This is a genomic window from Paucibacter sp. PLA-PC-4 (genome assembly GCF_026241155.1).
GTDB lineage: Bacteria > Pseudomonadota > Gammaproteobacteria > Burkholderiales > Burkholderiaceae_C > Roseateles_E.
The window spans coordinates 171,888-281,163 of sequence record NZ_JAPFGP010000007.1; the positions used below are offsets into that span (position 1 = coordinate 171,888).

The 109,276-nt window shown below is 66.5% G+C and carries 109 protein-coding genes, 3 tRNA genes and 1 pseudogene (2 of these 113 only partly in view); 71 read left to right on the top strand and 42 right to left on the bottom strand.

What is annotated here, in order from left to right:
- The 4 genes from OOZ63_RS12865 to OOZ63_RS12880 all read left to right on the top strand — a co-directional run.
- A protein-coding gene (locus OOZ63_RS12865; protein ID WP_266005889.1) for a class I SAM-dependent methyltransferase crosses the window boundary here: on the top strand, positions 1-643 show its 3' portion. It extends 242 nt beyond the left edge of the window; the window shows 643 of its 885 coding nt (coding positions 243-885); the start codon falls outside the window, past its left edge; it ends in the stop codon at positions 641-643.
- Entirely contained in the window at positions 640-1,107 is a 468-nt protein-coding gene (gene rnhA, locus OOZ63_RS12870) for a ribonuclease HI (RefSeq protein ID WP_137941824.1), read from the top strand. Before OOZ63_RS12865 ends, rnhA begins: the two co-directional genes overlap by 4 nt.
- 138 nt (positions 1,108-1,245) lie before the next feature.
- Positions 1,246-2,412, top strand: a complete 1,167-nt coding sequence (locus tag OOZ63_RS12875) for an efflux RND transporter periplasmic adaptor subunit (RefSeq protein ID WP_266005890.1) — start codon at positions 1,246-1,248, stop codon at positions 2,410-2,412.
- Positions 2,413-2,426: 14 nt separating this feature from the next.
- On the top strand, positions 2,427-5,486 hold the full coding sequence (locus tag OOZ63_RS12880) for an efflux RND transporter permease subunit (protein ID WP_266005891.1): 3,060 nt from the start codon (positions 2,427-2,429) through the stop codon (positions 5,484-5,486).
- 4 nt (positions 5,487-5,490) lie between these two features.
- Here OOZ63_RS12880 and OOZ63_RS12885 read toward each other — a convergent pair whose 3' ends face one another.
- Entirely contained in the window at positions 5,491-6,174 is a 684-nt protein-coding gene (locus OOZ63_RS12885) for a Crp/Fnr family transcriptional regulator (RefSeq protein ID WP_266005892.1), read from the bottom strand.
- A 96-nt stretch (positions 6,175-6,270) separates the two neighbouring features.
- On the opposite strand from OOZ63_RS12885, the gene OOZ63_RS12890 reads away from it, so the two are divergent.
- Both OOZ63_RS12890 and OOZ63_RS12895 read left to right on the top strand, forming a co-directional pair.
- Entirely contained in the window at positions 6,271-6,774 is a 504-nt protein-coding gene (locus OOZ63_RS12890; RefSeq protein WP_266005894.1) for a deoxycytidylate deaminase, read from the top strand.
- 99 nt (positions 6,775-6,873) lie between these two features.
- A complete protein-coding gene (locus OOZ63_RS12895) occupies positions 6,874-7,191 on the top strand; it encodes a hypothetical protein (RefSeq protein ID WP_266005896.1) in 318 nt (105 codons plus the stop codon).
- Positions 7,192-7,266: 75 nt separating this feature from the next.
- Here OOZ63_RS12895 and OOZ63_RS12900 read toward each other — a convergent pair whose 3' ends face one another.
- Positions 7,267-7,530, bottom strand: coding sequence for a hypothetical protein (locus OOZ63_RS12900; protein ID WP_266005897.1), 264 nt, complete (start codon positions 7,528-7,530; stop codon positions 7,267-7,269).
- 539 nt (positions 7,531-8,069) lie between these two features.
- Here OOZ63_RS12900 and OOZ63_RS12905 point away from each other — a divergent pair.
- A complete protein-coding gene (locus OOZ63_RS12905; RefSeq protein WP_266005899.1) occupies positions 8,070-11,360 on the top strand; it encodes a TonB-dependent receptor in 3,291 nt (1,096 codons plus the stop codon).
- Between the two features lie 83 nt (positions 11,361-11,443).
- Here the strand turns inward: OOZ63_RS12905 and OOZ63_RS12910 are convergent, their stop codons facing one another.
- Both OOZ63_RS12910 and OOZ63_RS12915 read right to left on the bottom strand, forming a co-directional pair.
- Complete coding sequence (locus OOZ63_RS12910) at positions 11,444-12,301, bottom strand: LytR/AlgR family response regulator transcription factor (RefSeq protein WP_266005900.1); 858 nt, start codon at positions 12,299-12,301, stop codon at positions 11,444-11,446.
- A complete protein-coding gene (locus tag OOZ63_RS12915; RefSeq protein WP_266005901.1) occupies positions 12,298-13,440 on the bottom strand; it encodes a sensor histidine kinase in 1,143 nt (380 codons plus the stop codon). The genes OOZ63_RS12910 and OOZ63_RS12915 overlap by 4 nt, the downstream gene beginning before the upstream one ends.
- Positions 13,441-13,538: 98 nt before the next feature.
- On the opposite strand from OOZ63_RS12915, the gene OOZ63_RS12920 reads away from it, so the two are divergent.
- Positions 13,539-14,372: an N-formylglutamate amidohydrolase gene (locus tag OOZ63_RS12920; RefSeq protein ID WP_266005902.1), complete on the top strand. Its 834-nt coding sequence runs from the start codon at positions 13,539-13,541 to the stop codon at positions 14,370-14,372.
- On the opposite strand, the gene OOZ63_RS12925 is transcribed toward OOZ63_RS12920, so the two are convergent.
- On the bottom strand, positions 14,362-15,300 hold the full coding sequence (locus OOZ63_RS12925) for a LysR family transcriptional regulator (RefSeq protein ID WP_266005903.1): 939 nt from the start codon (positions 15,298-15,300) through the stop codon (positions 14,362-14,364). The two genes, OOZ63_RS12920 and OOZ63_RS12925, sit on opposite strands and share 11 nt — an antisense overlap.
- 148 nt (positions 15,301-15,448) lie before the next feature.
- Between OOZ63_RS12925 and OOZ63_RS12930 the strand changes: the two genes are divergently transcribed.
- Positions 15,449-15,712 (top strand): DUF2798 domain-containing protein, encoded by a 264-nt coding sequence (locus OOZ63_RS12930; RefSeq protein ID WP_266005904.1) that lies wholly within the window; start codon positions 15,449-15,451, stop codon positions 15,710-15,712.
- A 2-nt stretch (positions 15,713-15,714) separates the two neighbouring features.
- Here OOZ63_RS12930 and OOZ63_RS12935 read toward each other — a convergent pair whose 3' ends face one another.
- On the bottom strand, positions 15,715-17,244 hold the full coding sequence (locus OOZ63_RS12935; protein ID WP_266005905.1) for a helicase HerA-like domain-containing protein: 1,530 nt from the start codon (positions 17,242-17,244) through the stop codon (positions 15,715-15,717).
- A gap of 110 nt (positions 17,245-17,354) precedes the next feature.
- Between OOZ63_RS12935 and OOZ63_RS12940 the strand changes: the two genes are divergently transcribed.
- The 12 genes from OOZ63_RS12940 to OOZ63_RS12995 all read left to right on the top strand — a co-directional run bounded on the left by OOZ63_RS12940 (position 17,355) and on the right by OOZ63_RS12995 (position 26,934).
- Positions 17,355-18,083, top strand: a complete 729-nt coding sequence (locus tag OOZ63_RS12940; protein ID WP_266005906.1) for a YebC/PmpR family DNA-binding transcriptional regulator — start codon at positions 17,355-17,357, stop codon at positions 18,081-18,083.
- Positions 18,080-19,360, top strand: a complete 1,281-nt coding sequence (gene purD / locus OOZ63_RS12945; protein ID WP_266005907.1) for a phosphoribosylamine--glycine ligase — start codon at positions 18,080-18,082, stop codon at positions 19,358-19,360. Before OOZ63_RS12940 ends, purD begins: the two co-directional genes overlap by 4 nt.
- Positions 19,357-19,989 (top strand): 1-acyl-sn-glycerol-3-phosphate acyltransferase, encoded by a 633-nt coding sequence (locus OOZ63_RS12950; protein ID WP_266005908.1) that lies wholly within the window; start codon positions 19,357-19,359, stop codon positions 19,987-19,989. Before purD ends, OOZ63_RS12950 begins: the two co-directional genes overlap by 4 nt.
- A complete protein-coding gene (hemF, locus tag OOZ63_RS12955; protein WP_266006054.1) occupies positions 19,989-20,924 on the top strand; it encodes an oxygen-dependent coproporphyrinogen oxidase in 936 nt (311 codons plus the stop codon). The genes OOZ63_RS12950 and hemF overlap by 1 nt, the downstream gene beginning before the upstream one ends.
- The gene (gene nadD, locus OOZ63_RS12960; protein WP_266005909.1) at positions 20,915-21,541 is read left to right on the top strand and encodes a nicotinate-nucleotide adenylyltransferase; all 627 of its coding nucleotides are present in this window, start codon (positions 20,915-20,917) and stop codon (positions 21,539-21,541) included. Before hemF ends, nadD begins: the two co-directional genes overlap by 10 nt.
- Positions 21,542-22,252 carry a ribosome silencing factor gene (gene rsfS / locus OOZ63_RS12965; protein ID WP_266005910.1) on the top strand — a complete coding sequence of 237 codons (711 nt, stop codon included), beginning with the start codon at positions 21,542-21,544 and terminating at the stop codon, positions 22,250-22,252.
- Positions 22,252-22,722: a 23S rRNA (pseudouridine(1915)-N(3))-methyltransferase RlmH gene (gene rlmH, locus OOZ63_RS12970; RefSeq protein ID WP_262969490.1), complete on the top strand. Its 471-nt coding sequence runs from the start codon at positions 22,252-22,254 to the stop codon at positions 22,720-22,722. The genes rsfS and rlmH overlap by 1 nt, the downstream gene beginning before the upstream one ends.
- Positions 22,723-22,732: 10 nt before the next feature.
- Complete coding sequence (locus tag OOZ63_RS12975; RefSeq protein WP_266005911.1) at positions 22,733-23,329, top strand: Maf family protein; 597 nt, start codon at positions 22,733-22,735, stop codon at positions 23,327-23,329.
- Between the two features lie 83 nt (positions 23,330-23,412).
- Complete coding sequence (gene rng, locus OOZ63_RS12980) at positions 23,413-24,906, top strand: ribonuclease G (protein WP_266005912.1); 1,494 nt, start codon at positions 23,413-23,415, stop codon at positions 24,904-24,906.
- Positions 24,907-24,969: 63 nt separating this feature from the next.
- Entirely contained in the window at positions 24,970-25,620 is a 651-nt protein-coding gene (locus tag OOZ63_RS12985) for a nucleotidyltransferase domain-containing protein (RefSeq protein ID WP_266005913.1), read from the top strand.
- Entirely contained in the window at positions 25,617-26,024 is a 408-nt protein-coding gene (locus tag OOZ63_RS12990; RefSeq protein ID WP_266005916.1) for a hypothetical protein, read from the top strand. Before OOZ63_RS12985 ends, OOZ63_RS12990 begins: the two co-directional genes overlap by 4 nt.
- Positions 26,025-26,034: 10 nt before the next feature.
- Complete coding sequence (locus tag OOZ63_RS12995; RefSeq protein WP_266006055.1) at positions 26,035-26,934, top strand: LysR family transcriptional regulator; 900 nt, start codon at positions 26,035-26,037, stop codon at positions 26,932-26,934.
- Here the strand turns inward: OOZ63_RS12995 and OOZ63_RS13000 are convergent.
- From OOZ63_RS13000 to OOZ63_RS13010, 3 genes are all read right to left on the bottom strand, one after another.
- The gene (locus OOZ63_RS13000) at positions 26,885-27,625 is read right to left on the bottom strand and encodes an aspartate/glutamate racemase family protein (protein ID WP_266005917.1); all 741 of its coding nucleotides are present in this window, start codon (positions 27,623-27,625) and stop codon (positions 26,885-26,887) included. The two genes, OOZ63_RS12995 and OOZ63_RS13000, sit on opposite strands and share 50 nt — an antisense overlap.
- 8 nt (positions 27,626-27,633) lie before the next feature.
- Positions 27,634-28,521 carry an amino acid ABC transporter substrate-binding protein gene (locus tag OOZ63_RS13005; RefSeq protein ID WP_266005918.1) on the bottom strand — a complete coding sequence of 296 codons (888 nt, stop codon included), beginning with the start codon at positions 28,519-28,521 and terminating at the stop codon, positions 27,634-27,636.
- Positions 28,522-28,630: 109 nt separating this feature from the next.
- Positions 28,631-29,239, bottom strand: a complete 609-nt coding sequence (locus tag OOZ63_RS13010; protein WP_266005919.1) for a peroxidase-related enzyme — start codon at positions 29,237-29,239, stop codon at positions 28,631-28,633.
- A gap of 129 nt (positions 29,240-29,368) precedes the next feature.
- Between OOZ63_RS13010 and tolB the strand changes: the two genes are divergently transcribed.
- The 13 genes from tolB (at position 29,369) to OOZ63_RS13075 (ending at position 38,471) form a co-directional block, all read left to right on the top strand.
- Entirely contained in the window at positions 29,369-30,664 is a 1,296-nt protein-coding gene (gene tolB, locus OOZ63_RS13015; protein WP_266005920.1) for a Tol-Pal system beta propeller repeat protein TolB, read from the top strand.
- Positions 30,665-30,727: 63 nt separating this feature from the next.
- Positions 30,728-31,261 (top strand): peptidoglycan-associated lipoprotein Pal, encoded by a 534-nt coding sequence (gene pal, locus OOZ63_RS13020; protein WP_323055746.1) that lies wholly within the window; start codon positions 30,728-30,730, stop codon positions 31,259-31,261.
- A gap of 1 nt (position 31,262) precedes the next feature.
- On the top strand, positions 31,263-32,036 hold the full coding sequence (ybgF, locus tag OOZ63_RS13025; protein ID WP_266005921.1) for a tol-pal system protein YbgF: 774 nt from the start codon (positions 31,263-31,265) through the stop codon (positions 32,034-32,036).
- Between the two features lie 78 nt (positions 32,037-32,114).
- Complete coding sequence (locus OOZ63_RS13030) at positions 32,115-33,224, top strand: YeeE/YedE family protein (RefSeq protein WP_266005923.1); 1,110 nt, start codon at positions 32,115-32,117, stop codon at positions 33,222-33,224.
- Positions 33,221-34,039 carry a tRNA threonylcarbamoyladenosine dehydratase gene (locus OOZ63_RS13035; protein WP_266005925.1) on the top strand — a complete coding sequence of 273 codons (819 nt, stop codon included), beginning with the start codon at positions 33,221-33,223 and terminating at the stop codon, positions 34,037-34,039. Before OOZ63_RS13030 ends, OOZ63_RS13035 begins: the two co-directional genes overlap by 4 nt.
- A gap of 33 nt (positions 34,040-34,072) precedes the next feature.
- Positions 34,073-34,148 (top strand) — tRNA-Lys (locus tag OOZ63_RS13040).
- Positions 34,149-34,177: 29 nt separating this feature from the next.
- Positions 34,178-34,253 (top strand) — tRNA-Lys (locus OOZ63_RS13045).
- Between the two features lie 41 nt (positions 34,254-34,294).
- Positions 34,295-34,370 (top strand) — tRNA-Lys (locus OOZ63_RS13050).
- A 61-nt stretch (positions 34,371-34,431) separates the two neighbouring features.
- A complete protein-coding gene (locus OOZ63_RS13055; protein ID WP_266005927.1) occupies positions 34,432-34,929 on the top strand; it encodes a DUF523 domain-containing protein in 498 nt (165 codons plus the stop codon).
- Positions 34,930-34,936: 7 nt separating this feature from the next.
- The gene (locus OOZ63_RS13060; RefSeq protein ID WP_266005928.1) at positions 34,937-35,440 is read left to right on the top strand and encodes a TlpA family protein disulfide reductase; all 504 of its coding nucleotides are present in this window, start codon (positions 34,937-34,939) and stop codon (positions 35,438-35,440) included.
- Positions 35,441-35,464: 24 nt separating this feature from the next.
- Positions 35,465-36,571 carry a transglutaminase-like domain-containing protein gene (locus OOZ63_RS13065; protein WP_266005929.1) on the top strand — a complete coding sequence of 369 codons (1,107 nt, stop codon included), beginning with the start codon at positions 35,465-35,467 and terminating at the stop codon, positions 36,569-36,571.
- Positions 36,568-37,152: a nitroreductase gene (locus OOZ63_RS13070; protein WP_266005930.1), complete on the top strand. Its 585-nt coding sequence runs from the start codon at positions 36,568-36,570 to the stop codon at positions 37,150-37,152. The genes OOZ63_RS13065 and OOZ63_RS13070 overlap by 4 nt, the downstream gene beginning before the upstream one ends.
- A 65-nt stretch (positions 37,153-37,217) precedes the next feature.
- Positions 37,218-38,471: a hypothetical protein gene (locus OOZ63_RS13075; RefSeq protein WP_266005931.1), complete on the top strand. Its 1,254-nt coding sequence runs from the start codon at positions 37,218-37,220 to the stop codon at positions 38,469-38,471.
- A gap of 28 nt (positions 38,472-38,499) precedes the next feature.
- Here the strand turns inward: OOZ63_RS13075 and OOZ63_RS13080 are convergent, their stop codons facing one another.
- Positions 38,500-39,045, bottom strand: a complete 546-nt coding sequence (locus tag OOZ63_RS13080; protein ID WP_266005932.1) for a DUF962 domain-containing protein — start codon at positions 39,043-39,045, stop codon at positions 38,500-38,502.
- Between the two features lie 94 nt (positions 39,046-39,139).
- Here OOZ63_RS13080 and OOZ63_RS13085 point away from each other — a divergent pair, with 94 nt between their 5' ends.
- Complete coding sequence (locus OOZ63_RS13085) at positions 39,140-39,877, top strand: hypothetical protein (protein ID WP_266005933.1); 738 nt, start codon at positions 39,140-39,142, stop codon at positions 39,875-39,877.
- On the opposite strand, the gene OOZ63_RS13090 is transcribed toward OOZ63_RS13085, so the two are convergent.
- The 3 genes from OOZ63_RS13090 to OOZ63_RS13100 all read right to left on the bottom strand — a co-directional run bounded on the left by OOZ63_RS13090 (position 39,852) and on the right by OOZ63_RS13100 (position 45,646).
- Complete coding sequence (locus tag OOZ63_RS13090; RefSeq protein ID WP_266005934.1) at positions 39,852-42,869, bottom strand: sensor histidine kinase; 3,018 nt, start codon at positions 42,867-42,869, stop codon at positions 39,852-39,854. The two genes, OOZ63_RS13085 and OOZ63_RS13090, sit on opposite strands and share 26 nt — an antisense overlap.
- An 89-nt stretch (positions 42,870-42,958) precedes the next feature.
- Complete coding sequence (gene dapA, locus OOZ63_RS13095) at positions 42,959-43,876, bottom strand: 4-hydroxy-tetrahydrodipicolinate synthase (RefSeq protein ID WP_266005936.1); 918 nt, start codon at positions 43,874-43,876, stop codon at positions 42,959-42,961.
- Between the two features lie 243 nt (positions 43,877-44,119).
- Complete coding sequence (locus OOZ63_RS13100) at positions 44,120-45,646, bottom strand: GGDEF domain-containing protein (protein ID WP_266005937.1); 1,527 nt, start codon at positions 45,644-45,646, stop codon at positions 44,120-44,122.
- A gap of 187 nt (positions 45,647-45,833) precedes the next feature.
- Between OOZ63_RS13100 and OOZ63_RS13105 the strand changes: the two genes are divergently transcribed.
- The 4 genes from OOZ63_RS13105 to OOZ63_RS13120 all read left to right on the top strand — a co-directional run bounded on the left by OOZ63_RS13105 (position 45,834) and on the right by OOZ63_RS13120 (position 49,677).
- The gene (locus OOZ63_RS13105; RefSeq protein WP_266005939.1) at positions 45,834-46,322 is read left to right on the top strand and encodes a molybdenum cofactor biosynthesis protein MoaE; all 489 of its coding nucleotides are present in this window, start codon (positions 45,834-45,836) and stop codon (positions 46,320-46,322) included.
- Positions 46,319-46,693: a fluoride efflux transporter CrcB gene (gene crcB / locus OOZ63_RS13110; protein WP_266005940.1), complete on the top strand. Its 375-nt coding sequence runs from the start codon at positions 46,319-46,321 to the stop codon at positions 46,691-46,693. The genes OOZ63_RS13105 and crcB overlap by 4 nt, the downstream gene beginning before the upstream one ends.
- A 73-nt stretch (positions 46,694-46,766) precedes the next feature.
- Complete coding sequence (clpB, locus tag OOZ63_RS13115) at positions 46,767-49,370, top strand: ATP-dependent chaperone ClpB (RefSeq protein WP_266005942.1); 2,604 nt, start codon at positions 46,767-46,769, stop codon at positions 49,368-49,370.
- Positions 49,371-49,410: 40 nt separating this feature from the next.
- The gene (locus OOZ63_RS13120) at positions 49,411-49,677 is read left to right on the top strand and encodes a hypothetical protein (RefSeq protein ID WP_266005944.1); all 267 of its coding nucleotides are present in this window, start codon (positions 49,411-49,413) and stop codon (positions 49,675-49,677) included.
- Here OOZ63_RS13120 and OOZ63_RS13125 read toward each other — a convergent pair.
- Genes OOZ63_RS13125 through OOZ63_RS13135 form a run of 3 tightly spaced genes read right to left on the bottom strand, consistent with a single transcriptional unit; the run spans position 49,674 to position 52,485 of the window.
- On the bottom strand, positions 49,674-50,465 hold the full coding sequence (locus OOZ63_RS13125; protein ID WP_266005946.1) for a DUF6065 family protein: 792 nt from the start codon (positions 50,463-50,465) through the stop codon (positions 49,674-49,676). The two genes, OOZ63_RS13120 and OOZ63_RS13125, sit on opposite strands and share 4 nt — an antisense overlap.
- A gap of 16 nt (positions 50,466-50,481) precedes the next feature.
- On the bottom strand, positions 50,482-51,747 hold the full coding sequence (locus OOZ63_RS13130) for a S8 family peptidase (protein WP_266005948.1): 1,266 nt from the start codon (positions 51,745-51,747) through the stop codon (positions 50,482-50,484).
- Positions 51,748-51,798: 51 nt separating this feature from the next.
- Positions 51,799-52,485 carry a class I SAM-dependent methyltransferase gene (locus OOZ63_RS13135; RefSeq protein ID WP_266005950.1) on the bottom strand — a complete coding sequence of 229 codons (687 nt, stop codon included), beginning with the start codon at positions 52,483-52,485 and terminating at the stop codon, positions 51,799-51,801.
- Between the two features lie 83 nt (positions 52,486-52,568).
- Between OOZ63_RS13135 and nadB the strand changes: the two genes are divergently transcribed.
- Positions 52,569-54,167, top strand: a complete 1,599-nt coding sequence (gene nadB / locus OOZ63_RS13140; RefSeq protein WP_266005952.1) for an L-aspartate oxidase — start codon at positions 52,569-52,571, stop codon at positions 54,165-54,167.
- 223 nt (positions 54,168-54,390) lie between these two features.
- Positions 54,391-54,960, top strand: a complete 570-nt coding sequence (locus tag OOZ63_RS13145) for a hypothetical protein (protein WP_266005953.1) — start codon at positions 54,391-54,393, stop codon at positions 54,958-54,960.
- A 10-nt stretch (positions 54,961-54,970) separates the two neighbouring features.
- On the opposite strand, the gene OOZ63_RS13150 is transcribed toward OOZ63_RS13145, so the two are convergent.
- Both OOZ63_RS13150 and nadA read right to left on the bottom strand, forming a co-directional pair.
- Positions 54,971-55,255, bottom strand: coding sequence for a late competence development ComFB family protein (locus OOZ63_RS13150; RefSeq protein ID WP_137941867.1), 285 nt, complete (start codon positions 55,253-55,255; stop codon positions 54,971-54,973).
- A gap of 88 nt (positions 55,256-55,343) precedes the next feature.
- Positions 55,344-56,444: a quinolinate synthase NadA gene (nadA, locus tag OOZ63_RS13155; RefSeq protein WP_266005954.1), complete on the bottom strand. Its 1,101-nt coding sequence runs from the start codon at positions 56,442-56,444 to the stop codon at positions 55,344-55,346.
- A gap of 45 nt (positions 56,445-56,489) precedes the next feature.
- Between nadA and OOZ63_RS13160 the strand changes: the two genes are divergently transcribed.
- Positions 56,490-57,290 carry a substrate-binding periplasmic protein gene (locus OOZ63_RS13160; protein WP_266005955.1) on the top strand — a complete coding sequence of 267 codons (801 nt, stop codon included), beginning with the start codon at positions 56,490-56,492 and terminating at the stop codon, positions 57,288-57,290.
- Positions 57,291-57,317: 27 nt separating this feature from the next.
- Here the strand turns inward: OOZ63_RS13160 and OOZ63_RS13165 are convergent, their stop codons facing one another.
- Positions 57,318-58,127, bottom strand: a complete 810-nt coding sequence (locus OOZ63_RS13165) for an AraC family transcriptional regulator (protein WP_266005956.1) — start codon at positions 58,125-58,127, stop codon at positions 57,318-57,320.
- A 70-nt stretch (positions 58,128-58,197) separates the two neighbouring features.
- On the opposite strand from OOZ63_RS13165, the gene OOZ63_RS13170 reads away from it, so the two are divergent.
- From OOZ63_RS13170 to OOZ63_RS13210, 9 genes and pseudogenes are all read left to right on the top strand, one after another.
- A complete protein-coding gene (locus OOZ63_RS13170; protein WP_266005957.1) occupies positions 58,198-59,451 on the top strand; it encodes an MFS transporter in 1,254 nt (417 codons plus the stop codon).
- Positions 59,452-59,503: 52 nt separating this feature from the next.
- Entirely contained in the window at positions 59,504-61,228 is a 1,725-nt protein-coding gene (locus tag OOZ63_RS13175) for a thiamine pyrophosphate-binding protein (RefSeq protein WP_266005958.1), read from the top strand.
- Positions 61,229-61,232: 4 nt separating this feature from the next.
- Positions 61,233-61,463: an RNA-binding S4 domain-containing protein gene (locus OOZ63_RS13180; protein ID WP_262969463.1), complete on the top strand. Its 231-nt coding sequence runs from the start codon at positions 61,233-61,235 to the stop codon at positions 61,461-61,463.
- Positions 61,464-61,482: 19 nt separating this feature from the next.
- Positions 61,483-61,983, top strand: a complete 501-nt coding sequence (gene rraA, locus OOZ63_RS13185) for a ribonuclease E activity regulator RraA (RefSeq protein ID WP_266005961.1) — start codon at positions 61,483-61,485, stop codon at positions 61,981-61,983.
- A 380-nt stretch (positions 61,984-62,363) separates the two neighbouring features.
- Positions 62,364-64,700 (top strand): hypothetical protein, encoded by a 2,337-nt coding sequence (locus OOZ63_RS13190; RefSeq protein ID WP_266005962.1) that lies wholly within the window; start codon positions 62,364-62,366, stop codon positions 64,698-64,700.
- A gap of 19 nt (positions 64,701-64,719) precedes the next feature.
- Positions 64,720-65,478 (top strand): PEP-CTERM sorting domain-containing protein, encoded by a 759-nt coding sequence (locus OOZ63_RS13195; RefSeq protein ID WP_266005963.1) that lies wholly within the window; start codon positions 64,720-64,722, stop codon positions 65,476-65,478.
- A gap of 31 nt (positions 65,479-65,509) precedes the next feature.
- Positions 65,510-66,346, top strand: a complete 837-nt coding sequence (locus tag OOZ63_RS13200; RefSeq protein ID WP_266005965.1) for a PEP-CTERM sorting domain-containing protein — start codon at positions 65,510-65,512, stop codon at positions 66,344-66,346.
- Positions 66,347-66,413: 67 nt separating this feature from the next.
- A pseudogene (locus OOZ63_RS13205) lies at positions 66,414-66,797 on the top strand (ATP-binding cassette domain-containing protein); the annotation flags it as partial.
- Positions 66,798-66,838: 41 nt separating this feature from the next.
- A complete protein-coding gene (locus OOZ63_RS13210) occupies positions 66,839-67,141 on the top strand; it encodes a hypothetical protein (RefSeq protein ID WP_416234730.1) in 303 nt (100 codons plus the stop codon).
- Here the strand turns inward: OOZ63_RS13210 and OOZ63_RS13215 are convergent.
- From OOZ63_RS13215 to OOZ63_RS13240, 6 genes are all read right to left on the bottom strand, one after another.
- Positions 67,138-67,692: a flavin reductase family protein gene (locus OOZ63_RS13215; protein WP_266005966.1), complete on the bottom strand. Its 555-nt coding sequence runs from the start codon at positions 67,690-67,692 to the stop codon at positions 67,138-67,140. The genes OOZ63_RS13210 and OOZ63_RS13215 overlap by 4 nt on opposite strands.
- A complete protein-coding gene (serB, locus tag OOZ63_RS13220; RefSeq protein ID WP_266005967.1) occupies positions 67,689-68,384 on the bottom strand; it encodes a phosphoserine phosphatase SerB in 696 nt (231 codons plus the stop codon). The genes OOZ63_RS13215 and serB overlap by 4 nt, the downstream gene beginning before the upstream one ends.
- 23 nt (positions 68,385-68,407) lie before the next feature.
- Positions 68,408-68,815: a PIN domain-containing protein gene (locus OOZ63_RS13225; RefSeq protein WP_266005969.1), complete on the bottom strand. Its 408-nt coding sequence runs from the start codon at positions 68,813-68,815 to the stop codon at positions 68,408-68,410.
- Between the two features lie 8 nt (positions 68,816-68,823).
- Positions 68,824-69,156 (bottom strand): antitoxin, encoded by a 333-nt coding sequence (locus OOZ63_RS13230; protein WP_266005971.1) that lies wholly within the window; start codon positions 69,154-69,156, stop codon positions 68,824-68,826.
- 174 nt (positions 69,157-69,330) lie between these two features.
- Positions 69,331-72,807, bottom strand: coding sequence for a transcription-repair coupling factor (gene mfd, locus OOZ63_RS13235; RefSeq protein ID WP_266005973.1), 3,477 nt, complete (start codon positions 72,805-72,807; stop codon positions 69,331-69,333).
- A gap of 69 nt (positions 72,808-72,876) precedes the next feature.
- A complete protein-coding gene (locus OOZ63_RS13240; RefSeq protein ID WP_266005975.1) occupies positions 72,877-74,037 on the bottom strand; it encodes an esterase-like activity of phytase family protein in 1,161 nt (386 codons plus the stop codon).
- A 148-nt stretch (positions 74,038-74,185) separates the two neighbouring features.
- On the opposite strand from OOZ63_RS13240, the gene OOZ63_RS13245 reads away from it, so the two are divergent.
- Positions 74,186-74,854, top strand: a complete 669-nt coding sequence (locus OOZ63_RS13245) for a DJ-1/PfpI family protein (protein ID WP_266005977.1) — start codon at positions 74,186-74,188, stop codon at positions 74,852-74,854.
- Between the two features lie 3 nt (positions 74,855-74,857).
- Here the strand turns inward: OOZ63_RS13245 and OOZ63_RS13250 are convergent, their stop codons facing one another.
- The 7 genes from OOZ63_RS13250 to moaA form a co-directional block, all read right to left on the bottom strand.
- Positions 74,858-75,694, bottom strand: a complete 837-nt coding sequence (locus OOZ63_RS13250; RefSeq protein WP_266005978.1) for a Crp/Fnr family transcriptional regulator — start codon at positions 75,692-75,694, stop codon at positions 74,858-74,860.
- 140 nt (positions 75,695-75,834) lie between these two features.
- The gene (locus OOZ63_RS13255) at positions 75,835-76,530 is read right to left on the bottom strand and encodes a flagellar basal body L-ring protein FlgH (RefSeq protein WP_266005979.1); all 696 of its coding nucleotides are present in this window, start codon (positions 76,528-76,530) and stop codon (positions 75,835-75,837) included.
- A gap of 7 nt (positions 76,531-76,537) precedes the next feature.
- Positions 76,538-77,080 (bottom strand): cell division protein FtsI, encoded by a 543-nt coding sequence (locus OOZ63_RS13260; protein ID WP_266005980.1) that lies wholly within the window; start codon positions 77,078-77,080, stop codon positions 76,538-76,540.
- Between the two features lie 3 nt (positions 77,081-77,083).
- Positions 77,084-77,440: a hypothetical protein gene (locus tag OOZ63_RS13265; RefSeq protein WP_266005981.1), complete on the bottom strand. Its 357-nt coding sequence runs from the start codon at positions 77,438-77,440 to the stop codon at positions 77,084-77,086.
- A 143-nt stretch (positions 77,441-77,583) separates the two neighbouring features.
- Entirely contained in the window at positions 77,584-78,858 is a 1,275-nt protein-coding gene (glp, locus tag OOZ63_RS13270) for a gephyrin-like molybdotransferase Glp (protein ID WP_266005982.1), read from the bottom strand.
- Positions 78,855-79,433: a GNAT family N-acetyltransferase gene (locus OOZ63_RS13275; protein ID WP_266005983.1), complete on the bottom strand. Its 579-nt coding sequence runs from the start codon at positions 79,431-79,433 to the stop codon at positions 78,855-78,857. Before OOZ63_RS13275 ends, glp begins: the two co-directional genes overlap by 4 nt.
- A gap of 3 nt (positions 79,434-79,436) precedes the next feature.
- On the bottom strand, positions 79,437-80,555 hold the full coding sequence (moaA, locus tag OOZ63_RS13280; RefSeq protein ID WP_266005984.1) for a GTP 3',8-cyclase MoaA: 1,119 nt from the start codon (positions 80,553-80,555) through the stop codon (positions 79,437-79,439).
- A gap of 206 nt (positions 80,556-80,761) precedes the next feature.
- Here moaA and OOZ63_RS13285 point away from each other — a divergent pair, with 206 nt between their 5' ends.
- The 3 genes from OOZ63_RS13285 to OOZ63_RS13295 all read left to right on the top strand — a co-directional run bounded on the left by OOZ63_RS13285 (position 80,762) and on the right by OOZ63_RS13295 (position 84,004).
- Entirely contained in the window at positions 80,762-81,883 is a 1,122-nt protein-coding gene (locus OOZ63_RS13285; RefSeq protein ID WP_266005985.1) for a YbdK family carboxylate-amine ligase, read from the top strand.
- 67 nt (positions 81,884-81,950) lie between these two features.
- Entirely contained in the window at positions 81,951-83,189 is a 1,239-nt protein-coding gene (locus OOZ63_RS13290) for a putative DNA modification/repair radical SAM protein (protein ID WP_266005986.1), read from the top strand.
- Positions 83,186-84,004 (top strand): TIGR03915 family putative DNA repair protein, encoded by an 819-nt coding sequence (locus tag OOZ63_RS13295; protein WP_266005987.1) that lies wholly within the window; start codon positions 83,186-83,188, stop codon positions 84,002-84,004. The genes OOZ63_RS13290 and OOZ63_RS13295 overlap by 4 nt, the downstream gene beginning before the upstream one ends.
- Here the strand turns inward: OOZ63_RS13295 and OOZ63_RS13300 are convergent.
- Entirely contained in the window at positions 83,982-84,593 is a 612-nt protein-coding gene (locus OOZ63_RS13300; RefSeq protein ID WP_266005988.1) for a phenylacetic acid degradation protein PaaY, read from the bottom strand. The two genes, OOZ63_RS13295 and OOZ63_RS13300, sit on opposite strands and share 23 nt — an antisense overlap.
- A 143-nt stretch (positions 84,594-84,736) precedes the next feature.
- Between OOZ63_RS13300 and OOZ63_RS13305 the strand changes: the two genes are divergently transcribed.
- The 12 genes from OOZ63_RS13305 to OOZ63_RS13360 all read left to right on the top strand — a co-directional run bounded on the left by OOZ63_RS13305 (position 84,737) and on the right by OOZ63_RS13360 (position 96,427).
- On the top strand, positions 84,737-85,549 hold the full coding sequence (locus OOZ63_RS13305) for an enoyl-CoA hydratase-related protein (protein WP_266005989.1): 813 nt from the start codon (positions 84,737-84,739) through the stop codon (positions 85,547-85,549).
- Between the two features lie 6 nt (positions 85,550-85,555).
- Positions 85,556-85,993, top strand: a complete 438-nt coding sequence (gene paaI / locus OOZ63_RS13310) for a hydroxyphenylacetyl-CoA thioesterase PaaI (protein ID WP_266005990.1) — start codon at positions 85,556-85,558, stop codon at positions 85,991-85,993.
- Positions 85,990-87,300 carry a phenylacetate--CoA ligase PaaK gene (paaK, locus tag OOZ63_RS13315; protein WP_266005991.1) on the top strand — a complete coding sequence of 437 codons (1,311 nt, stop codon included), beginning with the start codon at positions 85,990-85,992 and terminating at the stop codon, positions 87,298-87,300. The genes paaI and paaK overlap by 4 nt, the downstream gene beginning before the upstream one ends.
- 12 nt (positions 87,301-87,312) lie before the next feature.
- Positions 87,313-88,317 carry a 1,2-phenylacetyl-CoA epoxidase subunit PaaA gene (paaA, locus tag OOZ63_RS13320; RefSeq protein WP_266005992.1) on the top strand — a complete coding sequence of 335 codons (1,005 nt, stop codon included), beginning with the start codon at positions 87,313-87,315 and terminating at the stop codon, positions 88,315-88,317.
- Positions 88,314-88,616, top strand: coding sequence for a 1,2-phenylacetyl-CoA epoxidase subunit PaaB (gene paaB, locus OOZ63_RS13325; protein ID WP_266005993.1), 303 nt, complete (start codon positions 88,314-88,316; stop codon positions 88,614-88,616). Before paaA ends, paaB begins: the two co-directional genes overlap by 4 nt.
- Positions 88,617-88,620: 4 nt before the next feature.
- Complete coding sequence (paaC, locus tag OOZ63_RS13330; protein WP_266005995.1) at positions 88,621-89,394, top strand: 1,2-phenylacetyl-CoA epoxidase subunit PaaC; 774 nt, start codon at positions 88,621-88,623, stop codon at positions 89,392-89,394.
- On the top strand, positions 89,394-89,912 hold the full coding sequence (gene paaD, locus OOZ63_RS13335) for a 1,2-phenylacetyl-CoA epoxidase subunit PaaD (RefSeq protein ID WP_266005997.1): 519 nt from the start codon (positions 89,394-89,396) through the stop codon (positions 89,910-89,912). Before paaC ends, paaD begins: the two co-directional genes overlap by 1 nt.
- On the top strand, positions 89,909-90,988 hold the full coding sequence (gene paaE, locus OOZ63_RS13340) for a 1,2-phenylacetyl-CoA epoxidase subunit PaaE (protein WP_266005998.1): 1,080 nt from the start codon (positions 89,909-89,911) through the stop codon (positions 90,986-90,988). Before paaD ends, paaE begins: the two co-directional genes overlap by 4 nt.
- Positions 90,989-91,004: 16 nt before the next feature.
- A complete protein-coding gene (locus OOZ63_RS13345; RefSeq protein WP_137941898.1) occupies positions 91,005-91,625 on the top strand; it encodes a TetR/AcrR family transcriptional regulator in 621 nt (206 codons plus the stop codon).
- 38 nt (positions 91,626-91,663) lie between these two features.
- Positions 91,664-92,821: an ABC transporter substrate-binding protein gene (locus tag OOZ63_RS13350; RefSeq protein ID WP_266005999.1), complete on the top strand. Its 1,158-nt coding sequence runs from the start codon at positions 91,664-91,666 to the stop codon at positions 92,819-92,821.
- Between the two features lie 104 nt (positions 92,822-92,925).
- The gene (gene paaZ, locus OOZ63_RS13355) at positions 92,926-94,977 is read left to right on the top strand and encodes a phenylacetic acid degradation bifunctional protein PaaZ (RefSeq protein WP_266006000.1); all 2,052 of its coding nucleotides are present in this window, start codon (positions 92,926-92,928) and stop codon (positions 94,975-94,977) included.
- 91 nt (positions 94,978-95,068) lie between these two features.
- Entirely contained in the window at positions 95,069-96,427 is a 1,359-nt protein-coding gene (locus OOZ63_RS13360; RefSeq protein ID WP_266006001.1) for a serine hydrolase domain-containing protein, read from the top strand.
- 6 nt (positions 96,428-96,433) lie between these two features.
- Here OOZ63_RS13360 and OOZ63_RS13365 read toward each other — a convergent pair whose 3' ends face one another.
- From OOZ63_RS13365 to OOZ63_RS13375, 3 genes are all read right to left on the bottom strand, one after another.
- A complete protein-coding gene (locus tag OOZ63_RS13365; protein WP_266006002.1) occupies positions 96,434-97,678 on the bottom strand; it encodes an anion transporter in 1,245 nt (414 codons plus the stop codon).
- Between the two features lie 9 nt (positions 97,679-97,687).
- Positions 97,688-98,842 carry an alpha-hydroxy acid oxidase gene (locus tag OOZ63_RS13370; RefSeq protein WP_266006003.1) on the bottom strand — a complete coding sequence of 385 codons (1,155 nt, stop codon included), beginning with the start codon at positions 98,840-98,842 and terminating at the stop codon, positions 97,688-97,690.
- A 67-nt stretch (positions 98,843-98,909) separates the two neighbouring features.
- On the bottom strand, positions 98,910-99,809 hold the full coding sequence (locus OOZ63_RS13375) for a LysR family transcriptional regulator (RefSeq protein ID WP_266006004.1): 900 nt from the start codon (positions 99,807-99,809) through the stop codon (positions 98,910-98,912).
- A gap of 34 nt (positions 99,810-99,843) precedes the next feature.
- Here OOZ63_RS13375 and OOZ63_RS13380 point away from each other — a divergent pair, with 34 nt between their 5' ends.
- Entirely contained in the window at positions 99,844-100,254 is a 411-nt protein-coding gene (locus OOZ63_RS13380) for a YbaN family protein (RefSeq protein WP_266006005.1), read from the top strand.
- Here the strand turns inward: OOZ63_RS13380 and OOZ63_RS13385 are convergent.
- From OOZ63_RS13385 to OOZ63_RS13395, 3 genes are read right to left on the bottom strand one after another with little or no spacing between them, the layout of a single operon-like run.
- Positions 100,226-101,194 (bottom strand): Bug family tripartite tricarboxylate transporter substrate binding protein, encoded by a 969-nt coding sequence (locus OOZ63_RS13385; RefSeq protein WP_266006006.1) that lies wholly within the window; start codon positions 101,192-101,194, stop codon positions 100,226-100,228. The two genes, OOZ63_RS13380 and OOZ63_RS13385, sit on opposite strands and share 29 nt — an antisense overlap.
- 26 nt (positions 101,195-101,220) lie before the next feature.
- The gene (locus OOZ63_RS13390) at positions 101,221-101,583 is read right to left on the bottom strand and encodes a hypothetical protein (protein ID WP_266006007.1); all 363 of its coding nucleotides are present in this window, start codon (positions 101,581-101,583) and stop codon (positions 101,221-101,223) included.
- Between the two features lie 13 nt (positions 101,584-101,596).
- A complete protein-coding gene (locus tag OOZ63_RS13395) occupies positions 101,597-102,949 on the bottom strand; it encodes an acyclic terpene utilization AtuA family protein (RefSeq protein WP_266006008.1) in 1,353 nt (450 codons plus the stop codon).
- 70 nt (positions 102,950-103,019) lie between these two features.
- On the opposite strand from OOZ63_RS13395, the gene OOZ63_RS13400 reads away from it, so the two are divergent.
- Positions 103,020-103,928: a LysR family transcriptional regulator gene (locus OOZ63_RS13400; protein WP_266006009.1), complete on the top strand. Its 909-nt coding sequence runs from the start codon at positions 103,020-103,022 to the stop codon at positions 103,926-103,928.
- On the opposite strand, the gene OOZ63_RS13405 is transcribed toward OOZ63_RS13400, so the two are convergent.
- The 3 genes from OOZ63_RS13405 to argH all read right to left on the bottom strand — a co-directional run bounded on the left by OOZ63_RS13405 (position 103,925) and on the right by argH (position 107,300).
- Positions 103,925-105,151: a DNA polymerase Y family protein gene (locus OOZ63_RS13405; protein ID WP_266006011.1), complete on the bottom strand. Its 1,227-nt coding sequence runs from the start codon at positions 105,149-105,151 to the stop codon at positions 103,925-103,927. The genes OOZ63_RS13400 and OOZ63_RS13405 overlap by 4 nt on opposite strands.
- A 205-nt stretch (positions 105,152-105,356) precedes the next feature.
- Positions 105,357-105,839, bottom strand: coding sequence for a hemerythrin domain-containing protein (locus tag OOZ63_RS13410; protein WP_266006013.1), 483 nt, complete (start codon positions 105,837-105,839; stop codon positions 105,357-105,359).
- A 51-nt stretch (positions 105,840-105,890) separates the two neighbouring features.
- A complete protein-coding gene (gene argH, locus OOZ63_RS13415) occupies positions 105,891-107,300 on the bottom strand; it encodes an argininosuccinate lyase (protein WP_266006015.1) in 1,410 nt (469 codons plus the stop codon).
- Between the two features lie 92 nt (positions 107,301-107,392).
- Here argH and OOZ63_RS13420 point away from each other — a divergent pair, with 92 nt between their 5' ends.
- Entirely contained in the window at positions 107,393-108,475 is a 1,083-nt protein-coding gene (locus OOZ63_RS13420; protein ID WP_266006017.1) for a sensor histidine kinase, read from the top strand.
- Between the two features lie 10 nt (positions 108,476-108,485).
- Positions 108,486-109,276 carry the 5' portion of a LytR/AlgR family response regulator transcription factor gene (locus OOZ63_RS13425; protein ID WP_266006018.1) on the top strand. 25 nt of this gene lie beyond the right edge of the window, so 791 of the gene's 816 nt are visible here — the first part of the coding sequence; its start codon is at positions 108,486-108,488; the stop codon falls past the right edge of the window.

Consider the following 109,276-nt stretch of genomic DNA (forward strand, 5'->3'; position numbering starts at 1 on the left):
TGCCAGCGTGCCGGCCGACGAGGAGGCGCAAGCCGGTTTCAGCCAGTTCGGCCTTGAGACCCAGTTCGCCGACCGGGGCGTGGCGTTGTTCGGCGAGTTCGATGCGCTGCCCTTCGAGGCCAACAGCCTGGATCTGGTGCTGCTGCCCCATACGCTGGAGTTGGCGAGCGATCCGCACCGCACGCTGCGTGAGGTCGAGCGGGTGCTGCGGCCCGAGGGGAGGCTCGTGATCTCGGGCATCAATCCGGCCAGCGCCTGGGGACTGCGGCAGAATCTGGGCCGGTTGGTGAACCGCCTGCCGGGCAGCGGCGAGCGACTTTATCTGCCGCGCGCCGGTGACTTCATCGGCTATTGGCGGCTGCGCGACTGGCTGCGCTTGCTGAGCTTCGAGGTCGAGGGCGCGCAGTTCGGCGGCTATTGCCCACCGCTGCGCAGCGACAAATGGCTCAAGCGCTGGGACTGGCTGGAGGGCGTGGGCTCGCGCTGGTGGCCGGTGCTGGGCGCGGTTTACTTCCTTACTGCGGTCAAGCGCGTGCACGGCATGCGCCTGATTGGCCTGGCCCGTCAGCCGGCCCGGCCCGCCAAGGCGCGAGCTGCCGTGGCCCTGCATCAACATCACAAGCACCGAGAAGCGAACGAATGACGACAGAGAACAAGCCCGCCGCCACCATCCAAAAGCCGGTGGTGACGATTTACACCGACGGGGCTTGCAAGGGTAATCCCGGACGCGGCGGCTGGGGCGCATGGCTGAGCTCGGGCGGCCACGACAAGGAGATGTTCGGTGGCGAAGCCAACACCACCAATAACCGCATGGAGTTGACCGCCGTGATCGAGGCGCTTGCCTCGCTCAAGCGCAGCTGCAAGATCACGATCTACACCGACAGCGAGTACGTGCGCAAGGGCATGACCGAGTGGATCAGCGGCTGGCAGCGCCGTGGCTGGAAGACCGCCGACGGCAAACCGGTCAAGAACGTCGAGCTTTGGCAGCGTTTGGACGCGCTGCGCAAGCTGCATGAGGTGGAGTGGCGCTGGGTCAAGGGCCATGCCGGTGACCCGGGCAACGAGCGCGCCGATGCGCTGGCAAACCGGGGGGCGGCCAGCGTCTGATCGCCCGCCGGCAATGTGCGTTGTGCGCCCGGCAGGTGTCGTCGATGCTTCTGCCGCCGTGTTTCAGTGCCGTAATGCCGCAGCGCCGACTGCAACAACATGTGTTCGCCGCTACAGTGCGCGGTCGGAGAAAAATGCATGAGCTTCAAGAAACTACATAGCGTCGTTGCGGTTGTTGCGTTGGTCGGGATCAGTGCGCTGGCCTATTGGTGGCAGCACCAGCCGGGCAAGGCCCAGGCGGCAGCCAAGTCCGGCCAGGCCGCTCAGCCGGGCGGACGCGGTCCGGGTGGTCCACCCAGCGTCGAAGCCGGCCGGGTCGAGGTGCAGAGCTTGGCTGACGACGCGCAGGCGGTCGGCGCGCTGCGAGCGCGCCAATCGGTGATGCTGCGGCCCGAGGTCAGCGGCCGCATCACCAAGCTCGGCTTCACCGACGGACAGCGCGTGCGCCAGGGCCAACTGCTGGTGCAACTGGACGAGGCCTTGCAGGCGGCCCAGTTGCAGCAGGCCGAGGCCCAGGCTGGCATTGCCCGCACGCAGTTGCAGCGCAACCGTGAGCTGCTGGCCCAGAGTTTCGTCTCCCCCAGCGTGGTCGACCAGGCCGAGGCGACCCTGAAGGTGGCCGAGGCCCAGGTGGCCTTGGCGCGGGCCCAGCTGGCGCGGCTGCAGGTGCGCGCGCCCTTTGACGGCGTGATGGGCATACGGCTGATCAATCTAGGTGACTATGTGAAGGACGGCGCCGATTTGGTCAGCGTCGAGGATGCCTCGTCGATGTGGGTGGATTTCCGCCTGCCCGAGCGTTTCGTGCCCCAGCTGCGCCTGGGCCAGGATGTCTCGCTGGGCCTGGATGCCTTGCCGGGCCGAGAGTTCAAGGCCCGCATCGAGGCGCTGGACAGCCAGCTGGACACAGCCGGGCGCTCGATGCTGGTGCGCGCGCGCCTGCTGGGCGACACGAGCATGCTGCGCTCGGGGTTGTTTGCCCGCGTGCGGGTGGTGTTCGCGTTGCGAGAGCAGGCCCTGGTCGTGCCTGAGGAGGCGCTGGTGCCGATGGGGGGTAAGCAGTTTGTCGTCAAACTGGTCGAGGGGGGCGACGGGCGCTTGATGTCGCAGCGCGTCGAGGCGCAGCTTGGTATGCGGGTGCCTGGCAAGGTGGAGTTGCTGGGTGGCGTCAAGGCCGGCGACCGGGTTGTGACGGCGGGGCAGGGACCGCTGATGCGCGGCGAGCCGCAAGCGGTCAAACTGGTGGACCTGGACAAGCCGACGACCGCTCGCGCGCCCGCGCCAAAAGCCTCGGCCGCCAGCCGCTAAGGAGGGCATGCCCCATGCGCATCTCAGAAACCTCGATACGCCGCCCGGTCTTTGCGACCGTGATGTCGCTGCTGCTAATACTGGTGGGCATCGTATCGTTCGACAAGCTGTCGCTGCGCGAGTACCCGCGCATCGACGAGCCAGTCGTGACGGTCAGCACCCGGCTGGTGGGCGCTTCGTCGGAGGTGATCGAAACGCAGGTCACCAAACCGATGGAGGACTCGATCGCCGGCATCGACGGCGTCGACATCTTGACCTCGATCTCGCGCTCCGAGCAGAGCCAGATCACGGTGCGCTTCAAGCTGGAGAAGAATCCCGACGATGCCGCCGCCGATGTGCGCGACCGCGTGTCGCGGGTACGCGGCCGCCTGCCCGACGCGGTGGACGAGCCCATCGTCGCCAAGGTCGAGGCTGATGCGACGCCGACAATCTGGCTGGCCTTCACCAGCGAGACCCTGGACCCGCTGCAGATTACGGATTTGGTCAACCGCGTCGTCAAGCCTCGGCTGCAGACCGTGCCGGGCGTGGCCGACGTGCAGATCGGTGGCGACCGCAAATATTCGATGCGCATCTGGCTCGACCCCGATCGGCTGGCCGCCTACAAGCTGACGGTGCAGGATGTTGAGGACGCGCTGCGGCGCCAGAACCTGGAGGTGCCGGCCGGTCGCATCGAGAGCCAGCAGCGCGAATTCAATGTCACTGCGCGCACCGACCTGAACACGGTGGCGCAGTTCGCCGAGGTGGCGCTGAAGCAGGCCAGCGGCTTCACGGTGAGGCTCAAGGACGTGGCGCGCATCGAGGAGGCCGCCGCCAGCGAGCGCTCTCGCGTGCGGCTCAACGGTGTGCCCTCGGTGTCGCTGGGGGTGATTCGTCAGGCCACGGCCAATCCGCTGGATGTTTCGGCCGGCGTGCAGGCCATGCTGCCGCGCATCCAGCAGGACCTGCCGGACACCGTGACGGTGCGGCCGGCCAATGACAACTCGGTCTTTATCGATCGCTCGATCAAATCGGTCTACACCACCATCGCCGAGGCGGTGGTGCTGGTGGCCCTGGTGGTGTTTGTGTTCCTGCGCACCTTGCGCGCCTCCATCATCCCGCTGGTGACGATCCCGATCAGCCTGATCGGCTCGTTCGCGCTGATGGCGGCTGCCGGCTTCACGATCAACACGCTGACCCTGCTGGCTCTGGTGCTGGCGATCGGCCTGGTGGTGGACGATGCCATCGTCGTGCTGGAGAACATCTTCCGCCATATCGAGGAAGGACTGGAGCCCTTCCAGGCGGCGCTGAAAGGGGCGAAGGAGATCGGCTTCGCAGTGGTCGCGATGACGCTGACCCTGGTCGCGGTGTTTGCGCCGCTGGCCTTCACGCCGGGGCGCACCGGGCGGCTTTTCGTCGAGTTCGCGCTGACCCTTGCGGGCGCCGTCGTGGTGTCGGGCTTTGTCGCGCTGACGCTTACTCCGATGATGTGCAGCAAGCTGCTACGCCACAACAGCAAGCCCACGCGATTCGACACCGGCATGGAGAGGGTGCTGGTCTGGATCAGCGATCGCTATGCGGGTGCTCTGCGCTTTGCGCTGCGCACCCGCTGGCTGGTGGTGGCCGTGATGGTGGCCTCGGGCGCCTACAGCTGGTGGCTGTTTAGCCATGCCAAGAGCGAGCTGGCGCCGCTGGAGGACAGGGGCGTGATCTTCATGCCGATCAGCGCGCCGGACGGTTCGACCCTGGAGTTCACTGCCCGCTATCTGGATGCGATCGACCGAGTCGCGGCGGGGTATCCGGAGTTCGATCGCCGTTTCATGTTTGTCGGCGGCGCAACCGTGGCTCAGGCCACCGGCATCCTGCGCACTGTCGACTGGGTGGATCGCGATGTCAGCACCCAGGAGCTGGCGCGGCGGTTGCAGCCGCAACTGGCCGGGCTACCGGGCGTCAGTGTGTTCGCGGTGACGCCGCCTAGCCTGGGCCAGGGCTTTCGCGAGCGTTCGATCAACTATGTGATCCTGACCAGCGACAGCTACGCCAATCTGGCCGGCGTGACCCAGCAGTTCATGGCCGCGCTGGCCAAGAACCCCGGCTTTGTGCAGCCCGACAACGATCTGCGCCTGAACAAGCCGGAGGTCTTCATGGAAGTGGACCGCGAGCGCGCGGCCGATCTGGGCGTCAATGTCGACCAGGTGGCGCGCACCGTCGAGACCATGCTGGGCGGGCGCAATGTGACCCGCTACAAGCGCGACGCAGAGCAGTACGACGTGATCGTGCAGACCGATGCGGTGGGTCGCACCACGCCTGACCATATCGAGAAGCTGTTCGTGCGCGGCCGCGGCGACGCGATGATTCCGCTGGCCAGCCTGGTCAAGGTGCGCGAGGCGGTCAGCCCGCGCGAGCTGAACCACTTCAACCAGCGCCGCTCGGTGGCTATCACGGCCAATCTGGCGCCCGGCTATGCGCTGGGCGAGGCGCTGGCGTTCATGGACGAGACCGCGCGCGAGATTCTGCCGATGGGCTACGCGACCGAGCTCAACGGCGTCTCGCGCGAGTTCCGCTCCTCCAGCGGCGCGCTGGGCCTGGTCTTCGTGCTGGCCCTGCTGTTCATCTTCCTGGTTCTGGCGGCGCAGTTCGAGAGCTTCATCGATCCCTTTGTGATCATGCTGGCGGTGCCGCTGTCCATGGTCGGTGCACTGGCGGCGCTGCAATGGTCAGGCGGCACGCTCAATGTCTACTCGCAGATCGGACTGATCACGCTGGTGGGGCTGATCACCAAGCACGGCATCCTGATCGTCGAGTTCAGCAACCAGCTGCGCCAGCAGGGCAAGGACGTGATGGAGGCCGTGATCGAGGCCTCGGCGCTGCGCCTGCGGCCCATTCTGATGACCACCGGCGCGATGGTGCTCGGCGCGATTCCGCTGGCCCTGGCCAGCGGTGCCGGTGCCGAGAGTCGTCAGCAAATCGGCTGGGTCATCGTCGGGGGCATGAGCTTTGGTACGCTGCTGACGATCTTCGTGGTGCCCACCATGTACACGCTGTTCGCGCGCAAGAGCACGCCCGGCGAGATTACGACGCCGGCGCTGGCATCCTGAGGTCTCAGTCGGCCGGCGGGCTGGAGTAGTCTCGCAGGCCGGCCAGGCTCAGCACCTCGATGCCGCGCCGGCTGATGTTCAACAGGCCGGCTGCCTCCAGGCGCTGCAGCGCGGCATTGGCGCGCTGGCGCGAGATGCCGGCCAACTGGGCCACCTCGACCTGGCGCAGGTCCAGGAACAGGCCCGGCTCAGGGTAGAGCTCGGGGTTGTAGAGCGCAGCCAGGCTGCGCGCGACCCGGGCCGTGCAGTCCAGCAGGCGTTGATTGCACAGTTGGGCGATGAAGCTGCCCATGCGTGCGTTCATAAGATGCTGCAGATAGTGGTTGAAGGGCAGGCTGGTGGCACGCAGCCACTCGAAGGTCTCGCGCGGTAGAAGGGCCAGGTGCGAGTCGCGCAGGGCCACGCCCTCGTACTGCCAGCTGCCGCGCTTGATCAAGGTGCCTTCGCCAAACCAGCCGCCCGGCGCAGTGCCGATCAGCGTAGTCTCCCGCCCGTCGGGGCTGCCGACGCTCATCTTGCCGAAGCCGCTGATCAGTCCGACCCAATGCTCGGCCGTCTCACCCATGCGTACGATCGACTGGCCCGCAGCCACTCGGCGCTCGCGGCACTCCGCTTGCACGCGCTGCATTTCGGCGGGGCTGAGGTTGCGGCCCCAGATCGACTTGTCCAGCATCTCTTGCAAGCTCATGTGGCGATTCTAGGAGGCGGCCCGGTACAGTTCGGGTCAGCCTCCAACATCACCGCAGCTATGACGAAGAATCAGCCTCTGATCCGATGGCACTCCATGTTCATGGGCGTTGCCCTGCTGGCTGCCGCGCGCTCCAAGGACGAGCGCAAGCGCAACGGCGCCTGCATCGTCAGCGCCGACAACAAGATCCTGGGCGTCGGCTACAACGGCCTGCCGCGCGGCTGCTCCGACGAAGATGCCGGCTACTGGGCCGATGACGACGCCGACCCTTATCAGTCTCGCCACAGCTATATCGTCCACGCCGAGGTCAACTCCATCTTGAACTGCGTCGTGCTACCGCTGACCGGCAGCACGATTTATGCAACCCAGTTTCCCTGCCCGCGCTGCGTGCAGTCCATCATCCAGGTCGGCATCCGCCAGGTGATCTATCTGGAGAAGAAGCTGCATCACTCCCGGGCCAACGAGGCCTCCAACAAGATGCTCTCCGATGCCGGGGTTCATATCCACTCGCTCGAAGAGCTGGAGCCGCCGTCGGCGCAATGGTCCGAGGCCCTGGCGGGCTTCATCACGCAGCAGGCTCTGGGTAACTGGGCAACTTGAGCCGAATCAGCGGGTGAAGCGCCGGCTTTTTCTGGCTTAAGTTGCGGCGGCCACCGGCATCATGCGACTCATCAACCCGCTGGTTCGAGGAGTTCGACGATGATGATTCCGCTGCACTTGATTCCCGCCCAGAGCCGCTCATCGCTGGAGTTCTTCGACGACGGTGTCGCCGAGGTGCAAGATCTGGGCTTGTCGATTGCCGGGCCGGTTGACGGGGTCCAGTTGCAGGCCTTCCAGAGCCTGATGCAACAGGCCGGGCTGCGCCTGCAGCCGACCCGCATGCTCTACGACCGGCTCTATGCCTTCGAGCGCCTGGCCGAGGCGCATGCGAGCGGCAATCAAGCCTTGCGTGAACTCGCGATGCAGTTGTTCGACAGCTACCAACGTGCCGGCGAGTGGATCGCACTGATGCACTGAAGCGCAAGCCAGCTCTCGCGCAATCCATAGAGCGCCCCGCGAGGGCGCTTCTTTCATTGCGGGCGCACGAGAGAATCAGAGCGCGGTGAGCCAGTCGCAGCGCAGCCTTCCCTGGCGATGCAGGCGCCGACGCGCCCGGGCATACCAGGTCGGCAGCAGAAATGCCGCCAGGCTCAGTGGCAGCACCACCCATGCCTGCAGCAACATCAGGCCCGGCACGCTGATCCAGCCCAGCACCCAGCAAGTCAGAACGAGGTCCCAGGCCTGCGATTCCACCGGATGGCGACCGCCATGCAGGACCAGCCAGTGCTTGACTTGGGTCAGTTGCTGCAGAGTCATGAGCAAACTCCTTGCGCCAGTGCCGTCAGTTTCGAGTCAGCTTCTTTATCGCTCAACTGCGGCTGAAAAGCCAGCGCTTTGAAGTGCTCAGGCCGTCAATGGCTTGGTCGGCTCGCCAAGCCTCGCGCGCATCTCTTCTGTTGTTTTTGCGTGCATCGCCGCACGGCCTCAGTGCATGTCATCTGGCCTACATATCGCGTCGCCAAACTGACATGCGAAACACCTGACCGAACTGGGCTCATGGGCCGCCCTGTGTGGGCGCCCATGGTGGTTGTTTTGGGTCTTGCTGGCACCGTCTTTGCTATACGAATTCGGGTAGATGAGGCACGAGCGCGGTGCGTTGCATCGCGATGGTGCAAGGTCGCTGGCAAAGAGGTGCGGGCGAGGTGGGGCAGCACAAACAGCAGCTTCTTTCAAGCCGTAGTTCCTCGGTGTGGGAAAACCGCGATCCCAAACGTTTGCGGCTGCCCCGGGTGCTACATTTTTTTACGGTGGGCGTTGGCATGCGCCGGTGTGGGAAGTCTTTGAGGAGTCACAGCATGAGTAGCAATCGTTGGAGTTTTACGAGAACCGCGCTGAGCGCGGCGGTCGCCATCGTGGCCGCAGCGCCCGTCATGGCGCAGAACACGACCGCCGCAGTGAGCGGGCGTGTCACGGGCACCGATGGCAAGGCTGTTGCGGGCGCAAACGTTAGCGTTTTGCACCGCGAGTCGGGCTCGGTCAACAACCTGGTGACTGACGCTGAGGGGCGCTACTCCGTTCGCGGTCTTCGCGTCGGCGGCCCGTACACCATCACCGTCGTCAAGGGCGGGGACAAGGACGTGCGCGACGGTGTGTACCTCGCGCTCGCGGAGACGCTGGCGCTGGATGTGCGCCTGGGCGCCAGCCAGTTGGAGACTGTGGTGTTGACCGGTTCCAGCGCGGGTGTTGGCCGCTACAACGCTGGTGCTTCGGGCGCCGGTACCAATCTGGGCCGTCAGGAGCTGGACGCCTATGCATCCATCCAGCGCAACTTGCAGGACTATGCCCGTACCGACCCGCGCTTGTCGCAAACCGACAAGGAGCGCGGTGAGATCACGGCTCTGGGCCAAAACACGCGCTTCAACGCCATCACGATCGACGGCGTGCGCACCAACGACACATTCGGCCTTGAGTCGAACAATCTGCCGACTGCCAAGCAACCGATCTCGATCGACGCGATCCAGTCGGTGCAGGTCAATGTGTCGAACTACGACGTCACGCAGCAGGGCTACACCGGCGCGAACATCAACGCGGTGACCAAGTCGGGCACGAACGAGTTCAAGGGCAGCGTCTACTACGTTTATCGCGACGACAGCCTGTCGGGTGACCGCGTGCAAGATCGGGACCGGGGCACCTACAGCCGCCCGGCGCCGTTCACCGAAGACACCAAGGGATTCACCCTGGGTGGCCCCATCATCAAGGACAAGCTCTTCTTCTTCGGTAGTTATGAAGAACTGCGCAGCACGCGCTCGGCACCGGCCTTTGGCCCGGTTGGCAGTGCGCAGACCAATGTTGGCATCACGCCGGCACAGATTGCGGCAGCTCAGCAAGCTTTCCAGAGCAAATACAACATCAACGCCGGCGGATCCGAAGTGCCGACCGGCTCTGAGTTGTTGGTCAAAGACTACCTGCTGAAGCTGGACTGGAACATCAGCGACAACCACCGCGCCAATTTCCGTTACTCCAAGACCGAGCAGGGCGAGCCGATCTTCCCGGATATCACGGCTACCAATCTATCGCTGAACTCGCACTGGTACAACCAGGGCAAGACGGTGGAGACCATGGTCGGCCAGTGGTTTGCCGACTGGACTCCCAACTTCTCGACCGAGCTGAAGCTGTCCAAGCGCGACTATGACAGCGTCCCCCAGAACAACAGCAATTTGCCCAGTGTCGCGCTGGTCTTCACCGGACCTTCGCCTGTCGCCACCACGGGTGACCGCACGCTGTACATCGGTACCGAACTCAGCCGCCACTTCAATGTCCTGAAGACCGAGACCACCGACGCCTACTTCGCCGGCAACTTGGTGCTGGATGACCATGAAATCAAGGTCGGCGGCGACTACAGCAAGAACGATGTCTATAACGCCTTCTTGCAGAACACCAAGGGCAGCTACACCTTCCGCAGCGCCAATCCGGTGCAGGATTTCCTTGACGGCAAGATCAGCAGCTACAGCCTGCAAGTGCCGCTGGCGGGCAAGACGATCGAGGACGGCGTCGCCGTCTGGAGCCTGAAGAACCTGGGCCTGTTCCTGCAGGACACTTGGACCGTCAACGACAAGCTGACATTGGGTCTGGGTGTGCGCGTGGACAAGGCCGACATCGGCGACCGTCCGATTCACAACCCCAAGGTTCAGACCGTTTTCGGTTACGACAATTCGCGCACCGTCGACGGGCAGGATCTGGTTCAGCCTCGTTTCAGCTTCAACTATGCGCTGGATGCCAAGGACAAGAAGAAGTCGCAAATCCGCGGCGGCTTCGGCCTGTTCCAAGGGGCTGCGGCCAGCGTCTGGCTGTCCAATCCCTTCTCCAATACGGGCATGGCTACGGCCAACTACACCTGCTCGACGACCACAGTGCCTAACTGTGACGGCTATGGCGTGGCCTTCTCGGCTGACCCGAACAACCAACCCGTGTTCACCGGCTCGGTTCCTGCGGCCAATGTCGACATCCTGGCGCCCGGCTTGAAGCAGCCTTCGGTCTGGAAGCTGAATCTGGCTTATGACGCCGAGCTGCCCTGGTATGGCCTGGTGGCTGGCGCCGAGTGGGTGCACACCAAGACCAAGGACGGTATCTACTACCAACACCTGAACCTGGGGGCGCCGACGCGGACCGGCCCTGACGGCCGTCAGATGTTCTACAACACGAACGGTCTGAGCACCAACTGCTGGACCGGTGGCAACAACGTGGTCTCGACCTGCGGGGCGCAGACCAAGTTCAATCGTGATCGCACGTTCAACAATGTGCTGCTTGCCGAGCGCACGAGCAAGGGCGGTGGCGATGCTGTCACCCTGTCGCTTGCCCAGCAGAACCGCGGCTGGGGTTGGGCTGCCGCCTACACCCGCACCAACGCCAAGGAAGTCAGCCCGCTGACCTCGTCGACGTCGAACTCCAACTTCAACGGGCGCGCGGTCTTCAACCCCAATGAAGACGTCTCCGCGAACTCGGCCTACCTGGTCAAGGACCGGGTCAATTTGGCGGTCAACTGGTCGAAGGCATTTGTTGGGTCCTACAAGACCACGGTCGGTCTGTTCTACGAAGGCCGCAAGGGCAAGCCCTACAGCTGGACCTTCAAGAACGATATGAACGGCGACGGCGTGTCCGGCAACGACCTGATGTACATCCCGACGGCCCCGGGCTCGGGCGAGGTGCTGTTCTACGGCGCAACGCCGGAGGCGCGTGCTGCCAATGAGGCGCGATTCTGGGAAATGGTCAACGCCAACCCCGATCTGAGCGGCTCGCGTGGCAAGGTGGTCAGCCGGAACTCCAGCTTCGCCCCCTTCGTCAACAGCTTCGATCTGCGCCTGAGCCAGGAAGTCCCCGGCTTCTTCAACAAGCACAAGGGCGTGGTCGCGTTCGACATCCTGAACTTCGGCAACCTGCTGAACAAGCGTTGGGGTCGGACCAACGAGATGACCTTCCTCGGCGGCGGTGGCTCGACCCGCAGCCTGGTCAACTTCGCCGGCATCCAGGACGGCAAGTATGTCTACAACACACTGCCGACTTCGGATGATCGCTACAACTACGGTACGCGTCAGGCAAAGGGTGAATCTCAATGGGCTGTCCAAATCACTGCTCGTTACGAGTTCTGATTTGAACCAAGCCGGCGCCTGAGCGCCCTCAAAAACCGCCGCATGACTCGCTCATGCGGCGGTTTTTTCATTGGGCGCCGAGGTCACAGCCCCTTGAATAGATGCGCAAACATGCGGCTGACCGCCAGCCGCTCCGGCCGCTCGCGCAGGTGCAGGCTTAGTTTGCCGGCCTCGTCGCGCACCGCGCGAGTGATCGCGTCGGCGCGCACCACGACGCTGCGATGGACCTGCCAGAACTGTTGCGCGTCGAGCTGGGGCAGCAGCTCGCGCAGCGAGGCGCGCACCAGATGCTCCTTGTCGGTGGTGATGACGCGCACATACTTGTCGGCGGCCTCGAAATAGATAACGTCGCTGACCGGCACCATATGGATGGTCTGACCGACGCTGACCTGCAGTAGGCGCAGCGGCTTTGCCGAAGCGGCCGGCAGACCCAGGGCCTCGGGCACGCCGGGTGCTGCCAACAACTGACGCAGCTGGGCCACGGCATCCATGGCGCCGCTGTCGGCGGGACGCTGTTGTACCGATGACGCGGCCTCGCGTTGCTGCAGGGCCGTCTGCAGGCGGGCACAGGTCTGCGCCAGGCGCTCGCGTTGAACCGGCTTCAACACATAGTCCACCGCGGCTTGCTCGAAGGCCTTTAGCGCGTACTGGTCGTAGGCGGTCACGAAGATCAGCAGCGGGAAGGGTGGGTCGCCTTCTTGGCCGTCGGGCCAGTCCTCGGCCAGGGCCTGCGCCACTTCGAGCCCCGTCATACCGGGCATGCGGATGTCCAGGAACAGCACCTGGGGACGCAGCCGCAGCGCGCCCTCCAGCGCGGCCTCGCCATGGGCGGCCATCCCAATAATCTGCAGTTCCGGCCACAGCTCGGCCAGGTCGGCGCGCAGGCTTTCGGCCAGCAGCAGTTCGTCTTCGGCAATCAGTGCGGTGCAGGCGGTGTTCATGACTTGGCTTCGGTGAGGGGCAGGGTGATGCTGACCAGGGTGCCGCCGCGAGCATCGTCAGCCGGCTCGATGCGCAACGCAGCGGCGCTGCCGTACTGGGTCGCCAGCCGGGCACGCACCTGCTCGAGGCCAAAGCCGGTGCCCGTCGATGCGCTCGCTTGACCCAAGCCGGCGCCGGTGTCCCGCACCCGCAGCAAGAGCTGACCCCGATCGCCTTTTGCCGCGCTGATGAGCAGCTCGCCGCCCTCGACATGGGGCTCCAGCCCGTGCTGGATGGCGTTCTCGACCAGGGGCTGCAGTAGCAGCGGCGGGATGGGCAGCCCCGCCAGCTCATCCGGCAGAATCAGCTGCGGCCTCAGCCGATCGCCCATGCGCACTTGCATCAGCGCCAGATAGTCGGCCAGCCGGGCGAACTCCTCGCGCAGCGGATGGGCGCCGCTACGCGAGGCGTTCAAAGTGGCGCGCAAAAAGGCGATCAGCTGGTCCAACATGGCCTGGGCACGCGGTGCATCCAGCGCGATCAGCACGCGCAGATTGGCCAGGGTATTGAAAAGCATGTGCGGCTCCAGCTGCGACTCCAGCAGACGCAGCTGCATCTCGGCGGCCTGGCGGCGAGCCTGCTCGGCCTCGACTTGGCTGGCATGGAGGCGGCCGCGCGCGTAGAAGAAACCGGTGGCTACGATGGAGGCCAGCAGCGAGACAAGCAGCAGGCCGGCGATCTCGCGCCAATGGCTGTTCCACAGGCTGCGTGTGCGGTAGCCCAGGATCTGGTCTGCAAGCCCACTGCCCAGGCTGTACGCCAGCGGCACACTGAGCGCCACGCAGACCAGCATCACTGGCCAGCCGGGCCAGTCGTGCCGATGCGCCTCGCAGCCAGGCCGCAGCCGCCGCATCACGGCCGCGCTGAGGGCGCGCGAAGCATCGATCAGCGCCCAGCACATCAGGCCTATCGTGACCGAGTACACGAGGCTGGCCAGCAGCTTGTTGCGCGTGAAGCCGTAGACGATCAGGCCGATGCCGCATGAAAACACGGTGGTGACCCCGGCCATGCGCAAGGGGTAGGGCAGGCGGCTTGAGAGCCTGTGAATCGAGGGGAGCAGCGGCATGGTGGCCATTGTCGAGCAGGCGAGGCCGTTCATGGCCGGTGCTGCGACGACGCGCATGGACAGGGCGCGGGCCGCACCGGGCGAGCGCCAGTGGCAGGGCACCGCACACACAATCCACGCACAATCCTGCCATGCAAGCCTTTGTCCTGACCCCGCCCAGCGCCCCCGTCGTTCCACTGATCATCGACTCGCCGCACAGCGGCCAGCACTACCCGGTCGACTTCAGCAGCTGCCAGCCGCTGAGCGTCTTGCGCGAGGGCGAGGACGCCTTCGTTGAGCGACTCTACGAAGGCGCTCACAGCTTTGGCGCCACGTTGCTGGCCGCGCAGTTCCCGCGTGTCTATATCGACCCGAACCGGGGACTGGACGATATCGACCCGGCGATGCTGGATGCTGACTGGCCCGGCGCCGTCTCGGCCAGCCGCAAGACCGAGCTGGGTATCGGCCTGATCTGGCGCACCATGGGACAGGGCCGCGAGATCTATGACCGCCGCCTGACGGTGGCCGAGGTGCAGGCCCGCATCCGGGACTGTTACCGACCCTATCACCTGGCGCTGCGTCGTCTGCTCGACGATGCCTTGGCACGGCATGGCCGGCGCTGGCATTTGAATGTGCACTCGATGCCCGACGATTCCTATGCCCAGCTGGGCTTGCCGGACCGTCAACTGGCCGACTTCGTGCTGGGCAATCTGGACGGTGCGAGCAGTGACGCCGCGACCTTGCTGGTGTTAGCTGAGCCGCTGCGCGCAGCCGGCTATAGCGTGGCCTTCAACGAGCCTTTCAAGGGAGTGACCCTGATCCAGCGCTCCGGTAACCCGGCCGCGCACTGCCACTCGGTGCAGATCGAGATCAAGCGCTCGCTCTACATGGATGTGGCCAGCCATCAACCCAACGAAGGCTTTGCGCGTGCCCAGACTGCGATCCAAACCATGCTGGCGGCGCTGGCGCGGCACATCAGCGCATAAGCGGTATCTCGAGGGCCGGGTGCTCGCGCAGCGCCTCGCCCAGATAGTCGATGAACAGCCGCAGCGGCGCCGGCATCTGGCGGCGCTCGCGCCAGCAGGCGAAGAACTCGAGCGGCTCGGCCACGGCCTGGGCATCGTCTTCCGCCAAGAACAGCGGCAGCAGCAGGCCCCGGCGCAGAGGCTCCCTGGCGACGAAGCTGCCAAGCCGGGCGATGCCCATGCCGCCGATGGCCAGCGCGGCCAGAGCGTCGATGTCGTTGGACAGGCAGCCTATCTTCAGCTCGGGCACGATGCGCTCGCCCTCGCGCGTGATGAATGCCCAGGGCAACAGCCGGCCGTCCACGGGCAGGCGAAAGCCCAGGCAGTCATGCTGCTGCAGCTGCTCTGGCCGCGTTGGCCGCCCGGCGCGCGCCAAGTAGTCGGGCGAGGCGCAGAACAGCATCGGCGCGGTTGCGATGCGCCGCGCGATCAGCCCCGGCTCCAGCTGGGCCCGGAAGCGGATGCTGAGATCAAACTCCTCGCGCACATGGTCGACGCTGCGGTCGGCCAGCGTCAGTTCCAGGTGGATGCGCGGATGCGTGCGCGCAAAGGCAGGCAGCAGCGGCGCGATCAGGTGCCGGCCGAAGGCCACCGAGGCGGCGATGCGCAGCCTCCCGCGCGGCTCGCCGCTGAACGCAGTGACATCGGCTCGCGCTTGCTCCAGCTGCGCCTGCAGATCGCGCACGCGCTCGAAATAGAGCTCGCCGGCCTCGGTCAGCGCCAGTGCCCGCGTGCTGCGGGTCAGCAGCCGCGTGCCCAACGAGGCCTCCAGCCTGGCGATGGCCTGGCCGGCCGAGGCCGGCGTGATGCCCAACTGCCGGGCGCTGGCGGCGATGCTGCCGGCCTCCACGGCCTTCACGAAGGCGGCAATACCGCTGAGGGTGTCCATGCGCCAGATTATGTTGGATTGTGGCGATTGGATTGAGTTGATTCGATGTTTTTGGCATCGAGTGAGGAGGGGGTAGACAGGCTTATCAGCCAGGCCCTGAGTGCCTACAGTGGCGTCTATCCCACTCCATCTTGCCCAGCAGACCGCTATGAATCACCCCTCTTTGTCGCAAACCACGGCCGCACGCGGTCTGCCCAAGCGCTTCACGCCGGCCGTGTTCGCCTTCTATATGGCCGGCATCATGGCGATGTTGATGTGCCTGGTCATCGTCGGCGTCAACACCGGACTCGGCCCTGGCTATTTGAGCCGGGTGCTGGGCACTTACGCGCTGGCCTTTCCGGTGGCGTTTTGCTGCGTGATGCTGGTGCGTCCGCTGGTGCTGAGGCTGGTCGCCGCGACAGTATCCGACTGAGCTCAGCGGCGCTTCTTCGTACCACCGCCCAAGATGCTGCCCAGCACGCCGCGGATGATCTCTCGTCCGACAGTCGAGCCCATCGTACGCAGCGCCGACTTGGCGGCCGTCTCGGCCAGGCCCTCGCGGCGCCCGCCGCGCGGGCCGGTGGAGCCGAACAGCATGTCCTTGAGTCCGCCCATCAGGCCGCCGTCTTCGGCCGCGGGCGTCTGCCCGGCGGCCTTGCCCTGATTGGTGGTGTCATCGGCCATAGTCGCCTCGGTGCGGCCCTTGAGCTTCTCGTAGGCCGATTCGCGGTCCACCAATTTTTCGTAGACGCCGGCCACCAGCGATCCTTTGATCAGCGCGGCGCGCTGTTCGGCCGTGATCGGCCCAATCTGGCTGCCCGGCGGCAGCACGAAGACGCGCTCGGTGATGCCGGGCCGACCCTTCTCGTCGAGCAGGCTGACCAGGGCCTCGCCGACGGCCAGCTCGGTGATGGCCGCGCCGATGTCCAGCCCTGGCTTGGGCCGCATCGTCTCGGCGGCCGACTTGACTGCCTTCTGGTCACGCGGCGTGAAGGCGCGTAAGGCATGCTGGACCCGGTTGCCCAGCTGGCCCAGCACCGTGTCCGGAATGTCCAGCGGGTTCTGGGTCACGAAGTAGACACCGACGCCTTTGGAGCGTACCAGGCGCACGACCAGCTCGATGCGCTCGACCAGCGCGTCCGGCGCCTCTTTGAACAGCAGATGCGCCTCGTCGAAGAAGAACACCAGCTTGGGTTTCTCCAGGTCGCCGACTTCGGGCAGGGTCTCGAACAGCTCGGACAGCATCCACAGGAGGAAGGTTGCGTACAGCCGCGGCGCGTTCATCAGCTTGTCGGCCGCCAGAATGTTGATCACGCCCTGGCCGGCCTCGGTCTGCATGAAGTCGGCGATATTGAGCATCGGTTCGCCGAAGAACTGGTCGCCGCCCTGGGCCTCGATCTGCAGCAGGCCGCGCTGGATCGCGCCGACGCTGGCGGCAGAGACATTGCCGTACTCGGTAGTGAACTGCGCGGCGTTGTCGCCAACATGCTGCAGCATCGCGCGCAAATCCTTCAGATCCAGCAGCAACAGGCCCGCATCGTCGGCGATCTTGAAGACCATCTGCAGCACGCCTTGCTGGGTCTCGTTGAGCGCTAGCATGCGGGCCAGCAGCAGTGGCCCCATGTCGGAGACGGTGGCGCGCACGGGATGGCCCTGCTCGCCGAATACATCCCACAAGGTGGTGGGGCAGGCAATCGGCGCGGGCGGCTCGATGCCGCGGTCCTTCAGCACGGCCAGCAGTTTCTCGCTGGCCTTGCCGGTCTGCGAGATGCCGGTCAGATCGCCCTTGACGTCTGCCATGAAGACCGGAACGCCGAGCTTGGAAAAGCTCTCGGCCAGCGACTGCAGGCTGATGGTCTTGCCGGTGCCGGTGGCGCCGGTGATCAGGCCGTGGCGGTTCGCCAGCGCGGGCAAAAGCTGGCACTCGGTGGCCGCGTTGCGAGCCAGCAGAATCGGGTCGGCCATTGGGGTTCTCCAGGAGATATGGTGGCGGCGGCTAAAATCGCAGTCTATCCAACAAAACATGGAGCCGCCCCCGGCATGCGAAGGGGTGCGCTCGCCAGGAGAAGCAGGCAATGGCAGGGCATTCCAAATGGGCCAATATTCAGCACCGCAAAGGTCGTCAGGACGAGAAGCGCGGCAAGATCTGGACCCGCATCATCCGTGAAATCACCGTCGCTGCCCGTCAGGGCGGCGGTGATGTCAAGGAGAACCCGCGCCTGCGCCTGGCCGTCGACAAGGCCAAGGCGGCGAACATGCCGGCCGACCGCATCAAGTACAACATCGACAAGGCCTCGGGCGCCCTCGAAGGCATCAACTACGAGGAAATCCGCTACGAAGGCTATGGCTTCGGCGGCGCGGCCATCATCATCGACACGATGACCGACAACCGGGTCCGTACCGTCGCCGAGGTGCGTCACGCCTTCAGCAAGTACGGCGGCAGTATGGGCACCGAGGGCGCGGTGGCCTTCCAGTTCAAGCACTGCGGTCAGCTGATCTTCGCGCCAGGCAGCTCAGAGGACAAGATCATGGAGGTCGCGCTGGAAGCCGGCGCCGACGATGTGATCACCGACGACGACGGTGCCATCGAGGTGCTGACCCCGGCGCCGGCCTTCGAGGCTGTCAAGAACGCGCTGGAGGCCGCCGGCCTGAACCCCGAGGTGGCCGAGGTGACGATGCGGCCAGACAATACGATTGAACTGACCGGCGAGGACGCCGAACGCATGCAAAAACTGCTGGATGTACTGGAAGACCTGGACGATGTCCAGGACGTGTTCCACAACGCGAGCATCGAGGCCGCATGAAAGTCCTCGTGCTTGGCAACGGCGGCCGTGAACATGCCTTGGCCTGGAAGCTGGCCCAGGGTGAGCGGGTCAGCCAGGTCTTTGTCGCCCCGGGCAATGGCGGCACGGCCCGCGACCCGCTGCTCAAGAACATCCCCATCACCGACATCAAAGCGCTGGCTGACTTCGCCGAGGCCGAGAAGATCGCGCTGACCGTGGTGGGCCCCGAGGCTTATTTGGCTGCTGGCGTCGTTGATGAGTTCCGTGCTCGCGGCCTGCGCATCTTTGGCCCGACCAAGGCGGCCGCGCAGCTGGAGAGCTCCAAGGCCTTCGCCAAGGACTTCATGAAGCGCCACGGTATTCCGACGGCGGCCTATGAGGTCTTCAGCGAAGCCGCCGCCGCCCATGCCTATGTGGACGCGCAAGGTGCGCCCATTGTCATCAAGGCCGATGGCCTGGCGGCCGGCAAGGGCGTGGTCGTGGCGATGACACTGGAGCAGGCGCACGAGGCGATCGACTGGATTCTGGCTGACAACAAGCTGGGCGTTGTGCACAACGATGGCGGCGCGCGCGTCGTCATCGAGCAGTTCTTGAGCGGCGAGGAAGCCAGCTTCATCGTGCTTTGCGATGGCAAGAACGTCGTCTCGCTGGCCACCAGTCAGGACCACAAGCGCTTGCTTGACGGCGATGAAGGCCCCAACACCGGCGGCATGGGCGCCTACTCGCCTGCCCCGGTGGTGACGCCCAATGTGCATGCCAAGGCGATGCACGAGATCATCATGCCCACCATCCAGGGCATGGCCCGCGACGGCATCCCCTTCACCGGCTTCCTCTACGCCGGGCTGATGATCGACGAGCAGGGCCAGCCGCGCACGGTCGAGTTCAACACCCGCATGGGCGACCCGGAGACGCAGCCCATCATGATGCGGCTCAAGAGCGATCTTCTGGAAGTTCTGCTGCAGGCCACCGACGGCACGCTGGACCAGGTCGAGCTGCAGTGGGACCGCCGCGTGGCGCTGGGCGTGGTGATGGCCGCCCATGGCTATCCGCTATCGCCACGCAAGGGCGATGCGATCACGGGACTGCCATCCGACTCGGAAGATGCGATGGTCTTCCACGCCGGTACGGCCGAGGTCGACGGCCAGCTGCAGACCTCGGGCGGCCGCGTGCTGTGCGTGACGGCTTTGGGCGAGTCCGTGCGCAAGGCGCAGCAACTGGCCTATGACAGCCTGGTCAACATCCAGTTCGAAGGCAAGCAGTTCCGCCGCGACATCGGCCACCGGGCGGTGAAGCGTTGAGCGCGAGCTATCCCGTCGGGCCGCAAGCCATCTCCGGCGCGATGCCGGTGCAGCCGCGAGGCCATGCGTTGGCACGCTCGCTGCTGCGTCTGGCCGGCTGGCGCTTGCTGTTCCACGGGCTGCCTGGGCCGCAGGGCGTGATTCTGGTCTACCCGCACACATCGAACTGGGACTTTGTGCTGGGCCTGATGTCTAAATGGGCGCTGGGGTTGGAGCTGCGGTTTTGGGTCAAGAACAGCTTGTTCGACCTCCCCTTGTTCGGCCGTTGGCTGCACTGGCTGGGTGGCGTTGCGGTGGAGCGGCGCAGCAAGCAAGGCCTGGTCGGCGGCACAGTGGCGCAGCTGCAGGCGGCGCGTGATCAGGGTCGCAGCTTCTGGCTGGCCGCTGCGCCCGAGGGCACGCGCTCGCTGAGCGCCGGCTGGCGCTCCGGCGCCTATCAGGTGGCGGTGCAGGCTGGCGTGCCGGTGGGCCTGGCCTATTTCGATTTCGCCAGCAAGACTGTGGGCCTGACCCAGTTCGTGCGACTCAGTGGCAATGCCGAGGCGGATTTTGCGCTGATGGCGCAGTATCTGGACGGTAAACGTGGCAAACGGCCCGAGCTGGCCAGTCCGGTGAGGCTAAATCAATGATGAATACCTTGGCGGTCCGCGAGTATTTGCTGGGTCTGCAGCAGAGCATCGTCTCCACCTTCGAGGCTGCCGACGGCCAGCCCTTTCTCAGCGACGGCTGGGAGCGCGAGCCCGGCGGCCGGCTGGAGGGCGATGGACTGACTCAGTTGATCGAGAACGGCGCGCTGCTGGAGCGCGGTGGCTGTAATTTCTCGCATGTGCGGGGTCGGGTCTTGCCGCCCTCCGCCACCCAGCACCGGCCCGAGCTGGCCGGCTCGCCCTTCGAGGCCATGGGCGTCTCGCTGGTGATGCACCCGCACAACCCCTTTGTGCCGACCGTGCACATGAATGTGCGCATGTTCGCTGCGCTGCCGGCGGATCGTGCGCCGGTGGTCTGGTTCGGCGGCGGCATGGACCTGACGCCTTACTACGGCTTCGAGCGCGACGCGCAGCATTTTCACCGCACTTGCGAGGCGGCTCTGAAGCCGCATGGCGAGCAGCTCTATCCGCGGTTCAAGACCTGGTGCGACGAGTACTTTTTCCTGAAGCACCGCAACGAGCCGCGGGGTATCGGCGGCATCTTCTTTGATGATTATGCGGACGGCGGTTTCGAGGCCGCATTCGAGATGTTGCGCTCGGTGGGGGATGCCTTCCTGCCGGCCTATATGCCCATCGTCGAACGCCGCCAGGGCTTGCCATACACAGAGCGCGAACGCGAATTCCAGGCCTACCGGCGCGGCCGCTATGTCGAGTTCAACCTGGTCTTCGACCGCGGCACCTTGTTCGGCCTGCAGTCGGGTGGGCGCACCGAGTCGATCCTGATGTCGATGCCGCCCATCGTCAAATGGCGCTATCAGTACGCGCCCGAGCCCGGGACGCTGGAGGCCAAGCTGTACACGGACTTCCTGCGTCCGCGCGACTGGGCCCATGAGCAGGCCGGGCATCTATGGCTTTGAAGACCGGGCTGTTCGGCGGCAGCTTCGACCCGGTCCATCTGGCCCATTTGAGTCTGGCGCGCTGCGCGCTAGAGCAATTGGGCCTGGACCAGTTGCTGTGGCTGCCGGCCGGCCGGCCCTGGCAGAAATTGCAGCTCGGGACGGGCCGGGGCTTGGCTTCTCCAGAGCATCGGCGTGCGATGGTGGCACTGATGGTCGCTAGCGAGCCTCGCTTTGTGGTCGACGACAGCGAGCTGGAGCGTGACGGCGCCAGTTACACGATAGACACGGTGCGCGCGCGGCTTGCGGCCCAACCCGATGAGCAGCTGTTCCTGCTGATCGGCCAGGACCAGTATGCGCGCTTGCACACCTGGCGCGAGTGGCGCGAGCTGCTGGGTCTGGTCACCCTGGCGGTGGCGGCGCGCGACGGCCAGGCCATCCAGGCCTCGGCCGAGCTGCAGGGCCAGCCGCACCGGATGCTGAGGCTGGCGATGCCGGCCATGGCTTATTCATCAACCCAAGTGCGCGACATGGCGTCGCGTGGCGAGGACATACGCCCCATGGTGGGCGAGGCGGTAGCGGGTTATATTGCCCTCCATCGTCTTTACGAGGCTGCGGCCCAAAGAAGCGAGAACTGAATGGACATTCGTAAACTGCAACGTGCCATCGTCGATGGTCTGGAAGACGTGAAGGCCCAGAACATCGTGGTCTTCAATACCGAGCATTTGTCGCCGTTGTTCGAGCGCGTGATCATCGCCTCGGGCACCAGCAACCGCCAGACCAAGGCCCTCGCGTCCAGCGTGCGCGTGACGGTCAAGGAACGCGGCATGGACGTCATGCGCATGGAAGGCGAGGAGAACGGCGAGTGGATCATCGTCGACTGCGGCGCCGCCGTCGTCCACGTGATGCAGCCCGCGATTCGCGACTACTATCACCTTGAAGAGATTTGGGGCGACAAGCCGGTCAAGCTCAAGCTCGGCGATAGCGAGACCAAGCTGGTCAAGGCCTCAGAAGACGAGGCGCCGACCAAGAAGCCGGCCGCGAAGAAGACGTCCGCCAAGGCTGCGCCTGCGGCTGTTAAGAAGCCTGCCGCGAAGAAGACATCGGCCACCGCCAAGCCCGCTGCGAAGCCTGCAGCCAAGAAGGCTGTGCCTGCGAAGAAGGGTGTGACTCGCACTGTTGGCGTGAAGACGGCGCCCGCCAAGGCCCCGGCCGTCAAGACCATCAAGGTCGGCACGCCCAAGCCTGCCGCAAAGAAGACCGCCGCGAAGCCAGCTGCCCGTCCGGCAGCTAAGAAGGCAGCTCCGGTGAAAACTGCGGCCAAGAAGGTCGCCCGCAAGAGCGCCTGATGCGGCTGCTGCTGGTGGCCGTAGGCCAGCGCCAGCCGGCCTGGGCCGACACGGCCTATGAAGACTTCGCCAAGCGCTTTCCGCCCGAGATGCGCCTGGAACTGAAGGCCGTCAAGGCTGAGCCGCGCACGGCCGGCAAGAGCACCGAACAGCTGATGGCGGCCGAAGCCCAGCGATTGGAGGCCGCGCTGCCCAAGAGCGTGCGCCGCGTCATCCTCGATGAGCGTGGCGATCGTGTCACGACCGTGCAACTCGCTCAGCGTCTGGAGCGCTGGAAGGGTGACGGCCGCGATGTGGCCATCTTCATCGGTGGTCCCGACGGCCTGGATCCGGCGCTGAAGGCCACGGCCGACGAGACGCTGCGCCTGTCCGACCTGACGCTGCCGCATGCTTTTGTGCGGGTGCTGCTGGCCGAAGCGCTGTACCGCGCCTGGTCGGTCATGGCCGGCCATCCCTATCACCGCGAGTGAGCGCGCCCCGATGATTTATCTCGCTTCGCAAAGTCCGCGCCGCCGACAGTTGCTCGATCAGCTGGGCGTGGCCCATGAGCTGCTGCTGCCTGGCGCCGACGAGGATGCTGAGGCGCTGGAGGCCGAACAGGCCGGCGAGCTGCCCGAGGCCTACGTACGGCGCGCGACGCAGAACAAGCTCAATGCGGCGGTGCTGCGGCGCGCGGCACGCGGCCTGCCCGCAGCACCCATCCTGTGCTCGGACACCACCGTGGCGCTGGGCACGGCCATCCTCGGCAAGCCGGCCGACGCCGAGATGGCGCTGGCCATGCTCAAGCGCTTGTCCGGCCACACGCACCGCGTGCTGACTGCGGTGGCGCTGGCCTGGGGCGAGGGTCGGCAGGCGCTGAGTGTCAGTGTTTCCCACGTGCGTTTTGCCGACGTGCCCGACGCCCAGCTGCGGCGCTATGTGGCCAGCGGCGAGCCGATGGGCAAGGCTGGGGCCTATGCGATCCAGAGTCAGATCGCCGGATGGATCGAACACATCGACGGTTCATATTCAGGCATCATGGGCCTGCCCTTGTTCGAGACCGCCCAGCTCTTGCGCGGCGCCGGTTTCGAGCTCTGAGGACTGAGTCTTGTCGACAGGCCGCGCGCCTGCCGACAGTGCTTGACCGGGGACAGAGAATCCCGGTTATGGAGACACAAGCTATGGAAGATATTCTGATCAACTGGTCTCCGCAGGAGACCCGGGTGGCTGTGGTCGAAAACGGCTCGGTGCAGGAGTTGCACATCGAACGCACGCTGGAGCGCGGCCTGGTGGGCAATGTCTACTCGGGCAAGGTCGCTCGGGTGCTGCCGGGCATGCAATCGGCCTTCATCGACATCGGCCTGGAGCGGGCGGCCTTCTTGCATGTGGCTGATCTGCATGTCGCCGGCGTCAGCCCGCGCAGCCATCATGCCGAGGCGGGCACGGCGGTGCCGATCGAGCGCCTGGTGTTCGAGGGTCAGGCCTTGACCGTGCAGGTGATCAAGGATCCGATCGGCACCAAGGGCGCGCGGCTGTCGACCCAGATCAGCATTGCCGGCCGCATGCTGGTCCATCTGCCGCAAGACGACCATATTGGCATCTCGCAGAAGATCGGCTCGCCCGAGGCGCGTGAGGCTTTGCGAGCGCGCATGCAGGCCCTGGTCGGCACGCCGGCCGATAACGGCGGCGGCAGCGGTGGCGGCGGCTTCATTCTGCGCACGAACGCCGAAGACGCCTCGGACCAAGAGCTGGCCACTGACATCGCCTATCTGCGCAAGACCTGGGCTCTGATACGCGAGCGCGCGCACCGCTCGCCGCCTGGCACCTTGCTGCATCAGGACCTGAGCCTGGTCGAGCGGGTACTGCGCGACCTCGTTAGCGAGCGTACCGGCTCGATCCGCATCGATTCGAAGATGCAGTACGAGGTGCTGCATGCTTTCGGCGAGCTCTACATGCCGGCGGCGACTGCCAAGCTGGAGCATTACCGCGGCGAGCGGCCAATCTTCGATCTGAACAATATCGACGCCGAGCTGGTGCGCGCGCTGGCGCGCCGGGTCGATCTGAAGTCGGGTGGCTATCTGATCGTCGACCAGACCGAGGCGATGACCACGGTGGACGTCAACACCGGTGGTTTCGTTGGCGCGCGAAATTTCGACGACACCATCTTCAAGACCAATCTGGAGGCGGCCGGCGCGATCGCGCGCCAGCTGCGCCTGCGCAATCTGGGCGGCATCATCATCGTCGACTTCATCGACATGACGCGCGAGGAGCACAAAAGTGCGGTGCTCAGCGAGTTCCGCAAGCAGCTCAGCAAGGATCGCACCAAGGTCACAGTGGGTGGCTTCACCCAGCTGGGCTTGGTCGAGATGACGCGCAAGCGCACCCGCGAATCGCTGGCCCGCATGTTGTGTGAACCCTGCCCGACCTGCGAGGGCCGCGGCCAGATCAAGACCGCGCGCAGCGTCTGCTACGACATCATGCGCGAGATCCTGCGCGAGGCGCGCCAGTTCTCGCCCAAGGAGTTCCGCGTGGTCGCCGCCGCCAATGTGGTCGAGATGCTGCTGGACGAGGAGAGTCAGCATCTGGCCGGCCTGTCGGACTTCATCGGCAAGCCCATCTCGTTGACCGCAGAGCCGGCCAACCAGACCGAGCACTATGACATCGTGCTGTTGTAGGGGGGATAACAAGGATTCATAGGGAAAATTGATTTTCTCTATGGAAATTAATATGATTCCCTCATGCCCGCCGCGTCGCAGACCCAGAGCTACCTCCGGTACCCCTTGACCGGCCTGCTCGGCAGCGCCGGCAATGTGCGCGTCTTGCGCGCGCTGGTGGCAGACCGGGCTCTGCAGTCGGCGCCGCAACTGGCGGCGATGGCCGGGCTTACACCCCAGGGCGCCAGAGGGGTTCTCGACGCGCTGGCCCGCCAGCGCTTGGCCAAGGTCCATGGCTCGGGGCGGACGCAGCTCTATGAGCTGAACGCCAGCCACCCGCTGTCAGCGTCGCTGACCGCACTGTTCCAGCAGGAGCAAACTCGATGGGAGGGGCTTTTGACCTCGATTCGCGAGCTTCTTGAGCATCATGGCGTTGCCATCAGTGCGGCATGGCTCTATGGCAGTGTGGCGCGCGGCGAAGATTCTCCCGCCAGCGACGTGGATGTTGCGCTCCTGGTTCGTTCTGCGGCTGTGGCTGAGCAGGTCCGCGAGGCCTTGATGCCGCTGGAAGATGAGCAGCAGATCCGCATCTCGCTCACCGCGCTGACGGCCAAGGAGCTGGCTGCGCTGCCTGAAGATGACCCCTGGTGGATGAACGTCGTGCGAGACAGCCGCGTCCTCAAGGGCGCCGCACCGGCGCAGGTCCGGCGGCGCTTGCTGAAAGTGGCCGCATGACGGGCCAAGGGCCGCGCAAGACGGTTGACGGCGGGCACTCGAGCGCGCGCTTGTTGCAGGCTCGCGAGTTCCACGAGTCGGCCCGCAGCCAGGTCGTGCTGGCACAGAGCAAGCGCTACAACGACGCGGTCACACCGATGGTCGCGGCAGCGACCGCCTATGGGGACGCGATCTCCGCCCATGCGAGGGGCATCGTCAACAAACAGGGCCACCAGAACGCGCCCCGCCTGCTGCGCGAAATCTTGGGCGACAGTCTGCCCGACAAGCAGGGTAAGTTCTTGCGCAAGCTGCTCGGTCCCAAGGTTGAGGTGAACTACGGGGCGCGGAGTACCACGCTGGACGAAGCACAGCGGCGACTCGCAGAGCTTGACGAGTTCGCCGTGTGGGCAGAGGGCAAGCTGTGAGACCGTGTCGATGCGACTGAAGGCGATCGAGGTATTCAACGCGGTGATGCTGACCGGCACGGTCAGCGGTGCCGCGCGGCTGCTGCATGTGACCCAGCCGGCTGTCACGCAGGCGCTGCAGCATGCCGAGCAGCAGCTGGGCTACGTGCTGTTCAGTCGCCAGCGCCAGCGTCTGGTACCGACCCGCGAGGCCCAGGCCCTGTACCCCGAGGTGCAGCGCCTGATGTCGCAGTTGGAGTCGGTGCGGCGGCTGGCGGTAGCGCTGGGCAGCGGGGCTGATAGCGAGCTGCGCGTGCTGATCGTGCCTTCGCTGGCGGTGCGGGCCCTGCCCGATGCCTTGCAGCGTTTCCGGACTCGTTACCCGGACATGCCGGTGTCCATACGCAGCTTGCACTCCAACGAGATCGCCCGCGCGATCGCGCTGCAGGAGGGTGATGTGGGCATCGTCTACGGCAGCCCGGGCCATGCGGCCGTGCACGAGGAGCTGGTGGCCACCGGCCGCCTGGTCTGTGTCTCGCGGGTCGGCGGGGCCGGCGCGGACAAGCGAGCGACCGTGACGATGGAGGAGGTCCTGCGCGTGCCGTTGATACGCATCGACGAGCGTGATCCGCTGGGCGCGATGCTGGCTGATCAATGGGCGCGGCTGGAGATGGCGCCGCAGGCCGGCATCACGGTGCAGACCCACCATATCGCAATGGTGCTGGCCGAGCAGGGCTTCGGCCCGGCCATCATCGACTCCTTCACTGCCCAAGCCAGCCGCAGCGACACGCTGCATGTGCGGGCCTTGCTGCCCGAGGTGCCGGTTGAGGTGCGGGCGCTGCTGCCGCAGGGCCAGCGCTCGCCGCAGCCGGTGGCGGACTTTATTGCGGCGTTTCGTGAAGTGACGGACGCTGGCTCAAGGACCAGCTGACCGCGCGTCGCGCAAGCGCGGCCGTCGCGTCAATCACCGGCACCGGCGCATTCCCGGTGGTCAATACCAGGGGGATTTCGGTGCAGCCGAGCACCAGGGCCGCAGCACCCCGGCGCTGCAGCGCCGCCGCCGCGCGCAGCAGCAGCTCGGATGCGTCATCCAAATGTCCGGCCTTGACCGCCTGGATGCCCGGCATCACCCAGTCCAGCATTTCGCTAGCCGTGGGTAGCAGCCATTGCACCTGCTTCGAGGCCGGGCGGTTCAGGTACAGGCCCGAGGCCAGGGTCGCATCAGTGGCCAACAGGCCGATGCGTGCGCCGGCGCCGGCGCTGGCCACCGCGTCTTCCAGCGCCGCATCGACCAGATGCAGCATCGGCAGGCCCAGCGCGGCCTGCAGCTCGTCGAACCACAGATGGGCGGTGTTGCAGGGCATCACGACCAGGCCGGCGCCGGCATCGCGCAGGCGCCGGCCGCTGGCCAGCATGGCCGCCAGCGGCGAGTCGCCCTCGCCGCGGAAGGCCTCGGTGCGGTCCGGCACCTGGGGGATTGAGCTCAGCACCACCGGCACATGCTCCTGGTCGCGCGCGGCCGGCGTGGCCGCCAGCATCTTGTGCATGAAGTCCAGCGAGGCCAGCGGCCCCATGCCGCCCAGCACACCCACCACATCGGTATCTACAACTGCTGCAAGCATCGGGACTCTCAGATCGCCGGCTTGTCCGACAAGGCCTTCAGGTTGTCCTGCAATTCCTGGCTCATCGGCGCGTTCAGATTGATGCCCTTGGGCGGGATCGGAGACTGGAACCACTTCTTGTAGAGCGCCTCGAACTCGCCGCTCTTCATCAGGCCGGCCAAGGTGTCGTCGACCAGCTTCTTGAATGCCGGGTCGTCGCGGCGCAGCATGATCGCGTACGGCTCGACCTGCAGGGCCTCGCCGACCACGGCCAGCTCGGCCGGGTTCTGTGCGCTGGCGCGCAGGCCGTAGAGCAGGATGTCGTCCATGCCGAAGGCATCAGCCCGCTGCTGCTGAACCAAGAGGGCCGATTCGGCATGGTCCTTGGCGGCGATCAGCTCGAAGCCGAGGTTCCGCTCGGCATTGAGCTTGCGCAGCACTTGGTAGTTGGTCGTGCCGGTTGTCGAGACGACCTTCTTGCCCTTTAGATCGGCCGTGCTCTTGATCGGCGAGCCGGTCCTCACCAGCAGCCGTGTGCCGGTGTAGAAGTAGTTGGTCGCGAAGGCCACCTGCTTGGCGCGCTCGCTGTTGTTGGTGGTGGAGCCGCACTCGATGTCGATCGTGCCGTTTTGTAGCAGCGGGATGCGGTTTTGCGAGGTCACAGCCTGGGTAGCGACCTTCAGATCGGCGCGGCCGGTCGCCTTCTTCACCTGCTCGACGATCTTGCCGCAGATCTCCCAGCCGAATCCGACCGGCTGGCCTTCGCCGCCGAGGTAGGAGAACGGGATCGACGATTCCCGGTAGGCCACAGTCATGCTGCCGCTGGCCTTGATTTTGTCCAAGGTGGCCGGCGTTTGTGCTAGGGCTGCGCCGCAGGCGCCGAGCAGGGTCAGGACGGTGAGGGTCGAGAGACGCATGCTGAAATCCTTGTTGGGGGCTGACGAAGAGCCCCCATGCTATGGATTGCTGCGCCCGCTGTTCATCGTGTTTACACCGAGGGTCATAAGTTCAGCTAATGACCGAGTCTCAGGATTTGGCGGGGCGGGGCAGGCGGCCCAGCAGGTAGAACTCGTCATTGGGCCGCAGGGAGACGGCGTTGGCCAGGCGGTTGGACAATCCGAACAGCGCGGTGATCGATGTGATGTCCCAGATGTCCTCGTCGTCGAAGCCATGGGCGTGCAGGGTGCTGTAGTCGTTCTCGTCGACTTCGGCCGAGTGCAGGCAGACCTTGAGCGCGAAGTCCAGCATCGCGCGCTGGCGCGGCGTGATATCGGCCTTGCGATAGTTGGTCGCCAACTGGTCAGCCAGGCGCGGCGCCTTCTCGTAGACGCGCAAGATGGCGCCGTGCGCGACTACGCAGTACAGGCATTGGTTGGCGCCGCTGGTGGCAACGATGATCATCTCGCGCTCACCCTTGCTCAGGCCCGACTCGCGCAGTAGCAGCGCATCGTGATACGCCAAGAAGGCGCGGAACTCGTCGGGGCGGCGTGCCAGCGCGAGAAAGACATTCGGGACGAAGCCTGCTTTGTCCTGCACCTCCAGAATGCGCTGGCGCACGTCGTCGGGAAGGGTGCCGAGATCGTCGAGGTCCGGGGTGGGGTAGCGGCACGGGGGCAGGGAGTTTGTCTCGCTCATGGGGGCCTTTTGTTACTGTTTGCAGCATGATAGCCAGCGGCCTGAGCGGGCATTCAGCCGGCTCAGGCAAAATACGGCCCTGCATTGAATGGCAGCGTCCGTCGTGGGCGCTCATGCTCAGCGAGTCGAATGTCCGCAAACAAGCTATCCCGTCCCACTATCGATCTGATGCGCCGCAGCCTGCTGGGCTCGGCCGCCGCACTCAGCCTGCCGGCCTTGGCCCAATTTCGGGTGGAGATTGCCGGCGTAGGCGCGACGCGGATGCCGATTGCCATTCCCGAGTTCCGCGATGAGGCGCGCAGCGGCCAGCCGGTGTCGGCCATCATTCGTGGCGATCTGGAGCGCAGCGGCCAGTTCCGCCTGATCGAGGCGCTGGCGGGACCCACCGAGAACTCGGCTCCCGAATGGTCCGAATGGCGTGGCCGCCAGGCTGATGCGCTGGCCGCCGGCTCGGTGACACGGCTGGCCGATGGACGCTTCGATGTGCGCCACAAGCTCTGGGACGTGGTCAAGGGCCAGGACCTCGGCGGCGAGGCCCATGCGGTGGCACCCGACGATGTGCGTCTGGCCGCGCACCGCATCGCCGATTCGATCTACCAGAAGCTGACCGGCGAGCGCGGCGTGTTCGCGACCCGCATGGCTTATGTGACCAAGGCCGGCGGTCGCTACTCGCTGCGCATCACCGATGCCGACGGCGAGGGCGGCCAGGTGGCCCTGGGCAGCCCCGATCCGATCATTTCGCCGACCTGGTCGCCCGACGGCCGCGAGCTGGCCTATGTTTCCTTCGAGAGCCGCAAGGCGGTGGTCTGGGTGCAGGACCTGTCGACTGGCCGGCGTCGCGTGCTGGCCGATTTCCGCGGCAGCAATAGTGCACCGGCCTTCTCGCCTGACGGCCAGCAACTGGCGTTGACTCTGTCGCGCGAGGGCGGCTCCCAGCTCTTCATGATGAACCGCAATGGCTCGGGTCTGCGCCGGCTGACGCAGAGCTCGGCCATCGACACTGAGCCGGTGTTTGCACCCGACGGCCAGACCCTGTTCTTCGTCAGCGACCGTGGTGGCAGCCCGCAGATCTACCGCATGCCGGTGGCCGGTGGCGCGCCCGTGCGTGTCAGCTTCAACGGCAGCTACAACATCAGCCCGGCCATCAGCCCGGACGGCAAGACCCTGGCCTACATCACCCGCAGCGGCGGCGCGTTCCGCCTCAGCGTGATGGATCTGGCCAGCGGCGCGGTGCAACAGATCAGTGACACCAGCGACGACGAGAGTCCCAGCTTCGCGCCGAACGGGCGTCTGCTGGTCTACGCGACCCGCGTCGGCGGCAAGGATGTGCTGATGACGACGACGTTGGACGGTCGCATCAAGGCCAAGCTGGTGTCGACTGCGGCCGATGTGCGCGAGCCGACCTGGGGCCCATTCGGGCGCTAAAGGCAACGATTGAATTTCATGCCGCTTTGCGAGGGCAAGGCGATTTCCTTAGGAGTGATAGTGATGATGATGAACAAGCTGGCCTTTTCCGTTCTGGCCGCCGCCGCCCTGGTGGGCTGCAGCTCCACCAAGCTGGACGAGCCCGCGCCGGTCGAATCCCGCCCGGTGACGGCCGCACCGTCGGGCAATACCGGCGCCAACACCGCGCCGACCTCGGAGTCCAAGGTCGCTACCGTCGACTTGGCGGCCCAGGCTGCCGCTGCGGTGTCCAGCCTGCGCGTGGTCTATTTCGACTACGACAGCTTTGTCGTCAAGTCCGACTTCCAGAACGTCATCGACGGCCATGCCAAGCGCATGAATGTCGACACCAAGGTGGCCTTGCGTCTGGAAGGCCATACCGACGAGCGCGGCGGCAGCGAGTACAACCTGGCCCTGGGTCAAAAGCGCGCCGAGGCCGTGGCCAAGTCGCTGGGTCTGCTGGGTGTGCCGGCAGCACGAGTGGAGCCGGTCAGCTTCGGCAAGGAGCGCCCGGCCGTGCAAGGCAGCGACGAGGCCGCCTGGGCCAAGAACCGTCGCGTCGAGCTGAAGGACAAGTGAGATGAGGGCACTGAGATCCGGCCTCGGCGCGCTGGCGCTGGCGGCCCTGGGCTTGTGCAGCCAGCCGGCCTTCGCGCTGTTCGAGGACGACGAGGCACGCAAGGCCATTTTGGAGCTGCGCACGCGGCTACAGCAAAGCGAGGAGGCGCAACGCAAGGCCTCCGAGCAGCAGGCGCAGGAGCAGATCGCGCCGCTGCGCCGCAGCCTGCTGGATCTCAATGCCCAGATCGAGGCCTTGCGCAGCGAGGTCGCCAAGCTGCGCGGCCAGAACGAGCAGTTGGCACGCGACTTGGCCGAGACCCAGCGCAAGCTGGCCGACCAGTCGCAGTCGCTGGAGACTCGTCTGCGCCCGCTGGAGCCTCAGAAGGTGGTGCTGGACGGTCGTGAGTTCCAGGCCGGCCCAGACGAGAAAACGCAGTACGAGGCCGCGATGGCGCTGGTGCGCCGCGGTGACTTCGCCGAAGCCGCCACGGCGCTGGCGGCCTTCCAGCGTCGCTTCCCGTCCAGCGGCTATGGTGACTCGGCGCGCTTTTGGCTCGGCAATGCGCTTTACGGCAAACGCGACTACAAGGAAGCGATTGCGACATTCAAGGCCTTCGTGGCCGCGAATCCAGCCCATCCGCGCGCGGCTGAAGCCATGCTGGCCATGGCTAACTGCCAGATCGAGCTCAAGGAGGTGAAGGGCGCGCGACGCAGCCTGGAAGACCTCTTGAAGGCCTATCCGGGCACCGAGGCCGCTCAGGCGGCCAAGGAGCGATTGGCGTCCCTGAAATAGCAGCCTCGCGCCTGAAAGACCTGGCCCCACCGGTTTCGGCCCGTGGGGCTTTTTCATTGCCGCCTAGAATCCCGCCCCATGCAAGAACTCGACATCAACGCCCTGGGCCAGCAGGTGCTGTGGGCCGCCTTCGGCCTGGCTTTCGTCTTTGGCGCGCTGGCCCAGCGCACCCATTTCTGCACGATGGGAGCGGTAGCCGACATCGTCAATATGGGCGATTGGGCGCGCATGCGCATGTGGGTGCTGGCGATCGCGGTGGCCATGCTGGGGTTCAACACCATGGTCTTCCTCGGCTGGATCGATGCCGGCAAGACGATTTACGCGGCGCCGCGCCTGCTGTGGCTGTCGAACGTCGTGGGCGGCCTGATGTTCGGCTTCGGTATGGTGCTGGCCTCGGGCTGCGGCAGCAAGACCCTGGTACGCATAGGCGCTGGCAATCTGAAGTCCCTGGTGGTGTTCGTGGTGATGGGCGTGGCCGCGTTTGCGACGCTCAAGGGCATCACGGCGGTGCTGCGCGTGGCCACGGTCGACAGCGTCGCCATCACGCTGGCCGGTGGTCAGGACTTGCCGTCGCTGCTGGCGCCCAGCCTGGGCTTTGCTAAGCAACAACTGGCGCTGATGCTGGGCCTCGTGATCGGCGGCGGCTTACTGGTCTGGGCGCTGATGCGTGCCGAGGGCCGCACTGCCGATGTGCTACTGGGCGGCCTGGGCAGCGGCGCAGTGATCGTCGGCATCTGGTGGGTGTCGGGCGTGCTGGGCCATGTAGCCGAAGATCCGAACACGCTGGAAGAGGTGTTCGTGCGAAGCACCAGCGGCGCGCGCATGGAAGCGCTGAGCTTTGTCTCTCCGATGGCCTACACCTTGGACTGGCTGATGTTCTTCAGCGATACCAGCAAGCTGCTGACCATCGCCATCGTCAGCACGGTGGGCGTGGTTGCAGGCTCCGGCGTCTACGCACTGGCGACGCGCAGTTTCCGCTGGGAGGCCTTCCGTGGCGTTGAGGACACCAGCAACCATATCGTCGGCGCGCTGCTGATGGGCGTGGGCGGCGTGGTCGCGCTGGGCTGCACGATTGGCCAAGGCCTGTCGGGTGTTTCGACCCTGAGCCTGGGCAGCTTCATCGCGCTGGCCGCCATCATCGCCGGTGCGGTGCTGGCGCTGCGCTATCAGATGTGGCGCCTCGGATGAGCCTGCCTGATGTTGCCGATCTGGATGCCGATCTGGAGCGCCGCTTCGGCGGCCTGCGCCGCTTGTATGGCGACGCCGACTATCTGCGCCTGCGCGGCGCACGGCTGGCCGTGGTCGGCCTCGGGGGCGTGGGGTCCTGGGCCGTCGAGGCGCTGGCGCGCACGGGGGTGTCAGGTCTTGTGCTAATCGACTTGGACCAGGTGGCCGAGTCCAATATCAACCGCCAGGTGCAGGCGCTCGGATCGACTGTCGGCATGGCCAAGGCCGAGGCTTTGCGCCAGCGTATTGTCGACATCCACCCCGGCTGCGAGGTCACGGTGATCGAGGAGTTCGTCGATGAGCAGAACTGGCCGGCCCTGCTCGGCGATGTTCAGATTGATGGCTTGATCGACGCTTGCGACCAAGTGCGTGCCAAGGCGGCGCTGGCGGCCTGGGCGCGCGAGCAGGGAAGGGCCTTCGTCACGGTGGGCGCGGCCGGCGGCAAGCGCCAGCCGCATGCGTTGCAGGTCGACGATTTGGGCCTTGTCACGCATGATCCGTTGCTGGCATCGCTTCGCCAGCGCCTTCGCAAATTTCACGCCGCGCCGAAGGCCGGCAAGATGGGGGTGGCCTGTGTGTTCTCGCGCGAAGCGGTACTGCGCCCGGCCGACGCCGGCTGCGCCATCGATGCGCAGAGCGACAGCAGCCTGAACTGCCACGGCTACGGTTCCAGCGTCGCGGTCACGGCCAGTTTCGGCATGGCTGCAGCTGCCGAATTGCTGAAACATTTTTTGGAAACCTCTTGCGCCAAGCGTTTGGCGCCGCCTATAATGTGAGGCTCTGCTGAAGGGCAGAACAACTAGATTGTTGGGTTGTTAGCTCAGTTGGTAGAGCACCGGACTTTTAATCCGATGGTCGCAGGTTCGAGTCCCGCACAACCCACCATCACCGGTTGACCGTTATTGCAGTTTCGGGGGCTCTTAGCTCAGTTGGTAGAGCAGCGGACTCTTAATCCGTAGGTCGAGTGTTCGAGTCACTCAGGGCCCACCAAACAAGCAATGACAAAGTAGTAACAGGCAATACAAATTTCAGGGCTCTTAGCTCAGTTGGTAGAGCAGCGGACTCTTAATCCGTAGGTCGAGTGTTCGAGTCACTCAGGGCCCACCAGAAAAGCAAGCGGGACCGGTCGAGAGGCTGGTCCCGTTTTGTTTTTGCCCCTGCCCTCATCATGACCGAGCCACCTCCTCGTATTTTGATCAGTGCTTGTCTGCTGGGCGAGCCGGTGCGCTATGACGGGCGCGGACTGTCCATCGAGCATGGTCTGCTGGTGCAATGGCAGGCGCGCGGCTGGCTGGTGCCGATCTGCCCCGAGGTGGCCGGCGGCCTGCCGACGCCGCGGCCGCCGGCCGAGATTGTCCGGCAGTCGGGCGGGGCCCGGGTGCTGACCGCCGCCGGCGAGGACTGCAGCGAGGCCTTCGAGCGGGGCGCCCAGGCCGCGCTGGTCTTGGCTCGGCGCATGGGCTGCCGCCATGCGGTGCTGACCGAGCGCAGCCCGTCCTGCGGTTCGACCCGGGTCTACGACGGCAGCTTCGCCGGACGTCTGATCGACGGCCAAGGGCTCACTGCCGCGCTGCTGCGCAGCCATGGCGTGCAGGTCTTCAGCCAGCACCAGTTGAATGCTCTGAATGCAATGCTGCTGAGACAATGGCCTGCTTCGTATCCCTAGCCCCCAGATGAAACGCCGTGATCTATTGACCCTGGCCGCCGCTACCACGCTGCCCTTTGCTGCTGTGGCCGAGGCACTGCGTCGCCCATGGCCCAAGGGCCAGGCCACGCCACCCTTGACACTGCCTGGCTTCGAGAGCCCCGCCAGGAGCCTGGCAGAGGTCAAGGGGCGGCCGGTGCTGCTGAACTTCTGGGCCAGCTGGTGCGAGCCCTGCCGTGCCGAGATGCCCTCGCTGGAATTGCTGGCCCAACGCCATGAGGCGGATGGCTTGCTGGTGCTGGCCGTCAATCACCGCGAAACCGATGCCGCGATCCGCCGCTTTTTGCAGGCCATGCCTATCAGCCTGCCGATTGCGCGCGATGCCGACGGTGCCACCAGCCGCAGCTTCGGCGTGCGCATCTTTCCGACCAGCGTGCTGATCGCCCGAGACGGCCGCGCCGCCTTTTCCGTCATTGGGGAACTCGATTGGACCGGCGCCCAGGCCCGCCAATGGATCGCCCCGTTACTCTGACCCATGCCTTTGCAGGAACCCGACATGACTCTGTCCCGCCGCCAGCTGATCCAAGCCGCAAGTGCCGCCGTGCTGCCGCTGCCCGCACTGTCACAAACTCACGTGCCGCACCGTTTTGAACCCCAGGCCGGCCCTTGGCGCGGCTTTGAGATGACGATGGACATCGCGGTGGCCGACCAGCAGGGCGTGACGCGGCTGTGGCTGCCGCTGCCCGATGTCGAGACTGACTACCAGCGCAGCTTGGGCCACAGCTGGAGCGGCAACGCCAGTGAGATGCGCGTGGTGGCCGATGCGCCGCGTGGCGTGCGCATGCTCTATGCCGAGTTTCCTGCGAGCGTGAAGGCACCGACCCTGCAACTGGTCAGCCGGCTGCAGACGCGCAGTCGCGCAGTCGACTGGAGCAAACCGATCCGTGCCAGCGAAGACCCAGCGGTGCTGCGTGCCAACCTGGCGCCGACCGAGCTGATCCCGGTCGATGGCATTGTGCGCAAGACCGCCTTAACCGCTACTCAGGGTGCCAGCACCGACCTCGACAAGACCCGGGCGATCTACAGCTGGCTGTTGGCCAATGCCCACCGCGAACCCAAGGTGCGCGGCTGCGGCACCGGCGATGTGCGCACCATGCTGGAGACCGGCAATCTGGGTGGCAAATGTGCCGACCTGAACGCGGTCTTTGTCGGCCTGTGCCGCGCGGTGGGCGTGCCTGCACGCGATGTCTATGGCCTGCGCCTGGTGCCCTCTGCATTTGGCTACCGCGAGCTGGGCGCCAACCCAACCGGGCTCAAGGGTGCCCAGCATTGCCGGGCCGAGGTTTTTCTGAAGCAGTACGGCTGGGTCGCGATGGACCCTGCCGATGTGCTGAAGGTGATGCGCCAGGAGACCCAGGAGTGGATCAAGGATCCAGCGCATCCGCTGGTGGCGCCGGTCAACCAAGGGCTGTTCGGCGGCTGGGAGGGCAACTGGGTGGCCTACAACACGGCGCACGACCTGAGGCTGCCCGGTAGCGCCGGTAAGGCCAGCCTGCCCTTTCTGATGTACCCGCAGGGCGAGAACGCCAGCGGCCGCTTCGACGAGCTGGCGCCCGACAGTTTCAGGTACGCGATCAGCGCCAAGGAGCTGGCACCGGCATGAGCGGCCACGAAGAGCCCCAGGCTCTGGCTCTGCAAGCCCTGCTGTCGCGCTACTCAGTTGGCCCCAAGCATTTGGTGGAGCCCGGCCCCAGCGAGGATGAGCTGAGCCTGATGGTGCAGGCCGCCCTGCGTGCGCCGGACCATGGCGAGCTACTGCCTTGGCGCTTCAAGATCGTGCGCGGCGCCGCGCGCCAGCGCATGGCCGAGCTGTTTGCCGCTGCGGCCCGGGCCGCCGGCAAGGACGAGGCCGGCGCCCGGCTGGACGCCGAGCGCGCGCTGCGGCCGCCGGTCACGGTAGTCGTGCTGGCCCGCATCGATCTCGGCCACCCGCAGGTGCCTGCCCACGAGCAATGGGCAGCGGTGGGTGGCGCGCTGGCGCAGTTCCTCGCAGCGGCCCACTTGCTGGGTTACGGTGGCAAGATGCTGTCTGGTGCCAAGGTGCGCGATCCGCAGATCGCGGCCGCCTTCTGCGAGCCGGGCGAGACCTTGCTGGGCTGGATCGCGCTGGGCACGCCGACGCGCCGTGCCCAGGGACCATCGAGAAAGGGCGGCGTCGACGCCGCCATGACGATCTGGGATTGAGTGGCGCTGTTGTGCCGCCGCAGTGGACGTTGCCTGCCCGTCCCGGCACACTGCGGCCCACCCTCATGAGCCGCCTCCTGCCCTCACTCCAGACCGCCGGCGCCGCGTCCACAGCGTTCGCGTTGCAGCCGCTTGCGCCATCGCGCATGGAGCAATGCCTGCTGCTGGCGGTTTTGCTGCACATCCTGCTGGTGCTAGTGCTTGGCAACACGCCAGGCGGCACGGCCCGGCGCGGCGAGGGGGTCTGGGGGACGCTGAACATCACGCTGCGCAGCGATGCGCTGAACGCGCCGCGCCCCGGACCGGGGGCTGACCTGCCGGCCCCGCCTGAGCAGCATAGCGGCCCGACCGGCGAGGCCCGGCAGCGGCGCTACGGTGGCGCCGTGCGAGCCGCCGCAGCGCCCGCCGAAGCCGAGCCCGGAGCGGCTCGGCGCGGCCAGTGGCAGCAGCACACGGCCGAGCCCTCGGCAGCGCCATCGGCGCTGCAGCCTCTGGATGCACCCTCCCTGGCAACGCCGGAGCCGGCACCCGCCGCACCGACCGTGCCGCTGGCACTGCCCGAGCCGACCCCGCTGGTCCGCCCGATACCCAGCGCCGCGGTGGGCCAGGCACCGGCCCTGCAAGCGGAGCCTGAGACCTTGCCTGCCTTACCGGCCTTGCGCGCCCGGCCCCGCGCCGCCGAGCTTGCGCCCAGCGTCAGCGGCGCCGCGGTGGCAGCCCCCGAGGCGCTGCCGGCCCTGCCGGCTTTCGAAGCGCCGCCCTTACCCCCGGCCGTGCTGCCGGCGCTGCCGGAGCCGAGTCCATCTTTCCCGGCCCAGGCCTTGCCTCAGCTGAGCCCCAGCTCGCGATTGGAGGCTCCGGATCTGCCGGCCGCACCGAGCGCCCCGGCCGTGCACCAGCCAGAACGCTTGCCGGCTCCTGCCGCCCAGCCGGTCACGGTCGCACCCTCAACACCTGACCCCGGCCCTCGCACCCCTTCGGCGCCGTCCGCCACACCAGCGGCGACGGCGCCGCCCGCCGGCAGCCCCGATGCCGGTGCCCGCCTCGGCCATGATGTGGCCACGCCGGCTTCGACCCCACCGAACGCACCGCGGCTGAACTTGAACCTGCCACTCACGCGCGGCGGCGAGGTCTCGAGCCGGGGCTCGCGCGGCGTGCTGCCGCTGGTGCCGCACCCTCCCGAGCTCAAGTCCAAGCTCAGCGAGAGCATCGAGAAGGCCGCAAAGTCCGACTGCCGCCAGGCCTACCAGGAGATGGGTTTGCTCGCAGCACTGCCGCTAGCTGCTGATGCGGCCAGAAACAAGGGCTGCCGCTGGTAGTCGCGGCGCGATCGAGGTCTTGTCGAGTTCAGGCGGCGGGCTGAGCCAGATCCCGCAAATGGGTCGGGCCGGCCTGGCGTTCGATCTCGGCCAGCATCGAGCGGCCCCAGCCCAGCATGAACAAGGCCTCGCCGACAACGAACATGGGCCCGACCAGCAGGCCCACCAGGTCGTCCACGAAGGCGGGCTTCTTGCCCTCGTAGTAGTGGCCGACGAACTGAATGATCCAGCCCAGCACAAACATGCCGAGACCCCAGCCCAGCCAGGAGGCGGTCGAACCCATGGCCAGTGGCTCAGCCAGCGCCATCAGCAGCGCATTCACCAGGGCGGTGGCTGCGCCCAGCACCAGACTGCCACGGCTCAGATACCAGGCGGTGCTCACCGCCCACAGCAGCCAGGCCGCGCTGAGCTGGACATCGCCTAGCTGGAACTGCGCGCGCGCCAGCAGGATGCCGATCGCGAACACGATCAGCGGGATGCCCACGAAGTGCGTGGCGATGTTGCGGCGGTCGCGGTGGTAGCGGGCGTACTGCACCATCAGATCAAGCGCGGGGCGAAAAGGGCTGGCGGCCATGGCAATGTCTCCTGTTATCTAATGGCTGGATGCTAGTGCAGCACGCTGCCGACCGACTGTCAAAATGCCGACATCGGGACTCACCGTTTTCCCTATGTCGCTTGATCTTCTGGCCCCGGCGCGGCGGGCTGCGCTCTTGATCGGACTGTTGCTGGCCGGCTGTGCAGTGCCGCCTGCGGAGCTCGCGCCACTGGCCGAGCTCGCACCAGAGGCCCAGCATCTGGACGTGCGCTTTGCCTCGCTGCGGGCCGAGCAGGGCGGGCGGCTCTACCGCATCGAGGCGGCCGACTCGGCCGTGCGCATCTATGTGTTTCGTGCCGGCCGCGCCGCGCGGCTGGGTCACAACCATGTGCTGGCAACGCCGCGCTTCGAGGCCTGGCTGCTCTGGCCCGACACGCTGGCCGAAGCCCGCTTCGAGTTGAGCCTGCGCCTGGCGGACTTGCAGCTCGACGATCCGGCGCTGCGTGCCGCCACCGGCGGCGGCTTTGCCAGCCCGCTAAGCGCCGAGGCGGTGGCCGCCACTCGCGCCAATATGCTCGGTGATCGCGGTTTGGATGCCGCGCGCCACCCCGAGCTCGGGCTGCGCCTGCTGAGCCTGGCCGGCGAGCCACCGAAGCTGGCGGCCCGCATCGAGATCGCGCTGGCTGGGCGCCGCCATGCGCTGAGCCTGCCTCTGACGCTGAGCGAGCAGGGTGGCAGCCTGCGCATCGACGGTGCATTCGTGCTGCGGCACAGCGATCTGGGACTGCAGCCCTTCAGCGTCGCCGGCGGGCTGCTGGCGGTGCAGGACGAACTGGTGATCGAATTCAGCCTGCTGGCGCGGCCGGTGTGAGCTGCGCGTAAGCCGTGTCGGCCCGCACCGCCAGCCGCAGCGCGGTACCGCTGGCATCGGACTGGATATCCAGCTGTGCGCCGATGCAGCGCGCCCGCTCCCGCATGCCTGCGAGCCCAAAGTGCCCGGGCCGTTCGTTGGGAGTGAAGCCGTGACCGTCATCGCGCACAGTCAGCGTCAGCAGCGCGTTGCCGAAGCTCAAATGCACCGCGATATGCCGTGAGTCGGCATGGCGCAGGGCATTCGAGATGGCTTCGCGGGCGATGCATTCCACCTCGTCGGCAACCAGCGCATGGACCGCGCGCGGCAGCCCGTCGAGCGTGAAGTGGCACTCGGGGCCTGGAAAGGCCTCGGCCAGTTGGCGACAGGCCTGGACCAGCGCGTCCGGCAGCGAAAGCTGCGTGCCGCGCAGCTCGCTGACGCGGTCGCGGCCCTCGACCAGGGCCTGCTGGGCCCGGATCAGCGCGCGCTCCAGCTCCTCGCGCAGCGGCGTGCCCGGCGGCACCTGCTGGGCTGCGGCCTCGACATGCAGGGTCAGTCCGGTGACTCCTTGCAGCAAGGTGTCGTGAAGTTCGCGGGCGATGCGTTCGCGCTCGTGCAAGCGCACGACCAGGCGCTCGCGCAAACGTGCCGAGAGCCGCCGGATGCGCCAGCGGTACAGCGCGGTGGCGGCCAAAAGCGCCAGGGCCACGCCGGCCAGCGCGAACCAAGACGTCTGCCAGAAGGCCGGCGGCACGTGCAAGACGAGGCTGGCACCTTGCTCGTTCCAGACCCCGTCATTGTTGGCGGCGATCACGCGGAAAACATAGCGGCCCGGGCCGACGCGGGTGTAGACCGCCTCGCGACGGCCATCGGCCTCCTGCCAGTCGCTGTCATAGCCCTCGAGTTTGTAGCGAAAGCGCACGCGCTGCGGGCTGCTCAGGCTGGTTGCGGTGTATTCGATGCGCAGATCGGTGCGGCCTACCGGCAGGTCTGGCAGGCGGTCTGGCGCATGCCGCTGGCCGTTGGCGATTAGGGCCTGGATCAGCACCGGCGGTGGCAGCGGATTTCGCCGCAGCCGGGCCGGATCGATAACGAACAATCCGCTGGGCAGGGCCAGCCACAGCCGGCCGTCGTCGGCCTCGACCAGCGAGGGCAGGGGCCGCACCTGGCTGGCGCTTCCCAGCAGCCCGTCGTAGGCATCAAAGCGCTCGGCCTGCACCCGGTGTGCGGGGTCGATCAAGGCGCGCTGCCAGTCGGTCGCAGAAATGCGGGTCAGGCCGTTGGCGGCGTTGATCCAGAGCTGGCCGGCGGCAGTCTCGATGATGCCGGACACCACGCTGAGCTCTTCCTGTCCACGCAAGCGCAACGTACGCATTGTCCGGCCGTCGTACAGGGCCAGACCGCGCTGGCCGCCCAGCCACACCCGCGTGCCGCGCGCGGTGATCGCCATCACGGCTCCGATGTCCAGGCCGTTATGCGGACCGAAGGCCAGCGGCCCATCGCTGCCATCGCCGTCCACACGCATCGCGCCGCGGTTGATAAACCCCAACCATAGCCGGCCCTGGGCATCGTTACCCATCGACATGATGCGGTTTCCCTGGGCCGGCGGCACCGGTTGCCAGTGCTCGTCAATACGTCGGAAGGTGCCCTTGACGACAAGCGAGGCCCAAAGCGCACCGCTGCGGTCCAGCGCCATAGCATGCACAGGCGCAAAGGTCAGCGGCGGCTCGTCTTCAGCGGCGTCGGGGCGCGCCACTGGCAGCGCGCGGCCTTGGGAATCCAGCATCCACATCGCGCTGCGCGAGCCGATCCAGACACGGCCGAGTCGGTCTCGATGCAGGTGTGAGGCGTGGGGCCCAATGCTGGGCACGGCCTTGACCTCGTCGCCATGGCCTCCACCGACAAGGAATAGCCCGCCGGCATCGGTCGTGGCCCAGACGCGGCCGTGTTCGGCCGGCGCGACGCCGACACCGCCGTCCTGCGCGCCCAGCGCGACGCGCCGCACATGGCCGACACGGAAACGGTCCAGGCCGCCAGCGGTGCCGATCCAGACGTTGCCCTCGCGATCCTGCAGCCAGGCTTGGAACTCACCGCTCAGCCCCTGGGCGATGCCAAAGGTCTGCATGCTCGGCTCGCCGGCTTGCGGGCGCACAACGCGCCGCACGCCGGCATTGCTGCGTATCCACAGGCCGCCATCGGCGTCGAACCAATGACGCTCGCCATCGGCCGGAAAGGGCAGGCGCTCGTGCTCCGGTACCGAGCGGAATCTGTCGCCGTCGCGCACCAGCGCGCCGATGCGCCGGCGCTTGAAGTCCGCAGCCCAGACCCGGCCGTCTGGCGCCAGCGACAGCAGCGGATAGGCCGGCAGTTCGGCATCTACGCGCTGGAAGTCGGCCGCGCCGCGCGGCCTCACAAAGGCGCCGGTCTTGGCCGTGACCCAGACGCTACCCTGCGGATCGACCAACAGGCTGCGCTGCGGCACGGCTTCGCCATCCAGCGTAAAGCGCTGCCAGCGCGCGCCGTCGAGCCGGGCCAGTCCACCGGTGAAGGCGGCCCAGAGCGCGCCGTCGCCGTCCTCGGCGAATGCCCAGGCATTGCCGGCCGGCAGGCCATCGCTCTCGCGGTGGTGCACGATGCCTTGCGGACCCAGTACGCTCAGGCCGCCGTGGCGGTGGCCGATCAGCAGCCTCCCGCCCGAGATCGCCTGCAGCGCCGAGATGCTGCCGGTCGGCAGGCGCTGCCCATGGACCTCGCGGATGGCTTCGAAACGCACACCGTCGAAGCGGAACAGGCCGCCGCCGGTGCCCAGCCAAAGATAGCCATCCTCGGTCTGGGCCAGCGCCAGCACATGGGTCGGCGCGCCGTCAACGCCGCGCCAGGCGCTGTGATGCAACTGCCCCAGACTCAAGGTCGGGTCCAGGGCGTGAGCCGGCCAGGCCAGCAGCAGCGCGATGCTGGCGGCGAAGCGGAGAAGTCCGGCGACGGCCGGAAGGTGGTTGAGCGGCGGCAAGAGGTCCTCGTCGGGCGGCGGACCTCATTGTCGTCAACTCAGCGTCGCCGGCGGGTTGCTGGCGGTGCAGCACGAGCTGGTGATCGAGTTCAGCCTGCTGGCACGGCCGCTGTGAGGGCTCCATGCTGCAACTGCTCGCCGGCCTGCCCATAGGCGTCCCACAGCCGCTGCTCCAGCTCGGGCGAGGCCTGGTGCAGCGGCGCGCGCAGCTCGTTGTGCAGCCGGCCCAGGCGCGCCAGTGCGGACTTGATTGGCGCAGGGTTGCTCTCCGCGAAGCTGAGGTTGATCAGTCGGGTCAGCGCCTGCCACAGCCGCCGGGCGGTCTCAGTCTGCTCGTCGCGCAGGGCCTGAACCAGGCGCACGAAATGGGTCGTGTGCAGATGGGCGCTGGCCGCGATCGCCCCGGTGCCGCCCAGGGCCAGCGTCGGGAAGATGTTGTGGTCCTCGCCGGCCAACACGGCCAGGCGGCCATCGGCAATCAGCGCCTGGGTGGCTTGCAAAGAGCCGCCGCAGTCTTTGAGTGCCTCGATGTTCGGGTGCGCGGCCAGGGTCAGCAGCGTGCTCAGCTCGATCTTGACCCCTGTGCGGTAAGGAATGTCGTAGAGCACCAGCGGCGCCGGCGCGACATCGGCAATGCTTGCGAAGAAGTTCAGCAGCCCTTGCTGGCTGGGACGGATATAGCTGGGCGCCGGTAGCAGGAAGGCGCAAACCGGAAAGCGCTTGGCGATGGCCACCATGCGCGCGGCCACCTGGCCGGGCCGTGGGCCCGAGATGCCCATCATCACCGGTGTGCTGCCGGCCGCCTCGCAGACCGTCTCCAGGACTGCGTGCTGTTCATGCTCATCGAGCAAGGCGGCCTCGCCGGTGCTGCCGCAAGCGACGAAGCCTTTGATCCGCTGCGCCTTCAGATGCTGCACGAGTTGCGACAGGGCAGCGTGATCGACGGCATCGTGGTGGAACGGGGTCACCAAGGGAATCCACAGACCGCTGTAATTGTTGTCAGACACGATGGTCCTCCGGTATTGACCTGGGAGGCCGTGCCAAGACGAGCGGGGGAAGGGCCGGACCGAGGTGATGCCCGGGCTGCCGTCGCTCATCTGAGCGCGGCAGCAGTGCCGGTCAGATGAGCGACTGCTTTTTGCTTTTCTTCGAACCTGCGGTTGCGGCGCCGGCCAAGCCTTGGGCTGTGGCGTGAGTCGGGTTGTGGCGCTGCGGCATGGGTTGACTATAACCAGGGCCGGTACCCTGGCTCAAGCGGGCTGCTGGCGTTTTTCGGCATACATGCCCAGATCGCTGCGCAGCAGCAGACTGTCCAGGCTGTCTTCGCCGCGCGAGCGGGTCAGGCCCAGGCTGACGCTGACGCACAGGCCGGTGGCCAGCATGCCCCAAGGATAGGCGGCCACGGCGCGCTTGAGGCGCTCGCCGACCGCCGCCGCCTGCTCATCGTCTGGGGCCCAGAAGGCCAGCACGAACTCGTCGCCGCCCCAGCGCGCGGCCAGGTCCTGGCCGCGCAGCGACTGCTGGAACAGCTCGGCCAGCACGCGCAGCACCTGGTCTCCGACCTGATGGGAAAAGCGGTCGTTGACCGATTTGAAGCGGTCCACGTCGACCACCGACAGATACAGCGCGCTGCCGTCCTCGGGACGTCGGGCCAGCGCCTCGGCCAGCAGCAGCTCCATGCCGCGCCGGTTCAGCAGGCCGGTCAGCGGGTCCTCCATCGACAGTCGTTTGAGTTGCAGCGCATTGCTCCTCAGATGCTGCACCTCCTGCTTGTGCTGGCGCAGCTCGAAATGCAGGGCTGCCACGCTGCGGCGGTGGTGCATGCTGACCTGGCGGATCTGGTGTTCGCCGCGCTGCAGCAAGCGCAGGCACGCCAGCGCCTCGCCGGCTTGGCCCTGCTGCTCATGCAGCTCGCTGCTGAGCAGCAGCGCGATGCGCTGCAAGGGCTGGTGCTCGATGCGCAGGCAGGAGGCATGCATCTGTCGCGCCGCATGCAGCGCCGCCGGCGCCGCATCGCTGAGCAGGGCCATCTCGCAGCGCAGCCAGGGCTGCATGGCCTGCAGCAGGCGCACCTCGGGCATGCGGGCGGCCATCGCTTCACTTGCTTGCACCAGTGGCTCGGCCGCTGCCGCGCCATGCTGCCAGCCCTCGGCCAGCGCGCGCAGCCACTGCAGCACGCCTTGCTGCATCAGCGAGGCGGGTACATCGACTTTGCCCAGGGCCTCGGCGCTGGCATCGAAGTCGTCGATCAGGCGGCGCAGCCGGCTGGCATCTGGGCGCTGGCGCTCCAGCTGGCGCAGCGTGACCGCGCGGTAGGCCTCGTTGAGACAGCGGTTGATATGCGGCTGCCAGACCACGCCGGGCCGGCCATGGTGCAGCGCATCGTCATAGGCCTGGGTGAGCACAGCCTCGGCGCCATCATGACTGCCGTTCCACAGCAGGGCCACGCCCAGGTAGTTCAGCACCATCAGGCTGACCAGCGGGTCCTGGCCGATGTCGGCCAGCTGGGTGGCCAGCATGGCGGTCTCTATGGCCTCTTCGTTGTGGCCCAGATTGCCCGCCGCATAGGAGAGCAGGGCCAGGGCCTGGGCTTCTCCAGCTAGATGGCCGGCTTCATGGGCCTGTTGGCTGGCCCGCATGAACAAGGCATAGGCCTGGCGGTAGGCGGCGACGATGATCAACTCGCGCCCCTCGCGCAGCAGCGCCTGGGTGTGCGGTGGCACCTCGTCGCAGGACAGCGTGGCCAGCCAAGATGCCGAGCGCAGCTCCTGCGTCATGCCTGTGTCGCAGGCCTCCCGCCCGCTCCTTTCGCTATTCATTGTTTTGAAGACCTGTCGCATGTACCGGGGATAAATGTTACAAGTTGCAGGTTTGCCGCGCCCCGGTGTTGGCCCTGAGATTGCAGTCTGGCTGTGCGTCTGCCGCCCGCTCCAGCGGGGGCGGCTTGGATGCCACAATCTGCCCATGAGCAGCCCGAACCCGCCCCGCGTCAGTATCCAGACTGCCGATTTCGATCTCTCGGCCGAGACCCTGGCCTTGCGCGCTGCCGATGGCGGCGTCGGCGCGGTGGTCAGCTTTGTCGGCACCGTGCGGGATGCCAGCCACGGCCAGAGCGTGCGCATGATGGAGCTGGAGCATTACCCCGGCATGACCGAGGCGGCCATCGAGGCGATGATCGACGAAGCCCAGCGGCGCTTCGATATCCGGGCAGCCAGGGTGATCCACCGCGTTGGTGCGCTAGCGGCGCGTGAGCAGATCGTGCTGGTGCTGGTGGCGTCCGCGCATCGCGGCCAGGCCTTCCAGGCGTGCGAATTCTTGATGGACTATCTGAAGACTCAGGCACCGTTCTGGAAGAAGGAGCACACGCCCGAGGGCGCCAATTGGGTGGACGCGCGGGTGGCGGACGATGCGGCCTTGCGGCGCTGGGGTATCGAGGCCGGGAACGCGGCATGAGCGCCGCCGTGGCTGTGGCCCTGGGGGCGGCGCTGGGGGCTTTGGCGCGCTGGCGCGCCGGGCTCTGGCTCAACGCCAGCTGGCAGGGTTTTCCGTTGGGAACCCTGTTGGTCAATGTGGTCGGCGGGCTGCTGATCGGCATGGCGCTGGAGTGGTTCGGCCGTCAGCCCGATGAGCTGCTGAAGCTGCTGCTGGTGACCGGCTTTCTAGGCGGGCTGACGACCTTCTCGGCCTTCTCGGGCGAGTCGCTGAGTCTGCTGCAACGCGGCGAGTTCGGCCTGGCGCTGACGCACACGGCGGTCCATGTGCTGGGCTCGCTGGGCGCGGCGGCGCTGGGGCTCAAGCTGATGCATCAGCTGCTGCGGACTTGATCTGGCGCAAGGCCTCCGCGCCTTGAAAAGCGGACGCTGGGTCCCATCTGCCGGGCAACGGAGGTTTTATCCCATGCGTGTCGACAAGTTCACCACCCGCTTTCAGGAAGCTCTGGCCGAGGCCCAAAGCCTGGCCGTGACAACCGACAACCCTTATATCGAGCCGGCCCATCTGCTGGGCGCGATGCTGGCCCAGCCCGACGGACCGCGTGCGCTGCTCGAGCGCGCTGGTGTCAAGGTAGCGGCGCTGAAGACCGCGTTGGACACGGTGCTGGCTGGCTATCCACAGGTGCAAGGTGAGGGCCAGCAGGTCCAGCCCAGCCGCGATCTGATGAGCCTGATGCAGGCCGCCGAAAAGGAGGCCAGCAAGCGCGGCGACCAGTTCATCGCCAGCGAGATGTTTTTGCTGGCGCTCAGTGACGCCAAGACCGATCTGGCCGGCGTCGCGCGCGGCCATGGCCTGACACGCAAGGCGCTGGAGGGCGCGATCGAGGCGGTGCGTGGCGGCCAGAAGGTCGACAGCCCCGAGGCCGAAGGTCAGCGCGAGGCTCTGAAGAAATACACGCTGGACCTGACTGAGCGTGCTCGCGAGGGCAAGCTGGATCCGGTGATCGGCCGCGATGACGAGATTCGCCGCGCCATCCAGGTGCTGCAGCGTCGCTCCAAGAACAACCCGGTGCTGATCGGCGAGCCGGGCGTGGGTAAGACCGCCATTGTCGAGGGTCTTGCCCAGCGCATCGTCAACGGCGAGGTGCCGGAGTCGCTGAAGAACAAGCGCGTGCTGGTGCTGGATATGGCGGGCCTGCTGGCCGGAGCCAAGTACCGCGGCGACTTTGAGGAGCGTCTGAAGGCCGTGCTGAAGGAGGTGGCGCTGGACGAGGGCCGCATCATTCTCTTCATCGATGAACTGCACACCATGGTTGGGGCCGGAAAGGCCGAGGGCGCGATGGACGCCGGCAATATGCTCAAGCCCGCGCTGGCGCGGGGCGAGCTGCATTGCATTGGCGCGACCACGCTCGACGAGTATCGCAAGTACGTCGAAAAGGACGCGGCGCTGGAGCGGCGCTTCCAGAAGGTGCTGGTCGATGAGCCCAGCGTCGAGGCGACGATCGCGATCCTGCGGGGCTTACAGGAGAAGTACGAGGTTCACCATGGCGTCGAGATCACCGACCCGGCCATCATCGCCGCAGCCGAGCTGAGCCATCGCTACATCACCGACCGATTCCTGCCTGACAAGGCCATCGATCTGATCGACGAGGCCGCGGCCAAGATCAAGATTGAGATCGACTCCAAGCCCGAGGTGATGGATAAGCTCGATCGTCGCATGATCCAGCTGAAGATCGAGCGCGAGGCGGTCCGTCGCGAGAAGGACGAAGGCTCGCAGAAGCGCTTCGCGCTGATCGAGGAGGAGCTGCTCAAGCTGCAGCGCGAGTACAACGACCTGGAAGAGATCTGGACCTCCGAGAAGGCCCAGGCCCAGGGTAGCGCCCACGTCAAGGAGGAGATCGAGCGCATCAAGCTGCAGATCGAGGACCTGAAGCGCAAGGGCGACTTCAACAAGCTCGCCGAGCTGCAGTACGACCGGTTGCCGACCTTGGAGAAGAAACTGCACGAGGCTCAAGCCAAGGAGTCGGGCAAGGGCGCGGATGGCAGCGTAGGCACGCCCAACAAGCTCTTGCGCACCCTCGTTGGCGCCGAAGAGATCGCCGAGGTCGTAGCACGTGCGACCGGCATTCCAGTGGCCAAGCTGATGCAGGGCGAGCGCGACAAGCTCTTGCAGATGGAAGAGAAACTGCACCAGCGCGTCGTCGGTCAGGAGCAGGCTATCGTCGCGGTGGCCGATGCGATCCGCCGCTCGCGGGCTGGTCTGTCCGATCCGAATCGGCCGCTCGGCTCCTTCCTTTTCCTCGGCCCCACCGGCGTCGGCAAGACCGAACTTTGCAAGGCCTTGGCTGGCTTCTTGTTTGACAGCGAGGACCATCTGGTGCGCATCGACATGAGCGAATTCATGGAGAAGCACTCGGTCAGCCGTCTGATTGGCGCGCCCCCAGGCTATGTCGGATACGAGGAGGGCGGCACCCTGACCGAGGCGGTTCGCCGCAAGCCCTATTCGGTGCTGCTGCTCGACGAGGTTGAGAAGGCGCACCCCGACGTTTTCAACGTGCTCTTGCAAGTGCTGGACGACGGTCGCCTCACCGATGGTCAGGGCCGAACGGTGGACTTCAAGAACACGGTGATTGTGATGACCAGCAACCTCGGCTCGCAGCACATCATGAATCTGGTCGGCGAATCCGACGAGGTGATACGCGATGCGGTCTGGGGCGAGGTCAAAGCCCACTTCCGCCCCGAGTTTCTCAATCGCATCGACGAGACAGTGGTCTTCCACGCGCTGGATCAGAAGCACATCCAGGACATCGCCCGTATCCAGCTGCAGATCCTCGAACAGCGGCTCGAAAAAATGGAGATGAAGCTTGACGTCAGCCCGGCGGCCCTGAACGAGCTGGCCAAGGTCGGCTTCGATCCGGTGTTCGGCGCTCGCCCGCTCAAGCGCGCCATTCAGCAGCGCATCGAGAACCCGCTGTCCAAGCTGATTCTGCAAGGCCGTTTCGGACCCAAGGATGTGATCCCGGTCGATGTTGCCGATGGGGAGTTCCAGTTCGGGCGGGTCGTCCATTGAGGACTAGACTCGGGCGATCCTGGCCTTGAAGGGGACCGCCATGCCTGCCGAGCTCGCTGCCGATCTGGCCACCCGCCTGCGCTCACTGGCCGCGCAGGATGTGGCCGAGCCGCTGCCCTTCATCGTGACGCTGGCGCCGGGGGCGGGGGCGCTGCCCTTCAAGGTGGAGACCGCCGTCGACGCGATCCGCATGGCAGCCGGCCGTATGAGCGCGGCCCAGGCGCTGGCGTTGGCCCAGCGCGATGATGTCGAGCGCATCGAGCTGGATGGTCAGATGCAGGCGCTGGACGCCTTACTCAACCCTTAGTCTTTGGCGCCGTCGAGCCGTCCCTGCTTGCTGCGCGCCAGTCGGCGGTAGGCGCTGCGGTCCTGGCGGTGTGCGACAAACCAGCGCAGCAGGTCGTTGCGCAGGGCCTGGGCGTCTGCGCTGTCGGCCGACAGCGCTTGCACTTGGGCGCGACGGCTGTCGCGTGCGACGAACAGGACCTGGGCAATGATCTGGCCGGCGCGGATGTGCAGTGCACCGGTGGCGGGCCTGCGAACGACCAGGTTGACCGGGTGGGCGTACCAATCGCTCTCGATCAGGCCGCTCAGCAACTCAAGCGGTGCCGGCCGGTTCAGCGGCGGGCCGTAGAGGCTGTCGATGCCGTCCGGCGTGCGCAGCACCCAGGGCAGATGCAACTTGAACAGTCCGGCCTGATCGGGCCGCTCGAAGAAACTCAGCCCCGGCTGCACCGGCCGCAACTCGGCGCGTTCGCCGCGCTCGTCGTCAAAGGGCAGGGGATCAAAGCTGTAGGCATTGGCGCGCAAGCGGCTGCTGGCCCGGTCGCGTACGTAGAACAGCCGCTGATCCTCGGACGCGGCGTCGCGTGGTCCCGGCGCGCGAAAGCCCTGTACGCCGGCCGGCAGCTCGACGGGCAGGCACAGGCCAAAGTCAAATGGGGCCGGCACGAGCAGGCCCAACGCGCAGGCCGCCGTGAAGGGCATGCAATGTTCCTGCACGCCGTAGCCGGGTGGCACGGCCGGCCGTGTCGAAGCCGGCGCGCGCTGCGGCAGCGGCGCGTCGGGCACCAGGCTCAGCAGCCGCAGTTCCACCGGCCGGTCCGCTGGCTCAGGGCTTGAAGGCCACGGCCGCGGCCGGCGCCATGGCCAGCGCCGCCTGGTCCACATCGACCCGGCCATAGCCGTACAGCGGATCCCATCCTGGCGGGCCTAGCGCATCTGCGGTGCTGGCCAGCAGGTTCCAGATCTGCGTGTTGCTCGCGAAGCGGTGTGCGCCCCAGACGACGGCGGCCGCTCCAGCCACATGGGGGCAGGCCATGCTGGTGCCGCTCTTCTGGCCGTACCCACCGCCCGGTACGGTAGACAGCACCTGCACCCCCGGGGCGGCAATCTCGATTTCTGGGCCTCGACTGCTGAAGGACGCGATCACATTGCTGTTGTCGATGGCCGATACCGCGATCACGCGCTTGTACTTGCCGGGGTAGCCGACCGTGCCCATGCCTGGGCCGGCATTGCCGGCCGCCGCGATCAGCAGCACGCCGGCGTTGTAGGCGGCGTCGCAGATCGCCTCCAGCGCGGCCGGCGCGCCGCCGCCGCCCAGGCTCATGCTGACGATCTGCATCTTGTTCTGAATCGCCCAATTGATGCCGGCGATGATCCAGCTGTACTGGCCACTGCCGTTGTTGGCCAGCACCTTGACCCCGTACAGCGAGGCCTCGGGCGCGACCCCGACCACGCCGGCGCCGTTGATCGTCGCGCCAATCGTGCCGGCGCAATGGGTGCCGTGGCTGTTGCCGTCCATTGCGGTCTCGCCGGGCACGAAGCTGACCGCACCTTTCACATTGGCCTTCAGGTCGGGATGGTTCCAGTCGATGCCGGTATCCAGCACTGCGACCTTGATGCCTCGTCCGCGCGAGCAGCCCCAAGCCGGCGGCGCCTTGATCTGCGACACGCCAACCGGCACCGTCTCGGCCATTACCGAGGGTTGGCCCTCGAACACCAGGGTCTCCATCGGCAGTGCATAGGCCCAGCCATCGGTCTCGACGGCGGCGACGTCGGGGTTGCTCTTGAGCGCCTTGATCTCGGCATCGCTCAGGGTCAGCGTCAGGATCGGGGCCTCGAACAAATTGATGTCGAAGCCCATGTGATCGCTGTCCAGGCCGCCAGGCAGGCCCGGTGAGCCTATCGTGAAGGCCGAGGCACTGCCGACGTCGAAGAACTCCAGGCTTTCGCTGCGCGGGCAGCTGCTGGCAAGCAGCTCGAGCTTGTCTGCCTTTTTGTTCTTGCGCTTGTCCTTGGGTTTAAAGGTGACGATCACCGACTTGCGTGCCGTGGCGTCGGGGGCACCGGCGCTCTTTTTCCTTGCTGTGGCCATGGAAGTCTCCTAGAACTGCTCGGGCGGCACGACGTGCCGCTGGCAAGGACTCTAGGCAGCGGCGCCCCAGCTTGCATCCTTCGGGCTAGGGAGTTTTCGGAACAAGGCGATGTTCGCGGCCGGGCATTGCAGCGCCCAACCCCAACGCCGGGCAATCCAGTCCAGCGTGGTGCGCTCGTAAAAGCACACATGCGTGGGGTCATGGACATAGCGCCAGGCTGCGAAGTCGCGCTCCGGTAGGCGCCACTGGGTCATCAGGCCCAGCCACCCACCTGGGCGCAGCAGCGCGTCTAATCGCGTGAACTCGGCCACCGGGTCGTGGAAGTGCTCGGCCACCTCGGTGCAGCTGACGAAGTCATAGCGCTGCAGCAGCAGGCCGGCGTGAGGCGCATAAATCGGATCATAGGCGGATGTGGGAAAGCCTCGTTCACTCAGCATCGCTGCCAGAACCGGGCCGGGGCCGCAGCCGTAGTCCAGACCCTCATCGCCAGGCTGCAGCCGATCCGCGAGCGGCAGGGCCAGCCGGTCGAGGAAGGCCCGGTAGTGGCTGTCCCCGGGCCCGTTGCGGTGACGGTCGTACTCTTGCTTCTCGGCGCTCGGGCTTGGGCGGTCGACCGGGTGCATGAAGCTGAGCCGGCAAACCGGGCACTGGCGGTAGGCGCGAGCGCGCACGGCGGGCAGGACCAGCAGGTCAAGGCCGCTGCACAAGGGGCAGGCGATGCGGGGCAGAGCGCTCATACGTCTGATTATCCGGACGTCGATCACTACTTAGAATCAACGGTTCCTTGTTTGATGACGCCACGCAAATGGCGGCCGCCTGAATGACTGCAGCAGCTCCCGTGGTGATCGTCGGTGCCGGCCTGGCCGGTTTGACCGTGGCCTTGCATCTGGCCGATGCTGTCCCCGTCATTGTGCTGGCCAAGCGCGATCTGACCGAGGCGGCCACCGCCTGGGCCCAGGGCGGCATCGTCGGTGTACTGGGCCGCGACGACAGTATCGAGAGCCATGTGCGCGATACCCAGGACGCCGGCGCCGGCCTGGTCGATGAGGCCACCGCCCGCTTCATCGCCGAGCGCAGCGCCCAGGCGGTCGAATGGCTGGTGCAGCAGGGCGTGCCCTTCACGCCGGACGACGATGGCCCGTTGGGCCTGCATCTGACCCGCGAGGGCGGCCATGCGGTGCGCCGCATCGCCCACGCTGCCGACGCCACCGGCAAGGCCATCCACGACCAGTTACTGGCCGCAGCCCATGCCCACCCGAATATCACGCTGCGCGAGCGCTGGATGGCGCTGGACCTGATCACATCGCGCCATGTGCAGCGCGAGGAGCAACCGCGCTGCTACGGCATCTACGCGCTGGACATCGATAGCCGCCGCGTCGAGACCTTGGCCGCGCGCGCCGTTGTGATGGCCACCGGTGGCGCCGGCAAGGTCTACCGTTACACGACCAACCCCGACACCTCCACCGGCGATGGCATCGCAATGGCCTGGCGGGCAGGCTGCCGGGTTGCGAATATGGAGTTCATCCAGTTCCACCCGACCTGCCTCTACCACCCGCAGGAGCGCAGCTTCCTGATCACGGAAGCGCTGCGCGGCGAGGGCGGCCATCTGAAGTTGCCAGATGGCACGCGCTTCATGGCCGCGCATGACGAGCGCATGGAACTGGCGCCGCGCGATATCGTCGCCCGCGCGATCGACTTCGAGATGAAGAAGCACGGCCTGGACCATGTGTGGCTGGACGCCACGCACTTGGGTGAGGCCTTCCTCAAGGAGCATTTTCCGACCATCCATGCGCGCTGCCTGAGCTTGGGCATCGATATCGCGCGCCAGGCGATTCCGGTCGTGCCGGCAGTGCATTTCACTTGCGGTGGTGTCGTCACCGACCTGAAGGGCTGCAGCGATCTGCCGGGGCTTTATGCGGTCGGTGAGACCAGTTATACCGGCCTGCATGGCGCTAATCGCCTGGCCAGCAATTCGCTGCTGGAGTGCGTGGTGCTCGGTCAGACCTGCGCGGCCGACATTCTGGGCCTGGCAACACCTGGTCCGGCGCCACTACCGGCCTGGGACGAAAGCCAGGTCGAGGACGCCGACGAGCAAGTCGTGATTGCCCACAACTGGGACGAGTTGCGCCTGCTGATGTGGAACTACGTGGGCATCGTGCGGACCACCAAGCGGCTGGAGCGGGCGCTGCACCGCATCGATTTGCTGCGCGGCGAGATTGACGACTACTACGCCAACTTCCGCGTCACCCGCGATCTGCTTGAGCTGCGCAATCTGGTCGATTGCGCCGAACTTATCGTGCGCTCGGCGCTGCTGCGCCACGAGAGCCGTGGCCTGCATTTCAGCCGCGACTATCCGCGCACGCTGCCGGTCAGCTTCCCGACCGTGCTGATCGCCGAGCGGGGTCTGCGCGGAGGCTGAAAACGACATAAAGCCTTGGGGGTCAGGTCTTGATAGCTGGCGCTGCATGCGCTACAAGGCTTGGTCCCGTTGCACGCCGTGCTGAGCACCAGCCTTGTCTACAAATCCAACCGACCCATCCTGCAGGCGTCCGCCACGCGCTCATCTGCAAACCCTGGGCGCGTTCGGCAGGTCGCTCGGGCCGCTGAAGCTCGCGTTAGGATTGCTGCTGTGTCTGGGGAGCGTGGCTGCCGCTCTGGCGGCATTCGACGCTGACCGCTCGCTTGATCCGGTGGCACGGCTGGCGCTGGCCTGGGGCGCCGTGATGCTGCTGGCGAGCGGCCTGGGTCAAGCGCTGCTGGTGCGTGCTTGGGCGGTCGACCCTGTGCGCCGCGACGTGTGGGCAGGCTGGGGCATCGCCTACTGCCAGTTCTGGCGTTGCTATCCGGCCAGGCAGATCGACAGTGTCGAAGGGCGCCTGATTTCCCATCAGCGTCAGCGCGATGTTGTTGACGAAGGCAGCACGACGCGCTACGACGCGCAGGAAACTTACATCGCCTATCTGATCGTCGTGGCACCGGGCTCGCCACCCCAGCATCTGCACCTGGCTGTATTTCACGAGCGCGAGGAACTGCTCGCCGAACTCAAGGCGGCCAGCCGCTTGCTGGGCCGACCCTTGCGCGACCGCAGTGGCTCCGTGCAGCACGCGCCTGCCGGGCGGCCGTTCAGAGTGAGCTTGCTACTCGCGCTCTTGCTGGGGGCTGGCGCGATCAGCGTGCTGCTTTGGTTCGCCCTGGCCGGGCTTGCGCCCTGAAGGCTGGGGCTCAGCGCCGCGCGCGCAGCGCGGTGCGTGCCTGCACGAAGTTGAAGGCATAGGTGACCGCCTCGCTGATGGCGGCGTCGATCTCCAACCGCTCATGCTCGGTCAGGTAGAAGGAGAAATCCACCTCGTGGCGGATGTAGCGCGGCGGCAGGCGGTTCAGCGCCACACAGGCCACGTCGACCAGCAGATCGTTGCTGCTGATAGCCGGAAACTGAGGGGCCACCGTTGCGACGGCGTTGAACACCTCGCGTTCGTGGTGGTTGTAGAGCGAGCTGAAGTCGGTCATGAGGCGTCTCGTCTTTCTGTGGATCGCACAAGCGTATTCGCTTTATAGCGCTCCCTGCGGCCGAAAAACGGGCGCCATCCCCCCTTATTCAGGCTGCCCCGATGCCCGTCTTCATGCCGGCCGTCCGGGCTTTCAGTTCCGCAGTGAAGTCCAGCATGCGTGTGATGCAGCCCAGCGCCTTGACCCGCACTGGCTCGTCGATGTGGATTTCACCCTGGCCCAGCTCCAGGCAGTCGATCACACCCTGCAGCCCGTTCATCGCCATCCACGGGCAGTGCGCGCAGCTCTTGCAGGTAGCGCTGTTACCGGCGGTGGGCGCCTCGATCAGGGTCTTGCCGGGTGCCAGCTGGCGCATGCGGTGCAGGATGCCGTTGTCGGTGGCGACGATGTATTCTTTCGCTGTGCCTTCGACGACGGCCTTGATAAGTGCCGAAGTGGAACCCACGACGTGGGCCTTGTCGACCACGCTCTTGGGCGACTCGGGGTGGACCAGGATCATCGCGTGCGGATGCTGCTCGCTCAGCAGGTCGAGCTCCAGACCCTTGAACTCATCGTGCACGATGCAGGCGCCGTTCCACATCAGCATGTCGGCGCCGGTCTGCTCCTGGATGTAGCGACCCAGATGGCGGTCCGGCGCCCACAGGATCTTCTCGCCCTTTGCCTTAAGCTCGGCCACGATCTCCAGCGCGCAAGAGCTGGTGACCATCCAGTCGGCGCGCGCCTTCACGGCCGCGCTGGTGTTGGCGTAGACCACCACCTTGCGGTCCGGATGTGCGTCGCAAAAGGCCGCGAACTCATCGGCCGGGCAACCCAGGTCCAGCGAGCAGGTCGCGTCCAGGTCAGGCATCAGCACGCGCTTCTCTGGGGACAGGATCTTTGCACTTTCGCCCATGAAGCGCACCCCGGCGACGATCAGGGTCTGGGCCGCGTGGTCACGGCCGAAGCGGGCCATCTCCAGCGAGTCAGAGACGATGCCGCCGGTCTCCAGCGCCAAATCCTGCAGATCACCGTCCACGTAGTAATGCGCGACCAGCATCGCATTGCGGGCCTTCAGCAGCGCTGCGGCGCGGGCTTTGAGCGTGACACGCTGGCTGGGTGTCAAGGGCGCCGGCACCTTGGCCCAGGCATGGGCGGTGCAGCTGGCGCCTTCGGCGTCCTGGCGGGTGTAGTCGAATAAAACCTGTTCCATGGGGAAATGGTATCCCAGCGGCACCGCCAGATCCGGCGCAGGGGCATGCATGCCCTAGACTGCGATCTCATGCGAGGTGGATGGAGAAAGACGACAGCCGGGCTTGTCGCCGGCCTGCTGCTCGGTGCGCAGGCGGCACAGGCCGCGCCGCCCGGCCCAGTTTCTGTACCGGTACTGCGCTTTGCGCTGGGCCAGGCGTGGGCCATGCCGTTCGCGCATGTCGTCGCTGGACGCCTGCAAGGTGGGATTCTGTTCGAGATGATGAACCAGATTGCAGCCAATGCCGGGGCCGAGGCTCGCATCACGATCCTGCCGCCCAAGCGGGTCGATGCCGCGCTGGACAATGGCCAGGTCGACCTGCACTGCCTGCTGGCACCGGCATGGTTTGACAAGCCGGTGGTGGCCGAGCGCTGGAGCGTGCCGCTTCTGGTGCTGGACGATCTGCTGCTGGCCGGACCCGGATCGAAGGAGGCCGCCCCGATCGATCTGGACAGCGTCAAGGGTTTGAGCGTCGGCCTGGTGATCAGCTATCGTTATCCCGCGCTGGATGCTGCCTTGCGCAGCGGCCGCTTGCTTCGCGATGACGGCCCCAGCCAGCAGCGCGTGCTGGAGAAACTGGCGCTGGGCCGTACCGATCTGGCCGTGGCCAACAGCCTGATGGTCGACTGGTTCAACAAGAGCCAGCCGACGACGCAGCGGCTCAAGCCTCTTCAGACTGTGCATTCGGTGACAACGCATTGCTTGCTCTCGGCCAAGCCGGCGATGGCGCCCGCGCGCATCCATGCTGGCGTGCGCCAGTTGGTCCAGAGTGGCCAGCTCAAGACCATACTGGCTCGCTATCGCTGACAAGGCCTGCAGGCCTTGTCAGCGGCTTTAGGCTTCGGCGAAGAACCGGCTCGGCGGCATGCCCACAGTGCGCGTCACCATGGCGGTGAAGGCGCTGGCGCTGGCATAGCCCAGCTCAGCGGCGATATGGCTCATCGGCTTTTGCCGCGCGGCCATCGACAGCGCATGGGCCAGCAGCACCTGGCTGCGCCATTGGCCGTAGCCGCTGCCCAGTTGCTCGCGGAACAGCCGCGAGATCGTGCGCTCGCTGGCGCCGACTTCGGCGGCCCAGTCGGCCAGGCTCGCGTAGCGGGCCGGGTCTTCGATGATGGCCTGGCACAGACGCAACAGGCGTTTGTCCTGAGGCAGGGCCACGCCCAGGCGCAAGCTGCGCGCGCGGCCCAGCTCGTCGACGATCAGATGGGTAATGCAGCGCTCGCGTTCACGTTCGTTCGGGGTGTCGGGGGCGGCGTTGGGGTCGGTGGGCAGCTGTAGCACCAGCTCGCGCAGCAGCGGCGAGACTTCCAGCACCCGGCACTGCGCCCAGGCCGATGCACGCGTCAGGCTCTCATGGAGATAGAGCGTGCGCAGATCGGCCCGCTCAATGGCCGAGACGGCATGGACGATGCGCGGCGCTATCCAGACCGCTCGCGAGGGCGGCACGATGAAGGTGCTGGCACTGGTGCTGACGCGTACCGCCCCACCCACTGAGAACACCAGCTGGCCCCAGTCGTGCTGGTGTGGCTGAATATCCATTTGGTGCTCCATCAGCCGCGCCTTGCCGCGCAGCGGGCGCTCCGGGCTCGGCGCGTAGCGGCTGGGGTCGGCGGGCGGCAGGCTGCGGCGTGGAGAGGCCATTGGCGTAATTTCGATAAAGCTTGGCGATCTATCGTAACTCGGCCGCGCTTGCGGCGCCTACATTGACGCCATGACGACGAACACCGCCTCCCTCACCCTTGACGGCCGCGCCCAGGCCCGGCGCGACTACGGCACGATCAGTTTGATCGGCCTGGCTCATGGCACCTCGCACTTCTTTCACATGCTGCTGCCGCCGCTGTTTCCGGCCTTTATCAAGGACTTCGGGCTGAGCTATTCGGAGCTGGGGCTGTTGGTCACGACTTTTTTCGTGATCTCGGGCATCGGCCAGGCGCTGGCCGGTTTTCTGGTGGACAAGCGCGGTGCACGGCCGGTGCTGTTCGCGGCTTTGGCCTGCTTTGTGCTGGCCTCGGTCGCGGCTGGCATGGCGACGGGCTTTGGCGGGCTGATGCTGGCAGCGGCGCTGGCTGGGCTCGGCAATTCGCCCTTCCACCCGGTGGACTTCACGATTTTGAACAAGCGCGTCTCGCAGCCTCGCCTGGGCCATGCCTTCTCGGTGCATGGCATCACCGGCAATCTGGGTTGGGCGTTGGCGCCGGTGTTCTCGATCGGCATCGCCGAGGCCACCGGTAACTGGCGCTATGCCTATCTGGGCACCGGTCTGGTGGCGCTGGCGGTGATCGCGCTGCTGTTCTTCAAGCGAGAGGCCATCGACGACAGCCAGGGGTCCTGGGGCCATGCCAAGCCGGCAGCGGGTGTCAAAGCGGAACATCCGATGGCTTTTCTGCGCTTGCCCTCCGTCTGGCTGTGCTTCTCCTTCTTTTTCTTCACGACCGCCGCGCTGAGCGCGATCCAGAGTTTTGCCAGTCCGGCCCTGGGCCAGATGTATGGCCTGCCGCTGAGCCTGACCGCCTATGTGGTGACTGGCTACATGCTGTGCGGCGCTTTGGGTATGGTGATCGGCGGTTTTCTGGTCGCTAGGGTGCAGCGCCTGGAGCGCACGATCGCGATGGCGATGGCGCTGGCTGCTGGCCTGCTGCTGCTGGTCGCGGCCGGCTGGCTGCCACCGTTGGTGGCAGCGGCGGCCACCGCGCTGGCCGGATTCGGCACCGGCTTGGCCGGACCCTCGCGCGACATGTTGATCAAGCGCGCTGCGCCCCCAGGTGCCACCGGCCGGGTCTACGGCACGGTGTACTCGGGCTTGGATGTCGGCTTCGCGCTGGCTGCGCCGGTGTTCGGCGCCTTGCTGGACGGTGGCCATCCGGCCGGCGTGTTCGCCGGCTCGGCCGCCGCGCTGGGCCTGGGTATTGCGTCGGCCGGCCTAGTCGGTCTGCGCATCGCCCGCACGCGACTGGCCACCGCCTAGGTGCCGATAAGCGCCAATAGGCGCCGGCTCTAGCCGGCGCTACATTCGGCCTATGCAACAAAGTCCCGCTCTCACTTCATCACGTCTGGCCGGCCACCTGCTGGTCGAAGCCCTGGTCGCCCAGGGTATTGATACTGTCTTCGGCGTGCCAGGCGAGAGCTATCTGGCGGTGCTGGACGGCTTTCATGAGCACCGCGACAAAGGGATCCGCTTCATCGCATGCCGGCAAGAGGGCGGGGCGGCCTTCATGGCCGAGGCCCAGGGCAAGCTGACCGGCCGACCTGGCATCTGCTTCGTGACCCGCGGTCCCGGCGCCACCAATGCCAGCATCGGTCTGCACACCGCCTTCCAGGACAGCACGCCGATGATTCTCTTCATCGGTCAGGTGGCCAGCGACCAGCGCGACCGCGAGGCGTTTCAGGAGGTCGACTACCGCCAGATGTTCGGCCCCGGCACGCTGGGCATGGCCAAATGGGTCGGCGAGGTGCAGGACGCCGACCGCCTGCCCGAGTACATTGCGCGCGCCTTCCACACCGCGCTGCAGGGCCGGCCCGGGCCGGTCGTGCTGGTGCTGCCCGAGGACATGCTGACCCGGATGACGGCGGCGCCGGTGCTGCCGCGCGTCGCACCGGCCCAGGCTTGGCCGGTGCCGGCCGCGCTGTCCGATCTGCGCTCACGCTTGGCTGGGGCTCAGCGGCCCTTGGTGATCGTCGGAGGCGGTGGCTGGACGCCCGACAGCTGCGCGGCGCTGCAACGCTTTGCCGAGGCTTGGCAGCTGCCGGTCGGCTGTGCCTTCCGCTTCCAGGATCTGTTTGACAACCGCCATCCGCTCTATGCCGGCGATGTCGGCATCGGCATCAATCCAAAGCTGGCGCGGCGCGTGCAGGATGCCGACCTGATCCTCGCAGTCGGCCCGCGCCTTGGTGAGATGACCACCGGCGGCTATACCTTGCTGCAGGCACCGCGCCCCACCCAGCAACTGGTGCACATCCACGCCGGCGCCGAGGAGCTGGGCCGTGTCTATGCGGCCGATCTGATGATCAATGCAAGCATGAGTTGCGCGGCCCACGCACTGGAAAGCCTGGAGGCTCCGGGCAGCGTCGCCTGGACCGAATGGGCGCATCAGGCCCATGCCGACTACCAAGCGAATCTGGCCCCCCAGCCGGTCAGCCCGCTGGACATGGCCGAGGTCGTCAAGACCCTGAGCCGGGCGATGCCCGAGGGCACGATCTTCACCAATGGCGCTGGTAACTACAGCGGCTGGCTGCACCGCTTCCATCAATACACGGCGCTGCACCAGCATGGCCGCACCCAGCTGGCCCCGACGTCGGGCGCGATGGGTTACGGCGTGCCGGCGGCGGTGGCCGCCAGCCTGCTCGATCCCGAGCGCTGGGTCGTGAATATTGCCGGCGATGGCGATTTCCTGATGACCGGCCAGGAGCTGGCCACCGCCACCGGCTATGGCGCCAAGCGCCTGATCTCGGTAGTGGTCGACAACGGCACCTACGGCACGATCAGGATGCACCAGGAGCGCGAGTACCCGGGCCGGGTCTCCGGTAGCGATCTGTTCAACCCCGATTTCGTGCAACTGGCGTTGGCCTATGGCTGGGCTGCCCAGCGTGTCGATCACACAGAGGACTTCGCACCGGCGCTGCAGACCGTGCTGCGCGCCGGCAAGCCGACGCTGCTGCATTTGCGCCTGTCCACCGATGTCTCGACCAGTCGCAGCACGCTGACGGCAATCCGCGAGGCGGCCAAACAGCGTCTGGGACAATGAGGCGATGGAACACATCAACTTCGAACTGCGCGGCGAATTCATCGAGCTCGACAAGCTGCTCAAAGCCACCGGCCTGGCCGACAGCGGAGGCGTGGCCCGCATGATGATCACCGAGCAGCAGGTCCAGGTGGACGGCCAGACCGAGCTGCGCAAGACCGCCAAGATCCGCGCCGGCCAGGTCGTGAGCCTGCAGGGTGCGCGCATCAAGGTGCTGGCCGATCCGCTCCAAGACTGAGACGCAAGGAAAACTGCCGATGAACTTCTCGACCTGTGATTTCTGCGACGAGCACAAGAGCGATGACAGCGGCGAGGTCCGCGTCATCCCCGGCGGCCTCTACCGCAGCTATGGCGGCCTGGCGCGCTTTGCCGGCCCGGTCACGACGGTGCGCGCGTTGGAGGACAACAGCCTTCTCAAGAGCGCGGTCGAGAGCCCCGGTCAGGGCCGGGTGCTGGTGTTCGACGGCGGCGGTTCGATGCAGCGGGCGCTGATCGGCGGCAATCTGGCCGAGGCCGCCGCGAAGAACGGCTGGGCCGGCCTGCTGATCCATGGCTGCGTGCGCGACCTGGCCGAGCTGCGCGCCGCTCAGCTCGGCATCCTGGCGCTGGGCCATGTGCCCATGCCCACCGATCGACGCGGCCAGGGCCTGGCCGATGTGGCCCTGCAGCTGCATGGGCTGTGGATCAGGCCGGGCGACTGGCTGTACGCCGATGAGGACGGCGTGGTGATCGGCACCAAGCCCTTGCACACGTCCTGAGCCAGCCCCCCGACTCGGGGGCGAGCTGCCCAATCAGGGATTGCCTGCATAGACTGGCGATCCGGAAAACGAAACACTGTTCCAAGACCCTAAGGTCTGTCGCGCAAGAGCGGGATCTTCTCCCGGCAGCCCTGCTGCTGCCGCAGCCCCGCCGCGCAATGCGCCTGCCGCCATTGCCCGCCTGACGTTGTTGTGCCGCGCTTGCACCCTTCGTGTGCTGCCGGCGACTCGTCCCCTCGGCCTGCCGCCGAATCTCCGTCGTCCACCGGCTACCGTCCACCCGCCTGGCCGCAGGTGGCGCCGCTGCGTGCCCTGATTGCAAGACCGTATAGCGCGCCCTCGAGACGGCCCTGAGCCGCGGGTGCTGCAGGAGACTGGACATGCGCAAAGACAAGACTCCCCCCAGACCTGGAGGCCCGCGCCTGCTGGCCGCGTCGATCTCACTGGGCCTGCTGGCCTGCGGCGGCGGTGGCGAGCCTCAGAGCCAGGCGCTCAGCGCCGGCCTCGGTGCTGGGCCTACGGCCGGCATTGCCAGCGCCGATGCCGCGCAGGCCGACGGCCTGGCCAAGGCGGCCAATGCCCGCGTACCGCGCCCGAGCGCACCGCCGCCCGCTGCGGTGATCGACGCGCTGAGCCTGACCGACACCAGCGCAGCGCTGCTGCTCGATGTCGGCGACCGGACCTATGCAGCGCCGGTCAAGGTCGGCAATTTGCATGACCCGGCCAATTACCGCGCGGCACCGCGCCTGCCCCTCTGGCAGTTCGCTAGCAGTGACCCGAGCAATGGGGTGCTGACCTTCGAGCGCGAGGTCGCGCCCGATATCGGCTGGCACAGTTACTCGCGCCAGGGTCGGGTGCGGGTGAGCGGTGGCTCGTCCGCGGCCGCGAATCGCATCTACACGGTCTTCAACAAGGAGCAGTTGCTGGCCGCGATCCGCGAGGCCAGGAACGAGCCCAAGATCATCCGCATCGTCGGCCATATCGACTTCCGCTGGCGCGCCGGTAACACGGTGTTCGAGGAGTACACCGGCTACGAGGACCAGAAGAACGGCGGCAGTTTCGCGATCCCGTCCAACACCACGCTGGTGGGCATCAATGATGCGAATGGCCGGCCGGCCCGTATCACCGGCACCCAGATCCTGATCGGCCGCGAGGCCGCGACCACCGCTGCCGGCGCTGAGGCCGACTTCAAGAAATGGGTGGCCGAGGGCAAGGATCCCGAACGCTTCCCGACCTGGACGCGCAACATCATTCTGCGCAATCTGGCAATCGACACGCCCTGGGACGTCAACCCCGAGGACAGCGCCAACGCCTATATGGACGGCCTGGCGATCACCCGCGGCCAGCAGATCTGGATCGACCAGGTCTCGATCAGCGACGGCGACACGCCCGACTCGCTGGCCAGCGATACCCGCCATGACGGCGGCCTGGACATCGTGCGTGGCTCGGACTACATCACCGTCTCCAACAGCCATTTCAGCCGTCATGGCAAGCTGACCCTGGTGGGCAATGGCGACTCGGGCCGGGCCTGGAGCGACGCCGGCCGCCTGCATGTGACCTTCACCGGCAACTGGTGGGACAGCATCGGCAGCCGCCAGCCGCTGGTGCGCTTCGGCCAGGTCCATCTCTACAACAATCTGGTCAGCGGCTCGACCTCGACCAAGGACGATGATCTGAAGTTCGGCCAGGCCTTGGATGTGCGCTACCAGGCCGATGTGATTTCGGAGAACAATTTCTACGAATTCACCGGCCTCAAACCCAAGGAGATCTGCGGCAAGCTGGCCGGTGGCAAACAGGCCATCAGCTTTCGCAGCAGCGGCCATCGCTTCATCAGCGACAAGGACGATGACGGCAAGCCGATGAGCGCCGTGATCGACGCCCAGTTGCAGGGCTGCGACGGCCTGCCGGTGGCGCAGCTCTGGGTGCCGCCTTACCCCTACACGTTGCGCCCGGCCGACAGCCTGCGCGACGCGATCAAGCGCTCGGTGGGTGCCGGGCGCCTGGGCCTGTTCGCGCTGACGGGCCCGGCGCCCAGCCCCAGCCCGACGCCGGCCCCAACACCCACGCCAACGCCAACGCCGACACCGACACCGACACCGACACCGACACCGATCCCCACGCCGCCCGAAGGCAGCGGCTGCACCGTGATCCTGCCTTGCGCGGGCACCGGCGGCGAACAGTTGCTGAGCAGCCAGATCACCGTGCCGGTGCCGGCGGCCGGCTATGACGCGGCCAGCGGCACCTATGTACTCAGTGGTGCCGGCAAGATGGAGAACGCGAACAGCTACAACTTCAATTTCAAGTACATCACGCTGAGCGGCAATTTCACCTTCACTGCGCGGCTGCGCCAGCAGGGCGGCAGCGAGTCCTCGGCGCGGGCCGGGATTGTCGCGATCGAAGGGCTGAGCGGCGCCCCTGTCTATGCCTGGACCGCCCGCTACGCGTCGACCGGCGAGATCCGCGCCGCCGTCAACGCCAATGCCAAGTCCTCGATCAGCGGCTACAGCAGCTCGACCGTGCCGGTCTGGGTGCGGGTGCAGCGGCGTGGCAATGCGCTGTACTCGGCCGCCTCCACCGACGGGCTGAACTGGACCGAGCGCAGCAACACCACTGTCAGCGCGGCCGTGCTTCAGGTGGGCCTGGCGCTGTCCTCGGGCAGCAACACGGTGGTGACGACAGCGGCGTTCGACAACGTCAGCGTCGTTGGCGGCCAGTGAACAAGGAGACAAAAAAGTGATGAACAAGACACTGATGGCGCTGAGCCTGGGCGCCGCGCTGCTAGGCCCCGTCCAGGCCGCCGTGCACGGCACCGACTACGGCGCGCTGCAGGGCACGCGGGTGGACTTTGAGAGCCTGGTGGTCAGCGACCCGCTGGGCAGCCTGATCGAGGGCACGTTGACGCTGGCCGGCGTGCAGTTCGGCGAGCGCTTTGCCGGCCAGGAGCTGGGCGAGGGCAGGGCGCCGAGGCCCGGCGAGGTCGCGCAGGACTGGTTCGATGACCTGAGCTTCGGCGCGCCGCTGGCTGGCCTGAACCTGCTGGCCGGCGCGGCCGGCGCCAATCTGGGTGCCTACGACTATGGCGACGCCGACGGCATCGCGCTGGCCGGCATCGGCCCGCGGCACGAGGACGGCAGCGATCCCTTTGGCTTTGGCGCGATCTCGGCCCGTTTCGCGACAGGCCAGTCCGCGCTGGGCTTTCAGCTGCGCGAGGCCGATGGCGGGCCGGCGTGGCTGAGCCTGTACCGGGCCGACGGCAGCCTGATCGTCACCCAGGCCCTGGGCGCCGTGAGCAATGGCTATTACGCCTATGCCCGCGACGGCGGTGTGGCCGATATCGCCGGCTTCTCGCTCTATCACCGCGACAGCTACTACGGCATTGCGATCGACAAGCTGGTCTTGAGCAGCGTCAGCGCCGTGCCCGAACCGGCCTCGTTGCTGCTGATGCTGACCGGCCTGCTGGCCCTGGGCGGCGCCGTGCGGCGCGGCCGGTTCTGAATCACCACATCAATTTCAACGGAGACACCTCATGACAACACTGAACAAGACCCTGATCCTGAGTGCGCTGGCTGCGGCCTCCGCGATCGGTGGCGCGCAAGCCGCCACCACCCTGGGCCAGACCGACTTTGCCTTCACTGGCGTGAACGGAAACACCACGGTGGGCGGCTGGTCTTTCGTCAGCTTCGTCGACATCAGCGCCGGCACGACGATCTATTTCACCGACACCAATGTGCTGCAGACTTCCACCTCGTCGGGCGTGTTCTCGACCAGCGCCGAGACCTTCTGGTCCTGGACCGCCGCGGCCGATGTGGCCGCCGGTACCTCGGTGGCCCTGCTGGGCACCGGCGTCAACGGTCAGTACGCGGCCAGGTCCGGCGCGGCAGGTGGCGTCGCCAACGGCACGGTGAGCAATCTGAACGGCGGCGCGTCCAACATCTCCAGTGGCGGTGACATCCTCTATGCCTTCCAGGCCTCGTCCTATGCCAGCAATTACGCGCCCTCGGCCATCACCTTTCTGGGGGCCATTGCCAACCGCGCCACGCCTTACGCCAGCTCCGACAACCCCTTCTCGGCCACCGGCCTGAGTGGCATCCAGGTGCGCGAATACCGGATGAACAATGCCACCACCCGCTACACCCAGTTCACCGCACAGACCAGCAGCGCCGACACCCCGTTCGCTTCAATGGATGAGTTGAGGGCCGCGCTGGCCGAGGGGGCCAACTGGAGCACGATAGCCGAATCCAACAGCACGCCCATCGTCGCCGACGTGCTGGCGGTGACGACCGTGCCCGAGCCGTCCAGCTATGCCTTGCTGCTGGCCGGCCTGGGGGTGGTCGGTGCAATGGCGCAGCGCCGGCGCCGCTGAGCGGGCGGCGCTGACCCCGGGGCGGCTGCGGTCCGGTGCTTGAACGCATAAGCAGATGCGCAAAGCTTTGTTGGACGCGGCCGCTCGACCGCGTATGGTCAGCGGCCAGATCCTGCTGGAGGGGCGCGACCTGCTGTCGCCGCGCGGCAGCGCGGTCGCGATGATCTTGCAGGCGCCGATGGGTTCGCTGAATCCGGTGCTGAGTGTCGGCGACCAGGTGGTGGAGGCGCTGCGCCTGCACCAGCCGCTGTCGGCTGCGGCTGCCGCCGCGCGGTCTGTCGAGCTGCTGGACCTGGTCAAGCTGCCCGAGCCGCAGCGCCGCTTCCACGACTTCCCGCACCAGCTCAGCGGCGGCCAGCGCCAGCAGCGCGTGATGATCGCGATGGCGGTGGTCAGCCGGCCGCGCCTGTTGGTGGCCGAGGAACCGACCACCGCGCTGGACGTGACCATTTAGGCCGAGATCCTGGGCAAGCCTATGCGGCCGAGGCCGTGGTGCTGAAAGCGGCGGCGGCCATCGACGCGGCCTGGGCCGGCGATCTGAGCAGCGAGCTGCTGACCACCGCCCCGGTCGAGGTGGCGCAGACCCAGTTCTTCGTCGCGCAGGCGGCGCTGAGGGCGGCCGAGCTGGTGTTCGACGTCGGCAGCGCCTCGACCACCGCGCGCGAGCACAACCTGGATCGCCACTGGCGCAATGCCCGCACCGTGGCCAACCACAACCTACGCCACTGCAAGGCCGCCGCCACCGGCGCCTGGCACCTCAGCGGCACCGAGCCACCGACCAGCGGGCTGTTTTAGCCCCCCCGGATCAGCCCGCTGGTGGTGAAGAAATTGCCGGCGCCCAGGTGGTGCAGCGCGCGCTGCGCCTCGAGCAGGCCGTCGCGCCAATGGCCGTCGAAGGCCCAGTCCTCGGCCCAGGCGGCCACGACCTCGGCGAGGAAGAGGTCGTAGGTCTGCTGTATGTGGGGCTCGGGGTAGATGCGGCACTCCAGCCAGGCCAGGCAGCCCTCGATCAGCGGGGCCTGCACCCGCGATGCCGGCGTGCTGGCAATGCCGTAGCGGGCGAACTTGTCGATCTCGCGGCCCGAGCTATTGCCCACGCCCACCACCAGATCGGCCTGCGCCGCGCAGGGCACGGCCAGCACGAACTCGCCCGATGCCTCGATCAGGCCGCGGCTGTAGGTGTTCTTGTCGATCACCACCGCCACCTTGGGCGGCGCGAAGTCCAGCGGCATGTTCCAGGCCGCCGCCATCACATCGCGCTGATCACCGTGCGCGCTGACCACCAGCACGGTGGGGCCGTGGTTCAAGAGGCGGCTGGCCTTGGCCAGGTCGACCGCAACTCTCATGCGGCGAACACACTCAGCAGGCGGTCCAGCCCGCCTTCGTTGATCGCTACCATCGCCTGCTCGCGCACCTTGGGCTTGGCATGAAATGCGACGGACAGGCCGGCGGCGCCCATCATCGGCAGGTCGTTGGCGCCATCGCCGACGGCGATGGTCTGCGCCGGCATGGCGCCGATCTCGGCCGCGCATTGCAGCAGCATGCGGCGCTTCTCCTCGCCGTCGCAGATCTCGCCCCAGGCCTGCACACCCAAGCCGCCGGTCAGGGCGCCATCGACGATCTCAAGCTCATTGCTGCGCACGTAGTCCATGCCCAGCTCGGCCGCGACGTAACGGGTGAAAAAGGTGAAGCCGCCCGAGACCAGCACCAGCTTCAGCCCGCCGGCCTTGAGCGCGGCGCACAGCTCGCGGGCGCCGGGGTTGAACTGCAGACGCTCGCGCAAGACCTGCTCCAAGGCGCTGATTGGCACGCCCTTCAAGAGCGCGAGCCGACGGCGCAGGCTGTCCTTGAAATCGCTGATCTCGCCGCGCATTGCTGCTTCGGTGATCGCGGCCACCTCGGCTTTCTTGCCGGCCGCGTCGGCGATCTCGTCGATGCACTCGATATTGATCAGGGTCGAGTCCATGTCGAAGGCGGCGAGCTTGAAATCGCTCAGCCGCAGCGGGGGCGTGAAGCCTTGGGTGATGAGGTCTTGCATCGGCATAGATTGGGTTGAGATGGTCAGTTCAGCCAGTTTTCAAGGTTCAGTCCCGGCACACGCTGGAACTCCGCATCCGCGCTGACCAGGGTGGCCCCCAGTGCCAGCGCATGGGCGGCGATTAAGAGGTCGTTGGGGCCGATGGGGGTGCCAGCGGATTCAAGCTGGGCGCGCAGCGAGGCGTAAACCGGCACCACCTTGTCGTCCAGCGGCAGCAGCAGCAGTGGCCGCATGGCGATTTCGTACTGACGCTGCAGGCGAGGGGAGGGGCGTTTTTGCAGTCCGTAGAGCAGCTCGCATTGCACCACGGTGTTGGTGCAAAGTTGACAGGCGCCGAGGGTTTGGAGTCGATCCCCCAGGCGCTTGGCGGCGCTGCCCACCGCGTCCTGCATGAGGTGGCTGATGATGTTGGTGTCCAGCAGGTAGAGCATCTCGCGGCTCAGGAGTCCGGCGCTTCCAGCGCGATGTCATCCAGGGGGAGCAGCCCTGCATCCACGTCGGGGAATTCGTCGTCGATGCGGCCTTGCTTGGCCAGCTCTGCAAGGGCGGCCAACAGCGCCGCCGGTGATCCCTGCTCGTACTGCGGCTTGACGGGTTCGATGATCAGGCGCTCGCCCTCGCGCCGCATCACGGCCTCTTGGCCGGGCAACTCAAACTCCTTGGGGATGCGCACGGCCTGATTGGCACCGTTGCGGAACAGGCGCACATGCCGCGCGCCTGCTTCGGCATCGCACCGTGCATATGACGGCGTCTTTTCTCTGGCTTCTGGCATGGCGGACTCCCGGTGGGCAGGCGACTTTGAGTCTAGCCTATGCTGCGACATATGCTCGGTATTCTCGTGAGGGGCTTCCGGGCCAAGGCATGGTGCGCTAAGCCCCAGCCTGGCGTCACGTCGTGGCTGGCGGGCTAGGGCCGGCGTCTCCCGGCGGTCTCGATCAAGCCTGTGTCAATCCTGCCGTTGCGGCTGCCCCAGCAGGCGCAGCACCTCGCGGATCGCCTGCGCGCGGTCTTTGGGATCACTGAGTGCCTTGTCGATGCGCAGCTTGTCGTTGCCGACCAGCTTGATATTGCGATTTTTCTGCACCAGCTCGATGACGCGCATCGCGTCGATCGGCGGATTTGGGCGGAAGTTGATATTCATCACGCTGGGCGCCGCATCGATCTTGGCCACGCCGTAGGGCTTGGCCAGCACGCGCAGCCGGTGCGTGTCGAACAGGGTTTGGCCCTGGGCCGGCAGCTTGCCGAAGCGGTCGGTGACTTCCTCCAGCAGCTTGTCGATCTGCTCGCTCTTGTCGGCCGTCGCCAGGCGCTTGTACAGACTCAGGCGCACGTGGACATCGCCGCAATAGGCATCGGGCAGCAACGCCGGTGCATGCAGATTGATCTCGGTAACGGCCGCCAACGGGCTCAAGAGATCGGGTTCCTTGCCGGCCTTCAGCGAGCGCACCGCCTCGCTGAGCATCTCGTTGTAGAGCTGGAAGCCGACTTCCATCATGTTGCCGCTCTGGTTCTCGCCCAGCACCTCGCCGGCGCCGCGTATCTCCAGATCGTGCATGGCCAGATAAAAGCCAGAGCCCAGCTCCTCCATCGCCTGGATCGCGTCCAGACGCTGGGTAGCCTGCTTGGTCAGGCCCTGGATGTCGGGCACCATTAGATAGGCATAGGCTTGGTGGTGCGAGCGGCCGACGCGCCCGCGCAACTGGTGCAATTGGGCCAGGCCGAACTTGTCGGCGCGCGCGATGATGATGGTGTTGGCGCTCGGCACATCGATGCCGGTCTCGATGATGGTCGAGCACAGCAGGACGTTGTGCTTGCCGCCGACAAACTCGCGCATCACTCGCTCCAGCTCGCGCTCGGGCATCTGGCCATGGGCCACGATGATGCGGGCCTCGGGAACCAGCTCCTCGAGCTTTTGGCGCCGGTTCTCGATGGTGTCGACCTCGTTGTGCAGGAAGTAGACCTGACCGCCGCGCTTGAGCTCGCGCAGCATGGCTTCGCGTATCGTGCCGCTGCTCTCGGCACGCACGAAGGTCTTGATTGCTAATCGCCGCTGCGGGGCGGTCGCGATGACGCTAAGGTCGCGCAAGCCTTCCAGCGCCATGCCCAGCGTGCGCGGGATCGGCGTCGCGGTCAGCGTCAATACGTCGACTTCAGCGCGCATGGCCTTCATCGCCTCCTTGTGGCGCACGCCGAAGCGGTGTTCCTCGTCGATCACCAAGAGGCCCAGGCGGGCGAACTTGACCTCGGCGCTGAGCAGCTTGTGCGTGCCGATCACGATGTCGATGGTGCCGTCGGCCAGGCCTTCCATCGCGGCCTTGATCTCCTTGGTCGATCGGAAGCGGCTCATCTCGGCGACCTTGACCGGCCACTTGCCGAAGCGGTCGGCAATGTTCTGGAAATGCTGTTCGGCCAGCAGGGTGGTCGGCGCCAGCACCGCCACCTGCTTGCCGCCCATCACCGCGACAAAGGCCGCGCGCAGCGCCACCTCGGTCTTGCCGAAGCCCACATCGCCGCAGACCAGGCGGTCCATCGGCTTCGGGCTGATCATGTCCTGGATCACCGCATGGATCGCGGCGCGCTGGTCCGGCGTTTCCTCGAAGCCGAAGCTCGCAGCAAAGGCCTCGTAGTCATGGCCCGAGTAGCGGAAGGCATGTCCCTCGCGGGCAGCGCGGCGGGCATAGAGGTTCAAGAGCTCGGCGGCGGTGTCGCGCACCTGTTCGGCCGCCTTGCGCTTGGCCTTCTCCCACTGACCCGAACCCAGCCGGTGCAGCGGCGCCTCTTCGGCGGAGACGCCGGTATAGCGGCTGATCAGGTGCAGTTGGGCCACCGGCACGTACAGCGTGGCCTTGTCGGCGTATTCCAGGTGCAGGAACTCGCTGGCGCCGTCGCCGATGTCGATATTGATCAGGCCCTGATAGCGGCCGATGCCGTGGTTGCTGTGCACCACCGGGTCGCCGACCTTGAGCTCGCTGAGGTCCTTGATCAGCGCATTGACATCGCTGACCTGCTCCTGCTTGCGGCGCCGGCGCGTCGTCGGCGTGGTCGCGAACAGCTCGGTCTCAGTGAACAGCTGCAGCTCACGCCCGTCCTCGGGCTCGCGCCAGAAGAAACCCGCTGCGAGGGGCGCTGCGGTGATTGCGAACTTCTCATCACTGGCCTCGAACTCGGCCAGGTCCTTCACGGAAGGCGGCTCGATCTTGTTGTCGCGCAGCAGTTCTAAGAGGCTCTCACGCCGCCCCTCGCTCTCGGCCAGGATCAGCACGCGGTGCGGCGTGCTCTTCAGATGTGCGGCCAGCCGGGCCAGCGGTTCCTGCGCGCCGCGCTCGACCGAGACATCGGGCAGCGGCCGCGCGTAGTCGGCCACCTCATCGACGGATACGCTGCCGCGTACCGCCAGCACCGCATGGCTGTGGGTCAGCGCGAAGAACTCCTCGACCTTCAGGAACAGCTCCTCGGGCGGCAGGATGGGCCGATCGGGGTCGTGCTGCAGAAAGCGGTGGCGCTCTCGGGTGTCGGTCCAGAAGCGGTTCAGCGCCGCATCGATGTCGCCATGCAGCGCCAGGCCCAGCTCGGCGCCGACGAAATCGAACAGCGTCGCGGTCTGCTCAAAGAAAATCGGCAGGTAGTACTCGATGCCGCCGCTGGCAATGCCCTGGTCGATGTCCTTGTAGATGCGCGACTTGCTCGGGTCGCCCTCCATCTTCTCGCGCCAGCGCGAGCGGAAGGCCTTGCGCGAGGCCTCGTCCATCGGGAACTCGCGGCCTGGCAGAAGCCGTACCTCGGGCACCGGATAGAGGCTGCGCTGGCTGTCGGGATCGAAGGTGCGGATCGAGTCGACCTCGTCACCGAACAGATCGACCCGGTAAGGCACCAGTGAACCCATCGGGAACAGATCGATCAGGCCGCCGCGCACCGCGTACTCGCCCGGCGAGACGACCTGGCTGACGTGGGTGTAGCCGCCCAGGGTCAGCTGCGACTTCAGGCTGGCTTCGTCCAGGCGCTGTTTCTGCTTGAAATGGAAGGTGGTCGCGGCCAGGAAGCTGGGCGGCGCCAGCCTTGTGAGCGCGGTGGTGGCCGGCAGCAGCACGACGTCGACCGGGCGCTGGTCCACCGGCTTGCCCTGGCTTTGCAACAGGCTCCACAAGGTGGCCAACCGCTCCGAGATCAGGTCCTGGTGGGGCGAGAAGGTGTCATAGGGCAGGGTTTCCCAGTCGGGGAAAACGGCGACCCGCAGATCGGGCGCGAAGAACTTCAGCTCGTCCTCCAGGCGCTGCGTGTCGCCCGGCTCGGCCGTGACGATCAGGCTCAGCCGGCCGGCGTCGCGCTGCTGCAGCGCAAAGCGCGCCAGCAACAGGGCATCGGCCGAGCCGGTGGGGCGGGGCTGGTTAAACTTTTTTCCGGGGGCGATCAGGGGCAGCTGCATGGCGCACAAATAAGGACAGCCCCGACTGGGGCTGTCGCGATTGTAGGGAGGCTGCGCCGGCGCCGCCGATCAGGGCTGAATCTCGAACACCAGGATCTGGTTGCGGTCGGTCGCGGAGTCGGCCGTCGGGAAGTTGTCATCGGCCACCACCACCAGGCTGGACCGGCCATTGGCCAGCTTCGGGCCCAGACTCAGGCCTTCCAGATTGGCAATGCCGCCGAGCTGGGCCTTCAGCGTCTCGAAGTCCAGCACCAGGCGCTTCTTGACTGCGGCCGCGCCCTGCAGCGTGGCGTTGTTCAGCACATTGCTGGCGCCGCTGATGTCGATCTCGTAGAGTCGCACCTGGTTGCCGACCACGCCCACCGAGAAGCTTCGCTCCAGCACCAGAAAGCGAGTGGCGCTGAGAGCCAGGATCTCGGTGGCGCCGCTGACGCTGAAGCTCGTGGCCGGCACCGGCGTGGCCTGCACCTTCTCGACCGGGTAGGCGTACTGGGCTGTGGCCTGGCCGCTGGCGCGGTCAAACATCGTGATGCGCGACTGCGCGCCGGCCGTCAGGCTGGGTGCGGCGCCGTCCTGGATCAGCGGCCCTTCCATCAGCACGACGGCCGAACGGCCATCGGGCGTGAAGGCAAGGCCCTCGAACACTGCATTGCCACGCGGGCCGCTGTTGTCGGCACTGATCTGGAACATCGCCGGCAGCTGGTAGTCGCGCTGATGTTGGCCCTGCGCGTTGACCTCGCGGATGAAGGGCTGGATCAGCCGGTTCGGCGTGCCCAGCGTCCGCTCGCCCTCGCTGACCCAGACGTACATACCGCTGACAGGGTCGATGCGCACGGCCTCCGGATCGGCCACCTTGAGATCGGGGACCTTGGGGTAGTCGCTGCCATCGGGCTGCTTCAGCTTGATGGTTGAGAGCAGCTGCACACCGCTGAACTGGCTCGCGTCGAAGCTCAGCTTGGCGGTGTACAGGCGCGGCGCGTTCGGTGAGTCGGTGGTGGTGCGGTCGTCACTGATCAGGACATAGCTGTCACTCTTGGCGTCGTAGTCGATGCCCGACAGCCCGCCCACCACGGTGCCCTGGAACTCCATGCGGCGCGGCAGCAGTTGCTGGCCGATCAGGCGCAGGCTGCTGACGCTGATCTCGGTCGAGTTGCCGTCGTCGCTGCCGCCGCAGCCGGCCAGCAGGGCCAGAGGAAGCAGGCAGCACAGCAGGGCGCGGGGGGAGGGCATGGTAGACGTGAGGCTTGTATTCATGGCTGGCATTGTTTGCGCCGGCCGTGTCAGCGGCATGACCGCCGGTGGTGCGCACTGCGGCGCCCGTCCGGCCTGCGCACCGCCGCTCGTGGCATGCTTGCGCTTTATGACTGCAAAGGCGCACATGAAGCTCGGGATTTATCTGTTCGACGAGGTCGAGGTGCTGGACTTTGCCGGCCCCTTCGAGGTGTTTTCTACCGCCTCGCGCCTTGCCGCGCGCGACGGCGGCGAGCCGCCGTTCGAGGTGCTGACCCTAGGCCCCAGCCTCGACCCGGTGCGCGCCCGTGCCGGTCTCATGGTGACGCCGCAATACACACTGGACCAGCATCCCGAGCTGGATGTGCTGATCGTGCCCGGCGGCGTGGTCACGGCCGAGTTGCAGCGCCCGGGCCTGGACGACTGGCTGCTGGTGCAGAGCTGCCGGCTCAAGGTTCTGGCCTCGATCTGCACCGGCGCCTTCTTGCTCGAGAAAGCTGGGCTTTTGACCGAACGCGAGGCCATCACGCACTGGGAAGACCTGGACGATCTGCGCGCCGCCTCCCAGGCTTCCGGCTCGCTGCTGAAGGTGCTGGCCAAGCAGCGCTGGGTGGAGGCCAAGCCCTGGGTGCATCACGGCGGCACCTGCCGGCTTTTCACGTCGGCCGGCATTTCGGCTGGCATTGATCTGAGCCTGCATTTGGTGGCCGAGCTGGCCAGTCCCGACCTGGCGCGCCGCACCGCCCGCCAGATGGACTATGACTGGCGCGCGGCCAATGGCTCGGTATTGCAGGCGGCGCTGGGTCGCGAGGCTTGACGCTCAGCGCTCAGCTTGGTGTTCATGCCACAGCCGCGACAGGGTGGTGTTGCAGGCATCCACTGTGGCGATGCAGTCCAGGCCGCTGCGCTCGACCTCGGCCAGCAGTTGTAGCCAGGCCGGTGCGGCCTCCAGAATTAGCTTGGAGTGGCCGGTGCTGACCCAGCCTGCCTCGGCCAGCTGCTGCAGGTAAACCCAGGTCTGGCGCCGCGCCAGACCGGCAAACGATCCGATCAGGGCCTGGGCCATCGGCAGATGCAGGCCGCCGCTGCGCCGCGCTGCGGCCTGGCCGGCAGCGCCGGCCGCGGCCATCGCCAGGGTGGCCAGCACGCCGACCAGGCGCTGCAAGCCATTGCCCGACAGGCGCAGCGAGACCTGGTCCTGGATGCGGGTCGCAGTGGCGGCATAGAGCTGGAACACGTCGGCCTTGCACAGCTGTTCTGCCGAGCCGGTGATGCCGATCCCCTCTTTGGGAATGGTCAGGGTCGAAACTGCCGTAAGCGCGGTGACCTCGTAGCGGGCCAGCTCCTTGCCGACCGGCGATGTCCAGCCGATCACGTCGCCGAACCACAAAATGGCGACCGGCACGTCGTCGCCGTTCTCCCCACGACCATGAGGCCGCGAGCTCAGGCGAGTTGCCCCCTCGCGTATGGCCATCCATTGCTGCAGTGGCTGACCGGCCTCGATGATGGCCTGGCCACGGCCATAGTGCTGCACCGTGGCCAGCTTCAGCCAGCTCTGGGCCGACGTGCCGTCTGCTGCCCCACAGCTGCCGACTGCGCGCAGATTCGGCATGCCGACCACGCCAGCGGGCGCGACCGCCTTCTTGTCAATTGCCACCTCGATACCTCTGATTTCTTTGCTTCAGTGTCCATGGCCGCCGCGGCGTCAAAGCCCCGAAAAGCATGGCTTGCTGCGGGCGCCTGGCGCACACGCGACACACGCGGGAAACACTCTCGTCCGGTCTGCGGCGCGAGCAGCTACCAGATCGACAGACTGCGCGTGAGCAAGCGCTGGATCCAGCTGCGCGAGGCGGCCTCCGAGACCTCGCCGCGGCCCAGCGACTCCAAATTGGCGCTGGCCACATCTCGTGACTGCACGATATTGCCGGCCTTGATGTCGCGCGGGTCGACCACCCCAGAGAAGCGCAGGGTCTGAGCGCTACCGTTGAGCGCCATGCTGCGCTCGCCGGCCACCAGCAAATGACCGTTGGGCAGTACATTGATGACGGTCACTGCGAGCTGGCTGTTGAAACTGCTGCTGTTCTCGGTCTGGCCCGAGCCGCGGAAGGAGTCGCTGCCGGCGGCCGTCGCATTGGCGTTCAGCAGCGACTCGAAGAAGCCACCCGACTTGGCGTCGCCGCTGCCACTGCCGGGTCCCTTGATCGCGAATTTGTTGTCGCGGCTGGTGTCGGTGGCGTTCTTCTGGCTGGCCTGCAGGCTTTCGGCGATGTCGACTTTCAATGTGTCGCCGATGTGTTGCGGACGGCGTTCGCTGGAGAACAGCGAGGCCGTCGGCATATGGGCCTGGTAGATCGCGCCATTGGGCGTGCGTTCCAGATAGTGCGGTGCCGGCAGCGGGGGCGCGCTCAGCGGGCCCTGAACCAGACGGGGCGAAGGGCCGGCGCAGGCACTTAGCAGCAAGCCCAGAACGGGAAGAAGAGGGATGGCTTTCATCATGTGCTCAGCTCTCGAAACCGGTGATGACGGCCTTGACGACCGGGGCCAGCTTGCGTCGCGTGCTGGCCCATTTGCTGCTGCGCAGATCGCCGTCCAGGGCGTAGCTGCTGTGCGCGATCAGACGTCCACCCGGTTTGTGCAGGCTTACAGTGGCGGCCTTGACATAGGCTTGGTAGCCCTCGGCCAACGGCGGGATGTCCCACTGGATGCTGGCGGCGTAGCGCAGCCAGGTCTCGCAGTCGGGCGGCGCGGTGCCAGCCGCATAGACGCGGCTGCTGATGCGCAGCTCGCGCAGCTCGGCCTGCAGCGCCGGCACCAGGTCGGCCATCTGGACTTCGCGGTTGTACTCGATGCAGACGCTGCGCGGAGGCGCGTCGCCGTGATGCACGGTGTCGACAGCCCGACCCGGGCCGTAGGCGATGGCGGTGGAGGTGGCGGCGCCGGCTGCCTTGACCAGCTCCCAGGCGGGCAACGGGCTGACGAGCGCGCAGCCTGTTTGTGAGCCGGCTAGCAGCAACGCGATGCCGGTCGATGCGATGGCTCGCATCGCTCAGGCTCGCTCGCTCATCAGCTGGCCCAGCACCAACGCGCCGAGAGTCGCATACGGGGCTGCGCCCTCGACCAAGCTTTGTGCGCTTTCGCTTACCGCGCCGAGACCTTGCAGCAGCTGATCGCCGGTGTCCTGCGCCAGTTGCACCACCTGCTCAATGCCTTGTTCAAGGCCTTGCTGTGCCACCTCCGACAGTGCAGCCAGGCCGGCCGGACTGAAGGCACAAATCACATCGCCGGCGCTCTTGCCGGCCTGGTCTGCCGTTGGCTGTGCGGCCTCGGTCGCTGGCGTGCGGGCGCTGCCGCTCAGGGGCGCCGCACTCGCGGCAGGGGGCATTGCGCCTATCGTGTTCGTCATGCAGACCTCCGTTCTGGGATGTCTGCATCCTAGGGAGGCCCGCCCGCCCGAGGTCCGCGCTGAAGCGTCGTAAAGCGCCGGCTTGCCGCGCTGTTGGCGCCCTGTCGCTCAGCTGTGCAGCAGGACACAGAAGTGCACCGAGCTCAGCCGTTCATCCCTTCGAAGGGCATCACATCGACCAGCTCACCGACCGCCATATCGCCCTGCTCGTGGCCCAGCACCACCAGGCCGTTGGCCTGGCTCATGCTCGACAGAATGCCGGAGCCTTGGTTGCCGGTGATCTGCACCTGCCAGCCGCCATCGGGTGCACGGCTGACGATGCCGCGCTGGTACTCGGTGCGACCTGTCTTCTTGCGCAGCGGCTGCAGGCAAGCAGCGCGCAGCCAGGGCAGGGGATGGGGCGCTGCGCCGGCCATGGCCAGCAGGGCATCACGCACAAAGGCGTAGAAAGTCACCATCACGGCGACCGGATTGCCGGGCAGGCCGAACAGGATGGCCTCATTGATGCGGCCGATCGCCATCGGCCGGCCCGGACGCATCGCGATCTTCCAGAACAGCACCTCGCCGAGCTCCGCCATCACGCGCTTGGTGTGGTCGGCCTCGCCGACGCTGACGCCGCCGGTGCTGATGATGGCGTCGGCGCTGGCCGCAGCCGTCTCGAAAGCCGCGCGCAGTGCTCCCGGGTCGTCGCGTACGACGCCCAGGTCCAGCACGTCGACGCCGAGCTGGTGCAAAAGCGCCCACAAGGTGTAGCGGTTACTGTCGTAGACGCAGCCGGCGGACAGCGGCTCGCCAATCGAGCGCAGCTCGTCGCCGGTCGACAGCATGGCCACGCGCAAGCGCCGGCGCACCGGCACCTCGGCGCGGCCCAACGAGGCCAGCAGGCCAAGGTCGGCGGGGCGCAGGCGCTTTCCGGCGGCCAGCGCCACCTGGCCCAGCGCTAGATCCTCGCCGGCTAGGCGGCGGTTGTCGCCGGCCCTCAGCAGTCCAGCGGGGATCACCACCGTGTCGCCGTCGAGCCGGGTGAACTCCTGAGGCACTACGGTGTCCAGCCCCGGCGGCATCAGGGCGCCGGTCATGATGCGTTGGCACTGTCCCGGGGCCAGGTCGTGCCCGGCCGGCCCGCCGGCAAAACTGGTACCGGCCACCAGCAGCCGGGTCTCGCCCTCAGCGCTCAGATCGCTGCCGCGCAGTGCGTAGCCGTCCATCGCCGAGTTGTCGCCAGCCGGCACGTTGATCGTCGAGACAATGTCCTCGGCCAGCACCCGGCCCAGCGCGCTGCGTAGCGCCAGATGTTCGACGGCCGCCACCCGCGGCACCAGCCGGGCGATGAAGTCCTGTGCCAGCTCGACGCGCAGCGCCTGCGGGTCATAGCCAGACAGGCAGGAGGCGATCTCTTGGAGGCTTGTAGTCGTCATGGGCGGAGGCTGCGCAGGTCCAGGCGCATCAGGTCTTTGTCGAGGTAATCGCCCGATGGCAGCTTGATCGCACGGGGCAGGCAGCCATAGTGCTCGAAGCCCATGCGGGTGTAGAGAGTCACGGCGCGCTGGTTGCTGCGGGTCACCGACAAAGTCACCTGCTCGATGCCAAGCTCGGCCTGCAACAGGCGCAGCGCGCTGTAGAGCAGGGCACGCCCTATGCCCAGCCCCTGCACATCGTCGGCCACCATCATGCCGATCAGATGGGCCAAGTGCCGCACCTTCTCGCGTGGCTCGCGCTCGCAAGAGACGGCGCCCACCAGGCGCGGCCCCATCCAGGCGGTCAGCGTGAACAGATTGGCGCCACCGGCACCCAGGCTCAGCCGGCTGCGGTAGCTCTCTGCGCTGCGCGCCAGCTCGGTGGCGGCATCCGAGGTGAAGGCTTCTTCGTGGGCCGCCAGCATCGCGTCGCGCAGGCCTTTGTAGGCCTCCAGTTGCTCGGCCTTCAGCACGCGCAACTCGCAGCCCGGTGGCAGTCGTGGCACGGGCAGCACGCTCGGGGACTGGGCCTGCATGCCTCAGCCTCCGATGTAGTGCATCTCGACCCGCCGCCCGCCGCCGCTCGCCGCTTCAGGAGCTTGCGAGGCGCGCAGCTGCGAATAGCGGTCGCTGCGGCCGCCCCAAAGCGTCCCCAGTGCGCCGCTGATCTGGGCGTCGCTGTAGTCGCCGCGCAGCAGCGCGCGCAGGTCATGGCCGCTATGGGCGAACAAGCAGGTGTAGAGCTTTCCCTCGGTGGAAAGACGGGCGCGGTTGCAATCGCCGCAGAAAGCTTGCGTAACGCTGGAGATCAGGCCGATTTCTCCGCCGCCATCGGCATAGGCCCAGCGCTCTGCGGTCTCGCCCGGCGCGCTGGCCGACAGCGAGCTCAGCTCGAATTCACGGCCCAGCACTTCCAGCACCCGGCCTGATGGCAGCACCTCGTCCATGCGCCAGCCGTTGGTCGCACCGACATCCATGTATTCGATGAAGCGCAGCACGATGCCTGTGTTTCGGAAGTGGCGGGCCATCGGCAGGATCTGGTCTTCGTTGCTGCCACGTTTGACCACCATATTGACCTTGATTGGCCCCAGGCCAGCGGCCTGGGCGGCCTCAATGCCGCGCAGCACCTCGGCCACCGGGAAGCCGACATCGTTCATGCGCTGGAACACCGCGTCGTCCAAACCGTCCAGGCTGACGGTGACGCGCTGCAGGCCGGACTCCTTGAGCGCGCGGGCCTTCTTGGCCAACAGTGAGCCGTTGGTGGTCAGCGTCAGGTCCAGCGCCGCGCCCTCGGGCGTGCGCAGCTCGGCCAACATCTCAATCAGGCGCTCCACATGGCGGCGCAGCAGCGGCTCGCCGCCGGTCAGTCGCAGCTTGCTAACGCCATGGGCGACGAACAACCGGGTCAGGCGGGTGATCTCCTCGAAACTCAGCAGCTCGGCATGCGGCAGGAACTCGTGGTACTTGTCGAAAACCTCTTTGGGCATGCAGTAACTGCAGCGGAAATTGCAGCGGTCGGTGACCGAGATGCGCAGATCGCGTAGCGGGCGGCCCAGCGCATCGCTGAGCAGGCCGGTGGGGGCCAGCGGATGCTCAGGCACGGGGAGCCGGGGACTGGCGAAGCGCTGGTCCAGCAGTGGTATCACGCGGTCGGTCATATGGGTATTTTGCCCTGCACCCGACTCCGCTGTGTGTCGGGGTCTTGTCCGGGCTTGCGTTGGTGCAAGAACAGCAGGTGTAGGTCAGCCGTAGGAGTGGCGGCAGGGGCGGTGTAGGACAAGGCCGCGACGCAGCTGTGGCCGAGCAGCGCGGGGCCGCACGCGACCTACAGTGAGGCCTGTTGATTCGATGAGAGGAGGGCGCCATGCCTTTGCAAGACTTTGGTAGATCTCAGGCGCTCAGTCTGGGAGTGGAGCTGGAGCTGCAGTTGATCAATCCGGACGACGGTGACTTGATGCCGGCCGCCAACGACCTGCTGGCGCGGTTGGACAACGCCGGCCTGCCCGGCGCCGTGACGCCGGAGATCACGCTCTCGATGATCGAGGTCTGCACGGGTGTCTGCGCCAACCATGCCGAGCTGCTGCAGCAGCTGAGCTTCACCCGTGATGCGCTGCTGAAGGCGGCACAGCCGCTTGGCATCGCGATCTGCGGCGGCGGCACCCACCCATTTCAGCAATGGACCGAGCGGCAGATCTATGACAAACCCAGATTCGTACAGATCAGCGAGCTCTATGGCTATCTGGCCAAGCAATTCACGGTCTTCGGCCAGCACATTCACATTGGCTGCTCGGACGGCGATAGCGCGCTGTGGTTGTTGCAGGCGATGAGCCGTTATGTACCGCACTTCATCGCACTGGCCGCGTCCTCGCCCTATGTGCAAGGGGCGGACACGGCCTTCCAGTCGGCGCGGCTGAACACCGTTTTTGCGTTCCCGCTGTCGGGCACGGCGCCCTTCGAGCTGCGCTGGGAGGAGTTCGGCCGATACTTTACGCGCATGGAGCGCACGGGCATCGTCGCCAGCATGAAGGACTTCTATTGGGACATCCGGCCCAAGCCCGAGTTCGGCACCATCGAGATTCGGGTGCTTGACACGCCGCTGACGGTGCGCCGCGCGGCGGCACTGGCTGGCTTTGCCCAGTGTCTGGCAGCCTGGCTGCAAGAAGAGAAGCCGATCAAGCCGCATGCGGACGACCAGTTGGTCTATACCTACAACCGCTTTCAGGCCTGCCGCTTCGGGCTCGACGCCGTGCTGGTCTGCCCGCAGAGCGGCGCCCAGCAGCCGCTGGCAGAGAGCCTCGCGGCGCTGCTGCAGGCCCTGATGCCGACTGCCGAGCGATTGGGTGCGGTGGCCGCGCTAACCGAGCTGGCCGTGCTGGTGGCACAGCGTGGCGGCGATGCCCATTGGCTGCGTGGCCTGCATGCGGAGCAGGGGCTGGATCTGTCTGCTGTGGTGAACGCTTCTTGCGAGCGCTGGGCGCAGGACTAAGAGCCCTGCGCCGCGAGCGCAAGACGAGCAATTACTGTATATTTAAACAGTAATATCTCTTCGTGCCATGGACCTGAACCGCAAAATCGCCATCCTTGCCGACGCCGCCAAGTACGACGCATCCTGTGCCTCCAGTGGCAGCGACTCGCGCGACTCGCTGGGTGGGCGCGGTATCGGCTCGACCGAGGGCATGGGCATCTGTCACAGCTATGCGCCGGACGGTCGCTGCATCTCCTTGCTGAAGCTGCTGCTTACCAATCACTGTCAGTACGACTGCCTTTACTGCGTCAACCGCGCGTCCAGCAATGTGGCGCGGGCGCGCTTCCGGGTGGAGGAGGTGGTGGATCTGACGCTGGACTTCTACCGCCGCAACTGCATCGAAGGGCTGTTCCTGTCCAGCGGCATTATCAAAAGCCCTGACCACACGATGGAGCAGGTGGTCGAGGTGGCGCGCCGGCTGCGCGAAGAGCACGACTTTCGCGGCTACATCCACCTCAAAACCATTCCCGATGCCAGCGCCGAGCTGCTGGCGCGCGCCGGCCGCTATGCCGATCGGCTCAGCATCAATATCGAGATGCCCACCGAGCAGGGGCTTCAGGCCCTGGCGCCTGATAAGAATGGCGGTGCGATCCGCCGCTCGATGGGCCGGCTGAAGCTGCATATCGATCAGGCACGCGAGGAGGGTGCCAAACCGGCGCCGGTACGCGCGCTGCCAGGTGCCGCGCCGCGCGCGGCCAAGCCGCCGCGCTTTGCGCCGGCCGGCCAGAGCACGCAGATGATCGTGGGCGCTGACGCCAGTGACGACCGCAGCATCTTGGCCAGCAGCGCAGCGCTATACGGCCAGTACCGGATGCGGCGCGTCTACTACTCGGCGTTCAGCCCAATTCCTGATGCCGCGCGGGCCCTGCCCCTGACCGCGCCGCCGCTGATGCGTGAGCACCGGCTCTACCAGGCCGACTGGCTGATGCGCTTTTACGGTTTCGAGCACCGCGAGATCATCGCGGCCGATGACGGGCTGCTGCGCCTTGATGTCGATCCCAAGCTGGCCTGGGCGCAGGCGCATCCGGAGTGCTTCCCGGTTGACCTGAACGCCGCGCCGCGCGAGCTGTTGCTGCGCGTTCCGGGTCTGGGCGTCGGCTCGGTGGACAAGCTGCTGCAGGCTCGCCGCGTTCGTCGGCTGCGCGCTGAGGATCTGAAGGCGCTGCGGGTATCGGCGAGCAAGGTGCTTCCCTTTGTCTGCGTGGACGGACACAAACCCGGCACTGCGGCGCGGCCGGCGCCGCGCCAGCAGGCCTTGTTCTCATGATCGTCAGCCTTGCTGGGCCTACCGATATCGACGGTTTCAGGCGCGCGGCGCGCCAGCTGTTGACACAGTGTGTCGCCCCTGTTGAGGTGATCTGGCGGACCGACAGCGGCACACCGGGGCTGTGGGCGGATGCTGCTGTCGTCATCGACGACACTCCCGCAAAGCCTTTCAGCGTGCCGGCCTGGATGGCGCCGCTGTGCGAGTCCGCGCTGCTGCATCGCGACTCGAGCCGTTTCCATCTGCTCTACAGACTACTCTGGCGGCTCGTGAACGAGCGCGATGCGGTCTTGCGGCGGGATGAGCTCGACCCGGATCGCCGCGCCGCCGCCCAGCTGGCGCGCGAGGTGGGGCGCGAGATCCACAAGATGCGTGCCTTCGTGCGCTTCTTCCCCCACGGCGAGGGCGAGGCGCTGCGCCACATAGCCTGGTTCGAGCCCGAGCACCATGTGGTCGAGGCCAATGCCCCGTTCTTCGTGCGCCGCTTCGCGCAGATGCGCTGGTCCATCTTCACGCCCGGGCGCTCGATCGAATGGGATGGCGAGCGTCTGCATACCGGCCCCGGCGTGGACAGCAGCGGCCTGCCGCCGGCCGATCCGGGCTCCGCGCTATGGCTGACCTATTACGAGAATATTTTCAACCCGGCCCGGCTCAAGCTTGCAATGATGACCAAGGAGATGCCGCGCCGCTACTGGAAGAACTTGCCAGAGGCGGCGCTGATCGCACCGCTGGCCGCAGCGGCGCAGGCGCGCAGCGAGGCCATGGTGGACGCTCAGCCCACGCCGGCGCGGCGCATCAAGCCGATGCGTCGCCCTTGAGCGCCTGCAAGGTGCCGTAGTTCGAATCCGGCAGGCGCGGCCGGTCGGCTTCTTCGGACGTCAGGGGCTGGACCTCGACCAGGCTGGCCTGGCATCGTCGGGTCAGCTGCTGATAGGTCTGTGTGCCCTCCAGCTTCCAGCGTATCTCCTCCTCGCTCAGCGGCCGCATCACCTTGGCCGGCAGCCCTGCGATCAGCGACCTCTGCGGCAGTTTGAGCCCGGCGCGCACAAACGCGCAGGCCGCGACGATGCTCCAGGCCCCGACCTCGGCCTCGTCCATCACCACTGCATTCATGCCGACTAGCGCGTCATGCCTTACTACGCAGCCATGCAGCACCGCGCCATGGCCGATGTGGCCGTTGGCCTCGACGACGGTTTCCGACTTCGGGAAGCCATGGATCACGCACGTGTCCTGAACATTGGCGCCTTCCATCAGCACGATGCGGCCGAAATCGCCGCGCAAGGAGGCGCAGGGGCCGACATAGCAGCCAGGTCCGACGATCACATCGCCGATCAGTACGGCCGTCGGGTGGACATGGGCGCTGGGATGGACGACCGGGGTGACGCCGTCAATGGCATAGCAGGGCATGGGGTTTGTCTCCGGGCAGTAGGTCGGTGGGTTCGGGATAACCCTTGAATCTTGGGCTTGCGCCAAATCAAGCCGCACCTTACGATCTACCGACCGGTCGGTCAAGAGTGTTTGGCCGACAGCGATGGAGTGAGACAAACACGATGACAGTCACCACCGAGGCCTTGCTGCTGATCAGCCAAGAGGGCGCCGTGCGCACCCTGACGCTGAATCGCCCTGCGGCGCTGAATGCGTTCACCACCGCACTGCTGGTGCAGTTGCGCCAGGCCCTGGAGGCCGCCGCCGAGGACGGCACGGTGCGCTGCGTCGTGATCACCGGCGCGGGGCGCGGTTTCAGTGCCGGCCAGGACCTGTCTGACCCCTTGATCAAACCGCCGCTGGAACCGGGCGAGACACCCAAGGACATCGGCCATCTGCTCGATAACTACTACATCCCGCTGGCGCTGCGCTTGCGCAGCATGCCGATTCCGGTGATCGCCGCGGTCAACGGCGTGGCTGCCGGCGCGGGCGCCAGCCTGGCGCTGAGCTGCGATCTGGTGCTGGCGGGCGAGGGTGCGAGCTTCATCCAGGCTTTCTCAAAGATCGGCCTGGTACCAGACTGTGGTGGCACTTGGCTGCTGCCGCGTCTGGTTGGCCGCGCCAAGGCGCTGGAGCTGGCCTTGTTGGGAGACAAGCTGCCGGCCATCGAGGCGCAAGCGATGGGCCTGATCTACCGCGCCGTGCCCGACGCCGACTTGGCCGCCACGGCTCAGGCGCTGGCGCAGAAGCTCGCGCAGATGCCGGTCAAAGCCCTGGCCGCGACGCGTCGGGCCCTGGACGACAGCCTGCTGATGGACTACGAGTCTGCCCTGAAGAACGAGTCGCAGTTACAGAGCAGGCTGGGGTTCAGTCCCGACTACCTGGAAGGCACGGCCGCCTTTTTGCAAAAGCGCAAGCCCACGTTCACGGACCGCTGACAGCCCATGAATGCACAACAAGTTGCCGAAGCCGTCCGCGACGCGATGTTCGCGAACGACCGTGCCAGCAAGGCACTCGGGATGGAGATCCTGTCCATCGCTCCCGGTCGAGCCACGCTGGCCATGACGGTGCGCGAGGACATGCTCAACGGCTTTGAGATCTGCCACGGCGGGCTGATCACCACCTTGGCCGACTCGACCTTTGCCTTTGCCTGCAACTCGCACAATGAGCTCACCGTCGCCTCAGGCTTTACCGTCGACATCGTCGCGCCCGGCAGGCTGGGCGATCGGCTGACCGCCATCGGCGAAGAAGTGCATCTGGCCGGGCGCACCGGCGTCTACGACATCACCGTGCGCAACCAGCGCGAGGAGCTGGTGGCCGTGTTTCGCGGCAAGTCCTACAGGATCAAGGGCAAGCCCATCGTTCAAGGAGTCTCTGAATGACCGTCAAAATGCCAGCCCCCGGTGATCTGGAGCCTATCGAGCGTGCCAGCCTAGATGAGCTGCAAGCCCTGCAACTGCAGCGCCTGAAGTGGAGCCTGCAGCATGCCTACGAGAACGTGCCGCATTACAAGGACGCCTTCGATGCCCAGGGAGTGCACCCCTCGGATCTGAAGAGCCTGGCCGACATCGCCAAATTTCCGTTCACGACCAAGAAGGACCTGCGCGACAACTACCCCTTCGGCATGTTCGCCGTGCCGCGCCAGCAGGTCTCGCGCATCCACGCCTCATCGGGCACAACCGGCAAGCCTACCGTGGTCGGCTACACCGCCAAGGACATCGATACCTGGGCGAACTTGGTGGCCCGCTCGATCCGCGCCTCGGGCGGGCGACCCGGCGACATCATCCATATCGCCTACGGCTATGGCCTTTTCACCGGCGGCCTGGGCGCGCATTACGGCGCCGAGCGCGCTGGCTGCACCGTGATCCCGATGTCCGGTGGCCAGACTGAGAAGCAAGTCCAGCTGATCCAGGACTTCCGGCCCGACATCATCATGGTCACGCCCAGCTATATGCAGGTGATCATCGAGGAGTTCAATCGCCAGGGCCTGGACGCGCGCGAATCCTCGCTGAAGGTCGGCATCTTTGGTGCCGAGCCCTGGACCGAGGCGATGCGCCGCGAGATCGAGGCCAAGGCCGGAATCGACGCCGTGGACATCTACGGCTTGTCCGAGGTGATGGGGCCAGGTGTTGCCAACGAGTGCATCGAGTCCAAAGACGGCCCGGTGATCTGGGAAGATCACTTCTATCCCGAGATCATCAACCCCGAGACCGGCGAGCCGGTGGCCGACGGCGAGGAGGGCGAGCTGGTCTTCACCTCGCTCTCCAAGGAAGCCCTGCCCATCATCCGATACCGCACCCGCGACCTGACGCGGCTGCTGCCACCGACCTCGCGCAGCATGCGCCGCATGGGCAAGATCGTCGGCCGAAGCGACGATATGCTGATCATCCGCGGCGTCAATCTGTTCCCGACCCAGATCGAGGAGCTGGTGCTGCAGGAGGCTCAGCTCAGCGGCCAGTACCAAATCGTCGTCAGCCGCGAAGGCTTGCTCGATGCAGTCGAGGTGCGCTGCGAGTTGCAGCAGACGGCGGTCGGTGCGGCCGATGTCGGCGCCATTGCCAAATCGCTGCAGCACCGCATCAAAACCCTGATCGGCGTCAGCACCAAGGTTCATATCGGCGCCCCCGATTCGATCGAACGCACGCTGGTGGGCAAGGCTCGCCGCGTGATCGACCAGCGCCCGAAGTAAGGAGCTTCACTCATGTACACCCAAGCGATGTCCGTAGGCCCGCAAGACACGGGCTCCAGCAAGATCAAGAGCGCCGAGGAGATGCAGCGCGAGGCGGCCTTCGAGGCCCGCATCGACGCCGGCGACTTCATCGAGGCCAAGGATTGGATGCCGGACCACTACCGCAAGACCCTGGTGCGCCAGATCAGCCAGCATGCGCACAGCGAGATCGTCGGCATGCTGCCCGAGGGCAATTGGATCACGCGTGCACCGACCCTGAAGCGCAAGGCGATTCTGCTGGCCAAGGTGCAGGACGAGGCCGGCCACGGCCTGTATCTGTACTCGGCCGCCGAGACTCTGGGCACCAGTCGCGACCAGATGCTGGATGCGTTGCACTCGGGCAAGGCCAAGTACAGCTCGATCTTCAACTACCCCACCGTCACCTGGGCCGATATCGGCGTGATCGGCTGGCTGGTGGACGGCGCGGCCATCATGAACCAGGTGCCGCTGTGCCGCTGTTCCTATGCGCCGTATGCGCGGGCGATGATACGCGTCTGCCGCGAGGAGAGCTTCCACCAGCGCCAGGGCTACGAGAGTCTGCTAGTGATCATGCGCGAAGGCACGGCGCAGCAGAAGGCCATGGTGCAGGACGCGGTGAACCGCTGGTGGTGGCCCTCGCTGATGATGTTCGGCCCGGCCGACAAGGACTCGCCGAACTCCGAGCAGTCGATCCGCTGGGGTATTAAGCGCATCACCAATGACCAGCTGCGCCAGAAGTTTGTCGACGCCACGGTGCCGCAGGCGGAAATCCTCGGCGTCACCTTGCCTGACCCTGACCTGAGATGGAATGCCGAGCGCGGCGAGCACGACTTCGGTGCGATCGACTGGTCCGAGTTCTGGCGCGTTGTCAACGGCGACGGCCCGATGAACCGCGAGCGCCTGGGCGCCCGCGTCAAGGCCTGGGACGACGGTGCCTGGGTGCGCGAGGCCGCGCTGGCCCATGCGCGCAAGCAAGCAACCAAGGAACAAGCAGCATGACTAGCAATACCTCAACCCAGAACGAATGGCCGCTGTGGGAAGTGTTCGTGCGTAACAAGGCTGGCCTGGACCACAAGCACTGCGGCAGCCTGCACGCAGCCGACGCCAAGATGGCGCTGCAGATGGCGCGTGATGTCTATACCCGGCGCCAGGAAGGCACCAGCATCTGGGTGGTGCTGTCCAGCCAGATCGTGGCTAGCGACCCGGGGGAAAAGGGCATGTATTTCGACCCGATGGAAGACAAGGTGTACCGCCACCCGACCTTCTACGAGCTGCCCGAATCGCTGAACCACATGTAATGTCATGACTGCATCGATCCAAGTCGGGGCCAGTCCCCAAGTCCAGTACCTGCTCCGGCTGGGCGATAGCTGCCTGGTGCTGGCCCAGCGCATTTCAGAATGGTGCGGCCACGCGCCTATCCTTGAGGAAGACCTCGCGCTATCGAATATGGCGTTGGACCTCTTGGGTCAGGCCCGCGGTCTGCTGACACATGCCGCCAAGCTCGACGGCCAGGGTCATGACGAAGACCAGCTGGCCTTTCTTCGCGACGAGCGCCAGTACCTGAACCCGGTGCTGATGGAGCTGCCGCGCGGTGATTTCGCCTACACCCAGCTGCGCAACTTCGCAGTCGCGACCTGGCTGCTGCTGCTGTGGCAGCGTTTGCAGACCTCCAGCGATGCCGAGCTGGCGGCGATCGCCGGCAAGGCAGTCAAGGAAGCCGCCTATCACCAGCAGCATGCGGCCGATTGGGTCGTGCGCCTGGGCGACGGCACCCAGGAGTCCGCGGCCCGCATGCAGGCCGCGCTGGCCAGCCTCTGGCCCTACTTCAACGAGCTGTTCGACAGCGATGCGGTCGACGCTGCTGCGGCCGAGCAGGGCTTGGGCCCCGCATGGTCCGAGCTGAAGCCCGCATGGCAGGCCCAGATGGCTGAGGTGCTGGCCGATGCCGGCCTGGCCTGCCCCAAGGACAGCCCCTATCAGAGCCAGGGCCGTCGAGGCATCCACAGCGAGCATATGGGCCATATGCTCGCGACGATGCAGTATCTGCAGCGCGCCTACCCCGGAGGCCGTTGGTGATGGCAACCGCGCACGGCCCGGCCTGCGGTCGGCTGGAAGCCGCCTGGGAGGTACTGCGCCAAGTGCCGGACCCCGAGGTACCGGTGATCAGCCTGTGCGAGCTGGGCATCGTGCGCGATCTGAAGGAAACCGCCGGCGGCCTGGAGGTGGTGCTGACGCCCACCTACTCGGGCTGCCCGGCCACCGAGCTGATCCAGGACGATGTGCGCGCCGCGCTGGCCGCCTTCGGCGAGATCGAGATCACGATGCAGCGCGCCCCGGCCTGGACCACCGACTGGATCAGCGACGCTGGCCGCGAGAAGCTGCGCGCTTATGGCATTGCTCCGCCGGGTCCGGTCGCCGCCGGGCAGGGCCAGCCGATCCGGCTGGTGCACCGCGCCTCGCTGACCAAGCTGGCCTGCCCACGCTGCGGCAGCGAGCAGACCGAAAAACTCTCGGCCTTCGGCTCCACCGCCTGTAAGGCGCTGTACCGCTGCATGGCCTGCCGCGAACCTTTTGAGCATTTCAAACCGCTATGAGCCTCCACTTCCATCCGTTGCGCGTGCGCGAGGTCAAGGCCGACACTGATGAAGCCGTCATCGTCAGCTTCGAGGTGCCCTCTGCGCTGGCCGAGACCTTCCGCTTCACCCAGGGGCAGTACCTGACCCTGCGCCAGGAGGTCGCCGGCCAGGATCTGCGCCGCTCCTACTCGATCTGCGCCGGCGTCGATGACGGCGAGCTGCGTGTTGGCGTGCGCAAGGTCGACGGCGGAGTCTTCTCGTCTTGGGTCCACCAAGCCCTGAAGGCCGGCGACGAGATCCAGGTCTTTCCGCCGCAGGGCCGCTTTTTTGCGCCGCTGGACGCGGCCGTGCGCCGCCACTATGTCGGCATCGCCGCCGGCTCGGGCATCACGCCCATCCTGTCCATCATGAAGACGGTTCTGGCGCGTGAGCCTCTGTCGCGCTTCACGCTGATCTATGGCAACCGCCGCCAGGCCTCGACGATGTTCAAGGAAGAGATCGAGGACCTGAAGAACCAGTATCTGACCCGGCTGTCGCTGCACCATGTGTTCTCACGCGAGGCGGTCGATTCACCGCTGATGGCCGGCCGCATGGACCGCGCCAAGATCACCGAGTTCTTGCAGACCCTGGTGCCGGCTGCCAGCATCGACCAGGTCTTCGTCTGCGGCCCCTTCCAGATGAATGACGAGGTCGAGGCAGCGCTGCTTGGCGCCGGCGTTCCCGAGGAGCGTATCCATATCGAGCGCTTCGGAACGGTCGAGATGCAGACCGGCAAGCCGGCGCCGCATGAGGTGCGCGAGGGTGATGCCGACAGCGCCCGCATCACGGTGATCCGCGACGGCGTCAGCCGGGAAATCGAGTTCAGCAAGACCGACCCCAGCATTCTGGATGCTGCGGCTCGCGCCGGCATGGACGTGCCGTTTTCGTGCAAGAGCGGGGTTTGCTCGACCTGCCGTTGCAAGCTGATCGAGGGCGAGGTGCGCATGGACAAGAATTTCGCGCTCGACAAGAAAGAGCTGGCGGCCGGCTTTATCCTCAGCTGCCAAGCCCATGCGCTAACGTCGCGTGTGGTGATTTCATTCGACGAACGCTGAGCACACGAACACGCACATGGCCCGAGGACGCGCCCCAGGTTTTGAATCCACTCGCGAGGAAATCCTCGCCGCCGCCGCGCGACTGTTCGCGCGCAAGGGCTATCCTGGTACCTCAATGAACGAGGTGGCCGAGGCCTGCGAGGTTTCCAAGCCGACGCTCTATCACTACGTGCGCGACAAACATGAGCTCTTGATGCAGATCTGCGAGAGCCATGTGCAGAGCTTGGCCGGTCTGGTCGAGGAGGTGCGCGCGCAAGACCTGGCTCCTGAGCCGCATCTGCGTGCGCTGATTGCGCGCTTTGTGCGGGAGTATGGCGAGGCGCAGCACCAGCACCGAGTGCTGACCGAGGATGTGAAGTTCCTCGACGATGCCGACCGCGAGCGCCTGCTGCTCGTCGAGCGCCAGGTGGTGGCAGCGTTTGCAGAGGCGGTGGCCGCAGTTCGCCCGGAGCTGCAGGCCGCGCGCCTGCACAAGCCGTTGACCATGCTGCTGTTTGGCATGATCAACTGGACCTTCACCTGGCTGCGGCCCGACGGTGAATTGAGTTACGAATCGGTGGCGCCGATGGTGGCCGACCTGTTCTTTGGTGGATTGGGCGCGGTGCAGGCCAGCAAGCCGGCCGCTCTTGTTGAGTAGTTGAGTCAGTGCAAAACAAACCCTTGGAGACGATGACGATGAAGCGCAACAACATGATCAAGAATCTGGTGGCCCTGGCCGCTGCTGCCGTGGCCTTTGCCGCGCAGGCCGACATCAATGTCGGCGTGACGGTGTCGGCCACAGGTGCCGCCGCCTCGCTGGGCATCCCGGAGAAGAACACCATCACGCTGATGCCCACCACGATCGCGGGCCAGAAGATCAACTACATCGTGCTCGACGACTCGTCGGACACCACGGCGGCGGTCTCCAATACCCGCAAGCTGATCACCGAGCACAAGGTCGATGTGGTGGTGGGCTCCACCGTGACACCGAACTCGCTGGCGATGATCGACGCCGTCTCCGAGGCGAGCACGCCGATGATTTCGATGGCTGCCTCGGCCCGCATCGTCGAGCCGATGGATGCGAAGAAGAAGTGGGTTTTCAAGACGCCGCAGAATGACATCATGATGGCCCTGGCCATCGTTCAGCACATGGTGGATAACGGGGCCAAGACCGCCGCCTATATCGGCTTTGCCGATGCCTACGGCGAGGGCTGGTATCAGGAATTCGCCAAGATCGCCGCGATCAAGGGCCTGAAGATCGTTGCCAACGAGCGCTACAACCGCAACGACACCTCGGTCACCGGCCAGGTGCTGAAGCTGGTGGCGGCCAAGCCCGATGCAGTGCTGATCGGTGGCTCCGGCACGCCGGCCGCGCTGCCGCAGAAGGCGCTCAAGGAGCGCGGCTACAAGGGTCAGTACTACCAGACCCATGGTGTAGCCAATAATGACTTCCTGCGCGTCGGTGGTAAGGACGTTGAAGGCACCTTCTTGCCTTCTGGACCGGTGCTGGTTGCTGCCCAATTGCCGGCCAGCCACCCGGTAAAGAAGAGCGCGCTGGCCTATATCGCCAAGTACGAAGCGGCCTTTGGCAAGGGCAGCGTCTCGACCTTCGGCGGCCATGCCTGGGATGCCGGTCTGCTGCTGCAGGCCGCCGTTCCGGTTGCGCTGAAGAGCGGCGCCCAGCCTGGCACGCCGGCATTCCGTGCTGCGCTGCGCGACGCGCTTGAATCGGTTAAGGAGTTGCCCGGTGCGCATGGCGTGTTCAATATGTCGCCCACTGACCACCTGGGCCTGGATCAGCGCGCCCGCGTGATGGTCAAGATCGAGAACGGCGCCTGGAAATACCAGCCCTGATCGGACTGGCTTCTGACCGCTGAGCGGGCTGATCTCAGCCCGCTCTTGACGTCTTTTTCCGCCCGATATCCTGGTTCAAGTCTGCCTTATTTGCTGAGAACGTCATGAGTACTCCCATCCTCCAAAGCCTGATCGCCAACCGCTGGGTGGGGGTCGAGCAGGGCCGTAGCCTGCATAGCGCCATCAATGGCCGTGCCGTCGCCCACACCCATGCCGAGAGCCTGGACTTCGCCGAATCGCTGGCCTACGCCCGAGGTCACGCCTTGCCCGCGCTGCTGAAGCTGGACTTCCAGCAGCGCGCTGCCATCCTGAAGGCCCTGGCCGCCTATCTTGTGGAGCGCAAAGAGCAGCTGTACGCTGTCTCGGCGCATACCGGTGCCACCCGCGCGGACAGCTGGATCGATATCGAAGGCGGTACCGGCACCCTGTTTGCCTACGCCAGCACCGGACGGCGCGAGCTGCCCTCCAGCAATATCGTTCACGAAGGCCCAGCCGTGGCGCTGGGTCGCGAGGGCAGCTTCATCGGCTCCCATGTGCTGGTGCCCAAGCGCGGCGTGGCCGTGCATATCAATGCCTTCAATTTCCCAATGTGGGGCATGCTGGAAAAGTTCGCTCCCAGCTTTCTGGCGGGTATGCCTTGCATCGTGAAGCCGGCCACCGCCACCAGCTTTGTTGCCGAGGCCTGCGTGCGCCTGATCCATGAGTCGGGCCTGCTGCCGGCTGGCGCGCTGCAGCTGATCGTCGGCAGTTCCGGCGATTTGTTAGACCGCTTGAGCGAGACCGATGTGGTGACCTTCACCGGCTCGGCCGACACCGCCGCTATGCTCAAGGTCAACAAGAACATCGTGGCCCGCAGCATCCCCTTCAATGCCGAGGCTGACAGCCTGAACTGCGCCATCCTGGCGCCCGATGTGGAGCCGAGTGATCCGGAGTTCGAACTCTTCGTCAAGGAAGTGGCGCGTGAGATGAGCGCCAAGGCCGGCCAGAAGTGCACGGCAATCCGTCGCGCCATCGTGCCGGCCCGCCATATCGACGCCGTGGCGGCGATGCTGCGTGAACGTCTGGCCAAGATCCGGGTCGGCGACCCTGCCGTCGAGGGCGTGCGCATGGGTGCGCTGGCCTCCAAGGAGCAGCAGGCCGATGTGGCCGCACGCCTGGCCCAGCTGAGTGCTGGCAACGAGATCGTGTTCGGCGAGCGCGACGGCTTTGCGCCCATCGGCGAGGGCGTCGGCGATGGCGCCTTCTTTGCACCGACCCTGCTGCTGTGCCGCAATGCCTTCAGCAATCCAGCGGTGCATGAGCTCGAGGCCTTCGGCCCTGTCTCCACGCTGATGCCGTATGGCGATCTGGATGAGGCCCTGGTCCTGGCCGCCAAGGGCCGTGGCAGCCTGGTCGGCTCCGTCGTCACCAAGAGCCCGGCGATTGCGGCCCAGGCGGTCTATCACGCCGGCGCCTTCCATGGCCGCCTGCACATCCTCGACCGCGAGGCTGCCAAGGAATCCACCGGCCACGGCTCGCCGATGCCGGCGCTCAAGCATGGTGGTCCGGGCCGTGCTGGCGGCGGTGAGGAACTGGGTGGCATCCGAGCCGTCAAGCACTATCTGCAGCGCTGTGCGGTGCAGGGCTCGCCGACCATGTTGACCGCCATCACCGGGGAGTACCAGCGCGGTGCCCAGGTGCAGGAAGACGTCGTCCACCCCTTCCGCAAGTATTTCGAGGAGATTCGCGTTGGCGACTCGCTGCTAACGCACCGGCGCACCGTCAGCGAGGCCGACATCGTCAACTTCGGCGGCATCTCGGGCGATTTCTTTTATATGCATTTCGACGAGATCGCGGCCAAGGACACCCAGTTCGGCCAGCGGATCGCGCACGGCTACTTCGTGCTCAGCGCGGCGGCCGGGCTGTTCGTATCGCCGGCCCCGGGACCGGTGCTTGCCAACTACGGCCTTGACACGCTGCGTTTCGTCAACCCGGTGGCCATCGGCGACACCATCCAAGCCCGGCTAACCTGCAAGCGGCGCATCGACCGCGGCAATCGCGCGGACCAGCCGCCACAGGGCGTGGTGGCCTGGGATGTGCAGGTGATGAACCAGCGTGGCGAGTTGGTGGCCAGCTATGACATCCTGACACTCGTGGCGAAGAAACAGTCGGCTTGAGCGCGCGCTGCGGACCAGCTCATAACCGCCATGCATGGCCGGGGCACAGAATCTCAGCCATCCGGCGCGTCAGGCTGGGCACACTGCAGCCATGCCTGAGAACCCTCTACGCCCCGATGTGCGGCGCCGCCGTCTGCTGAAGACGGGAGCGTTGCTCTGTGCGATGCCCGGCTGTGCGACTGATCGCGGCAGTGACGCGTGGCTGTCTGCCCGGCTGCAAGACCTTCTCGATGATCCGCAGTACCCGCTGGCCAGCCTGTCGGTGCTGGTGATGCGCGCCGGACAGCCGGTCTTCGAAGGCCAGTTCGGTCGTCGCTGGGTCGCGCCGGGCGAGGACCGGGGTCAGGACTTGCCTGTCACCCGTGATACCTTGTTTCGCGTTGCCTCGGTCAGCAAGCTGGTCGTTGCGTTGGGTGTGATGCGCCTGGTCGAGGCCGGCGTTCTGGACCTGGATGCCGACATCGGTGACGCCTTGGGTTTTACGCTGCGCCATCCGGCGTTCCCGGCGCAGCGCCTGAGCCTGCGTCTGCTGCTGAGCCATCGCGCCGGCTTGCGCGATGCCGGCGGGGCCTACTTGACGGCAGGGCAGACGCTGACGTCCAAGCTGGTGTCGGGCGGTGCGCATTTCGGGCGCGGCGAGTCCTGGTCGCCGCCCGAACAAAAGCCGGGCGCGTACTTCGAATACTGCAATCTGAATTATGGCGTGATCGCCAGTGTGATGGAGCGCGCCGCCGGCCAGCGCTTCGATGCGCTGATGCGCGAGCAAGTGTTCTCGCCGCTGGAACTGGCCGGCGGTTTCGAGCCCAGCGAGTTGAGCGCGGCCGAGCTGGTGAATCTCGCCACTCTGTACCGCAAACGCGCCACCGATGACGAGGCGCGCTGGCACACCGCTGGTCATTGGGTCGTGCAGACCGATGACTTCCGCGGCCAGCGTCCGGCGACGCCTAGCGGACTGGAGGGCTATGTGCTCGGCAGCAATGGCTCGCTGTTCGGCCCGCAGGGGCGGCTGCGCACGCGGGTGGCCGATCTAGGCGCAGTCGCGGCGATGCTGGCCGCCGGCGGGCGCCACCAGGGACGGCGATTTCTGCAGCCTGCCTCGGTACAGGCCTTGTTCAGCGAGCAGTGGCGCTATGCGGCGGCGGCGCCCAATGGCGACTCGCTGGGTGGGCTGTTTCAGGCCTGGGGCCTGGGTGTCCAGCACTTCATTGATCGAAGCCAAGGCGGGCGCGGGGATCGGCTGGTTGAGACCGGCGGCCAGCAGGCCTGGGGTCATCTGGGCTTTGCCTACGGTTTGCATTCCGGCTTGCTGCTGGATCCGGCCACCGGCCATGGCATCACCTATGCGATCGGCGGCACCGGCGCCGATCCGGCCGCGCACCCCGGGCGCTACTCGAGTTTCCCGCTTTGGGAAGAACGTCTACAAGCGTTGCTCTGGGGTAGGGCCCGCTGACGATAGTCAGAAACGCGCCACCCACAGCGCGGTGATCGCCAGAGTCACCACCGTCACTGGCACGCCGGTGCGGGCATGGCGACGCCAGTCGATGTCGACGCCGCAGCGCCGCGCGGCATCGACGACGATGATGTTGGCGATCGAGCCGACGATCAGCAGATTGCCGGCCATGGTGCTGACCAGGGCCAGCGTGGCGCCGGCATGTGCACCCTCGGCGGCCGGCAGCAGCAGCATCACGGCCGGCACGTTAGAGACCAGATTGGACAGGCTCAGCGTCGCGATGAACAGCGCCAGCGGCTGACTCAGGTCTATGCCCTGCGCGGCCAGCCAGGCCACAGCCTGCTGGGTCAGCCCGGTCAGCTCCAGCGCATGATTGACGATAAACAGGCCCATGAACAGGATCAGCAGCTCCCAGTCGATCAGGCCCATCACCTTGGAGGAGTGAAAGCGCTGGCTCAACAGCAGCAGGCCGGCGCCGACCAAAGCCGCCACATCGCGCGGCCAGTCGGTGAACAGAAAGATCGCCACCAGTGCCAGCGCGACGATCAGGCCTTTGGCGGTCTGCCAGCGGTCCAGGGGCGCGGCTTCGGTCTGCAGCGCCTGCAGCTGGGCCGGGCTGGCTTGGAGCGGCGCGGCCGGGCGGCGTAGCGGCCAGGCCAGCAGCGCCCACAGCGCCAGCAGGCCGGCCACCACCGGCGGCAGGGCCTGCCATAGATAGGCCGCGAAAGGCAGGCGCAACACCTCGCCGATCAGCATGTTCTGTGGGTTGCCAATCAATGTGGCGGCCGAGCCGATATTGCTGGCGCAGGCCAGGCCCAGCAAAAAGGGAATCGGGTCGACCCGACGGCGTAGGCAGACCTCAGCCAGCACCGGCGCCATCGCCAGGCAAACGATATCGTTGGAGAACACCGCCGACAGCAGGGCCGAGACGGCGATGATCACGCCCATCAGCCCCATTGAGCCCAGCGGCAGCTCGGCGATGCGGCGCGTCACTGCATCGTAAAAGCCGCCCAGCCGCATCTGCGCCGAGATGACCATGAAGGAGAACAGCAGCAGGATGGTGGGCAGGTGGATGGACTGGGCGGCCTGCTCGGGCGTCATTACCTCGAAGCCGACGATGGCGATGGCGCCCAGCAAGGCCACACCGGTGCGGTCCAGATGCAGTCTGGGCAGGCCGCCCAGGATCATGCCCAGATAGACAATGAAAAAGACCGCCAGAACGATGGCGGTCTGCGGATGGAATTCAGACATCCGGCGATTCTAGGGTTGGGGAAAGGTACCGGGCAGCAGGATGTCGCGGCCCACCTGGCTGAGCTGCGTATGGCCGCAGAAGGCCATCGTGACATCCAGCTCCTTGTAAAGGATCTCCAACGCGCGGGTGACGCCGGCCTCGCCCATGGCGCCGAGCCCATACACCATCGCGCGGCCAATCATCGTGCCGCGGGCCCCCAGCGCCCAGGCCTTCAGCACATCCTGGCCGCCGCGTATGCCGCCGTCCATCCAGACCTCGATGCGCGAGCCCACGGCTGCGACGATGGCCGGCAGGGCCGCGATGCTGGAGGGCGCGCCGTCGAGCTGGCGGCCGCCATGGTTACTGACGACGATGGCGTCAGCGCCGCTGGCAACGGCCAACTCGGCGTCCTCCACGTCCATGATGCCCTTCAGTATCAGCTTGCCGCCCCAGCGTTCCTTGACCCAGGCCACATCGGCCCAGGACAGGCGCGGGTCGAACTGCTCATTGGTCCAGGCCGCCAGCGAACGCATATCGCTGACGCCCTTCACATGGCCGACCAGATTGCGGAAGGTGTGGCGGCGTGTGCCGGCCATGCCCAGGCACCAGCGCGGCTTGCTCGCCAGATTGATCAGATTGCGCAAGGTGGGCTTGGGCGGTGCGGTCAGGCCGTTCTTCAGGTCTTTGTGGCGCTGACCGATCACTTGCAGGTCCAGCGTCAGCACCAGGGCGCTGCAGCGTGCGACGCGGGCGCGTTCGATCATGCGGGCCATCGCCTCGCGGTCGCGCATCATGTAGAGCTGAAACCAGAAGGGCGCGCTGGTGTTCTCGGCGATGTCCTCGATAGAGCAGATGCTCATCGTCGACAAGGTAAAGGGAACGCCGAATTTTTCGGCCGCCCGCGCGGCCAGTATCTCGCCGTCGGCATGCTGCATGCCGGTCAGTCCCACCGGCGCGATGGCCACCGGCATCTTGACCGCCTGGCCCACCATGGTGGTGGCGCAGCTGCGGTTCTCCATGTTGACGGCGACGCGCTGGCGCAGCTTGATGGCCTGGAAGTCGGCGCTGTTGGCGCGGTAGGTGCTCTCGGTCCAGCTGCCCGAATCGGCATAGTCGTAGAACATGCGCGGTACCCGTTGCTGGGCCAGCGTGCGCAGGTCTTCGATGCAGGTGATCACGGGCATGGACGCTGTCTCCTTGATTTGATGGCGCATGCTAGACCAGCCGATGCAGGTGGCTGCGGAATCTTGTTCAGGCTAGCGCGGAAATTTCTTCAGCCAGCTGTCGGCAATGTGCGTGCAGCCAGGCGGCAAAGGACTCGGCGGCATCACTGTCGCTGTGCTGCAGCAGGCCGTAAGGCTTGTCGGCCGGCACGCTCAGCGGGAACAGGCGGATCAGCGCGCCGCTGCGCAAATAGGGTAGGGCCAAGCTGGGTCTGGCCAGCGCTACGCCCTGACCACAGACGGCGGCTTCCAGCGTCAGGCCCAGGTCGACAAAGCGTGTGCCCTGGCTCGGCTCCGGCCAGTCCAGACCGGCCGCGCGCAGCCAGGGCGCCCAGGGCTGCAAGGGCGTGCGCAGCAGCGGCGCGGCCGCCAGGTCGGCTGGCCGAGCCAGTGCCGGCAAGCGTTCGAGCAAGGCGGGGGCGGCCATCGGCGTGACGCTGTCCATCAGCAAAACCTGACCCACAGCGAGCTCGGCATTGCGGATCTCGACATCGGCTTCGGGTGCTGTCTCTTCCAGAAACGGGATGCTCAGCACCAGTTCGAGCTCCAGCTCGGGATGGGCAGCGCTGAAGCCGGGCAGTGCCGGCACCAAGATCTGGCGCGCGAAGGTTGGTGGCACGGTGATGCGCAGCCGCTGCTGGCGCTGTGCCGCGCGCTGGTGCAAGGGCATGGCGGCCAGCGCGGCCAGTACGCCACGCACCTGCTGCAGATACTCCTTTCCGGCGGGGCTGGGGCTGAGCTGCTTGCCGGCGCGCATCAGCAGCGGCATGCCCAGCAGCTCCTCCAGCGCCGTCAGGCGCTTGGACACCGCGCTGGCGCTGATGCACAAGGCCTCGGCGGCCCGCTCCAGACTGCCCAGCCGGGCGGCAGCCTCGAAGGCGCGCAGGGCGTCGATGGAGGGATAACGCAGGTCGGCGGGCTCGTTCATGGCTGCACTGTAGCCCTGTGCGAAGATTTGGCCGATGACCTCGACCGAGCTGGTACTGTCCCGACGCCCCACCTGGTTGCGCGCCCTGTGGCTGCTGGCCGGCGGCGTGTGCCTGCTGCTGGGCATCGTCGGCATTTTCCTGCCGCTGCTGCCGACCACGCCCTTCGTGCTGCTGGCCGCCTTCTGTTTCTCCCGCGGCAGCCGGCGCTGCGAAGACTGGCTGCTGAACCATCCGCGTCTGGGGCCAGTCGTGCGCGACTGGCGTGCCACCCGCGCCATCCCTTTGCGTGCCAAACAGTTCGCCACCGCGATGATGGCGCTGAGCTCGCTCTGGGCGGCCTATCTGCTACCGCTGGCCTGGTGCTGGGTACCCGGGGCCTGCTGCGCGGGGGTGGCGGCCTGGATGTGGTCCCTGCCTACTCGGCCTCGATCCCCGCCGCCTTGATGATGCGGCCCCATTTGAGGGCTTCCTCGCGCTGGAACTGGGCCAGGCCCTCGGGTGTGGTGGTGTAGGGCTCGGCGCCGCTACTCTCGAAGAAGCTCTTGGCGGCAGGACTCTGCACCGCCTTGGACAGCAGCTCCTGCAATCGCTGCACCACGGCCGGCGGCGTGCCGGCGGGCGTGTAGGCGGCAAACCAGTAGCCCATGTCATAGCCCGGAACGCCAGCCTCGGCAATCGTGGGCAGCTCGGGCAGCAGGGCCATGCGCTTGTTGATCGAGACGGCCAGGCCGCGCAGTTTGCCGCCCCGGATCTGGGGCAGGCCGGTGGCGGTATCGGTGATCATCAGATCAATCTGGCCGCCCAGCAGGTCGGTGACCGCCTGCGGATTGCTCTTGTACGGCACATGCAGCAGCTGAACACCGGCCAACTGTTGCAGCATCTCGCCGGCCACCCGGCTCGACGAGCTGCCGCTGCCGAAGCTGAGCTTGCCCGGCGTCTTGCGAGCCTGGGCTAGCAGCTCGGCCACGCTCTTGTAGGGCGAGGCGAGGTTGACGACCAGTACCTGCCCGCCCTTGCCCAGAGCGGTGATCGGCGCGAAGTCCTTAACCGGATCGTAGCCCAGCTTCTTGTACAGATGCTCATTGGCCGCGTGGGTGGTGTTGGTCGTGATCAGCACCGTGTAGCCGTCGGCCGGGGCGCGCGCCACCGCCTGCGCCGCCAACATGCCGCTGGCGCCGGCCTTGTTGTCGACTATCACGGTCTGCTTGCTTTGCTCGGTCAGGCTCTGGCCCAGCGCGCGGGCCAATTGATCGGTGGCGCTGCCTGCCGCAAAGGGCACGACAAAGGTAAGCGGCTTGGTCGGGTAGGTCTGGGCCAGCGCCGCAGAGCTCAGTGACAGAGCGGCCAGCATCAGGGCCAGGCGCTTGAAAGTTTTGATCGTCATCTCGCTTGTCTCCTTGTTGAAATTCTTCAAATCGGCTCGGGCAGCAGCAGCGGCTGCAGGGCCGCAGGCACTGTCAGCTCCATGTCTAGCAGCCAGTAGCTCAGCGCCTTGCCATGCGCATCGAGGTTGAGCGCACCGTTGACGCCGCCGTCCAGCACTTCGTCCAGCACCAGATTCATGGCCCAGAGCCGGGGCAGCAGATAGCGCTGCACGCCTTGAGGGCGGCGGTGCGCGAAATGCGCGGCGACTGCCTCGGGTGTTAGCTGCTCGACCAGCAGCGGCCACAGCTCTGCATGCCAGGCGATCACGCTGATATTGCTGCGGTTGCCCTTGTCTCCACTACGGCTGTGGGCCAGGCGGTAGAGCGGGACTTTGTGTTCATGGCTCATCGCTTCACCTCCCTCATTCCAGGAACTCAAACCAGGCCGGCGCGGCCTCGCGCGGCAGCAAGCAGGAGGCCAGCGCCAGGCGCTGGCGCAGCGCGGTGCGCACGCCGCCACCGCCCGCTGGGCCGCATGTGTAGAGGGCATTGAGCTCGCGGCACAGGCGCTCGGCCGTGGCCTTGTCGGCATGCTCGGCCGCGATGCGCAGGCGCACATCGCGTGCCGCACCCACCGGCTGTGCGTCCAGCCAGTTGCCGGCGTCATCACCCAGAAGGCTGGCCACGCCGATCAGATCGACCCTTAAGGCCAGCGCGGGCAGGCGTTCGCGCAGCACCTGGGCCGCAAGCCGTGCGCGGCCCTCGGCGCGCGGGCCGGCGTAGGAGATCTCGCCCTCGGCCAGCCACCCGCTGGGCTGGCAGACATTGACCTTGAGGCTGGCCGGCCGGGGGTGGCCGCGCACGCCGCTCAGGCGCACCCGGTCTGGCCCTTCCTCGTGCAGCTCGGCCTCGCTGACGTCTGCAATGACATCGGGCGTCAGATAGGCGGCCGGGTCGTGCAGCTCGTAGAGCAGCTGTTCGGTGACAGTGTGGCAGTCGATGCGGCCGCCGCTGCCGGGCGGCTTGGTGATTAGACAGCCGCCGTCGGCATCGATCTCGGCAATCGGGTAGCCCAGCTGGGCAAGACCTGGCACGTCCTTGTAGCCTGGGTCGGCGTAGTAGCCGCCGCTGACCTGGGCGCCGCATTCCAGCAGATGGCCGGCCATCGTGCCGCGCGCCAGCCGGTCCCAGTCATCCGGTGCCCAGCCGAAGTGAGCCATCGCCGGGCCTAGCACCAGCGCCGGGTCGGCGACCCGGCCGCAGACGACGATCTGCGCACCGGCCCGCAGCGCCTCAGCGATCTGCGCCGCGCCCTGGTAGGCATTGGCCGAAACCCAGGTCGAGCTGTCGGTCACGCCCAGCGCTTTCTCGAGCAGGGGGCGCTGGGCCGTGCCGCTCAGGTCATCACCGAGCACGATGGCGATGCGCGGCGGCGCCAGGCCAAGCTCGGCAGCCAGTGCGCGGATGCGCCGTGCCGCGCCGCGCGGATTGGCGGCGCCGAAATTGCTGACGATGGCGATGCCGCTGGCCAGGCAGTCGGCCAGCACGGGGCGCAGGAGTTCGTCGAGCAGTGGCTCATAGCCGCTCTCGGGGTCGGCGCGGCGCGCCAGCTGGGCCAGTGCCAGCGTGCGCTCGGCCAAGGTCTCGAAAATCAGCACGGCCGGCCCGCCGCGCGCCTGCAGCTCGCGCACCAGGGGCAGGGCCGCATCGCTGCGATCACCGGAAAAGCCGGCGGCCGAGGCCACGCGCAACACAGCGGTTTTTGTTGCATCCATGGAGCCGACTCTAGGCTCTGGCGTCTGAGCTGTGAATTCGATTGTTCAGATCGGTTATTCTGAAATTCAGATGAATGACGATTCCGCTTCTTCGACCAGCATCTCCAGCCGTCAGCTGCAGGCCTTCGTCGCTTTGGCGCGGCTGCGCAGCTTCACCCAGGCCGCCGTGCACTGTCATCTTTCGCAGCCGGCCTTCAGCGCGCTCATCCAGGGCCTGGAGGCGGCGGTCGGCGCGCGCCTGTTCGAGCGCAGCACCCGCCATGTCGCATTGACGGTGGAGGGTCAGGTGTTCGAGCGCAGCGCCGCGCCACTGCTGGCTCAGCTGAGTCAGGCGCTGTCCGAGGTGCGCGACCATGCCCAGCTGCGCCGCGGCCAGGTCTCGCTAGCCTTGTTGCCCTCGCTGGCAGCGGGCTGGTTGCCGGGCCTGCTCAGCGAGTTCCGCTCCGCCCATCAGGGTATCGCACTACAGGTGGCCGATGTGCTCAGCGAGCCCTGTTTGCAGCGGGTGCGCGAGGGCCAGGCCGATTTCGCGATCGCTGCAGTGCGGGCCGATACGCCCGAGCTGCGCGCCGAGCCTTTTGCCAGCGACCGCTTTCATCTGGTCTGTCCGCAGGGCCACGAGCTGTTGTCGCGCACCAGCCTGAAGCCGCGCGATCTGCTGCCCTTTGCGTTCATCCACTTGGCCCGCCATAGCAGCGTGCGCCAGCTGCTGGACGCGGCCGTCCATCCCTTGCAGCTGCAGACGCTGATGGAGGTTGAGCAACTGGCCACCGTGATGGGCATGGTGCGCGCTGGGCTGGGCCTGTCGGTGGTGCCGGCCTTCAGCCTGTTTCACTTCAGGCAGCCGGAGCTGACCACGCGTGAGCTGCGTTGGCGAGGGTTGGGCGACCGGCAGCTGTTCCTTGTGCGACGGCGAGACCGCGAACTGAGCACAGCGGCCCAGGCGCTCTACGAGCTGGTACTGCGACGCCGGCCTTAGAACAGCTCCAGGCTTTCCAGCCGAGGCTCGTTGTTGCGCCTGGCCGGTGCCGCGCCGGCTGCCTCGCCCGGCCGGGACAAGCTGCCAACGCGTACGCCGATCAGGCGCAGGCGCTTACTCAGGTCGACCCGCTTCAGGCAGGAGCCGGCCGCCTGCCGCAGCGCGGCGAAGTCGGCAATCGGCGCATCCAAGGTCAAATCGCGGGTGACGGTGACAAAGCCCTCAAAACGCAGCTTGATGCCCACGGTGCGCCCCAGATAGCCCTTGCGCAGCAGATCGCTGGCCAGTTGCTCGCATAGCCGGCTGAAGATGGCCGAAAGTTCGGCGCGGTCATGCACTGCATGCAGATCGCGCTCGAAGGTGGTTTCGCGGCTGATCGAGACCGGCTCGCTGTGGGTGACTACCGGACGTGCGTCGCGCCCGTGGGCGGCCTCGTGCAGCCAGCCGCCATAACTCTTGCCGAACTGCTGGACCAGCCAGGCCGGCTCGGCGGCAGCCAACTGGCCGACGGTCTCGATGCCCAGGCCCTGTAGCTTGGCGGCTGCCTTCGGGCCGATACCGTTGATCTTGCGCACGCCCAGGGGCCAGATGCGGGCCTGGATCTCCTCGGCCATCAAGATGGTGATGCCATCGGGCTTGTCCAGTTCCGAGGCGATCTTGGACAGTAGCTTGTTGGGGGTGATACCGATCGAGCAGCTCAGGCCGGTTGCCCGCTGCACAGAATTTTTGATGTCACGCGCCACCGCGCGCACGCCGCCCAAGGGGTCGTGCCCGACCGGCTCACGGATGCCAGCGACCTCGCTGAGGTCGATATAGATCTCGTCGATGCCGCGATCCTCGATCACCGGCGCGATTTCGGCCACGGCCGCCTTGAACAGGCGGGAGTATTTGCGATAGGCGTCGAAGTCCGTGGGCAGCAGGACAGCGTCGGGCGCTCGCAGCGCCGCCTTCATCAGGCCCATCGCGGAGAACACTCCCAGATCGCGCGCCGCATAGGTTGAGGTGGTGACCACGCCGCGGCCGGTGTAGTCGCGCAGCCTGGCGTACTGGCGCGTGCCGTCTGCCAAGGTCTTGGGCTCATGGGCACGACGGCCTCCGATCACTACGGCCTGCCCCTTCAGCTCGGGATAGCGCAGCAGCTCCACCGAAGCGTAGAAGGCATCCATGTCCAGATGCGCGATCAGGCGGTCGGGGAGGGCAGCGGAATCCGATGGGCGGGCCATGCAGCGATTGTGAGGCGGGCCTGCTGACAACGCGAAGTCAGCAGCAGGCGCGGCTCACAACCAGACCCAGAGGCTGCGCAGCCAGCGAGGAACACGCAACACGGGAGCCGGGCTGTAGGTCTGGCGATAGCAGGAACGCATGATGGACCCCTCGAATACTGTTGATGCATACAGTATACGGAGCCAGGTCCAGCTTGCCAAGCGTCTATGCGCAGCTGCTGTTGCCGCAGGAGCTGATGGTCGGGGTTGGCTGGAGCGGCGGCCGGCTCATCCGGCCCGTGCCGGTGTCGAAACCCAGCTGGCCCATGTGATAGACCAGGGCCGCGTCCATCATCTCGGCATGGGCGGGAAACCAGCTTATCAGCTCGGGCAGCAGGCGGCGTAGGGGTTCCAGGTCTTGCTGAGCATGGGCGTGGATCTGCACCTGGCGCATCAGGTCCAGCACCATCGCGTGCTGGCGGGCATGGCAGTTATCGGGCGCGAAGCCGGTGGCCGCCATCCAGCCCTCTTCCATCGCGAAATGGGCTTCAGTATGGGCCAGCAGCTGGGCATACAGGGGCAGGGGGTCGGCATTCCCCTGCACGAGCAGGTTAGCCAGGGCGTTCAGCAGTTCGACGAACTCTTGGTGGGTTCGATCCAGCTGGGGGTGGTCGAGAGCGAGGTCATCGCTCCAAGGCAGACTATTCATGCTCGCCAGCCTAGCCCGGCCCTGTTGGGTCGGGCTTGCGCTGGCTCAAGCTCAGGCGCCGAGCCGGGCGCGATGCCGCGCCACCTGGGCGCGCACCTGGGCCGGCGCGGTGCCGCCGAGGATATTGCGGGCGTTCAGCGAGCCGCGCAGCGACAGCACCTCGAACACATCGTCACCGATACGGGCATCGAACTTCTGCAGTTCGGCTAGCGGCAGCGCCGACAGGTCGACGCCCATGCCGATGGCTGTCTTGACCGCATGGGCGACGATCTCGTGCGCATCGCGGAAGGCCAGACCCTTCTTGACTAGGTAGTCGGCCAGATCGGTCGCAGTGGCGTAGCCCTTGAGCGCGGCACGCTCCATCGCCTCGGGCTTGACCGTGATGCCGCCGGCCATCTCGGCAAAGATGCGCAAGGTGTCCTTGAGCGTGTCGACGGTGTCGAATAGCGGCTCCTTGTCCTCCTGGTTGTCCTTGTTGTAGGCCAAGGGCTGGCCCTTCATCAAGGTGATCAGGCCCATCAGATGGCCGACTACGCGACCGGTTTTGCCGCGCGCCAGCTCCGGCACATCGGGGTTCTTCTTCTGCGGCATGATGGATGAACCAGTGCAGAAGCGGTCGGCCAGATCGATGAAACCAAAGCTCTGGCTCATCCACAGGATCAGCTCCTCCGACAGGCGCGAGATGTGCACCATGATCAGCGAGGCGGCGGCCGTGAACTCGATCGCGAAGTCGCGGTCCGAGACGGCGTCCAGGCTGTTCTGGCAGACCTCTTGCATGCCAAGAGTCTTGGCCACGCGCTCGCGATCCAGCGGGTAGCTGGTGCCCGCCAGCGCTGCCGCGCCCAGCGGCAGGCGGTTGACGCGACGGCGCGTGTCGGCCAGGCGCTCGGCATCGCGGGCGAACATCTCGACATAGGCAAGCAGATGATGGCCGAAGGCCACCGGCTGGGCTACCTGCAGGTGGGTGAAGCCGGGCAGGATGACCTCGGCATTTTTTTCGGCCACCTCGACCAGGGCCAGCTGTAGTGCGCTCAGCAGCGTGTTCAGCTCGTCGATCTCGCCGCGCAGCCACAGCCGCACATCGGTGGCGACCTGATCGTTACGGCTGCGCCCGGTGTGCAGTCGCTTGGCCGGAATTCCCACCAGCTCGGTCAGGCGCGCCTCGATGTTCAGATGCACATCCTCCAGGTCCAGCTTCCATTCGAAGCTGCCGGCCTCGATCTCGCCGCGGATCTGGGCCATGCCTCGTTCAATTGCAGCGTGGTCCTCGGCCGGCAAGATGCCCTGGGCCTTCAGCATCTCGGCATGGGCGAGACTGCCCTGGATGTCAGCGGCCCACAGGCGCTTGTCAAAGAAGACGCTGGCGGTGTAGCGCTTAACCAGCTCGCTCATCGGCTCGGAGAACAGTGCGGACCAGGCTTGGGCTTTGTTGGCGAGTTGGTTGTCTGCGGGCTGGGACATGGTGAGATGGCGGCAGGGCCGGCCCGCATGGACGCGAGATCGGCCTGGAGCAAAATAGGGAAAACGTGATTCTATCGAGGGGCTGGCAGACGATGGCAGGACGACGTGAGCATGACTGGTCCGACAGTCGTAACCTGACCAGCGTGCTGGGCCTGGCGCCGCAGCCGACCGAAGCCGAACAGTTCTCGCCGCTGTTCGACGCCCAACGGGTCTTCGATGTCTGCCATGTTGGCTTGGTGCTGCGTGCCGTGCTGGGCGTACAGCTGCTGTTGGCGTTGGGGCTTGCGCTGGGCGCTCGCGGCTTTTCTCAGTGGGCCTTATGGATGAGCAGCGGCACCGTGGTGACACTCAGCGGCGTGCTGCTGTGGCTGCTGCTGGTTTGCGGCCTGCGGCGCCTACTGGCGCGCTGGCGCGAGCCTTGGCAGTGGTTTGTGGTGCTGAGTCTGGGGGCGTTGTGCGCGCTGGGGGGCTGGCACCTGCTGAATCTGGCCAGTGACGAGGACGGCGGCTGGTTTCGCCTGTCCAGCGTGGCGATGGCCGGCGCCGCTACCGCTGCGCTGCTGCTGTATTGGTTGAAGCTGCGCGAGCGCACGCAGCGCCCGGCCGACGCTCTGGCCCGACTGGTCGAGCTGCAGTCGCGCATCCGGCCACATTTCCTGTTCAACACCCTGAACACCGCGATTGCCTTGGTGCGCATCGATCCGCAGCGCGCCGAGGGGGTGCTAGAGGACCTCAGCGAGCTGTTTCGTGTCGCGCTGGCCGAGGCCGACACCGTGGTCAGCCTGGAGGCCGAGGTCGAACTCGCGCGCCGCTATCTGGACATCGAACAGATCCGTTACGGCGAGCGCCTACGGGTGCAGTGGCAGCTCGATCCGGCGGCGGCCAATGCCCGGGTGCCGCCGCTGCTGCTGCAGCCGCTGGTCGAGAACGCGGTGCGCCATGGTATCGAACCCAATGACAGCGGCGGCGATGTCCAGGTGAGCACGCGTGCGCGCGGCGCCGAGGTCGAGATCCTCGTAGTCAACACAGTCGGCGCCAAGGCCAAGCAGGTCGGCCATGGCTTGGCGCTGCGTAATGTGCGCCAGCGTCTGCGCCTGATGCATGATGTGGCCGCCCGATTTGAGGTGAGTCAGGAGGCCCAGCGTTTCACGGTGCGTATCCTGCTGCCACGCTGAGCCCATTGCCATGCATGCACAGTCCGCTTTGAGAGTCCTGTTGGTTGATGATGAACCGCTGGCGCGGATGCGCCTGCGCGGCCTTCTGGATGCCTGCGATGAGCCGCGTGCCGAGGTGGTGGCCGAGGCCGGCACCGCCTCCCAGGCCCAGGCCTGGTTAAGAGATCATGGCTGCGATCTGGTGCTTCTTGACGTGCAGATGCCTGGCCCGGATGGACTGCAGCTGGCCGAGGCCTTGCGCGAGCTGCCAGTACGGCCGGCGGTGGTGTTCGTCACCGCCTATGCTGAGCATGCCCTGCGGGCCTTCGAGCTCGATGCGATCGACTACCTGACCAAGCCGGTGCGGCGCGATCGTCTGCAGGCCTCGCTGGCACGGGTGGCGCAGCGCCTCGCCGAGCGGGCTGCGGCCAGGCGCGAGCCCGGCGAAGGGGCTGCCGAGGCCGAAGTGATTTCCATCAATGATCGCGGCCGCCTGCTGCGTATCCCCCTGGCCGAGGTGCTGTACCTGAAGGCCGAGATGAAGTACCTGACCTTGCGCACCGCCAGCCAGAGTCTGGTGATGGACGGCAGTCTCTCGGAGCTGGAACAGCGCCTGGGCGAGCGCTTCCTGCGCGTGCATCGCAATGCGCTGGTGGCCAAGTCGGCGGTGCGTGAGCTGGAGCGCCACGCGGCGACCGACTTCGGCGAGCTCGATGGCGGCTCAGCGGATGGCGGTGAGGGGGCCGAGGGTTGGGCGGTGCGCATCGCCCATGTCAACGAGTGGCTGGCGGTCTCACGGCGCCAGGTGGCGGCGGTGCGCGA

Bases quoted from the DNA above. Each gene is read 5' to 3' on its own strand.
- rnhA (WP_137941824.1), top strand. From the start codon at position 640: ATGACGACAGAGAACAAGCCCGCCGCCACCATCCAAAAGCCGGTGGTG.
- OOZ63_RS12875 (WP_266005890.1), top strand. From the start codon at position 1,246: ATGAGCTTCAAGAAACTACATAGCGTCGTTGCGGTTGTTGCGTTGGTC.
- OOZ63_RS12880 (WP_266005891.1), top strand. From the start codon at position 2,427: ATGCGCATCTCAGAAACCTCGATACGCCGCCCGGTCTTTGCGACCGTG.
- OOZ63_RS12885 (WP_266005892.1), bottom strand. From the start codon at position 6,174: ATGAGCTTGCAAGAGATGCTGGACAAGTCGATCTGGGGCCGCAACCTC.
- OOZ63_RS12890 (WP_266005894.1), top strand. From the start codon at position 6,271: ATGTTCATGGGCGTTGCCCTGCTGGCTGCCGCGCGCTCCAAGGACGAG.
- OOZ63_RS12895 (WP_266005896.1), top strand. From the start codon at position 6,874: ATGATGATTCCGCTGCACTTGATTCCCGCCCAGAGCCGCTCATCGCTG.
- OOZ63_RS12900 (WP_266005897.1), bottom strand. From the start codon at position 7,530: ATGACTCTGCAGCAACTGACCCAAGTCAAGCACTGGCTGGTCCTGCAT.
- OOZ63_RS12905 (WP_266005899.1), top strand. From the start codon at position 8,070: ATGAGTAGCAATCGTTGGAGTTTTACGAGAACCGCGCTGAGCGCGGCG.
- OOZ63_RS12910 (WP_266005900.1), bottom strand. From the start codon at position 12,301: ATGAACACCGCCTGCACCGCACTGATTGCCGAAGACGAACTGCTGCTG.
- OOZ63_RS12915 (WP_266005901.1), bottom strand. From the start codon at position 13,440: ATGAACGGCCTCGCCTGCTCGACAATGGCCACCATGCCGCTGCTCCCC.
- OOZ63_RS12920 (WP_266005902.1), top strand. From the start codon at position 13,539: ATGCAAGCCTTTGTCCTGACCCCGCCCAGCGCCCCCGTCGTTCCACTG.
- OOZ63_RS12925 (WP_266005903.1), bottom strand. From the start codon at position 15,300: ATGGACACCCTCAGCGGTATTGCCGCCTTCGTGAAGGCCGTGGAGGCC.
- OOZ63_RS12930 (WP_266005904.1), top strand. From the start codon at position 15,449: ATGAATCACCCCTCTTTGTCGCAAACCACGGCCGCACGCGGTCTGCCC.
- OOZ63_RS12935 (WP_266005905.1), bottom strand. From the start codon at position 17,244: ATGGCCGACCCGATTCTGCTGGCTCGCAACGCGGCCACCGAGTGCCAG.
- OOZ63_RS12940 (WP_266005906.1), top strand. From the start codon at position 17,355: ATGGCAGGGCATTCCAAATGGGCCAATATTCAGCACCGCAAAGGTCGT.
- purD (WP_266005907.1), top strand. From the start codon at position 18,080: ATGAAAGTCCTCGTGCTTGGCAACGGCGGCCGTGAACATGCCTTGGCC.
- hemF (WP_266006054.1), top strand. From the start codon at position 19,989: ATGAATACCTTGGCGGTCCGCGAGTATTTGCTGGGTCTGCAGCAGAGC.
- nadD (WP_266005909.1), top strand. From the start codon at position 20,915: ATGGCTTTGAAGACCGGGCTGTTCGGCGGCAGCTTCGACCCGGTCCAT.
- rsfS (WP_266005910.1), top strand. From the start codon at position 21,542: ATGGACATTCGTAAACTGCAACGTGCCATCGTCGATGGTCTGGAAGAC.
- rlmH (WP_262969490.1), top strand. From the start codon at position 22,252: ATGCGGCTGCTGCTGGTGGCCGTAGGCCAGCGCCAGCCGGCCTGGGCC.
- OOZ63_RS12975 (WP_266005911.1), top strand. From the start codon at position 22,733: ATGATTTATCTCGCTTCGCAAAGTCCGCGCCGCCGACAGTTGCTCGAT.
- rng (WP_266005912.1), top strand. From the start codon at position 23,413: ATGGAAGATATTCTGATCAACTGGTCTCCGCAGGAGACCCGGGTGGCT.
- OOZ63_RS12985 (WP_266005913.1), top strand. From the start codon at position 24,970: ATGCCCGCCGCGTCGCAGACCCAGAGCTACCTCCGGTACCCCTTGACC.
- OOZ63_RS12990 (WP_266005916.1), top strand. From the start codon at position 25,617: ATGACGGGCCAAGGGCCGCGCAAGACGGTTGACGGCGGGCACTCGAGC.
- OOZ63_RS12995 (WP_266006055.1), top strand. From the start codon at position 26,035: ATGCGACTGAAGGCGATCGAGGTATTCAACGCGGTGATGCTGACCGGC.
- OOZ63_RS13000 (WP_266005917.1), bottom strand. From the start codon at position 27,625: ATGCTTGCAGCAGTTGTAGATACCGATGTGGTGGGTGTGCTGGGCGGC.
- OOZ63_RS13005 (WP_266005918.1), bottom strand. From the start codon at position 28,521: ATGCGTCTCTCGACCCTCACCGTCCTGACCCTGCTCGGCGCCTGCGGC.
- OOZ63_RS13010 (WP_266005919.1), bottom strand. From the start codon at position 29,239: ATGAGCGAGACAAACTCCCTGCCCCCGTGCCGCTACCCCACCCCGGAC.
- tolB (WP_266005920.1), top strand. From the start codon at position 29,369: ATGTCCGCAAACAAGCTATCCCGTCCCACTATCGATCTGATGCGCCGC.
- pal (WP_323055746.1), top strand. From the start codon at position 30,728: ATGATGATGAACAAGCTGGCCTTTTCCGTTCTGGCCGCCGCCGCCCTG.
- ybgF (WP_266005921.1), top strand. From the start codon at position 31,263: ATGAGGGCACTGAGATCCGGCCTCGGCGCGCTGGCGCTGGCGGCCCTG.
- OOZ63_RS13030 (WP_266005923.1), top strand. From the start codon at position 32,115: ATGCAAGAACTCGACATCAACGCCCTGGGCCAGCAGGTGCTGTGGGCC.
- OOZ63_RS13035 (WP_266005925.1), top strand. From the start codon at position 33,221: ATGAGCCTGCCTGATGTTGCCGATCTGGATGCCGATCTGGAGCGCCGC.
- OOZ63_RS13055 (WP_266005927.1), top strand. From the start codon at position 34,432: ATGACCGAGCCACCTCCTCGTATTTTGATCAGTGCTTGTCTGCTGGGC.
- OOZ63_RS13060 (WP_266005928.1), top strand. From the start codon at position 34,937: ATGAAACGCCGTGATCTATTGACCCTGGCCGCCGCTACCACGCTGCCC.
- OOZ63_RS13065 (WP_266005929.1), top strand. From the start codon at position 35,465: ATGACTCTGTCCCGCCGCCAGCTGATCCAAGCCGCAAGTGCCGCCGTG.
- OOZ63_RS13070 (WP_266005930.1), top strand. From the start codon at position 36,568: ATGAGCGGCCACGAAGAGCCCCAGGCTCTGGCTCTGCAAGCCCTGCTG.
- OOZ63_RS13075 (WP_266005931.1), top strand. From the start codon at position 37,218: ATGAGCCGCCTCCTGCCCTCACTCCAGACCGCCGGCGCCGCGTCCACA.
- OOZ63_RS13080 (WP_266005932.1), bottom strand. From the start codon at position 39,045: ATGGCCGCCAGCCCTTTTCGCCCCGCGCTTGATCTGATGGTGCAGTAC.
- OOZ63_RS13085 (WP_266005933.1), top strand. From the start codon at position 39,140: ATGTCGCTTGATCTTCTGGCCCCGGCGCGGCGGGCTGCGCTCTTGATC.
- OOZ63_RS13100 (WP_266005937.1), bottom strand. From the start codon at position 45,646: ATGACGCAGGAGCTGCGCTCGGCATCTTGGCTGGCCACGCTGTCCTGC.
- OOZ63_RS13105 (WP_266005939.1), top strand. From the start codon at position 45,834: ATGAGCAGCCCGAACCCGCCCCGCGTCAGTATCCAGACTGCCGATTTC.
- crcB (WP_266005940.1), top strand. From the start codon at position 46,319: ATGAGCGCCGCCGTGGCTGTGGCCCTGGGGGCGGCGCTGGGGGCTTTG.
- clpB (WP_266005942.1), top strand. From the start codon at position 46,767: ATGCGTGTCGACAAGTTCACCACCCGCTTTCAGGAAGCTCTGGCCGAG.
- OOZ63_RS13120 (WP_266005944.1), top strand. From the start codon at position 49,411: ATGCCTGCCGAGCTCGCTGCCGATCTGGCCACCCGCCTGCGCTCACTG.
- OOZ63_RS13130 (WP_266005948.1), bottom strand. From the start codon at position 51,747: ATGGCCACAGCAAGGAAAAAGAGCGCCGGTGCCCCCGACGCCACGGCA.
- OOZ63_RS13135 (WP_266005950.1), bottom strand. From the start codon at position 52,485: ATGAGCGCTCTGCCCCGCATCGCCTGCCCCTTGTGCAGCGGCCTTGAC.
- nadB (WP_266005952.1), top strand. From the start codon at position 52,569: ATGACTGCAGCAGCTCCCGTGGTGATCGTCGGTGCCGGCCTGGCCGGT.
- OOZ63_RS13150 (WP_137941867.1), bottom strand. From the start codon at position 55,255: ATGACCGACTTCAGCTCGCTCTACAACCACCACGAACGCGAGGTGTTC.
- nadA (WP_266005954.1), bottom strand. From the start codon at position 56,444: ATGGAACAGGTTTTATTCGACTACACCCGCCAGGACGCCGAAGGCGCC.
- OOZ63_RS13160 (WP_266005955.1), top strand. From the start codon at position 56,490: ATGCATGCCCTAGACTGCGATCTCATGCGAGGTGGATGGAGAAAGACG.
- OOZ63_RS13165 (WP_266005956.1), bottom strand. From the start codon at position 58,127: ATGGCCTCTCCACGCCGCAGCCTGCCGCCCGCCGACCCCAGCCGCTAC.
- OOZ63_RS13170 (WP_266005957.1), top strand. From the start codon at position 58,198: ATGACGACGAACACCGCCTCCCTCACCCTTGACGGCCGCGCCCAGGCC.
- OOZ63_RS13175 (WP_266005958.1), top strand. From the start codon at position 59,504: ATGCAACAAAGTCCCGCTCTCACTTCATCACGTCTGGCCGGCCACCTG.
- OOZ63_RS13180 (WP_262969463.1), top strand. From the start codon at position 61,233: ATGGAACACATCAACTTCGAACTGCGCGGCGAATTCATCGAGCTCGAC.
- rraA (WP_266005961.1), top strand. From the start codon at position 61,483: ATGAACTTCTCGACCTGTGATTTCTGCGACGAGCACAAGAGCGATGAC.
- OOZ63_RS13190 (WP_266005962.1), top strand. From the start codon at position 62,364: ATGCGCAAAGACAAGACTCCCCCCAGACCTGGAGGCCCGCGCCTGCTG.
- OOZ63_RS13195 (WP_266005963.1), top strand. From the start codon at position 64,720: ATGAACAAGACACTGATGGCGCTGAGCCTGGGCGCCGCGCTGCTAGGC.
- OOZ63_RS13200 (WP_266005965.1), top strand. From the start codon at position 65,510: ATGACAACACTGAACAAGACCCTGATCCTGAGTGCGCTGGCTGCGGCC.
- OOZ63_RS13215 (WP_266005966.1), bottom strand. From the start codon at position 67,692: ATGAGAGTTGCGGTCGACCTGGCCAAGGCCAGCCGCCTCTTGAACCAC.
- serB (WP_266005967.1), bottom strand. From the start codon at position 68,384: ATGCAAGACCTCATCACCCAAGGCTTCACGCCCCCGCTGCGGCTGAGC.
- OOZ63_RS13225 (WP_266005969.1), bottom strand. From the start codon at position 68,815: ATGCTCTACCTGCTGGACACCAACATCATCAGCCACCTCATGCAGGAC.
- OOZ63_RS13230 (WP_266005971.1), bottom strand. From the start codon at position 69,156: ATGCCAGAAGCCAGAGAAAAGACGCCGTCATATGCACGGTGCGATGCC.
- mfd (WP_266005973.1), bottom strand. From the start codon at position 72,807: ATGCAGCTGCCCCTGATCGCCCCCGGAAAAAAGTTTAACCAGCCCCGC.
- OOZ63_RS13240 (WP_266005975.1), bottom strand. From the start codon at position 74,037: ATGCCCTCCCCCCGCGCCCTGCTGTGCTGCCTGCTTCCTCTGGCCCTG.
- OOZ63_RS13245 (WP_266005977.1), top strand. From the start codon at position 74,186: ATGAAGCTCGGGATTTATCTGTTCGACGAGGTCGAGGTGCTGGACTTT.
- OOZ63_RS13255 (WP_266005979.1), bottom strand. From the start codon at position 76,530: ATGAAAGCCATCCCTCTTCTTCCCGTTCTGGGCTTGCTGCTAAGTGCC.
- OOZ63_RS13260 (WP_266005980.1), bottom strand. From the start codon at position 77,080: ATGCGAGCCATCGCATCGACCGGCATCGCGTTGCTGCTAGCCGGCTCA.
- OOZ63_RS13265 (WP_266005981.1), bottom strand. From the start codon at position 77,440: ATGACGAACACGATAGGCGCAATGCCCCCTGCCGCGAGTGCGGCGCCC.
- glp (WP_266005982.1), bottom strand. From the start codon at position 78,858: ATGACGACTACAAGCCTCCAAGAGATCGCCTCCTGCCTGTCTGGCTAT.
- OOZ63_RS13275 (WP_266005983.1), bottom strand. From the start codon at position 79,433: ATGCAGGCCCAGTCCCCGAGCGTGCTGCCCGTGCCACGACTGCCACCG.
- moaA (WP_266005984.1), bottom strand. From the start codon at position 80,555: ATGACCGACCGCGTGATACCACTGCTGGACCAGCGCTTCGCCAGTCCC.
- OOZ63_RS13285 (WP_266005985.1), top strand. From the start codon at position 80,762: ATGCCTTTGCAAGACTTTGGTAGATCTCAGGCGCTCAGTCTGGGAGTG.
- OOZ63_RS13290 (WP_266005986.1), top strand. From the start codon at position 81,951: ATGGACCTGAACCGCAAAATCGCCATCCTTGCCGACGCCGCCAAGTAC.
- OOZ63_RS13295 (WP_266005987.1), top strand. From the start codon at position 83,186: ATGATCGTCAGCCTTGCTGGGCCTACCGATATCGACGGTTTCAGGCGC.
- OOZ63_RS13300 (WP_266005988.1), bottom strand. From the start codon at position 84,593: ATGCCCTGCTATGCCATTGACGGCGTCACCCCGGTCGTCCATCCCAGC.
- OOZ63_RS13305 (WP_266005989.1), top strand. From the start codon at position 84,737: ATGACAGTCACCACCGAGGCCTTGCTGCTGATCAGCCAAGAGGGCGCC.
- paaI (WP_266005990.1), top strand. From the start codon at position 85,556: ATGAATGCACAACAAGTTGCCGAAGCCGTCCGCGACGCGATGTTCGCG.
- paaK (WP_266005991.1), top strand. From the start codon at position 85,990: ATGACCGTCAAAATGCCAGCCCCCGGTGATCTGGAGCCTATCGAGCGT.
- paaA (WP_266005992.1), top strand. From the start codon at position 87,313: ATGTACACCCAAGCGATGTCCGTAGGCCCGCAAGACACGGGCTCCAGC.
- paaB (WP_266005993.1), top strand. From the start codon at position 88,314: ATGACTAGCAATACCTCAACCCAGAACGAATGGCCGCTGTGGGAAGTG.
- paaC (WP_266005995.1), top strand. From the start codon at position 88,621: ATGACTGCATCGATCCAAGTCGGGGCCAGTCCCCAAGTCCAGTACCTG.
- paaD (WP_266005997.1), top strand. From the start codon at position 89,394: ATGGCAACCGCGCACGGCCCGGCCTGCGGTCGGCTGGAAGCCGCCTGG.
- paaE (WP_266005998.1), top strand. From the start codon at position 89,909: ATGAGCCTCCACTTCCATCCGTTGCGCGTGCGCGAGGTCAAGGCCGAC.
- OOZ63_RS13345 (WP_137941898.1), top strand. From the start codon at position 91,005: ATGGCCCGAGGACGCGCCCCAGGTTTTGAATCCACTCGCGAGGAAATC.
- OOZ63_RS13350 (WP_266005999.1), top strand. From the start codon at position 91,664: ATGAAGCGCAACAACATGATCAAGAATCTGGTGGCCCTGGCCGCTGCT.
- paaZ (WP_266006000.1), top strand. From the start codon at position 92,926: ATGAGTACTCCCATCCTCCAAAGCCTGATCGCCAACCGCTGGGTGGGG.
- OOZ63_RS13360 (WP_266006001.1), top strand. From the start codon at position 95,069: ATGCCTGAGAACCCTCTACGCCCCGATGTGCGGCGCCGCCGTCTGCTG.
- OOZ63_RS13365 (WP_266006002.1), bottom strand. From the start codon at position 97,678: ATGTCTGAATTCCATCCGCAGACCGCCATCGTTCTGGCGGTCTTTTTC.
- OOZ63_RS13370 (WP_266006003.1), bottom strand. From the start codon at position 98,842: ATGCCCGTGATCACCTGCATCGAAGACCTGCGCACGCTGGCCCAGCAA.
- OOZ63_RS13375 (WP_266006004.1), bottom strand. From the start codon at position 99,809: ATGAACGAGCCCGCCGACCTGCGTTATCCCTCCATCGACGCCCTGCGC.
- OOZ63_RS13380 (WP_266006005.1), top strand. From the start codon at position 99,844: ATGACCTCGACCGAGCTGGTACTGTCCCGACGCCCCACCTGGTTGCGC.
- OOZ63_RS13385 (WP_266006006.1), bottom strand. From the start codon at position 101,194: ATGACGATCAAAACTTTCAAGCGCCTGGCCCTGATGCTGGCCGCTCTG.
- OOZ63_RS13390 (WP_266006007.1), bottom strand. From the start codon at position 101,583: ATGAGCCATGAACACAAAGTCCCGCTCTACCGCCTGGCCCACAGCCGT.
- OOZ63_RS13395 (WP_266006008.1), bottom strand. From the start codon at position 102,949: ATGGATGCAACAAAAACCGCTGTGTTGCGCGTGGCCTCGGCCGCCGGC.
- OOZ63_RS13400 (WP_266006009.1), top strand. From the start codon at position 103,020: ATGAATGACGATTCCGCTTCTTCGACCAGCATCTCCAGCCGTCAGCTG.
- OOZ63_RS13405 (WP_266006011.1), bottom strand. From the start codon at position 105,151: ATGGCCCGCCCATCGGATTCCGCTGCCCTCCCCGACCGCCTGATCGCG.
- OOZ63_RS13410 (WP_266006013.1), bottom strand. From the start codon at position 105,839: ATGAATAGTCTGCCTTGGAGCGATGACCTCGCTCTCGACCACCCCCAG.
- argH (WP_266006015.1), bottom strand. From the start codon at position 107,300: ATGTCCCAGCCCGCAGACAACCAACTCGCCAACAAAGCCCAAGCCTGG.
- OOZ63_RS13420 (WP_266006017.1), top strand. From the start codon at position 107,393: ATGGCAGGACGACGTGAGCATGACTGGTCCGACAGTCGTAACCTGACC.